Source organism: Gymnodinialimonas sp. JB5-7 (assembly GCF_055693405.1).
The window spans coordinates 2,076,547-2,185,643 of the sequence record NZ_JBVFUX010000012.1; the positions used below are offsets into that span (position 1 = coordinate 2,076,547).

The window sequence follows — 109,097 nt, forward strand, 5'->3', positions numbered from 1 at the left end:
CGCACGCACGTTCAAGCGCTCAGCCATTTGCTGACGCAGCCCTTCGGTGATGTCCAAATAGCGCGCATGATCCATCGAATCGGCCCCTTCGCCGCAACTCGTTGAAACTACGCGCGTCGCGCGCATCGCTCAAGGACAGGATCAGGCTGGTTTTGCAGCGCATGACATCCTATCGAGGGGGCCATGTTGAAGACATACACACATGGCCAAGCGACGGACCGCCCTCCGGTGCTCATCATTCATGGGCTTTTCGGCTCTGCCCGGAATTGGGGCGTGATCGCCAAACGGATGTCCGACACGCGGCAGGTCGTTGCGGTCGACATGCGCAATCATGGGCAGAGTTTCTGGGCCGCACCGCACGACTACCCGACCATGGCATCAGATCTGGCCGAGGTGATTGGCAGCCTCGATGGACCGGTTGATGTGATTGGGCATTCCATGGGTGGCAAGGCGTCGATGGCGTTAGCGCTGGAACGTCCTGAAATCGTTCGAAAACTGATCGTCGCGGATATTGCTCCTGTGGCGTACTCGCATACGCAGCAGGGAATGATTGATGCGATGCGGGCAGTTGATCTGAGCACCGTGGAAACGCGAGGGGACGCGGACCGGCAGCTTGCGAATTTCGTGGAAGATCAAGGCGTTCGGGCGTTTCTGTTACAGTCTTTGGATGTAAAGGCGAAGGCGTGGCGGTTGAATTTGGACCAGTTGGAAACCGATATGGATGCGATCATCGGGTTTCCGAGCGTTTCGGGCACTTTCGCGGGCCCGGTTTTCATGCTGTCCGGTGCGGAATCCGATTACGTCACGCGCGAGCACCGGCCTGAAATCAAACGACTTTTCCCCACCGCACGTTTCGCAAAAATCCCGGGGGCGGGGCATTGGGTGCATGCGGAGAAGGCTCGGGAGTTTGAGGTTGCTTGTCGGGTGTTTTTGGATGGGTGACGCAAGCTGTTGTGTGCCAAGGTGCGGTGTTGCGGAAATGTTGCGGGGCGGCCGAGATGTGGCGGGGTGGGTTGAACCGCCGCGGCAGCGCAGAGTAGCCAACACATACAGGTGCTTTGGACGCGGATTGCATTCCTGATGCGGGGCTCGGGCCGGTTACGGTTCCGGGCCCTTTTCATGTCTGTGAAATAGATGAAGGCGCCAGGTGCTCGGACGCGGTCCATGCATTGGGGTTGCCCCCACCCTGACGCCTTCGAATGGATTAAGTCCGCTTGCGCTTTCCCTCTCCGGTTCGCAGTCCCCCTTACGGGCTTCCGCTTGACGCTTGGTCCCCTTGCGGTTCCCTATACGCCCCACCACTGCCCTCTGCTTCGGAAACGCCTTGCACGTCAATGACTTGCCAGCCGTTTTCCAAGCCCTCGATCTTCCACGTGCTGGTTTGAACCGAAGCTCCACCTAGCGCGCTTCCAACCTTCGGAGGCCTTGGCGCCCGCTGCGTTGGACAGGTCCTTCACTGCGGTGAAATCACCTGTTCCCGAACAGCCTGCGCCGGGCAATCAAATAGCAGTGCAGCATGGAACTTTCTTGTGGATGAAATCGGGGAAAACCCTGTGGGAGAGGAGTGTATCCGCTCGCCAGAGGGTTGAGTGCGCACGCTTTTCTTCGACTGTGGAGAGAGGTGCGGAGTGGGGCGTTTTTTCTGCACCTGCGAAGGGAATTTCGCGGGTTTGAGCGGAGAATCGGGGGCACAAGATATTGGGCGATTTGGGCTGCAAAGGGCGGTTTTGGCAGGTCTGAGGGGGCGATTCCGGGGTTTTGCGGGGAATCGGCGGCCAAAACGCCGGATGAATGATCCCGTAGTGAATCTGTAGTTTTTCCATAACTACAATTGTAGTGCACCTTTCCTTAACCGCCCCACAGGACAGTCAGGACCCGCTTGCAACAATCGAGGCCTGATATGCCGACACAAAAGCCCCTGACCAAAACCGCCCGCGCGCATCACTATTACATGTCCGAGGCCATGGCCCGCCTGGAATGGGACCTGCAGAACCACCTGATGGAGGAGCGGCGCATCCCCGAGGCGTGGCACGACATCGCGACGCGCAAGACGAGCGAGAAGACGCAACTGACGGTGCGCTTCGACGCGGATGTGGTGAAGTTCTTCAAATCCTGCGGGCCGGGCTATCAGGCGCGGATGAACGACGTGCTGCGATCCTTCATGCACATGAAGCTGGGCGGGTTCCTGCACGGGCAGGAGACGATTGACGCGTTCCGCGATGGGCAAAGCGCGGGCGCGGCGCGGCCGAAGCTGGACCAAGACGGAGGAGGAGCGGCGGCAAATCCGCGAGGATATCGCGGATCAGAAATGGCGCGCGCAGCAGTTGGAGGAAGAACGCAAGCGCGGCGGGTGATCAGTTGGAATGGACCATGGCGACGACCGTCGCGCGCTCAACCCAATCGGCGTGGCGGGGTGGTGGAGATCTCGGCCAGGTCGCGGAGGACGGCGGGCTGGCTGGCGGGGCGAATGCCAGCGGTCTGGTAGAGGGCGGCGAGGGCGGGGCCAGGGGTGGAGAGGGCCTCAGCCATGATGGCGGGCTGGTTGGCGGCGAGGAGGTCGGAGACGCGGGACCGGCGGGCGTTGTAGTTGCCGTTTTCGACAGCGGTGGCGAGGCCGGTGACGGGCAGAAGCAGCGGATTGCCGAGATGGCCCGCGTCGCAGGCGGGTGGAGGAGGAGCGGGAGGGGGAGGAGGAGATGGCGCATGGGGGGAGGATGCGGTGAGTGGGGGTGCGGTTGGGAAAGGGGAAAGGTTGCGGAGTTCGGACATGAAGAATGCGGAGGGCAGTGACCGGACCGAGGGGTGGGCGAGAAGCGCCCGCCCCGTGGGGGCGGTTCGGGCGCTGCCCGGCCTAGGGGCCGGGAGGGATGCGGCCGATTGAATCTTACTTACGTGAAGACGATCTTTCTTCCGGAGACATGCAGTTCGGTCGATTTTTGAAGATGACCGTCTCAAAGTTTCATGCGGTGGAGCGCCACTATTAAAACCAGTTGGAAACAAACTCTGATAACGAACCGAGCTTACCCAAGATGCTCTGAACCGACGTTGCCCCCTTATCGACATTTTGCAATGCCTTTGACGCCTTATCAACGCCTTCCAGAAGATTACCTTTGCCTTCTTTGATACTGCTTTCAGGAATTGGGTCCAGCCCTAGGTTTTCTAACTCGTCATTGATTAGTCTGAGTTGGCTAAGAGCGATTGAGCGGTGATCCGCACTTGGTGCATCTCGATTAACAACTTCGAACGCTGTCACGCGACTAAATCGAGCATCTCCACAATTACATGGTGTTTTCCCGCAGGAAGGGCAGCCATGACGGAACCTATTTGAAATCAGCGCTGTTTCGCTAAAAGACTGGTCGCCTCTATTTGAAAGTCTCCAAAACGCCAATACCCACGCAAGCAACGAAACAATCTCCTCCAAAACCCTCTCTCGATTTCCATCGGAGTGACTGCGTGTCATGGCAGACGACAATCGCCCACATGACTTAAGTATTTTGACGAAGAAAAGTCAGGGTTGTGTCTGAAAATCGTGCTATTGAGAGGGTATATTTCTGCAAGCATAACCAACAGTTGATCGAGAAGTGGTGGTGCGACAGTGTAGGGTATGCGGCCAGAGTCTTTGTGAGACTTCAATTCCATTGGCTGTATCAAGCTCGCGGAAAGCGACTTTAGTTCCTCTTCCCGCTTAAAGACTGGTGTGCCCTCAAGAGGCATCTTTCCCGAAACCTCACAACCACACGGCTTTGACAAGCAAAGAGGGCAGCAGTTTGGATACATTTCGAGTATTCGTCTCCATAGTTCTTTATCGCTCAGGGAAAAACAGAAGACGACCAGGCTAATACCTCAATAAAGGGAGTGGCTTCGATAGATCCCTTCTCATAGTTAGATGCAATGAGGCCACAATTAGAAACAATTTTGTTGATCGAGAAATCGAGAGGTATGTCTTGGTTGGGATAAATCCTTTCCAGAAGTCGTTGAATCTCAAAAAGGTTCATACTTATCCATCCATCTTCAGCGCAGAAATAAACGCAGACTGCGGAATTTCCACTTTCCCAAACTGGCGCATCTTCTTCTTACCGGCCTTCTGCTTATCCAGCAACTTCCGCTTCCGCGTGGCGTCGCCCCCGTAGCACTTCGCGGTCACGTCCTTGCGCATGGCGGAGAGGGTTTCCCGGGCGATCACACGCCCGCCAATCGCCGCCTGGATCGGGATTTTGAACATGTGGCGAGGGATGAGCTCTTTGAGTTTTTCGCACATGGCGCGGCCGCGGCCTTCGGCGCGGTCTCGGTGGACCATCATGGACAGGGCGTCGACGGGTTCGTCGTTCACGAGGATCGACATTTTCACAAGGAAATCCTCGCGGTAACCGATCATCTGGTAGTCGAAGGATGCGTAGCCTTTGGTGACGGATTTCAGGCGGTCGTAGAAGTCGAAGACGACTTCGTTGAGGGGCAGGTCGTAGACGACCATGGCGCGGGAGCCGGCATAGGTGAGGTCGAGTTGGATGCCGCGGCGGTCCTGGCAGAGTTTGAGGACGTCGCCGAGGTATTCGTCGGGGACGAGGATGGTGGCCTTGATGCGCGGTTCTTCGATGCGGTCGACATGGGTCATGTCGGGCATGTCGGCGGGGTTGTGAAGCTCCATCATGGAGCCGTCGCGCATGTGGACGTGGTAGATGACGGAGGGCGCGGTGGTGATGAGGTCGATGTCGTATTCGCGTTCCAGCCGGTCGCGGATCACTTCGAGGTGGAGAAGGCCGAGGAAGCCACAGCGGAAGCCGAAGCCGAGGGCGGCGGAGGTCTCCATCTCGGAGGTGAAGGAGGCGTCGTTGAGGGCGAGTTTTTCGATCGCGTCGCGCATGTCTTCGAAGTCGTTGGCATCGACGGGGAAGAGGCCGCAGAAGACCACGGGTTGGGAGGGTTTGAAGCCGGGGAGCGGGGTCTCGGTGGGGCGCTTTTCGTGGGTGATCGTGTCGCCGACGCGGGTGTCGCGGACCTGTTTGATCGACGCGGTGAGGAAGCCCATCTCGCCGGGGCCGAGTTCTGCGATGTCCTGCATCTGGGGGCGGAAGACACCGAGGCGGTCGATGCCGTAGCGGCCGCCGGTGGCCATCATGGCGATCTTGTCGCCTTTGCGGATCTTGCCGTCGATCACGCGGATCAGGACGACGACGCCGAGATAGGGGTCATAATAGCTGTCGACGAGCATGGCTTTGAGGGGCGCGTCGGGGTCACCTTTGGGGGCGGGGAGGCGGGTGACGATGGCCTCGAGCACATCCGGGATGCCGACGCCGGTTTTGGCAGAGATTTCGACGGCGTCATGGGCCTCGATGCCGATGACATCCTCGATCTGTTCGCGGACGCGGTCGGGCTCGGCGGCGGGGAGGTCGACCTTGTTGAGGACCGGCACGATGTCGTGGTCGGCGTCGATGGCCTGATAGACATTGGCGAGGGTCTGAGCCTCGACGCCTTGGGAGGCATCGACCACCAGAAGCGAGCCTTCAACGGCCTGCATGCTCCGCGAGACCTCATAGGCGAAATCGACGTGGCCGGGGGTGTCGATGAGGTTGAGAATGTAGGTGTGGCCGTCCTTGGCGGGGTATTCGATGCGGACGGTGTTGGCCTTGATGGTAATCCCGCGTTCCCGCTCGATATCCATGGAGTCCAGTAGCTGCTCCTGCATGTCACGCTCGGCCACGGTGCCGGTCAGCTGGATCAGCCGGTCAGCGAGAGTGGATTTCCCGTGGTCGATATGGGCCACGATGGAGAAATTGCGGATGCGGTTGAGGTCGGTCATGCGGGCGGCCTTGGGTGAGCGTTTCCACGGGGATGTAGCGTGTGGAGGGGGCGAGGGAAGGGGCGTGACGCCATGTGCCGCCGCCGCTAACGCGCAGTCCCGCTTGCCACAATATCAGCGCCCCGAAACGCGGTCTTGAGATGATCGAAGGTAACGCGAATTCGGCGGCTTGTATGGATTTCGCGGTGGGTCACGAGCCACGTGGGCATGCGGAACGAAGGAACCTCTGGGAAGACCTGTTGGAGGTCGTCGTGCAATGCTGTCACTGAGGTTGGCAGCAACGTAATCCCGGCGCCTGCCCGCGCGAGTTCCAGCAAAGCGGGGCCGCAGGTCGTTGTGGTGGTTATGCGGTCCTCTTCTATGGCGACGCCCATGGCATTTAGCTGGGGCAGAAGGTTGGCCGCTTCCCCGTAGGCGATGAACTGCGCGCCCTTTGCGGACTGGAGGGTGAGTGGACCGTCAAATCCGCTGATGTAGGATTCAGCCGCAAAGAACCCGATTTCGAGGTCGGAAATCCGTTTTGCGATAAGGTCGGGCTGTGTGGGCTCGACGTGGCGGATCGAGATATCGGCGTCCCGTTTGAGAAGATCGGCGACTTCTGCTCCGGGGCGAAGGTCGATGCGGATGCCCGGGTGCGCGCGCTGAAGCTCGACGATTATGCGTGGCAGCACATAGGTGGCGAGCGCGTCACTACAGGTCAGGCGAACAATCCCGCTGGTCGATTGGCTTTGCCCCATCGCCACGCGAGATATCTGACTGGCGGCGTTGCCCATGGCGCGGACGTGGTCGAGCAACTCATGGCCCGCCTCGGTCAGGAACAGGGATCGTGTGGTGCGCTCAAAAAGGGTGAGGTCGAGTGCCTCTTCCAGCGCCGCGATCTGACGGCTTAGGGTAGGCTGGGATTGCCGCAATGCCCGCGCTGCGCCGGACAACGAGCCGCTTTCGGCGGTCGCCAGAAAGGCCCGAATATGGTTCCAGTCGAATGACACGCCATCCCAATTCATACGTGGATGTATAACTGATCTAGCTATTTCATCAATTTATTTGAGGGGTGATTTGCGCGACACGCCGTCGGGAAAGGAGTTTCCCGATGTTTCTGTCCCCCTCACACGATCAATACCGCCGCGCGGTGCCAGCCCTTTGGCTGTTCGCCGTTCTCAACACCATTTTCCGTGATCTGCATGAAATGGCCGAGGCCTCGACCATTGAAGGCATCCTCTCTGGTCAGATGAACGGCGCGCCAGTCACGGACATGGCCCTGCTGGCCGGTGGGTTCGGCATCACCTTGATGTTGTCGTCGATGCTAATGTCGGGGCTTGCCACGCCTCGCGTAACGCGTTGGTTGAACCTTGCCGTCGTTGTGCTGGCCGGTTTTGGCATGACATTTGCGCCGCCCAATGACCCTGACGATTATTGGTTCACCGTCGTTGTCGCGCTGAGCTTTGCGGCGATTTTCATCTTGTCGCTGCGCGTCAGGCGTGAGGATACAGTGACCGCCGGAATGGCCTTGTCCCGTGGGTGATGGCGTTTCGGGCGCGAGCAATCCGGTGAGCATCGCGATTTGCGGTGCGTCCCTGGGATCATGGCGTATCGATGTCTCGCGACGCATGGCGGATCGTGCGACCCTTGCGCGGACTTATGATCGTCAGTCGACCCGCTGGCCGCGCGTGCTGCGCCGGTTCGGATTTCCGGCGGCGTATCGCACTTTGGCGGGCCGCGTGCTGGCGAAGGTCGGGCCGCGTGTCGGAGAAGGGCACTTACAGGTTCTGGATGCGGGCATCGGCACAGGTGCCATGGCGGAGGCGGTGGCCGATGCATGGGCCGGGCCCGTCGCGGTGAACGGTGTGGATGTGTCCAACGCCATGTTGGTCGCCGCCCGGAAACGATTGTCGGGGCGTGTGGAACGGCTGGATCTGCAGGTCGCGGACCTGACGGGGCTTCCCGAAAGCGATGGGCAGTTTGATATGGTCCTTGCAGCCCATGTGCTGGAGCATACAGCAGACCCTGACATCGCCTTGGCGGAGGCCTACAGGGTGCTGCGGCCCGGCGGGTATCTGGTGGCTGCTGTTACCAAGCAATCGCTCGCCGGGGCTGCTATCGGCCTGATGTGGCGTGTCCGTAATGCTGGGCCGGAACAGGTTGCCAGCTGGATTAAGCGCGCGGGATTTGATGCGCCGGAAGTGGTCGACTTCGCAGGCAACGGTTTGGCGTCGTGGATGAGCATTGGCTATGTCGCGCGCAAACCGTTTGTGGATCAGCGTGGGGTTCGGTTGGCGTTGAATCGTTAGGAACATTGGTTCGCATGCGGTGCGGCGGTGGCTTGGGTTCATTGGGTCGTGGAATTCCCACCGCATCGCGCCGCACCCGTGCTACGCTCCCTCCCAACCCCAAGGAGCGCGCCCCATGCCCAACGCCATCCCTCTGCGTATCGACGACATCTATGTGCCCGCCAAGCGGAAGAAGACGTTGGAGGCGGAGAAGGTGGACGCTCTGGCCAATGACATTCTCGAAAACGGGCAGACCACGCCGATCCGGGTGCGGGAGGGGAAGGGCGATATGTGCTCTTGGAGGGGTATCACCGGCTGGAGGCTCTGCGTGCGCTGGGCGAGGAGCGGGTGACGGTGTTCGTGACGCAGGCGCGGTTGCACTGACTACGCGTAGACCAACTGCGTGACGTGGTAGAAGATCGGCGCGGCGAAGATGACGCTGTCGAGTTGGTCGAGCAACCCGCCCTGGCCGGGGATCAGGTGGGACCAGTCTTTCACGCCCTTGTCGCGTTTGATCGCGGCGAAGACGAGGCTTCCGAACATGCCGGTGAGCGAGGCCAGCGCGGCCATAGCTGCGGCGCCCACGAGGCCGAAGGGGGTGACCCAGCTGAGGATCGCGCCGATCACGGCGGCGGCGAGGACGCCTGCGATCATTCCTTCGACGGTCTTGGGGGAGATTTTGGGGGCGATCTTGCGGCGGCCGAAGCGGCGGCCGGCGTAGTATTCGAACACGTCGCCCAATTGCACGACCATGGCGAAGAAGACGATCAGCAGGATCGAGCGGTCGGAGCCGTCGGGCATGTCGTAGGTCAGGAGTGCGGGGACGTGAGAGATGCAGAAGACGCAGATCATCAGGCCCCACTGCGTCTCGGCCACGCGGCCCATGAAGTTGGTGGCGTCGCCGCGCAGGGCGCTGACGATGGGCAGGAGCAGGAAGGCGTAGACGGGGATGAAGACGGTGAAAAGGGCGGTCCAGTCGAGGCCCACGAAGAGGTATTGGAGGGGCAGGATCACGAAGCAGGCGAGAGCCAGCGACAGGTGATCGGCGCGGCGTTTGCGGGCGAAGGTAAGGAATTCGCGCAAGGCGGCGAAGGAGGCGAAGGCGAAGAGCAGGAGGATGCCGATGCGGCCTGCGAGGACGGCGAGGGTCAGCAGGATGGCGAGGCCCCACCAGGTGTGGACGCGCATGTTGAAGGCCTCGACCACGGGGTCGGTCTGGCCGGAGGGTTGGCGCAGGCGCAAGGCTTCGCCGATGATCGTGAACGCGATCAGGATACCTGTCACGGCGAGGCCGAGGATGGCGACGTCTGTAGTGGTCTCGGGCGTCATGGGGTGGGCTCCGCGGCCCGCTCAGGCGTGACGAGTTCGTCTCTGTTTTCTGGCGCGAGGGCGACCAGCGCATCGGCGGCGCGTTTGAGGAAGGCGTCTTTGCTTTCGCCTTCTTCTACATGAATGGGCGCGCCGAAGGTGACGGTGCAGATCAGCGGCAGGGGGATAATCTCGCCCTTGGGCATGATCTCGTTGAGGTTGGCGACCCAGGTGGGCACCAGATCGACATGGGGGCGGGCGCGGCCCATGTTGTAGAGGCCCGATTTGAAGGGCAGGAGGGGATCGTCGGTCATATTGCGATTGCCCTCGGGGAAGATGATCAGCGAGGAGCCTTCGTCGAGCGCTTCGATGATTTTGTCGAGCGGCTTGTCGTCGACCTCGGGCCTCCGGTCGATGAGGACGCAGTTGAAGACTTCCGGCCCCACAAATGCGCGGAGCTTGTTTTTGAGCCAGTAATCGGCGGCGGCGACGGGGCGGGTCTGGCGGCGCATATGACCGGGCAGGACCGTCCAGATCATTGGCATGTCGCCGTTGGAGACATGGTTGGCGTAATAGACGCGTTGCTTGGCCACAGGCTCGATCCCGCGCCAATCGGCGCGGACGGCGGTGATGAAGCGGGCCACAAATGCCAGCGCATGGCCCACCGCGCGGGCCGCGATGCGGCGGGGAAGTGACGCAAGGTCAGTCATTTAGCTGTTGTGGCAGAGGTTTCGGATGAAAGGAAGGGCGATCAGGCGCGGGGTAAAGGCAGGGCAGGCGCGGTGAGCGCGCCATAGGTGGCCCCGCCGAGACCGCCGCAAAGGCTTGCGAAAGCAAGGCCTGCCCAGAGTGGCCATGCGCCAGCGCCTTCGACGGGCAACAGGCATTGCCGGGTCACGATTTGCGCGCCGGCCGCGATGGATATCAGAAGCAAGCTCCACCCCACGATGCTGAGCGGGATGCCAAACAGATTGCCACCGTCGGACGATGGGCCGTCTGACGGGAGGAGTTCAGGCAGCACGAAACCAAGCACAATGCCGAGCGCGGTAGCGAGGCCCCAGAGGCCACCTGACGCCCCAAGCGCGCGCAAGGCGCGGGCCTGAGTGGTCGCGGTGATCGCAGCCATGGCGATCAGATAGAGCACCATTGCCTCCACTGGCGTGGCCCAACCATAGAATATGGCAATGCTGGCCAATCCAAAGAGAAGCCCAACACCGGCATGGCTGATCGCTGACGTCACAATCCAAGCGCGCATGGTGGCAACGCTATCAGCCGCATTTCCATGCGCAAATCCGTGATTTGATTGGATGGACCGTTTCTGGCATAGAAAGCGGCAGAGCAGTGACGGGCAAAAGACCCGCAGATTTCGGTAACGAGGCACAAATGAAATTTTCAAATATGTGGGCCAAATCGCTGGCCCTGGCCGTATTCATGGCCGTTCCCACATCCGTTTCGGCAAACCCCATCGAACGGGCGTGCAATGCGTCAGACCGCGATGCGTCGCGGTCGCTATGTTCGTGCATCGGGGACGTCGCGGGGGATCTGCTGACCCGCGCGCAAATGCGCGAAGGGGCGCGGTGGTTTGATGATCCGCAACGGGCACAAGACACCCGCCAATCCGATCGCGCCAGCGATGAAGAGATGTGGCAGGCCTGGAGGACCTTCTCGACCGCAGCCCAACAACGCTGCGGGTAAGGTCGTACGCGGACAACTGGAGTTTTCCGATCTGTTTAGCTAAGACGCTTCGCCCAGGCTTGGGCGGCTTCCTCGATCAAATCCAGTGCACCGTCGAAATCGCCGGTATAGTACGGGTCGGGCACGGCCCCGCCGCCCACGGGCTCGCGAAACAAGGCGATATTGTCTGCGTCAGGCGCCAGTTCGCGCAGGTCCTTCAGGTTTTCGGCATCCATGGCGAGCACAAGATCGAACGCCGCGAAATCGGCAGGCGTGACCTGGCGCGCGCGTAAGGGCGTCAGATCATAGCCGCGCGCCTCGGCGGCTTCGATCGCGGGCGTATAGGGTGGTTTGCCAATGTGCCAGTTTCCGGTGCCTGCACTGTCAATCCGCGCCTCGGGCAAGTGGGCGCGCAGCACGGCTTCTGCGGTGGGTGATCGGCAGATATTGCCGAGACAGACGACGAGGATAGAGTGGGGCATGACAATAAGGTCTGACGATTACGTGGAAAGGGCAAGGGATGTTGCGATTGTTGAGGGGCGTTTCATTTGCGTTTGCCTGGGCTGTGGCGGCGATGCCTGCAGGCGGACAAGAAGCGCCTTGGTATGCTTTGGGTGAGCATTTGCTAATCGACATCCCGGAGGGGGCCATTTTCCTGAGCGGTCAGGATTACGACGGCAGCTATGTCGAGGATTACGTTCTGGAGGAGAACGGTCAGGGGGTCGCGTTAACGGGGCTTCGGATCTTTCGGACGCGTGAGGATCACCCGTTCAGTGCGGTGAGTGCACTGGAGGCCGCGCAGACGGTACTTGGCGGGATCGAGGCGGCCTGCCCTGCGCTCGTGACCAATGACCGTGCCCTGCTTCGCGTCGATGACAGGCCGGGATTGTCCTATGACGTGACCTGCCCTTCCGATGCAGCACAGGGGCGCCGGGCGGAGCATACGATCCTGACAGCCGTGGCGGGACCCGAGCGCATGCATGTTTTCCTGCTGCAAGCGAGCGACGAAAGCAGTGCAGAGGCGCTGGCCGCTCATGCAGCGCGCATCGAGGGGGCGCAATTCTGCCGCCTGCACTCGGCCGACGACCCATGCCATGCCGATTAAGCCGGATCGCATCGTTGTCCTGACGGGTGCGGGGGTCTCGGCCGAGTCGGGGCTTGGCACGTTTCGTGACAAAGACGGGCTTTGGACGAAATATGATCTGGCGGAGGTCGCCACGCCCGAGGGCTTTGCGGCCGATCCTGCCAAGGTGCACGATTTCTACAATGCGCGGCGGGCCAATGCGCTGGAGGCGGAGGTGAATGCCGCCCATAGCGCGCTTGCGCGGCTGGAGGCCGCCGGTGCGCTGATCGTGACGCAGAACGTTGATGACCTGCATGAGCGTGCGGGCGCCACGGGCGTGATCCACATGCATGGAGAGTTGATGCGGGCGCTATGTGCCGGGTGCGGCGCGACCTGGGACGCACCGCGCGTGATGGCGGTGGACGATGCCTGCCCCGCATGCGGCGGCGGGCCTACGCGGCCCGACATCGTCTGGTTCGGTGAAATCCCTTACCACATGGAGCGGATTGTAGATGCGCTGGAGGCTTGTGATCTGTTCGTGGCCATCGGCACCTCGGGCGAGGTCTATCCGGCTGCGGGCTTTGTGGAGGAGGCGCGGCGCGCAGGTGCGGCGACGCTGGAGATCAATCTGGAGGCGACGGGCGGGCGGTTTGACCGCCGTATCCTTGGCCCGGCCTCGGACGTTGTGCCGGCCTGGGTGGACGAGGTTTTGGGTGTTCAACCTGGTTTGTCGGCATAGCCCATGTAGATCACGGTCTTCAGCGGCAGCGGCCCAAAGGTGAAATCGCCGCGCCGGTTGATCCCGCGCGGGCCAAGACCGGTTTGAGGGCCGGGTGCGAGGCCTGCTTTTGTCAGACCATCTGTGAGTTCGGATGGAGTGATGAACATTGCCGGGTCGTGCGTGCCTTTGGGCAGCAGGCGCAGCACATCCTCGGCGACGGTGATCGTGGCGAGCCGTGCGACGGGGTTGCGGTTGATCGTGTCATAGAGGAACCGACCGCCGGGTTTCAGCACGCGGGCGATCTCGGACAGGACCGTTTCCAGGTCCTGCACATGTTCCAGCACGTCGACGCAGACCACGGCATCGAAGCTGGCGGTGGGGTAGGGCAGGCTTTCGCCCACACCGGTGGAATAGCGGATGTCTTTTCCGGTCTGGGCGGCGTGCTGACGAGCGGCCGCGATGGCTTGGGCGGCGGGGTCAATGCCGGTGACCTGTGCGCCCTTGTCGTGCAGCGCTTCGGCCATGAAGCCGCCCGCGCAACCCAGATCGAGCACGCTCTTGCCGTGCCAATCAATGTGGCGGTCAAACCATTTGAGCCGCCCGGGGACGAGGTTTTTGAGCGTGCGCACCCAGCGGATATCGTCGGACCACCACCGGTCCGCGACATCATCGTAGATGTCGAGGTTATTGCGCTGTGTTTGAGGCATTGTCGTTCAGCTTTCGGGGAAGGCGGGGGATCGCGTAGGGGACACGGCTTCTATAGGTTTCGAAATCGGCCCCGTAGCGGGCTTTGAAGCGACGCTCTTTCAGGATCGGGGCGAGCAGGCAGTAGGCCGTCAGCGTGATGGCCAGCGCCAGTTGGTCAGGTGTCCAGACAGGAACGGTCCAGACCGTCAGCGCGAAGGCCACGTAGATCGGCTGCCGGATAAAGCGGAAGGTGCCGGTGGTGGGCATGGGCGGGAAGCGGGGCGCGCGTTTGGCGGCCAGCGACATCCAGCCAAGCGCGCCCGACTGCACCTCGGCCCCTGCATCGAAGCTGGCTTTCATGAGCAAAAGCCAGGCGGCTGCATAGGCCGTACAAATGGCCGCGAAAGCCGCGCCTTCGGCCCGCCACCAGACAATGCCGGAGGGTGTCCAGAGCGCGAAAAGGGCCAGCAACTGGACCGAGGCGATGATGGCGTAGGTCGTCGTCGACAGCGTCTGGCCATGCCCGGCAGGGGCGAGTTTGCTGAAGAGCCTGCCGCCGCGCTTTGACAGCAACACGGAATGCATCAGCGGAAATTGCGCAACAAGCAGGGCATTGGCGAAGATGTGCCATGGGGCTGGAACGCGCCCAAGGCTTTCGGACATGCCGAAGAACATCGCCGCGATCATGGCCAGCACCGCCAAACCGAAAATCGCGTGGCAGGCCACACCATAGGCGTAGGCCAGCGCGATACGGCGACCGCCTGCGGGCGGGCGGAGCGCGCCGGTGATCAGAGAGATCAGACGTTGAATATGGCCGGGATCTTGCGTCATGGGGCGCAAGATAGTGCGCCCCATCACACGCCAAGGGAGGCGGGCGATGCGTCGCAGGCCCGCCCGCCGGGTCCGCGATCAGCCGTCGGAATGGCCGGAATGATCGGCGTCGCCGCCATGCGCGCCGTTGCCACCCGTCAAAGCCTCAACAGCGGCGTTGTCGACGGTGACAGTAATTGTTTCAGGCAGCCAGACATCGAAGAACAAGAGCAACTCGAACGTATCGCCCTGTTCCAGCGGCTGCGACAGACCCAGCAGCATGATATGGTCGCCACCGGGGCGCAGCAGGTGGCCCTCGCCTGAGGGGATGGCGATGCCATCTTCCAGCTCCATCATGCGCATGACGCCTGCATCATCCTGCATTTGGGTGTGGATTTCGATCCGCTCGGCCACGTCGCCTTCGACGCGGAACAAGCGGTCATCCTCATCGGAATGGTTGCGCAACGAGATATAGACGGCGGCGCTTTGCGCCCCGGCATGGGTTACGCGCGCAACGGCATCCTCGATGACCATATGGGCGGAGGCGATGGAGGGCAAAGCCGCAAGGGCGGCGGCCAGAAGGGTCGATTTGAAGGTCATGGTTCGTCTCGTCTTGTCTGTTTGAATTGGAACGGCATGGCTCAGGCCGCGTGCGGGGGCGCGCGGGCGTGGCGATCGGATCTGAAAGACGAAATGAAAGGCTGGGTCGGTGGCACCGTCAAATCAGCCCGTAGCACGGTTGCGACCGGGTCCAGCGGCGGCGCGGTGGGGTCAACGCCCAAGGGCAGATGGCAAACCGAACACTCGACTGAAGATACGGCGCGTCCGTCTGCATCGAGGATCGGCAGGCCAGCCTGGTCGAGCAGGATCTGCGGCGTGCCTGTTCCGCAATAGCCGCCGGTGGCGGCCATGCGCGTCTCTGCCACGACAGCGGCAAGGCTGGTCAGCACTAGGCAAAGCGCCAAAAGGGCGGATGTCGTAAGACGATGCATCATTGAGAACAGACGTACAGGAGCGCCGTTCGGCCGTCATGCGGCAAATTGGGCGGGCGCTTCACGGCTGGGTGAGTTCGGGCACCTCAAACCCGATGGCCAGCCGGTTCCAGGCATTCATCTGGGCGACGATCAGGGTGATATCCACAACCTCCTGTTCCGAGAAATGCACCAGAAGGGCTCTGTACAGAGCGTCGGGCGCCCTATCGGTTTCGATGCGTGTGAGGCTTTCGGCCCAGGCCAGTGCTGCCTGTTCGCGGTCTGTGAACAGCGTCGTGTCGCGCCATGCGGACAGGGCCGAGATGCGGGCCTGTCCTTCGCCTGTGCTGGCGGCCTCCTTGCTGTGCAGGGCGATGCAGTAGCTGCATCCGTTGATCTGCGAGACGCGCAATTCCAGCAAGGCGCGAAAGCCTGGCGAAATGGTGGGCATATGCGCTTTTGCTGCAAGCATTGCTTGGACGGCGGGGCCGTTGATGGTGACGTAATCAAGGCGTTGGGTCATGCGCCCACTGTGCCTGCGAATGCCGGGCCTGAAAAGACAAAGCCCCGCGCGGTGCGATCACCGGCGGGGCTTCGATTTCAAATTGCGGCGGGCTTAGGCCTGAGCGGCTTGGGCCTTCGCAATCTCTTTCTTGATTTTGAGCGCCTTTGGCGAGAGCTCGGCATCCTTGGCTTTTGCCATGAATGCATCGAGGCCACCGCGGTGATCCACCGTGCGCAGCGCAGCGTTGGAAATGCGCAGCTTGAAGCGGCGGTCCAGGATGTCGGAGCCGAGGGTCACATCCGTCAGGTTGGGCAGGAAGCGACGCTTGGTCTTGTTGTTGGCGTGGCTTACGTTGTTGCCCGTCATCGGGCCTTTGCCGGTCAGTTCGCAAACGCGCGACATGGGTTCATCCTCTCGTTCATCAACGGCCTTGGCGGCGGGACGCCTGCCGGGGCCGAAACCAAAGGGCGCGGAGAAGGCTCCACGCCCGAAAATCTGAGCGAGGCATTACGAAGGCGGGCGCGAGGTGTCAACCGGGAATCAGGCGCGTTTGGGGGATTCACGCGCGTGATTTTGGGGCCTAGGCTGCGCCGTGATGAAAGAGAGCGATCTATATCCGCCGGTCAAGGCCTTCCTGGAGGCGCAGGGCTATGAGGTGAAGGGCGAGATCGGGCCTGCGGACGTGATGGGCGTGCGGGGGTCGGATATGGTTGTCGTTGAGTTGAAGACACGGTTTTCATTGGCTTTGTTTCATCAGGGCATAGCTCGGTTGGCGGTGTGCGATTGCGTCTATGTTTGTGTTGCGCGGGGCAAGGGGCGACCCTGGATGAAGGCGGTGAAGGAGAACAAGCGGCTGGCGCGGCGGCTGGGATTGGGGCTGTTGTCTGTGCGGATGGAGACGGGCGCGGTCGAGGTGCATTGCGACCCGGGGCCGTACGCGCCGCGCAAGGTGGCGCGGAAAAAGCGTGCAATGCTGAGTGAGTTTGAGCGGCGCGAGGGTGATCCAGAATCTGGGCGGTTTGGCGGGCGCGCGGGTGACGGCCTATCGGCAGGAGGCCACGCTTTGTGCGGAGTTTCTGGCGCTGGCGGGGGAAGCGCGCGGCGTGGAGGTGGCGAAATCGACCGGGGTGAAGCGGGCCACGACGATCATGCGGGACAATCATTATGGGTGGTTCGAAAAGGTCTCGGTCGGGGTGTATCGCCTGAGTGAGGCCGGTCGTGGCGTGACCTGACGGAACGCCTATGGCGTGTTCGTTTACCTCGCGCCGGTGGCGCTCAGGCGGGTGCGAGGGGTGAGGGTGGAGTTGAGTTCGGGCAATGTGTGTGGGGGGATGTTGGGGTTTTGCATATTTTTGGAACAAAGATGCGGGGGAGCGGGGATGCAGACAGAGTTCGAGATAAGCACCGGAGGCGCGGGGTTGTACGAGTTTACCCGTAATGCGGCGCGCTGGGTGGCGGGATCAGGCGACGGGGTGTTGACGCTGATAGTGCGGCACACGTCTGCGTCGTTGTTGATCCAGGAGAATGCGGATCCGGACGTGCAGGTGGATCTTAAGCGCTTCTTTGAGCGGTTTGTGCCGCGCGGCGATGATCCGAGCATGTCCTGGCTGACCCATGTGGCCGAGGGGCCCGATGACATGCCGGCGCATATCAAGGCCTCTGTCCTGCCGGTGAGCTTGCAGATCCCAGTGGCGGGCGGGCGGATGCGGTTGGGGACTTGGCAGGGGATATACCTGTTCGAGCATCGCGATGCCCCGCATCTGCGGCGCGTTGCTGCGGCTTTTCAGGCGTTTTGAGGGGCCGGGGCGTCTGTGCAACACCTAGATGCTGTGGGGCGCGATTGCCTCTACCCAAGCGACAGGGGCCTCCGTATAGTGCCTGTGGATAAGAGGGCACGAGCCCCAAGGAACGAGGCAGGCGCAAAGGCTCCCCTTCGCGCGACAAGGACAGGAGGGCGCGGCCATGCGCTGCCCATTTTGCGGAAATGTAGATACCCAGGTGAAGGATTCGCGGCCTGCGGAGGATCATGTTGCGATCCGGCGGCGGCGGTTCTGTCCGGCCTGTGCGGGGCGGTTTACGACCTATGAGCGCGTGCAGCTGCGTGACCTGGTGGTGATCAAGACCAACGGAAAGCGCGAGGATTTCGACCGCGACAAGCTGGAGCGTTCGATCCGGATCGCGCTTCAGAAACGACCGGTGGAACCAGAGCGGATTGATCAGATGATCTCGGGCATCGTGCGGCGTCTTGAGAGCATGGGCGAGACGGACATTAACTCCAAGATCATCGGTGAGATCGTGATGGAGCGTCTGGCAGCGATTGACACGGTCGCGTATGTGCGTTTTGCCAGCGTTTACAAGAACTTCCAGGCGACAGGCGATTTCGAGGACTTCCTGTCCGAATTGCGTCCGCCGACCTCGGTTTCCGATAGCTGACATGGATGACACGCGCTGGATGCGTCTGGCGCTGTCATTGGGCGCACGGGGATTGGGCCGGTCCTGGCCCAACCCTGCGGTGGGCTGCGTTTTGGTGCGCGAAGGCCGTGTGGTCGGGCGCGGATGGACAGCGCCGGGCGGGAGGCCGCATGCGGAAGTGGTGGCGCTGGCGCAGGCCGGGGCGGCCGCGCGCGGCGCTGTGGCTTACGTCACGCTGGAGCCGTGCAATCATCAAGGACAGACCGGACCCTGCGCGGAGGCGTTGATTGACGCGGGCGTGGCGCGCGTCGTGATTGCCGCCCGTGATCCCAACCCGATTGCGGAGGGCGGGGCCGCGCGGCTGCGCGCGGCGGGCGTCGATGTGGTTGAGGGCGTGCTGGAACGCGACGCGGTTGAGGCGCATCGCGGGTTCTTCAAGGTCCAGCGCGATCTGCGGCCGTTGGTGACGCTGAAACTGGCTACTTCGATTGACGGGTGGATTGCCACGGCCAGCGGTGAGAGCCAATGGATCACCGGGCCAGAGGCGCGGGCTTGGGTGCACGGCATGCGGATGCGGCATGACGCGGTGATGGTGGGCGCGGGCACCGCGCGCGCGGATGATCCGGCACTGACGGTGCGCGGGCTTGGTGTGCGGCATCAGCCGGTGCGCGTGGTACTGTCGCGGCGTTTGGATGTTCCTTTGGATGGACAACTCGCGCGCACCGCAGGCGAGGTTCCGGTGTGGATGGTGCATGGGCCGGATGCGCCGGGCGCGGTGCGGGAGGCATGGGCGAAGACGGGCGCGCGTTTGATCGAAGCGCGGACCGGTCCGGGTGGCCAGATTGATGTTCATTCCGCCATGACGGAACTGGCCAAGGCCGGCATCACGCGGGTCTTTTGCGAGGGCGGGGGAACGCTCGCCGCGGCGTTGCTGAGCGCGGATGTCGTCGACGATCTCGCCCTGTTCGGGGGCGGAGTGACGCTTGGTGCTGAAGGTGTGCCAGCGATTGGAGCGATGGGAATTGCGGTGCTGGATGAAGCGCCACGCTTTGAGCTCAAGAGTGTGTCGCAGGTTGGATCGGACAGTTTGGCCATGTGGCGCCGCCGAGCCGAGGACATCGGTTAAGAGACCACTTTCTGTGGATAACCTTGTACATAGCATAAATTCACGTTGAGTTTGTGATAGCTAGCGACGCCAGATCCAGCTTTGACCAGCGAACCAGCCTTGCAGTTTTGCCAATGTCCTGAGGCTTGGCTTTTGGGCCAACCCCTCACCTGACGCCAAGCGGTCCAGTGCAACTTCGACCGGGCAGGGCAGGCCTGTAACCGGATCCAAGTAGCGCGGATAGGTGATCAGGGCGGCGTGGACCAGCGCCGCCAGCGAGGGCCGTGCGACGCGCCGTTCCGGGACCTGACCAAGATCAGACGTCAGTCCCCAGCCCGCGTAGAACGGGGCGCCAAGCGTCGAGACCGGTATGTTGCGGATCAAGGCCTCGAACCCCATGGCGGACGTCATCGTAATGACCCGATCCGCAATGTTCAGAAGCGCCTCGGCCCCGGTATTGTCCGCCACAAGGTCGGCCAGGCCGTGTGCGCTTGCCGGCAAGAGGCCGGGGCGTAATCCGGCCTCCACATCCGGGTGGGGCTTGTAGATTAGAAAGGCCTGGGGGTGCAAACGACGCGCGGTGCGCAAAAGCTCTTCATTGGTGTTCACGTCGCCTGCGCCGAGACGGATGGAGGCGTCATCTTCGACCTGTCCGGGGACAAGGATGACCTGTGCACCGTCTGGCACGCTGGGCGCCTCGGCGCCGGCGAGGTTGTATTTGGTCACACCGGCCCGGCGCAGAGTTGCGATCAACCGTTCCGCGCGTTCAAGCCGGGGTGGCGGGAGCTTTGCTGCCGCCGAGATCGCGTGCTCAAGGGTGCTTTCCCGCGTTGGGTCATAGTAGATGCCCGCATCATCTTTCACCAAGGACAGAGGCGGGATGAGTTCGGCCCCCAAGCCGCGGGAGCGTAGAAAGCCGTCTTCAACCCGGTACAGCACACGATCCGCGGCGCGGCATTCATCCCGCAAATCCGCCGTTTCGCGACCGGCCCAGACAAGCACGCTGCGCCCATCTTGTGCGGCCTTGACGGGGTGATCTTCGAAATCGACCTTGCCGTGCTGGCCGAAGAACTGGCGCAAATGCCCCTTTTCCAACTGCGCATACCGGCGGCGATGTATCCAAAGCGATCCTGGTGCCAGGCCTGGACCTGCGCCTCCAACGCGCCGAGGACATCTTCGACCTCGCACAGGCGGTCACGGTAAGGGTCGTACCATGTGGGATAGAGGATCAGCGCGGCTGCAACGAGCTGGGCCCGGGTCAGGGTGCGTTGGCGACGGGCGGGGACGGGGCGGCGATCATCGGTCAGGCCCCAACCGGCGTAGAACGGGACGCCGAAGACAACGGGTTTGTGGCCCGCCAGAATAGCCTCAAACCCCGCGCCGGATGTCACGCAATAGACGGCACGCGCGCCTTCAAACATGCGCCAAAGGCTGACAGGGCGATCATCGAGCACCACGTTGGGCGGCAGCTTTGCGGGATCAAAATGCCCCGGGCGGTGGCCCTCGCGCGTTTCTGGGTGGGTCTTGATGATGATCTGCGCGTCGGGATGATCTTCGCGCGCCCATGTGAGCGCCTCTGCGAAACTGTCAGGCGTGGCTTGGCCCAGTTCGATGGAGGCATCGCCGCGTGTCTGGTCAATCAGCAGCACGTAGCCCGCTTTCTCGGGGGCGGGCAGGCTGAGGTCCGTGGCGCAATATTTGGACAGCTCGCCTGCGATCATGCGCGTGACCACATCGCGTGCGCGGTTCAAAAGGGCCGTGTCATCAAGGGGATGGGTGGCAAACAGGGTTTCAAGATCTGACGCGCGCCCGGCGTCAAAATACATGCCTTGCCGGTCAATAACCAAGCCCATCGGTGGCTCACCCGAGCGACCGGGAAACAGCGACCGCAGAAAGGCGTCTTCGACGCGCACAAGCGATGCACCGGTCGCCTCGGCCACGGCCTCGCCACGTGGGGCGTAGGGCGAATGGCCCCAGACAATTACATTGTCCTCGGCGGTGGGCTTGCCCAGTTTGAGGTCATAGCCCGCAAGCGTCAGGATGCGGCGCACGCGCTTGTTGGTCAGGAATCCTGCATTGTAGTGGAACGCCCGGCGCGAAATGGGTCGCTCAGGCGTATCCATTACGTCAGTTCGTGGTACCGTTCACGGCATCCGTCACACCGCCGACCGAGGTCAGCGTGCCTGTCAGCGCCGAGATGGCGTTGTTGAACTGGGTGATGGGCGCGGAGGTCACGTAGACCGTGTCGCCGTCGCGGATGACGAAATCACGCGCCTCGAACATGCCGGTGGGTGCCGTCAGGTCGAGCACGTAGATCATGCGCTGGGTGCCTGTCAGGTCGTCGCGGCCCAGAACAAGCTCTGCCAGTTCCTCAGGCTCATTTCGCAGAACGAATACGCCGGTTGGGTCCGCGAGCGACGGGTTCAGACCGCCGACAGAGGCAATCGCGTCGATGGCGGAAATGACCTGGGATTCGAACGGCACAATGGTCTGTGCGCCGGTTGCACCGAGTGCGGTGAATTGGCGGCTGTCTTCTTCCACAAGGATGCGGTCGTCACCGCGCAGGGCAATATCGACAGAAGGATCGCGAAAGATGTCTTCGTACCAGACGGTGCCGGTATGTCCGCCGCGCACAACGGTCACGCGCGCAATCTCGGTTGAGACAGTCGCGCCACCGGCGGCGGCCAGCATGCCTGACAGGCTTCGTGTCGGCTGCTCGATTGGGAAAATGCCGGTCTGCCCCACATCGCCCGTGACAACGACGGTGGACCCGTTGCCTGCTTCGCGCTGGACGATCACCTGCGGGTCGGGGGTTTGTTCGTCGAGGTTGCGGGTGATGACTTCGCGCAACTGCTCGGGCGTGTTGCCGGCGGCGCGGATGCGGCCTGCATAGGGGATGAAGATAAAGCCGGAATTGTCGACCTGAAGCGTGGTCAACTGGCTGGCATTCTGGCCTTCGCTGGCAAGCAGGCCGTCCGAGACATTCTCAAAGATGGTCAGTGTGATCTGGTCGCCGGGGCGGATCACATCTGTATTAGAGACGCCAGCATTGGTGAGCGAGGCCGGGAAGCCAAGCGCGGGGACAAGCGAGGTCGCGGCGGTCACGCGCTGGTTGACCTCAACGACGAACGCATCGCCTTCGCGCTGGACGGAGCCTGCGAAAATCTGGTTGCGGGTGGGTCCTGCGGACGGAAGAACGCGCGAAAGAACATCACATGCGCCGACTGCCACGACACAGGTGACAAGCGCGCCGATGCGCGCGATCCGGGAAGCCGAAAGGGTCACGGGGATGGCTCCTTTAGCCTGAAACTGCCTCAGTATCTTGTTATCGCACGTGCTTTTTGCCGCGCTTTGCAGAGACATTAGCGAAAAGGAGGAATCCGGGGAAGCCCCTTGATCACTTCACAAGTGACAAGTGTTGCCTTGGTGCCGGTCTGCCCGCATCCAACGCATCATAGGGGTCTTCAGGTGATAGCATCATGTCGACCACCTGGCGCAGCAATTGGCGGCGGCCCTTGGTGGAATAAAAGCTTCCAGAAATCTGCGAGGTTTCCAGCAGATAATGGCGATAATCGCGGTAGGCGCGGCTGTCGGGGCGGGTGGGGTTCTGGAAAAACGCGCCCATCGGCTGATCCGAGACGAACTCAGGCTTAAGGTAGACGGCCTGCCCGAACGCCTTGAGCGGAAGTCCGCGCCAGAGTGCCTGCTGGGCGGCGGTGGAATTCACCGTCACGGCAGAGCGCGCATCGTTGAGGAGCCGGGCCAGTTTGCCCCCGCGCACGTAGTGAACGCGGTCCGAGACACCATGCTGCGCGGCGATCCGGCGAATATCAGCGCGGATGGGCGTGCGACCATCTTCCAGCGGATGGGCTTTGAAGACGAGGTGGTGGTGGGACGGCGCGCCATCGGCGAAACCGGCGATGAGGACCTGGAGGAAATCGGCCATACTGTCGAAAGGGCCATGGTCGCGGAAGCTCGCGTCATGTGCCAGTTGCAGCAGGGCAAGGTGATAGGGAAAGCCGCCGGTCTTGATGCGGTATGTGGCCTGCACCCGGTCCATCCAGAGGAACGGCATAAGTGCCAGGCGGCGCAAATAGAGGCGGAATTCATCGCGGACGGTCAGTGCGCGGTGCGGGCGAAAATTGGCATAGGCGCGGTTCGCCAGCAGGACAAAGCCGTGATAGGCCGCGCCATAGAAGACGTGCTGACGCATGTCGCCCCATTTCGAGGGCGTGTCGGGCAGGTCCAGATCGAGGTTCTTGAGCGCCGTGCGCATCTGCTCAACCGAGGTGTTCATCAGGCGGGAATGGCCATTGGCCCCGCCGCGTTCATACGTCACCCAATAGGGGCGCAGATAACCTTCCTCGAACACATGGACGGTGATGCCGCGTGTTTTCGCGTGGGCTATAGCTTGGGCATGGATGGGCCGCGTGTCGCCGTAGAGGACCAGATCGGTGACGCCCTTTTCGTCCATCAGGGCAGCGGCGCGCGCATCCCAGCTTTCAGCGATGTCCTGGAAAGGGATGAAGGTCTGATCGTCGGGCCAAAACGCCTGATCGCCCCGATTGAAGCCAACCCGCCAGACAGAGGCCCCCGCTGCCGCCAACATCTGGGCAAGCTTGTGGAAGAAGGGCCCGTGGGGCCCCTGCAGGAACAGAAACGTCCGATGCGCGTGACTGGGCGCCATGGGGATACTCGATCTTCTCATCACCGGCAGATAGCCGTATTCCCTTAACAAGATCAAAAGGATTGGGCGGGGAAACGGCGCAACTTGGGCACTGATGTGACGTCACTTGCGCTGGACCACGCGCGCGTGCCGGGCGATAGAGGGCAGACGTGAAGGAGGAGCGCCCCATGTTCACCGGCATCATCACTGACCTTGGCACCGTCCGCGAGCTTGAAGATCGAGGCGATCTGCGTGCGCGGATTGGCACTGGCTACGACACGGCTTCCGTCGATCTGGGCGCATCGATTGCTTGCAACGGTGTCTGTCTGACGGTTGTGGCGATGGGCGCCGATTGGTTCGATGTCGATATCTCGGCTGAGAGCGTGTCGAAGACGAATATCGGCGATTGGGTTGAAGGCGGTCGCCTGAACCTGGAGCGCGCCTTGAAGGTGGGCGATGAGTTGGGCGGCCATCTGGTTTCCGGCCATGTGGATGGCGTGGCGCGGATCGTGCGGATGGAGGACGAGGGGGCCTCGACCCGGTTCACGTTTGAGGCGCCGGAGGCTTTGGCGAAGTTCATCGCGCCCAAGGGCTCGGTCGCGCTTGATGGCACATCGCTGACTGTGAACGAAGTCGATGGGACGACGTTTGGCGTGAATATCATTCCGCATACCAAGGCTGTGACCTCCTGGGGGACGGCGAAGGTCGGGGATCGGGTGAACCTGGAGATCGACACGCTGGCCCGATACGTCGCGCGCCTGCAAGAATGGCAATGAGGGCCGGAGGGAGACGCTTGTGCCTAGGCACGTCGCCCCTCCCGCCGTCCCGCAGGGCCGCGACATGAAGCCTGTTGTCACGCAATCGATCGAGGATTGGTCCGGGCAGCGCTGCGTGGATGTGCGCCGCCACCCTGATGGGCTGTTTTCGTGGGCAGAGTGCAGGCGGGACCCGGAAGACAGCCATGGCTGGCGATATCTTGGGCTTGGCGCGGAGGGTTTTGCATCCGAAGATGGGGCATTGGCCGATGCGCAGGCCAAGGTGGATTGGATGGAGGATGGGGCATGATCGGACATAATGGCGGGCCGTCGATGGACGCAGGCTTTGGCTTTCGGCGTGTGGCCTGGACCCGGGCGCGCACGGCCTTGTTGCCGAGCCTGCCGCTGGAAGTGGTGCGGTTGCGGGTGAAACGGGCGGAGCGACTGGGATTGCCCTACAAGACCTACGCCACGATCCGCGCGGTGTCGGGTCGGGATATCGTTGGGTTCCTCTTCTCCGACAACGCGTTGGGCATGGGGCGCGGCACGACTGTGCCGCAGGCCGCCCAGGCCAGATTGGGTGCGTTGGAGGGGGAAGCGGCCCGGTTGGCCGCTGTCCACCTGCCTAAAGATCCGGCGGAGGTCCTGGCGCAGGGCGGGTTCGATGCAGTCGGCCGCGCCCCGGTCTATCGGCACCCTGGCGCGCTGCGCGGGAGGCCTTGCGCGGGTTGGCGCGGGAGGCGGATGTGCCGCTTGACGGGCTTGTCGTTGTCGCCGCGACGGCGTTGGAGCGGGAATGGTCGGCCACGGCCGGTTTCGCCGGCACGATCCCGCATCATGTGATCCTGCCAGAGGCGGCGTGACGCAGCACCTCTCTGGCCATTCCGGGGGCGTTGGATTATCTGCCCCTTGATGACGCGCGAGAGGATGCATCCATGAGCCAAGCCTTTGAAGAGCCGGGCCCCGTTGAACGGGATTGGTCCGACGCGATTTCCTCGGTTGATGAGATCCTTGAGGATGCCGCGAACGGAAAGATGTTCATCCTCGTGGACCACGAGGATCGCGAGAATGAGGGCGATCTGGTGATCCCGGCGCAATGGGCGACGCCGGATGTGATCAACTTCATGGCGACCCATGGCCGTGGCCTGATCTGCCTGTCGATGACAAGCGACCGGATCGACCAGCTGGGCCTCGGCCTGATGAGCACCAACAACTCCTCGCGCCATGAGACGGCGTTTACGACTTCGATCGAGGCGCGCGAGGGGGTGACCACGGGCATTTCCGCCGCGGACCGCGCGCGGACGGTGCAGGTGGCGATTGATGCCTCGAAGGGCGCCGCTGACATCGCGACGCCCGGCCACGTCTTTCCGCTGCGCGCCAAGGACGGCGGTGTGCTGGTGCGAGCCGGGCCATACGGAAGCGGCTGTGGATATCAGTCGCCTTGCGGGGCTGACCCCGGCGGGCGTGATCTGTGAGATCATGAACGAGGATGGCTCCATGGCGCGGCTGCCGGATTTGGTGGCCTTTGCGCAGCGCCACGGGTTGAAGATCGGCACCATCAGCGACCTGATTGCGTACCGCCGCCGCCACGACAACCTTGTGAAGGTGCGCCAGGAAGAGGTGATCACCTCGGAATTCGGCGGCGACTGGACGATGCGGATCTACACCGACGAGACGCAAGGCGCGGAGCATATCGTGCTGATGAAAGGCGATATTTCGGGCGATGATCCGGTTCTGGTGCGGATGCACGCGATGGATCCGTTGCTTGACGTGATTGGCACAGGGCCCAAGGGCAGGGCGCAGGAGTTTCACGATGCAATGCGCCTGATCGCCGAGGAAGGGCGCGGCGTGCTGGTGCTGCTGCGGGATCTGACGATGAAGCTTGTGGTGGACGATGAAGTTTCACCGCAGACGCTGCGGCAATACGGGCTTGGGCGCGCAGATCCTGAGCTCGCTCGGCCTGAGCGATATGATCCTGCTGACCAATTCGCCGAAACCGAAGGTCGTGGGTCTTGGATGCTTATGGCCTGTCGATTGTTGGCACACGCAAAATCTCGGAGCTTGGCTGATGGCGGGACATTCTGACAACGATCTTGGATTGCCGGAGTTTGACCGCCCGGTGAAGGTCGCGATTGTGATTGCGCCTTATTACACCGCGATATCGCAGGCGCAGATTGCGGCGGCGACGGCTGTGCTGGAGCGCGCGGGCGTGGCCCATGAGGTGATCGAGGTGCCCGGCTCGCTTGAGGTGCCGACGGCGATTGCCATCGCGCACCGGATGAGCAATTTCGATGGCTTCGTGGCGCTTGGCTGCGTGATCCGTGGTGCGACCTCGCATTACGATGTGGTGGTCAACGAAAGCTCCCGCGCGCTGACCATGTTGGGCCTGCAGGGCGTGTGCATCGGCAACGGGATCATCACCGTGGAGAACCGCGAACAGGCCGAGGAGCGGGCCGATGCTGCACGCCTGAACACCGCGGGTGGTGCGGCGGAAGCAGCGCTGCACCTTGTCGCGCTGACCCGCAAATACGGCCAGCCGAAGGGCAATCTGGGCTTCAAGCCGCGTGGCACAATCGAGATTGCAGATGATGGATCGGCCAAGGCATGAGCGACGACAAACCCAAAGGCCCAAGTCGGGAAGAGAAAAGGCAGATGCGGTCTGCTGCGCGGCTTTATGCGGTGCAGGCGCTGTTCCAGATGGAGCATTCGGATCAGAGCTTGGATGCCGTGCGGGGTGAGTTCGAGACGCACCGCTTTGGCGCAACCTATGATGGCGAGGAAATGGCCGAAGGCGATGTGGACCTGTTCCGCAAGACGCTGGAGGATGCCGTTGAACGGCAGGCCAAGATCGACCAAATGACCGATCGCGCGTTGGTGGCCAAGTGGCCCATCAACCGCATTGACCCCACCCTGCGCGCCCTGTTTCGCGCCGCAGGGGCAGAATTGGTGGAGGGCAAAGCCCCGCCGAAAGTTGTGATCACCGAGTTCGTCGACGTGGCGCGTGCCTTCTTTCCGGAGGGTAAGGAGGCGAAGTTCGTCAACGCCGTGCTCGACCATATGGCGCGTGAGGCAAAGCCCGAGGCGTTCTAACGGCAGTCACTCGCTTTCGGCGTCGTCTTCACTGGGGTCAAAAACCATCCGGTACTCCGCCAACTCTTCAGGCAGGAGCACGTAGATCGCCTCTGGCGGCGTGCTGAGAGCGTGCTGCATGACGCGCACGTCGACCCCCATGGCATCCAGATGCGCCATCACATCGGCTTGGCCGCGCTGGATGTCTTCCACGGCCAGAAAGGCCGGCAGGGCGGTGCTTTCGCCGAAATAGTGCTGGTGCACGCCAACCATCGCGCTGTCTGGAACTGTGCGTGCGACCCCTCCGGCGAGGATATAGGGGCAGGCCGAGAGGCAGATATCGCCATCTTCCATGACCGTGTTCAATTCCGCCTCACGAAGTGCGGCGCCGATAATCAGTGCATCTGTGACCGACCCGCCAGGGGAATGCAGGCGGATTGCGTTCACGTCATCCGCGCCAGCCAGCCATTCGGTGAACCGTTCCGCATCACCGGGCGCGATGTCGCCTGTGACCAAAGCCGTCTCACCCTCCGCCGTGAACCGAAGACGGCTTGGCATATCGCCGGGATCGGGGATGGGGGTTTGCCGGTCGGGGCTGAGCCTTTCGCGGCCAGGCAGATCGCCCGGGCGAAAGCGGCGCACCTGATCGCCGGGCGCAACAGGCGCGTCCAGCGCAGGCGCACGCGGGCCTGTCAAAAGCTGAGGGATAGCGCCGATCAGATCTGAGCCCGCCAGGACAACCGCCATGCCAACCTGAAAGCCCAGAATGGCGAGGATAGCGCGCCGCACCGTGAAGCCGCGAGGTGCGTTTGGCGTATCAGTCATTGGAGCGCGCGGGCGGATTGGGAAGGGGCTCACATTTTCGGCCTGTGCCTCGCGCGGGCGGACAGGTGCACCTGCTTGTTCGACCTGGACCTGGTCGGCGCGGTCTAGTGCCTCCATCTCGCGCATGGCGTGCAGCGCCGCACGCAGTTCGGCCAATGTCAGGGTGTCTTCCGCGGGCAGGTCGCCTCGCCCGGCGCGGATGGCACCTTGTGTGACCATCAGGATCAGGACCAGCACTGCTGGCAACAGGTCGATGGCAATCGCGCCCGCCCAGGAGGGCACGAAATTGCGGGCGTACAGGATCACGGCATCGGCGCTGGAGATCGGCGTGTAGGTCACTTCTGGGGGTGCAGGACGCGCGAGAACCTGTTCAGCGGCCTCTTCAAGGGATTCCGCACGCAACGCGAGAACTTGCAGAACGCTTGAGATGGTTGAGGCCTGCGCGTTCTGGCCGGCCGCGCCAGAGGCGTCGAGTTCCGGCAGAACGACGGAGGCCGACAGATCCTCTGCCGCGCGGTCCACCAAAGGGGCGACGGACAATTGCCGCAAGGTCGTGACCAGCCCGGCCAAACGCACCGCATCTTCGGAGAACGCAACTGAGCGCGCCTCAACCGCGCCGGGCTCCACAATCAGCGCGCGCATGCGCGACAGGATGATATTGCCTTCATCGAAGGCGCTTTCGATCAACTCCGATTGTGCCGCAATTTGCGCCTCCAACGCGGCCAATTCCTCGGCCTTTTGGCGCAGAACGCGGAAGACCGCGCCGCGACCGGCCAGGCCCGACAGGTCGCCTGCCGCTTCCTGCTCGGACAAATCCTGAAACGATTGACGTACGCGCGCCACGTCACGTTGCAGCGCTTGTGCGCTGACAGCTGTGTCATGGGCCTGTTCGAGCGCTTCCTGATAATCTTGAACCGTGCGCGCAAGGTGCTGTTCCACAGCCGCAGCCCCCGCAAGCGCTGCCGCGTTCAGCCAGGACGACATTGCGATGATCGCAAACGACCCTAGCACCATCGCACCCATCAGCTTCAGCTTTGCCGCCGCCGTGCGCATCGCGGGCAAAAGGCGCATCAGGTAGGACCAGAAGACGAAGATGCCGACCGAGACCGCAATCGAGTAAGCCGCTGCTGCGAAGAACGACAGGGCGCCGGTGTCATCGAGAAGCGACGATACTCCAAGGTAGGTGTAGATCCCCGACGCGGTAGCAAGCACCGCCAAGGCCGCGCCAGAGAAGCTGTCCAGCCAGCTGAGATGCCCTTGCAACTCGCGCGCATGGGCCAGCCCGTGAGGGTTCGTGTTGGTGCGATGGGAATCGGGCATGGAAAGGCTTTCTGAAGCTGGGATCCGTTCAATATAACCGGATAGGCCGCACACCCAAGCTGCGTGCACAAAAGGACCTCATCCTCTGCACAAATTTGCGCGAGCATGCCGATGGGGCCATCTGGCCTCGACGCGTCTGGTGCAGCGCGCTACCTTTTCGAGCGTCACGGAAGGTGTTCCCATGCCCAAACATATCGCTTTCTTGCTGCGCCACGCGGTGATTGGATCGCTGGTCGCGGCCGTGTTCGTCGCTTTGCTTTTGTGGATGAATGTCGCCAACCTTTGGCATCTGGTCACGCATACCCGTGAGGGGCCTCTGGCGGTCGCCGTGTTTTGGGTTCTTTGCGCGATCACGTTCGGCTCGGTTCAGATGGGCATCCGCATCATGATGCTATCCGAGCGGTCGGAGGATTAGGTGACGGGGACCACCACAACCGTAGAGGCGTTCATTCCCGAGGACCTGTATGTACAGGTGGGCGCCAGGTAACCGGACCACGGCCCGGCCAGAGCCAGCTCCCTCGGAATTGCTTAAGGCCACCGGAATATTGCCACAGGTACGAAGAAGGGCAGACCCGTCCCCACGCCATGTAGGCGGGAAGAGGCCATGGGGCAAGGGCGCTGCGCGCTTGTAAATGTTCTGTTAATGTTCCATTCTGCCCAGATGGACACGGTGCTTGATCCCCTCGCAAACGCAAAACCTGGCCAGCTTTTGGCCCGGGGCGTGTGCCGCCATTTACGCGCCCATGATTTTGTGACGTTGGAGGAATTCGCGCCCGAACGTGGCAAGCGGCTGGATGTGATGGCGCTTGGCCCGAAAGGAGAGCTCTGGGTGATCGAATGCAAATCCTCTCGCGTCGATTTCACCTCGGACGCAAAATGGGAGGGATATCTCGAATGGGGCGACCGGTATTTCTGGGCGGTGGATGAGAATTTCCCGACCGAATTGCTGCCCGATGAGACTGGCCTGATCATCGCGGATGGGTATGACGCCGAAATCCTGCGGTTTGGCCCCGAGACCAAGTTGGCAGGTGCCCGGCGCAAGGCCGTGACGCAGAAATTTGCACGTCATGCGGCGCTTCGATTGCACCTTTTGCGCGACCCAGAACAAGTCCTGTAACTATGCAAAACACCTGAGCGGCCCAGTTTATTCGGTGCAAAAATGAAGGCCTCTATGCGCATTTGCGCGCAACACAAATACCTGAAAATTATAGGAAAAAGTTACACGCCAAGGTGATTTCCCAGTGATGACTTCCCGTGGCTAGGACGGGGTGAGATCATTCGCAGTCAGGAAACACACCATGAAACTCTCTCCCTCCTTATCGCTTCATTCATCGCCGCTGGTACCGGCGCGTCGGCGCAATCCCTGCAAGACCCGTACGGCTTCGTCTTCGGCGGCGTTACGTTTGAAGGCCAATCGGATTTCGACGGCATCATCACGCCGCCGGGCGGCTTGCAGTCGGTCGATACTGACTATGACAGCGGTTTCAACTTTGGCATTGGCGTCGGCGCAACGATCGCGCCTTCGGTCCGGGCGGAAGTTGAATTGAGCTACTCCCAGTCCGATGCCGATCAGATCTTTTTCTCCGGCAATGGGCCGGCGGCAGAGGTCAATGTCGATGGCGGCATTCGCGCCACAACCCTGTTCGGCAACGTGCACTACGATTTCGACACAGGCGGACCTTTCACACCCTATTTCGGCGCGGGCCTTGGCGCGGCTTTTGTTGAGCAGGATCTTGTTTATGGACCCGGCGTGGCGGTGAACGAAGATGACACGGTGTTCGCAGCCCAGTTGATCGCGGGTGGGTCATACGACCTTAGCGATACGCTCGCACTGACTGCTGACCTTCGGTATCGCCGCCTGTTTGATGTGGAGTCGAACCGGTTCAACCCGGCAGGTGTAAGCACGGGCATTGTGACCGGTGATTACAACGACTTGTCCGTGAATGTGGGCCTTCGGTTCAGCTTCTGAACAAGCCCTTTTGGTGCGAGGCATGGGGCCGACTTCACGGTCGGGCCCGAGTGTCCTCTAACCCTTCTTAGCGGCTTTACGCGCGGCCGCGGCTGCGGCGCGCAGTTCATCCGCAATCTCTTCCGCCTCCTCCGGGTCGAAATCCATCGGCAGGTCAATCCCCTCACCTGCAATGTAGATGCGCACCATGCCAAGCGTCGTTGGCCCGATCTGAAGGTCAGCCGCCATTTCGTTTTCGCTGTTGATGCCCATCGCTCGCGTCTCCAAGGTTGCGCAGACGAGGTAGCGCACCGCGCCGCCCAAGTGCAAGAGAAGGGGGCCATGGCTGAGATTGAGTTTCGTGACCTCGCGCCCGGAGATGCCGGTTGGCTGATTGAACAGCACGCGACGCTTTACGCGACCGAAGAGGGCTTTGACGCGAGCTTCGAGGCCTTGGTCGCCCGCATCCTTGCCGATTTCATTGACCACCGGCGCGCACCGGTCGAGCGTGGCTGGATCGCATGGGACGGCACGACGCGCCTTGGTTCCATCTTCTGCGTCACCGGGCCGGATCCGGACACCGCAAAACTGCGCCTGTTCCTGCTTGTCCCCGGCGCGCGGGGAAGGGGCTTGGCCAGAAGCTATTGAGCCTGTGTCTTGATCATGCCCGTGCGCAGGGCTTCAAACGCATGACGCTCTGGACCCACGAAAGCCACCGGGCCGCCTGCGCGCTCTACGAAAAAGCGGGATTCACATGTGTGTCGTCGAGGCCCGTCCATTCGTTTGGGGTGGACCTTGTGGAACAGGAATGGACCAAGGATTTGACCGCCTGACACCCCTTGCAATCGCCAAACCTCGGCGCTATTCCCCGGCGGTGTGCCGGCGTAGCTCAGTTGGTTAGAGCGCCTGATTGTGGATCAGGAGGTCCCCCGTTCGAGCCGGGGCGCTGGTACCATCCCAACCTTCACTCGTTCAGATCAAGCGTATCGACCAGTTCGCGTGTGTCCGACGCGTAGACCCGGATCACGCCGTCGTCGCCCACCAAAATGGTGTAGCCGTTGACGATGCTGTAACCCACTGTCTCCACTCCCAGCGGAAATTCGAAAACGTCCGGGATGCACGAGAACCGGACGGCGATTGTCGCTGAGGTAGACGAGCATGAGCAGGATCACAGCGCCCACACCCAGCACCATCATAACGGCCAGACCTGTCACCAGTGTCTTGAGGAACCGCAGAGACGGGGGTAGGGGAAGCTCTTCTTCACTGGCAGGGTCAGACATGTCCGCATCCACGCGCATCGTTTCGGTTACCATCGGCCCCGATCCGGGACCGCGCCTTGATAAGGCAGTCGCGCGCGCCGTGCCAGAGGCAGAGGCGATCAGCCGCTCGCGCCTTGCAAAACTGATCCCAGCCGGAGCCGTTAAGGTGAATGGCGTGGCCGTGACGGACCCAAAGGCCAAAGTGGCCGAAGGCGATGTGGTCGAGATCAAGGTGGAAGAGGCGGCAGATGTCGACACGCTGCCTGAGGATATCCCCCTCGACATTTTGTTCGAGGATGCGGATCTGATCGTCGTCAACAAACCTGCCGGTATGGTCGTTCATCCCGCGACCGGCTCGCCCTCTGGCACGTTGGTCAACGCGCTGTTGCACCATTTCGGCGGCAACCTGTCTGGCGTGGGCGGTGAAAAGCGCCCGGGCATTGTCCACCGGATCGACAAGGATACCTCGGGCATTCTTGTTGTCGCCAAATCTGACCGCGCGCATCACGGGCTGGCAGCACAGTTCGCCGATCACTCGATGGAACGGGAATATCTTGCGGTCTGCCACGGCGTGCCCGATGGCTCCGATCCGCGCCTGCGGGGCGTGAAAGGTGTCAGCTTTGAAGGGGCGACATTGAAAATCACGACCCAGCTTGCCCGGCACAAGACAGATCGCCAACGCCAGGCAGTGCTGTTTTCCGGTGGTCGGCATGCCGTCACCCGCGTGCGTGTGCTTGAGGCGCATGGCCCCGTGGCACTTGTGGCGTGTCGGTTGGAGACCGGGCGCACGCATCAGATCCGGGTGCACATGGCCCATGCCGGGCACGCGTTGGTTGGCGATCAAACCTACGGCGGACGGCGGAAAGTGTCGGAGAAGGTGCCGGGTTCGGCCGCGATCAATGGCTTTCCGCGCCAAGCCCTGCATGCCGCTATTCTGGGGTTCACCCACCCGGTCACGCAGGACATGTTGCGGTTTGAGGCGCCGATCCCGGGTGATTTTCAGGCGCTGTTGGCTGAAATCTCCGCGTCTTAGGGCTGCCTGTGCGAAAATGCACGATATTGTGAGCGCACTGCGCTTGCCGTTCGTACGCGCGAGGCGCTATACCTCTCTTCCGGTTTTTCAGTTTAACCTCTTGTAAAGAAGTTAATCGTATTTACATGCAATCCAACCGGGCCGTAGCGCCCGTCCCGTGAACAGGGGGACCAAGATCATGGCCAACTATGCAAATCTACCCGCACCGACGCCAGAAGGCGGCCTGAACCGCTACCTTCAGGAAATCCGCAAATTCCCGATGTTGGAGCCGGAAGAGGAATTCATGCTCGCCAAACGCTGGGTCGAGCAGGAAGATACCGAAGCCGCCCACAAGATGGTCACATCCCACCTGCGCCTCGCCGCGAAAATCGCGATGGGCTACCGCGGCTATGGTCTGCCGCAAGCCGAAGTGATTGCCGAGGCCAATGTGGGCCTCATGCAGGCCGTCAAGAAATTCGACCCGGATAAGGGCTTCCGCCTTGCGACTTACGCCATGTGGTGGATCCGCGCCGCGATCCAGGAATACGTCCTGCGCTCGTGGTCGCTGGTGAAGCTTGGCACAACTTCGGCGCAGAAGAAGCTGTTCTTCAACCTGCGCAAGGCCAAGGCCCGGATCGGTGCCCTTGAAGAAGGTGATCTGCGCCCTGAGAACGTTGAGCGGATCGCCAATGATTTGGGCGTGACGGAGCAGGAAGTCGTTTCCATGAACCGACGCCTCTCGGGCGGTGACGCATCGCTGAACGCGACCGTAGGCTCCGATGATGAGGGCTCCGCCCAATGGCAGGATTGGCTGGAAGATGAAGACGCCGACCAGGCAACTGATTATGCCGAGCGCGACGAATATCAGGCCCGCATGGCCCTGATGGAAGAGGCGATGGAAGTCCTGAACGATCGTGAGAAAGACATCCTGACCCAGCGCCGTCTGCAGGAAAATCCGGTCACTCTAGAGGACCTGTCTGGCGTCTATGACGTCAGCCGCGAGCGTATCCGCCAGATCGAGGTGCGCGCGTTCGAGAAGCTGCAAAAGCGCATGCGCGAAATGGCGCGAGAGCAGGGCATGCTCGCCACCGCCTAAATCTCGTCTCCTCCAAGACGAACCATGACGGCCCGCGTGACCTCCCCACGCGGGCCGTTTTTCGTTTCATAACTCGTTTACCAAGTTGCCTTAGGTCGAGGTGCAGTGGGATTCGAAAGGGTGGGGGATACCTGACCTTTCGCCGGCTTGCCGCCGCGCCCATACTATCTGCACCCCTTCAAAGCCGAAAGGCACGCTTGTTATGACCATTCAAACCCTTCGCCCTATGTCCCCCGCTGCCCTTGTCCGCGCCACGGTCTCGCGCCTGGATGCAAAGCAGGAACAAGGGTTCCTGGTCTTTTCCAGCCGTCTCGCACATTACACCCCGACCCTGGCGACCTCGGACGAATTGTTGCGCACGGTCTTCGCAACACTGACGGCTGCGGCCCCTGCAGCCGACCGCCCGGACCTTACGCGGGACATCCTCGTTGGCCTTGCGCTGCATCTTCGCGATGCAGGCATGGCGCCGCGCGGTTACATCGCAATCCACGCAGCATTTCTCGATACCGTCGCCGATCGCCTCGGGTGTACGCCTGCGCTGACCTCTGCATGGGAAAACGCGACTGGCGCTATGCTGGCCACGATGATGGCCGCAGCCCACGGCCCGCGCAGTCACACCACCCCTCTGGCGGCCTGATCCGCACCGCGCTACCAAGGCCCCATGAAAGATCATCTGACATGGGGCATCCTTGGAACGGCCCGTTTTGCGCTTGGCACGATGGCGCCTGCCATCCACGCCAGCGCTCGCACCCGCTTGAAATCCATAGCCACACGCGCGCCTGAACGTTCGGCCCCGTTCACCGAGCGCTTCCCCGGGCTGCACGTCGAAACCGACTATGACGCGATCCTTGCCGACCCCGAGGTCGACGCCATCTACATCCCGCTGCCCAATGCGCTCCATACCGAGTGGAGCATTAAGGCGGCTGAGGCCGGCAAACATGTGCTCTGTGAAAAGCCTATTGGCCTGTCGACCGCCGACATTGACCGACTGATCGACACCCGCGACCGCACCGGAAACCTGATTGCCGAGGCATGGATGCCTGCCCATCACCCCCAATGGGCCCGCACCCGCGACCTGATCGCGGACGGCGCCATCGGTACCCTCAAAACCGTAACGGGCAGCTTCTGTTTCGGTGGCCTCGACGCTTCCAACATCCGCCTCAGCCAAGATATGGGCGGCGGCGCGCTTTACGATATCGGGGTCTACCCCATCGGCGGCTTCCGCTTCGCAACGGGGCTTGAACCACAACCGACCCATGTTGATTGGGTCCTCGAAAGTGGCGTCGATACCAGCACGTGGATCGCCATGCGCGCCGGCGATATCCGCTTCAATTTCCATCTCTCGATGCGCACCACAAAGCATCAACACATGGCCTTCCATGGCGACAAAGGTACGCTCACCCTGCAAACGCCCTTCAACGCATACTATTGGGGCGAGGCGCAAATCCATTTGACCCGTTCGGATACCGAGGCGGAGGTCATCCGCTTTCCGCAGGTCGATCAATACATTGCGCAAGTCGAAAACGTGGCCGCCCACGCGCTTGATGGCACCCCCTTCGGCAACCCGCTTGAATTCACCCGGGGCACGCAATCCGCGCTTGATGCGATCTTTGCCATGGGTCGCGCCAACGGCTAAACTGGCCCCACGTCACACAGAGGAATGCGCCAATGTCTCGCAACGATGATGAAAGCCTCGACGGACGCATGAATGGCGAACAGCCGCTGGCCGAGAAAGACAGCCTGCTCCAGCGCCTGCTTTACATGATCATCATTGCCTTCATGCTCAGCTTTGCCAGCACGATCCTGACCGCTGTGACCGTGATCCAGTTTATCGTCATGCTTGCCTCCAAGGGCGAGCCGAACGAGCGGCTGGCAGATTTCGGCACCGATCTGGGCATCTGGATCGCCAAGGCCGCCCGCTATCAGGTGGCCGCATCCGAGGTGAAGCCCTGGCCCTGGACAGATCTGGACTAACCAGCTGTGACTGAGCGCTGGCGCACATGGCCTGCGCGCCCCGGCCGGTTGACGCGGAGGGCGCGACCGCCACTTCTAGTCCTCCAACACCAGCCAGCACGGAGCAAACCACAATGTCCGACGCCCCCAAGATCGCCCAAACCGCCCCCTACGCCGTCGATGTCGAGGCTGGGAAAAGCTACTTCTGGTGTTCGTGCGGTCAATCGGCGAACCAGCCCTTCTGCGACGGTTCGCACAAGGGCAGTGACTTCACCCCGATGAAATACACCGCCGAGAAAGACGGCAAAGCGTTTTTCTGTGGGTGCAAGGCGACGGCGAAAGCGCCACTTTGTGACGGATCACATAGCAAGCTCTAAGGCGCGAAGCTCAGCGATAAACCTGAACGCTGCGAGCAGAGCCTCGAGATCCGAGGAGGGGCAGGTTTCTTCATTCGCCTTCGCAACGCTATGCCATTGTGCGGCTCATCCCTCCCGCAAAAGCCACGCCGGCAAAAATCGCGTTCGGCCGCTGCCTGTATGTCGGCATTCTTGAACCCTTTGGCATTCCGTCCCGAGTTAGTTTGGTCGGCGAAGTAAGAGCGCGCAGCATTTGGAGAGGGGCCATGGCGGGCGGATGGGCGAAAGACGGCGCAGTTAGTGAACAGATCGAGGCGTCGATCTCCGATGAACTTGCGCGCCTGCGCGCGCGCAAAGGTCCGCAAGGCGAAAGTCTGACCCAGTGCGCCGATTGCGACGAGCCAATCCCCGACGCGCGGCGCAAGGCCATTCCTGGTGTCAAACTCTGCATTGAGTGCGCGACGGACCGTGATGCCCGCCCTGAGGTGCGTAGGGCATCAACCGGCGGGGCTCGAAGGACAGTCAGCTGAAATAGGCGATCAAAGCCCGCAATACCGGGCTACTCCTGCAATCACCAAGCGCGTGGCCTGCTCCAACCGCGCGAAATCCAGCGCATCTAGAGTATCTCTGCTGGTCCCATAGCGCGGGTCCTCTACGCCGCCGTCGTAGAGCCCCATCGCTGGAAATCCGGCCGCCTCAAATGGCATGTAATCGCTGGCCCAAATGTCAGTGTGAGTCGTGTTCAGGGTCGTATACTGCGCCGCCACAACTGCCATCATGCGCGCGAATGCCTCGGATGCCGTATCGTTGCTCGGCACCACATTGCCCATGTCGTATTCGACGACCATCGGCATCGCCGGGTTTGGCGGTCGCCATCCCAACATGTCGAGGTTGATCATCATCTCGATCGGCCAACCCTCGGCACGCGCGAACTCTGCAACAGCTTGCGAGCCGAAAAAGCCCTGCTCCTCACCCGCAAAAGCCACTGCAGCCACGCCTTTGTCCAACCCTGCACCAGACAGGATGCGGTACGCCTCCAACATCGCGGCCATGCCTGTTGCATTGTCGTTTGCACCCGGTGCGCTGGTCATCGATATCTCTGATGCGCTGTCGAAATGGGCGCCGATCAGGATCACGCCGCGTGTGTCACTCGCATCGCCCAAAATGAAGTTGTGCCTTGTTTTGCCCGACGGCATCTCGAAGGCAAACCGCGTCACGTCTCCCTGCGAAGCCATCAAATCGTGAACCCACGCCTCGACCACCGGAAATTGAGGATGCTCCGTGAACCGGGTCGGAAACGCGGTCAGCCCGTGGACGGTATCGACCAGAGCCTCTCTCGTAACCTGATCGACCAACGCCGCAATCGGATCGCTTTGCGTCCATCCCGGTCGAGCGGCGAGGGCCGCCGCACTCGCCAAAACCATCCTGCGGTCCATCATTGCAACGCCATCCTCAACAAATCCTGCGGTCCGGCACGACCCTCCAGCCAATCCTGGCCCGTGTCGACAAAACCGCCCTTCAGGTAGCAGGCAATGGCGGCCTTGTTCACATGGTTGACGGTCAAATCGACACTCGGCCGGTCAGGGTATTGGCCCGCCAAATGCGCCTGCATCGCCCGCACCGCTGCCGTTGCAATCCCGCGTCCTTGATGGTCCGCGTCAATCATGAACGCCCGCAGACCCAAGGCACCCTGCGCGCAGATGGGGATGTTGTAGTGGTAAGCTCGGTCAATCTTGAACAGCCCGACCGGAACGCCATCCGCAAAAATCCCGTGCAAATCAAACCGCAACGGGTCTTCCGCAAAGGCTTCCTCCGGCGTGCCGGAAAACACCTCTTGCTTCGGCAACACCCGAATATGCGCAAACCGCGCCTTATCCTCTGGCCCAAGCCGAGCCAGAGAAACCTTTGGGATCACTCCATCGCCTCAAGCTCGTCGATGAAGCCTTCGATCATGCTCAACCCCTTGTCCCAAAACGCAGGGTCGCTGGCATCCAGGCCAAAGGGCGCCAAAAGCTCTTTGTGGTGCTTTGATCCGCCGGCTTTGAGCATGTCGAAATACTTCTCCTCAAAGTCCTCCGCACCCTCGGCATAGACGGCATAGAGCGCATTCACGAGGCCATCGCCAAACGCATAGGCGTAGACGTAGAAGGGCGAGTGCACAAAGTGCGGGATGTAGGCCCAGAAAGTCTCATACCCCTCCATGAAATTGAACACGGGGCCCAGGCTTTCGCCTTGCACGGACATCCACAGCGCGTTGATGTCGTCGACCGTTAGCTCGCCATTGCCACGCGCCGCGTGCAGCTTGCATTCGAAATCGTAGAAGGCGATTTGCCGAACGACCGTGTTGATCATGTCCTCGACCTTGCCCGCTAGCATGACCTTGCGCGCGGCATCGTCCTTGGCTTCCGACAGCATCTTGCGGAATGTCAGCATCTCACCAAACACGGATGCGGTTTCCGCCAGCGTCAGCGGAGTGGACGACAACATCTCGCCCTGGCCCGCCGCCAGCCGCTGATGCACGCCATGGCCCAATTCATGGGCGAGCGTCATCACGTCACGCGGTTTGCCCAGGTAGTTGAGCATCACGTAAGGGTGCACATCCGTCACCGTGGGATGCGCGAAGGCACCGGGTGCCTTGCCTTCCTTCACGCCGGCATCAATCCAGCCATCGGTGAAGAACGGACGCGCCAGTTCTTCCATCCGCGGATCGAACGCCGCGTAAGCCTCCGACACGAGGCGCCGCGCCTCATCCCAGCCCACAAGCCGGTCCTCTTCCATCGGCAAGGGTGCGTTACGGTCCCAGACCTCCAGCGTGTCCAGACCCATCCACTTGGCCTTCAGCTTGTAATAGCGATGCGATAGCCGCGGATAGGCGGCCACGACGGCATTGCGCAACGCCTCAACCACCTCCGGCTCTACATGGTTCGACAGGTGCCGCCCCATTTGTGGCGTCGGCAGGCCCCGCCAGCGGTCATGGATTTCTTTCTCTTTGGCCAGCGTGTTGTGCACCCGCGCGAACAACGGCGCGGTTTCACTGAATTTCGCGGCGAGTGCCCGCGCGCCCGCTTCCCGCTGCGCCCGGTCGCTATCGGTCAACAGGTTCAGCGTCGCCTCGATCCCCATCGCCTCGCCATCGACCTCGAACGACAGCCCCGCGATCTGCTCATCGAACAGCTTGTTCCACGCCGAGGCGCCGACAACGGACTTGTCATGCAGGAACTTTTCCAACTCATCCGACAATTGGTACGGCTTCATCGCCCGCATCCGGTCAAAAACCGGCTTGTATCGGCCCAGATCGGCATTGTCGGCCATCATCGCGTCGTACTGCGCATCCTCGATCCGGTTGAATTCCAAAGAGAAAAATACCAGAGGCGTGGTGAATGCGGTGATCTTGTCCTGCATGTCCGACATGAACTTGGCGCGCTCACCATCCGTGGTCTTCTGGTAGTACCGCAGCCCCGCAAACGACATGATCCGTCCTGCGATCAGGTCGATCTTCTCATAGCGCAGCGTGCACTCCAGCAGCCCCGCCGCGTCCAGATCCGCCAACTTGCCCTCGTAATCCTCCGCGAAGGACCGACAAGCACCTTCCAGCCAATCCAGATCCGCTTCAACTCGGCCGCGTTCTCGCCCGGATAGAGATCGCTCAGATCCCATTCCGGCAGATCGCCCAACGGCATCCCCCGGCATCAGAGGCTGCATCACGGACAGGGGCGGGAAAAGTCAGGCGCATGGGAAATCCTCGTGTCATTTGGCGTTCGGCTAGATATGCGCCCGTGCGTTCCGGGTCACAAGTCGACTGCCCATCTTTGTTCCCCGAAAATGCCGGGGGAGTCCAAGGACGGGGGCAGAGCCCCCTCGCGCGGGCGTCAGCCCGCGCCACCGGCGACGCGCAGGGCGCGGCGCAATCCCTCCGCTGCCCTAAAGCTCCACGTCGCCGTTTTCGCCGACCTCAGGCTCAAAGGGCGGCGCATCGGGCGAGCGGCGGATGATGATGTCACCATTGGGCAATCGTTCCGGTAACTCGTAGGAGGTGACGTCATCCATCAACTCGCCCATCCGGTTCAGGAACGGCAGAACCTCTTCCTCGAAATAGGGCCGCGCCTCTTCCAGCATCGGCCGCATTTCCTCCATCAGACCTTCCAGGATCATCTGCGCGCCTTCGCCCAACAGGCCCAGACCCTCGCTCAGATCACCGTCGTCCTGCGCCGCCGCAGGCGTCGCAAGCGCCAACGCCCCGGCGGTCAAACTCACTGCAATTACATGTTTCATGGGCATTAGATGGGGGTTACTCAGCCTCAAGATCAAGGCTGACAGGGAAATGGTCCGATGCTGTCAGCAATGCGTCGCGCACCTTCGGTTGGCCCCAACAGACCGGATCATCGAAGGGATGCCAGATGTGCCAGCCCTTTGCACGGGCCCGTAAACCAGGCGAAATCATCACGTAATCCAGCAATGCCTGCAGGTAGCGCCCCTCATGGCGCAGGAAAAAACGCGCGGTCGTGGGCGCGGCGGACACCCGCGATTGCAAAGCGCGCGCCGCATGGGGATCAAACAGGCGTAATCCCTGCGCCGCCTCGGTCCCCAGAACAATCTCCAACCCGGATCGACCGAACAGGGCCTCATATTCATCAAGGCCCGGGCCATCGTTCAGATCGCCAGCCACGATCAGGGCGTCGCCTGCCTGCAGATGCGCCTCGATCCGGCGCCGCAACCAGATGCACTGCGCCAATTGTTTGCGCCGGTTGGAAATCGCCAACCGCATGGCATGGGCCTCGTCCCGCGCCCCATGGGGGGCTTTGGATTTCACATGTGCCCCGATCATGCGCAGCGCGCCCAAAGGTGTCTCAAGGGCCAGTTCCAGGGGCGGCTTTGAAAAGCGCACTACGTCTTCGGAGGCGTCGATATCCAGATCGATCCGAAACTCGGTCTCAAAGCCCGGCGCCCCTATATCCACGGGGTCGTGCCGCGCTGTGATCACGTCTGCGTCATAGAGCAGCATCAATTCCTGCTGCGTTTCGTTTTCAAACCCCAAGCAAACCGCCCGCGCCCGGATGCCCGCGACCTCGGCGAAATTGCGCAACGCCGCGACCCCGTCGCGCCCGCGCGAACAATCCGGGGCCTCCACCACCAACACCGCATCGGCATCCAGCGCCCTGAAAACGGTGATCAACGCATCCGTCTGCTGCGCTTTGGTGACATCGCGCCGTCCGGACCAACTGGCATCGCGGATCAGATCCCCCGCATCGTCAAACAGCGTGTGGAACCATTCAACATTGTAAGTTGCGATCCGCATTCTGCCCCTCCTCAAGCCTTTGGCTCTCCTCGCAGCATGGCCTCTTCAGGCCGCGCGGCCCGCCTGTATCTCTTCCCAGGCGCGGTTGATCGCCACCATACGGCGTTCGGCCAGGCGCACGGCTTCCTCGGGGACGCCCCTTGCAATCATGCGGTCGGGGTGGGTTTCGCGGACTTCGGCCCGCCACGCGGCACGGATCTCGTCCATGCCAGCATCTGGCGAGACACCCAAAACCGTGTAGGGATCCGGCCCATAGTCGGGCGCATGGCGCGCGCGCAGCCGCTCAAAGGCCGGGCGTTCCATCCCGAAAATGTCCGCGACCCGCGCCAGGAATGCATCTTCGGCCGGGTGATATTCGCCATCGGCAGCTGCGATGTGGAACAGCCCTTCCATCAAGTCACACAGAACAGAGTCCACACCGCATGGCTGGCCTTCGACCCGGAACATGCGCGCAATGCGTTCGGCATAGGTCTCAAACCCGGCCACATCCTCACGGGCCATGTTGAAGACGCGCGCGGCGGCAGGCTCATCGGCGGGCGGGATGTGGAACACTTCGCGGAAGGCCGTAACCTCATCGCGCGTCACCAACCCGTCTGCCTTGGCCATCTTGGCCGACAGGGCGATCACGGCGATGGTGAAAGCCACGGTGCGTTCAGGTGGCGAGCGCAGTCGTGAAAAGACCTCCGACAGGCTTTCCCCTTGCCGCAGCGCCTCCAACGCGTCTGATATGCGAGACCACAATGACATGGGCTGACCTTAGCGCGGTCTTTCTGCAAACGTCAGGCCGAAAACACTCACAGCATCTTCTGCATCAGTACAAGGTCCAGATAACGCCCGAATTTATGCCCCGCCTCCGGCACCCGCCCCACTTCGACAAAGCCCATCGCGGCATGGAAGGCCAGGCCGCCTTCGTTCTCGCCCGAAATCCCGCCGATCAGCGAATGCGCCCCGTCGGCCCGGGCACTGTCTTCCAACGCACCCAATAGCGCGCGCCCTAGCCCATGCCCTCGCGCCGCGTCACTCAGGTAGATCGCATGCTCCATCGTCCGGGCATAGCCATCGCCACTTCGGAACGGGCCATAGGTGCCGAAGCCGCCGCAGGCCCCGTCGATCTCAGGCACGAAAACCGGCTGATCCGCCAGAACCTTCGCGATTTGGTCTTCAGTTTTGGGGGCGGAGGTGAACGTGATCGTCGTCTCCCGGATCACCTCGTTCCACAGGGTCAAAATGACCGGCAAATCCTCTGACGTGGCGCGCCGGATCATAGCTGGACAACACCGCCATTTGTGCGCAGCACCGCTTCAATCCGAGGTTTTTCCGCATACTCGATCGTGATCCACGTGTCCGTCAGGATGGGCCCCAACGCCGCTTCCAGTGCGTCTGCGTCAGGTGTCAGCAGCCGCAAATCCGCCAACCGCACCCCAGTATCCCGCAACGCCGGTGGCGGCGTATCCCATTGGATCAACGCCGGGAACAGCCCGCCAAACGGCGTCTGCCCACGCTCTGGCACGGCCATCCGCCAGCGCAAATCGCCACGTTCCAGCGACCACGGCACGCCACACCCCTCGGGCGCGCGCGCCAGTGCGGCCTCAAGATCATCACACCGCGCCGCCCAGTGGGTCAGCCCTGATCCCGGCCCGCGCGCATCCAGGTTGTACCAACGTGGCTGATCTGGCTCAGCGCCCTCCGGGTCCACCGCGATCACCTCAAAATAGGCATCTGGCCCCAACGACAGCAGCCGATTGTGCGTGCCCATCGCCACGTGCTGCCCGCCCGGAAGTAATTCCTGACCCAGCCGCGCCTCGATGTTTGCCACGCCCCGACCTAAGTCGCTGGTTGTGACGACGATATGATCCAATGTCAGCATGGCCTTGTCGTAACCGATGCCCCACGCGTCGGAAAGCCCGTTGCGCCCGACGCCCGCGCCGTGGCCTATGCACCCTATGACCCAAGACCGCAAAGCCGCCGCTCGCCAAGCCGCCTTCGCCGCCCGCAAGGCCGCCCATGCCGCCGTGCCGGGCGGCTCCGCGACCAAGCATCTGCTGGCTGCCATTGGCCGCGCGAAAGGCCGCATCATCGCGGGCTACATGCCGATCCGCACCGAGATTTCTCCGCTCTCGGCCATGTCGGAACTCCATGCCCTCGGCGCGCGCCTCTGCGTGCCTGTCATCAAAGGCGAAGGCCAGCCGCTCGATTTCCGAGAATGGACCCCCGATTGCACCATGGAAAGCGGCCCCTTCGGCGCGCAGGTCCCCGCGGTGGGCGACTGGCTCACCCCCGACACCCTCATTGTCCCGTTGGTCGCCTTCGACGCCAACCTCAACCGTCTGGGCTATGGCGGCGGCTTCTATGACCGCACGTTAGAACGCCTGCGCAGCGCCGCTCCCACCCGCGCCATCGGCTTCGCCTATGCCGCACAGGAACTGCCAGATGTCCCGCAGGAGCCTACGGACCAGCCTCTCGATGCACTCGTCACCGAACAAGGCCCCCTTGCCCCGCCGCGCACACCGGAATAACTCCGGCAGATGCGTATTCTCTTCCTAGGTGATGTCATGGGCCGCGCGGGCCGGGCCGCCATCACGAGCCGTCTGGCCCAACTCAAAACCGACTGGCGTGTCGACTTTGCCGTGGTAAACGGCGAAAACGCCACTTCCGGCGCGGGGCTGTCTGGCACCCACGCAAAGACCTTGCTTGATGCAGGGGCCGATTGCCTGACCCTGGGCGACCATGCCTTTGACCAGAAAGACATGCTCCAGTTCATCGAAACGGAGCCGCGCATCCTCCGCCCGCTGAACTTCTCCGCCCAGGCCCCTGGCAAGGGCGCGCGCCTGTTCGATGTCAAAGGCCGCAAAATCCTCGTGGCCCAAGCGCTTGGCCAGGTCTTCATGAAGCGCCCCTTTGCCGACCCGTTTTCGGCGCTTGAGGCCGCGCTCAAGCAACTGGGGGGCAAGCCGCTGTCCGCATCGTCGATTTCCATGCCGAGGCGACATCCGAGAAGATGGCCATGGGCCATTTCCTTGATGGTCGCGCGTCGCTGGTCGTCGGCACCCACACCCATGTCCCCACGGGGGACGCCATGATCTTGCCCGGCGGCACCGGCTACCTGACCGATGCGGGCATGTGCGGCGACTACAACTCCGTCATCGGCATGGAGAAGAAAGAGCCTCTGCGCCGCTTCCTCACAGGAATGCCAAAGGAACGCTTCACGCCCGCCACGGGGGATGCGACGCTCTCCGGCGTTCTGATCGAGACGGACCAAGGCGGAAAAGCCACGGCCATCACTCCGATCCGAGAGGGCGGGCGGCTGCAAGCCTCCACCCCATGAGCCAAAGCCGAACGACCCTGATCGCAATCCTCGTCGGCATGGGCGCGGCGTGGGGCATCACCCAGCCCCTGTCGAAAATTGCCGTCTCCGAGGGATATCGTGATATCGGCATCATCTTCTGGCAATTCGCAATCGGGGCAGGGCTGCTTGGTGCGCTGCTGCTGATCCGCCGCAAGCCCCTGCCCATCCGACCCGCCCACTTGCGGTTCTACCTGCTGATCGCGCTCATCGGCACGATCCTCCCCAATTGGGCCAGCTTCACCGCCGCCGTGCACCTTCCATCGGGCATCCTCTCCATAGTGATCGCCACCGTGCCGATGATGGCGCTTCCGATCGCTGTCGGGCTCGCGATGGACCGTTTCTCGCCCGCCCGGATCACTGGCTTGGCCCTCGGCCTGCTGGCGATTGTCCTCATCGCCCTGCCGGACACCAGCCTGCCCGAGGCTGGAATGGCCATCTGGCTGCCCATCGCGCTGATCGCGCCATTTCTCTACGCTTGCGAGGGAAACATCGTGGGGAAGTGGGGCACCTACGGCCTGGATGCGATGCAGGTTTTGGCTGGGGCCTCCATCTTGGGCCTCCTAATTTCGGCGCCGCTCGCAGTCGTGACTGGCGAATGGATTAATCCGCTCGGCCCATGGGGTGCGCCGGATTGGGCCATCCTTGGCTCCTCCATCGCCCATGTCGCGGCCTACGTCACTTATGTCTGGCTGGTCGGCGCAGCGGGCGCAGTCTTCACCGCGCAGGTCGGCTACCTCGTGACGGGCTTCGGAATCCTCTGGGCCAAGCTTATCCTCGGCGAAAGCTACAGCCCCTGGGTCTGGGCCGCGCTGGCGCTGATGATGGTGGGGCTATTTCTGGTGACCCCGCGCCCCGGCGCGGCACAGCCCGCGCAATAACCAAGCGGCTCGCGACGCAGCCCGCGCAATAACGCGCCTTGCCGCCGTCACCGGCCTCGGCCACACTCCCCGTAACGCTTCCAAGCTGACGGCTTCACATGCTTGATCTGCCGCTATCCCAGACCGGCGAGGGACTCCTCGCCCTGACCGTCCTTCTGGTCATGTTCGCCCTTTTCATGTGGGAGAAATGGCCAACCGAGGTTGTCGCCATCGGCGGCACCGCATGCCTGTTGGTTCTGGGACTTCTTCCCTATGATGACGCCATCGCCGTTTTGTCCAACCCCGCGCCGTGGACGATTGCGGCGATGTTCATCGTTATGGGGGCACTGGTGCGCACAGGCGCCCTCGATCGGCTCACAAAATTCGCTGAGACAAATGCCAAAGCCCGCCCCGCCGTCGCTGTCGTGAGCCTTCTGGCCTTCGTCGCCGTCGCCTCGGCCTTCATGAACAACACGCCGATTGTGGTCATCATGATCCCGGTCTTCGTGCAGATCGCCAAGATACTCGGCCAGTCGCCGTCGAAATTCCTCATCCCCCTCAGCTACGCCGCGATCATGGGAGGCACGTTGACGCTGATCGGCACCTCCACCAATCTGCTGGTGGACGGCGTGGCGCGAGCGCAGGGTTTGGAGCCCTTCACAATCTTCGAGGTTACCCCCATCGGCCTCGTCGTTGTCGCTTGGGGCATGCTCTACCTCACCCTCATCGGTCGTAGACTTCTACCGGATCGCACCTCCATGGCCGCGCTTCTGGGCGGAGGTCGGGCTCGCCCGAAATTCTTCACCGAGGTCGCGGTCCCCGAAGGGTCCGCCCTGATCGGGCAGGCGGTGCAAGAGGTTGATCTGTTCAAACGCGACGGCGTTCGCCTGATTGACGTCCTGCGCGGCGATGCCTCTCTGCGCCGCGACCTCAAAGGAGTCGAGCTGCGAGAAGGCGACCGCGTCGTCCTGCGCACCGAGATGTCGGAGGTCCTCAGTCTGCAAGAGTCGAAAGACCTCAAGACGGTCGACAAGCTCAGCCAGGTGGCGACTGCTACCGTCGAGGTGCTGATTACCCCCGGCTGTCGCATGATCGGCCGCTCGCTCGGTGCGCTCCGCTTGCGTCGCCGCTACGGCGTGTACCCATTGGCCGTCCACCGCAGGAACCAGAACATCGGCACGCAATTGGACGATTTGGTGGTTCGCGTCGGCGACACGCTCCTGCTTGAAGGCGATCCTGCCGATATCCAACGCCTCGCCGCCGATATGGACCTTGTGGATGTGTCTCAACCGTCCGAGCGTGCGTATCGCCGCGCCAAATCCCCCATCGCCATCGCCTGCATGATCGGCATCGTTGTACTTGCGGCGTTCAACGTGGCCCCCATCCTCGCTCTTGCCATCACAGCCGTCGCCATCGTCCTGCTGACTGGTTGCATTGACGCGGAAGAGGCGTTTTCTTTCATCGACGGCCGGCTGCTGGCCCTGATCTTCGCCATGCTCGCCGTTGGGGCAGCACTTTCGCATACAGGCGCGGTCGATCTGATCGTCGAACAAGTCGCCCCCGCTCTGTCTGCCGCGCCGACCTGGGTGCTTCTGATCGCTGTCTACTACCTTACGATGGTCCTGACCGAGCTCGTCTCCAACAACGCCGTTGCCGTCATCATGGCCCCCATTGCAATCGCGCTCGCCGCCGCCGTCGGCATTGACGCACGCCCCCTGGTGATCGCCGTGATGATTGCGGCCTCGGCCAGCTTCGCCACCCCGATCGGCTACCAAACCAACATGCTGGTCTACGGCCCGGGCGGTTACGCCTTCAGCGATTTTGTGCGCGTGGGTCTGCCTTTGAACCTCAGCCTTGGCATTGTCGTCTGTTTGGCGATACCGCTGATCTGGCCCCTTTGAGAAAGTGCTTTCATGACCCGTATCCTTTTGATCCTGCCCGCAGCCCTTCTGACAGGCTGCCTGAATACTCCGCCGCAGCCCCAGACGGTCACGGTCTCCGCCACGGGGATCGAGGTTCAAATGTCGAACCGCCAAACTTGCATCGGTACGGCACCTGTGCCTGCAACAAGCTGGTCCGGCACGCTCCAAGGCTGCGACGCCCCCTATCCCTACCGCGTAACGCTGGATGACAGCGGCAACCCGCTGCGCGCCGCACTGGAATCCGGAGCATCCGCAATCGGGCTGACCCTTGCCCCTATCGCAGAAGTAGAAATCGATGGCCCCGTCGGAAACACATGGCGGTTCCAGTCGCCTGAACCCAGCCGCTTCGACAATGATTAAGCGGTGACATATCGGCAACCCCGCCTACGGCGGTTGCGCTTTGGCTTCGCCAAAATCGCCCGAGGGCGCGCGCGCCTTCGGCTCGCGCGCAGTGGCGCCCTTCGGGCGCTTTCAGATGCTTGGCAAGAGAGCGAGAAGCCACCCGGTCTAGCCGCAGCCATTCCTCCCGGGTGTCTTCCACTGGTACGGTCATCGGCTCCTCAGCCTGTTCCGCATGACCATTCCACGTGATTCCAGTTAATGAAGTGTGAACCTGTGCTCCCACTGGTTCCAAATACCTTCGCCGAAGGCATTGAAGTTCTTCAGGTCGATGGCGGGCGGTGGAAGTGCATCGCCCTCAAACGAGGTGCAACGGCGAAGGACCCTTTTAGGTATTTGAAACCAGTGGAAGGCAGGGCCGCGCGAGGCCGCCAGGCCGAGCGCCACCGCCGCCGAGCAAAAGGCGCGTGAGCGCCGTGCGAGGCGGCCTCGCCCCCGTGCGGTTTGGCGCCGCCAATGCGCTACGTCTCACAGCGGCCAGACCACGAGGATTGTCGGTATCGACACCGCGATCACCAGCACTTCCAGCGGCAGACCCATGCGCCAGTAGTCGCCGAACTGGTAGCCGCCGGGCCCCAGGATCAGCGTGTTGTTCTTGTGCCCGATAGGCGTCAGGAACGCGGCTGAGGCCGCCACAGCCACAGCCATTAGAAACGGGTCGGGCGAGACGCCAAGCGACTGCGCCATGGTGATGCCTACAGGGGCCGCGACGATGGCTGTGGCCGTGTTGTTCAACACATCCGACATCGTCATGGTCACGACCATCAGCACCGTCAGGATCGCCCAAGCGGGCAAACCGGCGGTCAGGTTCACCAAGGCGCCCGCAATCAATTCGGTCCCGCCACTGGTCTCCAGTGCGGCCCCCAAGGGGATCATCGACCCCAGCAAAACGACGACCGGCCATTCGATATGGTTATAGATCTCGCTAAGCGGCAGAATTCTCAGAAGCACATAACCAATCGCAACGATCCCCAGAGCAATCGGCAGATAAAGCAAGCCGAACGAGGCCAACGCCACAGCCGCTGCAAAAAGGCCAATGGCGGCCCAGGTCTTCTTGTCATTCGTGACTGTCAGTCCGCGATCTGCCAAGGGCAGCCCGCCCAACCAGCTCACCACATCTTCGGCGCGGTCAGACGGCGTCAGAAGCAACAGGATGTCACCCGGCTCAACCACGGTTTTGCGCAAACGCTTGGTGATCCGCGTGCCTTTGCGCGCAATGCCCATCAGCGTTGTGCCCTGCCGCCAGCTCAGACCCACAGCCTCGGCGGTTTTGCCGGCAATCCGGCTGTCACCTTGCACAACCATTTCGACAAAGCTGACGCCCTCACCGGTGACGTCTTCGGCGCCACCGCTGCCTGCGGGCTCCAGGTTTTGGCCAACACGGAACTCGTCCAGCGCCTCGGGCTCAGCTTCCAGAACCAGAATATCGCCCTCGCGCAGCTTCAGGTTTCGCCCCATGCCAAAGCGGCGCTTCCCGTCGCGCAGAATCCCCAACAGAGCAACGTCTGCCTCTGCAGCAGCCCCTTCCAGATCGCGCAGGCGTGTGTCAGCCAGCTTCGATCCCTCTGGCAGGCGAAGCTCAGCGATATACGGCTCCAGCTTGCTCAGTTGTTCGCCCACCCCGGAATCCCGCGCGGGGATCAATCGCCAGCCAAAGAGGGCCACAAACGCCAGCCCGACAATAGCGGCCACGCCGCCCACCGGGGCAAAGTCGAACATCTTGAACGGCTCGCCAAGGCTGTCCTCGCGGATCGTGGCGATAATGATGTTGGGCGGCGTCCCGATCAGCGTAACCATGCCGCCCAGGATCGTCGCAAAGGAGAGCGGCATCAGCGACACGCCCGGACTGCGTCCCGCCTTGCGCGCCGTGGCAATGTCCACCGGCATCAACAGAGCCAGAGCAGCCACGTTGTTCATAAACGCGCTCAACACGCCCCCGATCCCGCCCATGATCGCGATATGCGCCCCAAGGGATCGCCCTGCATCCACCAATGTCCGCGTGATCAGAAACACCGCGCCTGAGCGCACGAGGCCCGCTGAGACCACCAACACCAGCGCCACCACCAGCGTCGCCGGGTGCCCGAAGCCTGCAAATGCGTCAGGCGGCTCTACCACCCCTAAAACCGTGCCCGCCATCAGCGCTCCAAAGGCCACCATATCGTATCGGAACTTGCCCCACAGCAGCAGGCCAAAGACGATACCGAATAGGGAGAAGAGGATGATCTGGTCTTGCGTCATGGCCAAAGCCTATCCGGCATCGCGTGGGCCGGAAACCGGGAAAACAGATCGCCAACGGAACCAGGTGTGCCACTCATCCAACAAGAACCGAGGGCGCCGTGATCAAATTTACTTTGATATTCATCAATGGCACCATCAGCCGCTCAAAGCTGCCATTTTTTGCATGATATTTCAGGCCCCTCACGCCGCCGTCAGCGATCCTCACGCTCCTGTGTTGCGAAGGTAAGGCCAGCCTCCATGCCGCCCCAAATCGGGCCGTGCCATAACGCTTCCATCGAAACACAAAACACCCCGCAAGGAGACACCCAATGACCCGCAAGACCACACTCACCGCCCTCGCAACCCTCGCCCTGATTGCCATCTCCGCCGACGCCGCACTCGCCGATTGCTACTGGCCCGTCTACCGCTCCTGGTAATCCCGTCCCCCCAAGTCGCGTTCCACGCTCTCTCCCTCCCTGTCCTTGTTGAACGCGCACCAAACGCGGGTCGTCCCCTCCGGCCCGCGTTTTCTTTTGCTCAAATCCCACGGCCCATTGCCCCATTCCCGCCCCTTGGGTATGACACCCGCCAAACCGCATTCCCAAGAAGGATCAGCGCCATGGCCGGCCACTCAAAATGGGCGAATATCCAGCACCGCAAGGGGCGTCAGGACAAGATCCGCGCCAAGCTCTTCTCCAAGATGGCGAAGGAAATCACCGTCGCCGCCAAGATGGGCGACCCCGACCCCGAAAAGAACCCGCGCCTGCGCCTCGCCGTGAAGGAAGCCAAATCCCAATCCGTCCCCAAGGACGTCATTGAACGTGCCATCAACAAGGCCACCGGCGGCGATGCCGAAAGCTATGACGAGATCCGCTATGAGGGCTACGGCCCCAACGGCGTGGCCGTCATTGTCGAGGCGATGACCGACAACAAGAACCGCACCGCTTCCACCGTCCGCTCCACTTTCTCCAAGAACGGCGGGAACCTAGGCGAAACCGGCTCCGTCGGCTTCATGTTTGAGCGCAAGGGGCAGGTGACCTACCCGCTCTCCGCCGGTGACGCCGATACCATCATGATGGCTGCGATCGAGGCCGGCGCCGAGGATGTTGAGACCAACGAAGGCGACGGCGACGAGGACCCCGGCAACCATGTCATCTGGTGCGCCGACACGGATTTGAACGAGGTCTCCAACGCGCTGGAGGCCGAACTAGGCGAGTCCGAGTCCACCAAGCTCGTCTGGCGCCCGACGACCACCACCGAACTGCAACTCGAAGACGCGCAGAAACTCATGAAACTTATCGAGGCGCTCGAAGACGACGACGATGTGCAGAACGTCACGACAAATTTCGAAGTCTCCGACGAGGTCATGGCGCAGCTGGGCGCGGAATAAGGGTCAGCCTACTTTAGGCGTCGAGAATACCGTAGACCTCTTGCCGGAACGCCTCCATCGTCACCAGTCGATCGGGTGTTCCGAGCGCGCCGCCCGGATCGGTTTTTCGTCTTGGTGAGACTTCGTCGTGCCCGAAGATCAAGTCACGGTTGATCGATCTGTTTTCACGCACAAGGTCGACCACTACACTGACGAGCGCCTCATATTGAGCGTGTGAGTAAGGCAAATAATATCCCGCGCTTATATTGCCCCCTGATGCATAGCGAACTTGGTCACTAGTGTACCACGCGTCGTTGCTGCGGACGCGTGTGCACCGTCCACGACTGTCTAGAATGACTTGCCCTGCCCGCGGATGACCTTCCGGGTAACGTTTCGAATTGAACCATGGGCAGTATACGCCGTCCTGTTGGGCTTCATAAAGAATACCCGGATTATTCATCTCGATACCAACATAGTATTGGCTGACCCACTCACGCGAGGTGACAGGGCAGACACTTTTCCCAGCATGGCTGCCCCACTTTCTCAAATCCCAATTTCCCGGCAGGAATATCCGTCCGGTCCGGCTAATGCACATGTAGGCATAACGTTCTTCACCCCACTCAATCGTTTTCCGAGAACCCCAGTCGCTATCTTCGTTTGGTGCCCCTTTTGGTTGTATTCGCCCTGCGTCGTAGTGGACTATGATCCCTTCAACACCTCTCGAATAGTTTCCACGGTACCGATGAGAGACACCGTCGACTGAAACATATTCGACACGCGCAGGCGCTTCACCCAACTCCCGGCGAGACGGACGATCCAATTCCGTTGGCAAATTCAACGAGTCCGCAATTCGGCCGTGCACATCCTCGATCTTGGACACGTAGTTTGGATCGCTGGCGTATCCATTTGCCTTGAGGTGCGCGATGAATCCAAGCGGATCATCGGCGAATGCCTCCCAACCGTCATAAGGGCCGGAGCGAATGAAGTGCCAATAGCCCCTATGAAGCTGTCCAAATCCTCGAATGCGCAATAGGTATCTTCACCATCATGCGCCAGGTAGTCGACTGGTTCTGCGAAGCCTTCCATTCGTTGACGGTACTTTAAACCAGCAAGATTGAGATGGTCTTGCGCGAGGTTGCTTTCGCCCCAAGACGACTCCAAGGCCCACTGCGCCAGTGTAATTAGCTTGAGATTTGGCTGGGGAATATCGGCTGCAAGATACCTGGTAACAAGGTCGCTCCAAAGTGAATTGGGCATAGCTTTCTCCAAAAATTGGCGGATCAAAATTTCAATATATCAAACGGTAGGGATATTGCCCGATTCGAGCAAATTTGAGAAACGCAATTCTTGATTGGTCTTTATTGGATTGAGTTTTACAGTGGTTTGACGGTCAACAATCCCCCGCCGAGGCGCTGGTGTTGAGATCAAACTATCACCCTCTGGTTCACGGGAATGGCCGCTCAGACGCGCGGTGATGCTGCCCGCTTCAAGCTTTCGGTGATTGCGGCCATCACATCGCGGTTTTGGCGCGGGACCTGCCAAAACAAGGAGGTTTCAAGCAAGATATCTGGGCGCAAAGGCACCAGAGCCCCACTTTTGAAATGGGGTTCAATCATCTCGACAGGGTTCACGGCCCACCCGAGCCCCGCAATCGCCGCATCAGTGATCCCGTGAGTTGAGGGTAAGTAATGCGTCGGCAGCGTGCTCAGGTTGTTCCCCACAACGCGGCGTGCCCATTCCAACTGCAATTTGTCTTTTCGACTGTAGGTCAGAGTGGGCGCAGCATGCAGGCCAGTTAGATCAACGCCGGCAGGAAAATGACACTCCGCAAATGCCGGTGATGCGAAAGCCACATATTTCAGGCTCCCTAGCGAGATCACATCGCAGCCGGAAATTGCGTCCCCCGCGCTGTAATCGCTGCAGCCGCCGCACCCGAGTGAATCAAGTCTGCTGAGGTATCTTGGTCGTCGATAATCAGATCGTAAAACAGCCAATCCTTCTGCGGTAGCGCAGGCAGTAGCCAGCTGGCTAAAGTGTCCGCAGTTACTGCAATCCTTAACGGGGCGTCTAAATACATCGGCTTCATCCGCAAATCTCGGGCGAGCTGCTGCTCCATAAGCGCAACTGACTGTGCATGGGCTTGCAGCTTGCGTCCTGCATCGGTCGCTTCAACTGGGCGCGTGCGGCGCACAAGAATTGCGCCGACCTTTTCTTCAAGCTGTTTGATCCGGGTCGAAACTGCTGGCTGTCCTAAGCCGAGCTTTGCCGCCGCAAGCTCGAAAGAACCGGTGTCGAGAACGGCGGTCAGGGCGGCAAGAGCGGAGCGATCAAACATCAAAATCCTCAATGTAGCATTTTGTTTATCAATTCGACTGATAGTACGGCGATGGTTATTCGGCGGTAAAGACACATTCTCAGGTGCCCCATGCTCGCCATTTTCACCGCAGGTTTCGCGCTCTCCTTCTCGCTGATCCTCGCCATCGGCGCGCAGAACGCCTTCGTGCTGCGCCAGGGCATTCGCCGCCTCCATGTCGCCCCCGTTGTCGCCGTCTGCTCCCTCTCCGAAGCCATCCTGATCTTTGCAGGCGTCGCTGGTTTCGGCGTCATCGCCGAGGCCGCTCCTTGGGCGCTCGAGGCCATGCGTTGGGGTGGCGCGGCGTTCCTGGTCGCCTACGGATTGCGGAGCCTCTACGGCGCCTTGAACGCCACCGATGCACTCGAAGCCGAGGGCACCGCCGAGCAAAGCCTGACCGCAGCACTCACCACCACGCTGGTTCTCACCTGGGCCAACCCGCACGTCTATCTCGACACCGTGGGCCTGATCGGCGCCGTCGCTGCCACCTATGGGGAGGGCCGCTGGATCTTCGGTACTGGCGCGCTTTCGGCCTCGGTCGTTTTCTTTCTCATTCTGGGCTACGGCGCCCGCGCCCTGGCACCGGTATTCGCAAGGCCCAAGGCGTGGGTGTGGCTGGACGTCATTGTCGGTGTCACCATGCTGGCGCTGGCCGTAAAACTGGCGTTGAACCTTTGAGGGAAGGGTGCTCTTGTCCGAACAATGGACACGCCCGCCACCCCTGACATTCCAGCCCAACCCGCGGCCCGGCCAGGCTGGGGCCTGTTTTGGATGTTCATTACCGGCCTTTGCTTTGTGACGGTCACAGCGTCGGTCAAGATGGTCGGCGACACCGTGCCATCAACCCAGGCCGGTTTCCTGCGCTACGCCCTGGGCCTTGTTTTCCTCGCCCCCATGATCCCGTCAGTTCGTCGCGCCGTCATCGACCGGCAGACGGGCAGCATGCTGTTCGCGCGCGGCGCCTGTCACGCGCTGGCCGTCTCGATGTGGTTCTTTGCCATGACGCGCATCCCGATCGCGGACGTCACAGCACTCAACTACCTCAACCCGGTCTACGTCATCTTGCTGGCGGTCGTTTTTCTGGGCGAACGCCTGGGCCCATGGCGGATCGCAGCGGTCGGCGTGGCCTTTCTGGGCACCCTCATCATCATTCGGCCCGGCTTTCGAGAGATCGACACCGGCCATATCGTGATGCTCTTCGCCGCCGTTGCGATGGCAGGCAGCTATTTCCTCGCAAAGATATTGTCACAGAAGCTCGCCCCCGAAGTGGTGGTGTTTTACCTGTCTGTGCTGGTGCCGATATTGCTCGCCCCGGTGGCCTGGGCGGTCTGGGTTCCGATTGGCTGGGTGGATTTGAGCTGGCTTTTTGTGTGCGCCCTTTTTGCGACGCTCGGCCACTACACGATGACGTTGGCGTTTCGTGCAGCGCCCCTGACCGTCACCCAACCGATCACGTTCCTTCAACTGCTGTGGGCCACGCTTCTGGGCGTCATCGTTTTCGGTGAACCGGTGGACGCTTACGTGGTTCTTGGGGGCACGATGATCATCGCGGCGGTCAGTTTCATCACCTGGCGCGAGGCCGTTCGGGCGCAGCGTTAACCTTTTTGTGTTCGCCTCATAATTGTGCATATCGCAAGTATACCGCCCATGTTTGCCCTAACATCCATGCTGCGCTGCCGCATTATCCGCCCATAGGTTGTCCGCGCTCGGCGCATTACTTTCGTGTGAAAGAACACGGGAGAACGACATGACATTGGAAGGCATCATCTTCGGCGGAATGGGCTCGATTTCGGAATGCGCCGAGATGGATCGCGTGGCCTGGAACGCAGCCTTTCGAACCCACGGGCTCGACTGGGATTGGTCGTGGAGCACCTATGCAGGCCTTATGCGTGCCGGGGGCGATCGCCAGCTTGTGTCAAGCTACGCGGCACAACTCGGAGAGCTTTGCCCAGTTCAACCCGAGATACTCGATGACACGCACCAGAAACGATTTGCGTCGATGTTGACGGGCAGCCTTCCGCTGCGGCCTGGCGTCGGTCGGACGATGGGGTGGTTGGCCCGCGCGGGCGTCAGCATGGGGCTGGTCAGCAGGTCGGGGCTTGCCCCGGTCCGCGCCTTGCTGACCGCGACGGCGCGCGCGCGCGCTGGCATTGGTTTTGATGTTGCTGTCTTGCGAGATGACGTCACTCGTTTGGCGCCGGACCCCGAGGCCATGACCCGTGCGACACAGGCGTTGGGTGTGGGCCGCAGCCGGGTTCTGGTGGTCGCCGACACACCTGCCAGCGCGCAAGCCGCACAAGATGCAGGCTTGGCGGTGCTGGCCTTTCCGGGCGCACTTGCCGCCGACACACCTGAGGATTTCGGGACCTTGCCGGTAGCCAGGGTTCTGAGCCCGGAGGTTCTGACAGCGGCCTGGCGTGGAGCGCTTGATACCGCGGCGGAATAAGACGCTCGCACATGGTCAACTTGACCCAGCGCAAAGCGGAGCGGCGCCTGCACTGACATCATAGCGGCAACTCAATGAGACGGAGGTTGCACGATATGTCCCACACACCCCACGAACTGGCAGAGGATTTCGCGGATAAGGTCGATCAGATCCATGCCCTGAAGCAATCGGACGCGCATTTCGCCAAATTGGCCGCGACCTATCACGACGTGAATAGGGCGATCCACCGGACGGAAACCGGTGTTGAACCCATGGGCGAGGCGGCCGAGCAAGACATGCGGCGTCAGCGGATGGTGTTGAAAGATGAAATCGCGAGGATGTTGGCGGCGGTCTGACCGACCCCGTCACAGTAGACGGTGGATGCCACACCGCGTCTTGCCGCGCTGACCGCCTTTGTTCTGAACCAGCCTGTTGTGATGCTGCGCCAGAGGATCATTTGGCGACAGACGCCACGGTGTCAGGCGGTTTCTGTGCCGTCAGTCGGGCCTTCGACTTGGGCCTGAAAACGTTCGAAAAACTGGTCGGCCATCTTGGTTGCGAAGCTGTCAACAAGGCGGGAGCCGAGTTGCGCCAACTTGCCGCCGACCTTTGCATCGACGTTATAAGTCAACTCGGTTCCGCCGTCGGGGTGATCCGCCAATGCAATCTGTGCAGCGCCCTTCGCGAAGCCTGCCACGCCGCCTTTGCCCTCGCCCGAAATCGTGTAGCTGGTCTCCGGCACCACGTCGGACAGAACGACGTCACCTTTGAACGTGGCTTTGACGGGGCCGACCTTTTGTTTGACGAGGGCTGAGAAGCCGTCTTCGGGCGAGCCGGTCAGCTCTTCACAGCCGGGGATGCAGGCCTTGAGGGTCTCGGCATCGTTGAGTGCGGCCCAGACCGTGGCACGGTCGGCGGCGATGTGGCGGCTGGCGTGCATTTCCATGGGGCGACATCCTTTTCCGGTCTGATTTCAGGACGGTAGCGAGGTGTCCATCAGGGGGCAACCTCGTAGGGTAAGGTGCCGCGTCGGTTGGGATCGACGGTAAGCTGCCGTTCCAGCGGCGGGACCGCGCGTTGGTGACAGCCCTGGCGCTCACAGATCCGGCACGAGATGCCGATAGGCTGCGGGGCGGCGGCGAGGTCCAGGTCGTCGGCATAGATCAGGCTTTGGGCGTGGCGGACTTCGCAACCAAGCGAGATCGCATAGCGGCGCGTCGGGCGGCCCCATGCCCCGCCGGATTTCGACACATCGCGGGCCAGGATTACATAGCGCGCGCCATCTGGTGTTTCGGCCAACTGGCGCAGGAATCGGCCCGGCGTCTCGAACGCCTGATGTACGTTCCACAGCGGGCACGCCCCGCCAAAACGGGCGAATTGCAGCCGCGTGGCGGAGTGGCGCTTCGTGACAGTGCCCGCCTGATCCACACGGGCGAAGAAGAAGGGAATGCCTTTTGCACCGGGGCGCTGCAAGGTCGAGAGCCGATGGGCGATCTGCTCGATCGAGGCGGAAAAGGTGATGGACAAACGCTCAAGGTCATGGCGCGTGTCGGTCGCGGCTTCGGCAAAGCGCACGTAAGGCATCAGGCAGGCGCCCGCGAAGTAATTCGCCATGCCAATGCGCGCGATTTCACGGGCCGTGTCGGATTGGAAGCGGGCAAGATCGAGCGTGGCCTCGATCAATTCATGCTGACCGAGAAGGGCATATTGATGAAGCAGTTGAAAGCGCTGCGTTTCAGGCGCGGCCTGCGGGCTGAGGGTGAGGGTCTTTGAGGCCGGGTCGAAGTTGCGCACACCTTCGCCGGCGGCGTAGCGGATCGTGATGCCCCGGTCTTGCAAGACGGCCGCGGTGTGGGCCGCCAGATCTCCGGTGGCGCGGGTGGCAAAGCGTTCGGCAGCACGGTCGACAGCGTCGATGTAATTGTCCGTATAGTGGAAGAAATCGCGCACCTCCTCCCACGGGGAGGCGGTGGTGGACGGTGCCTGTCCCAGCGCTTCGTCGAGGGAGGCGAGGCGTTCATGGGTCTGGCGGTAGGCCCGGTGGAGCGCGAGGAACGCATGGGCCAGGGTTGGCGCGTTGGCAGCGGTCAGTCGCAAGTCGGCCAGATTGGGCTGATCTTCAGTGAAAAGCGGGTCGGCAAGCGCCTCACGCATGTCAGAGACGAGGCGGTCGGTGTCGGATGCGCTCAGCTCTGTCACATCCACGCCGAAATCCTGCGCAAGGCCCATCAGAACGGCAGTGGAGAGGGGGCGGTTGTTGTTCTCCATCTGGTTCAGATAGGGCAGGGAGATGCCGAGTTTGGCGGCGAATTCCTTCTGCGTGAGCCCCAAGCGGCTGCGCACAGAGCGGAGCTTGGCGCCGACATAGAGTTTTTGGGTGGGCATGGGCTTAAGTCCTGACTTTGCAGGATTGGGTTTGCGGGTTTGCAAATGGATTTGCAAGGGATGGGGGTGACGCTGGCGCGCGGTTTTGCAGGGCAAAACGCACACCTCGCCCCACCCACCATCCCGCAGGTCAGGGCGCGGCGACCTGCGCTTCACGCCGGATCGTGTAGAGAATGGCCAGAACACCCAGAACGGAGGTGGTCAGCATCATGATCAACAGCGGATAGGCATCGCTGTCGTCGGTCAGCACGGCGCCTGCCAGAACGGACAGGCCCGCACCGCCGGCCAGCATGATCGCCCCGCCCAGGCCGGATGCCGTACCCGCAAGGTGCGGGCGCACCGAAAGCATGCCGGATGTTGCATTGGGAAGGACCATGCCGTTGCCGAGGCCCACAAAGGTCGTGAAGCCGAAAAAGACATAGGCGTTCTGGAAACCAACGAGGAAAAACAGAAGGGCCGCACCAAGGCCCAGGACCGTGAGGGCCGCGCCGTAAAGGATCATCCGGTTGATGCCGAGCGTTTTCGAATAGCGCCCGGAAATACCGTTGCCGAAGAAATACCCCAGGGCCGGCGCGCCAAAGAAAAGGCCGACCTGAGCGGCACTAAGGCCGAAGACTTCGGAGCCAACATATGGCGCGCCACCGAGGTACGAGAAAAACGCACCGGAGGCGAAGGCCGCGCACGCGCAATAGCCCCAGAACCTGCGCGATGCGAGCAATTCCGGGTATTCACGGAATTGCGCGGCAAAACTGGCGGAGGTTGTTTTCGCTGTTTCCCCCAAATCGCGGTAGATCAGGCCAAGCACAAGCACACCAAGGACCAGCAGCAACCAGAAGTTTGCTTGCCACCCCAGCGTCTGATCCAAACCTCCGCCGATGGCAGGGCCGATCATGGGGACAATCGCCATGCCCATCGTCACATACCCGATCTGGGAGGCTGCGTTTTCGGCGTCGTTCATGTCGCGCACGACGGCGCGTCCCAGAACGAGGCCCACGACGACCACGGCCTGCATCATCCGAAACAGCAAAAAGACTTCGATATTTGGCGCGAGCAGGCAGCCGATGGTGGCCAGAAGAAACAGGATGAAGCCGCCAATCAGGACGGGGCGCCGACCGAAGCGATCGGAAATCGGGCCAATCACCACCTGCAGCACTGCATTCACGCCGAGGTAAAGCGACACCGACAACTGCATGACGCGGTACTCGGTGTCGAAGAACGTGGTCATTGCAGGCAATGACGGCAGGAAAATGTTCATCGACAGCGCGCCAAGGCCCGTGATCACGATCAGCGTGAAAATGTGCGGAGGGGTGGAGCGGTCCAAAAACCGAACCGGTGCGTGCGTGCTCATTGCTGCACAGGTATGGGACCTGCAAAGAGAGGTCCAGTGGATGCGAAGATGTATACCGATTTGCAATTTTGCAAACTCTGATATGCGAGAAAGGTAGAATTTGCAAATATGCAGGATAGCTCTGGCAGATGCCGCACCGCAGCTTTAGGTTCTGTCGCAATTCAAGGGGAGTTGGGACATGAAAGATATCGTCGAACAGCTGGAAAAGCGGCGCGGTCAGGCGCGACTGGGCGGGGGTGAAAAGCGGGTCGCTGCACAGCATGCAAAAGGCAAGCTGACCGCCCGGGAGCGGATCGAGCTGCTGCTCGATGAGGGCTCGTTCGAGGAATACGATATGTTCGTGGCCCACCGGACGACTGAGTTTGGCATGGCTGCAAACCGCCCACCCGGCGATGGGGTTGTGACGGGGTGGGGCACGGTCAACGGGCGGCAAGTCTATGTGTTCTCACAGGATTTCACGGTTCTCGGCGGCTCAGTATCCGAGACGCACGGTCAGAAAATCTGCAAGATCATGGATATGGCGATGCAAAACGGGGCGCCGGTTGTGGGGATCAACGATTCCGGCGGTGCCCGCATTCAAGAGGGCGTAGATAGCCTGGCCGCCTATGGTGAAGTCTTCCAGCGCAACATTGAGGCCTCGGGCGTGGTTCCGCAGATTTCCATGATCATGGGGCCCTGCGCGGGTGGTGCGGTCTATAGCCCGGCCATGACAGACTTCATCTTCATGGTGAAGGACTCGTCTTACATGTTCGTCACAGGCCCCGATGTGGTCAAAACCGTCACGAACGAGGTGGTGACAGCCGAAGAGTTGGGTGGTGCGAGCACGCATACGAAGAAATCCTCCGTCGCGGATGGCGCGTTCGAGAACGACGTCGAAGCCCTTTCGGAAGTGCGCCGCCTGATCGATTTCCTGCCTCTGTCGAACCGAGAAAAGCCGCCGGTCCGTCCGTTCTTTGACAGCCCAGACCGAATTGAGGAAAGCCTCGACACGCTGGTCCCCGCGAACCCCAACCAGCCCTATGATATGAAAGAGCTGATCGGAAAAATCGCGGATGAGGGTGATTTCTACGAAATCCAGAAGGATTTCGCTGGCAACATCATCACCGGCTTCATCCGGCTGGAGGGGCAAACGGTCGGCGTTGTGGCGAACCAGCCCATGGTCCTCGCGGGTGTGCTCGACATCGACAGCGCTCGCAAAGGCGCGCGGTTCGTGCGGTTTTGTGATTGCTTTGAAATCCCGATCCTGTCGCTTGTAGATGTGCCAGGTTTCCTGCCCGGCACGGCACAGGAATATGATGGGGTGATCAAGCACGGGGCGAAGCTGTTGTTCGCCTATGGCGAGGCGACGGTGCCGAAGGTCACGGTGATTACGCGCAAAGCCTATGGTGGGGCCTATGTTGTGATGGCGTCCAAGCATCTGAAAGCAGATGTGAATTACGCCTGGCCAACGTCCGAGATTGCGGTGATGGGGGCCAAGGGTGCGGTGGAAATCCTGCATCGCGCCGATCTTGGGGATGCCGAGAAGATCGCCTCCCACACGGCTGAGTATGAAGATCGGTTTGCAAACCCGTTTGTCGCGGCCGAGCGCGGACATATCGATGAGGTGATCCAACCCCATTCGACGCGTCGCCGCGTGTGCCGGGCTTTCGCGGCGCTTCGCCGAAAGAAGCAAGACCGGCCCTGGAAGAAACACGACAACATTCCGCTTTAACGGGGGGCGAGATGGTTCGCATTCTGGTCTTTATCGCTGGCCTGGGATTGATTGGTGCGGCAGCTTACTGGCTTCTTGCAGCCCCGAACGCGGTTGAAGTCTGCCCATTGGATGACAGCCGAACAGCACCGTCCGGGCGGACACTTGTTCTGTGCGACATCGTATTTGAAGTGCAACCCAATAACGACGGATGGGCCATCGTGCGGGTCGTCGATGAGGGTCTGCAGACAAATGCTGGGCAGGCCGATCACGATTGGGCCTGTGAGATCTGGGGCCTTGATGCGATGGAAAAAGAGCCTCGTCCGACCAGAATTGTCGTGCAAATTATGGCCGAGCCCTTTGTGCGAGGAGAGCCGGCGCCGGGGATAACTCAATCGATCGAGGCCTATTCCGCACCGGGTGATGCGTGCCAGTGGGAGCTTTTGTGATGATCTCTCAACTGATTGCACTGCGAAGCTCATGCAAACCGATTGGTGATGCAACTGAGTCACAGACAGCATTCCTTTGTGGAAAGGTCTGTGGAGAACTCGTCAGTCGATGTAACGTCCGCGCTAGCTGCACACATGCAGCTGTACCTCGGATCGTGGCCGGGTCACCCGGCCAACAGCCATCTGGCCCGGTCACACCGCGAGGCAATAAGAAGAAGAAAACGGCACGGGCGGAATTGCAGACGCCTCCCATGTCGCAACGGCAGGTCGTAAGGCACTATCCCCCAGTGTGCCTGAGCAGACCGTTTCCCCTAACCGGGCGAGGCGTGAGCCTTGCCCGGTTTTTCCGTGGGGGTCTGCGCCCATGTTGAAGCATCGCGGTTTCCCCGGCAGGCTTCCGGGCACGGATTACCAGTTCACCATCCGGCGGGACAACAAGGCGGGCGCGACCAAGCTGGTCGCACGCGAACGCTTTGCGGATCGAAGGCCAGCGGATCGACGCGCGGATGCAGGCTTTATGGAAGCACTGTGGATGTGTTTCGGGGATGAACCATTTGAGCGGGGCAACCTAGATGCAGGCCGCCTGAGCTGGCTGTTTGGCCGCGAAGTGGTTCCAGCAGAGGATCCGTTCGATCCCGAAAGCTACGAGGCCCTTTTGCAGATAGACGAAGCGCGCGCACGCGCCGCTTTTCCCGAAGCCTTCGACGGCACGGGCATCTGGGAGGGGTGATCGGCATGATTTCGCCATCGGTTAACCAATTTGAGCGGGCCATCGCGCACCGCGTCCGCCCGGGTCCGGCCCCTCTTTCGCGGCTCGCGAATCCTGTCATGGTTACTTTGCCGACCACTGTCCCCAGTTGTTTTTACCCGGTCGGCACCCACAAGACGTGTTACCCTTCCCCTTTAAGGCGGTCGGCTGGTTTCCCCAACCGACCGCCTTTTTTGCCCAAATCCGTGCGGAGGAAATCCGGACTTATCCACAGGGCCATTCGGGTGTAAAAGCGGTTACACGAGGTAATTCGACAGGAGACGCATCAAAATGCGCACTAAATTCACCATCACTGCACTCTTCACGGCCATGCTCGCCGTCTCGGGCTGCGTCGCATCTGACCTTGAACGCGCCGGGGTTGGCGCCGTTGTCGGTGGCGTTGGAACCGCCGTCGTCGGCGGTTCGGTCGCCACGGGCGTTGTCGTGGGCGCCGCTGCCGGCGCGCTGTGCGACGACGTCAACCTCTGCTGAAGGTGCAAGAGCCAGCGCATCTTGCGCTGATCTGAATTCCGGGGCCGTGCGCCCCGCCACATCTGTTTCCAAAGGTCATCAGGGCGCTGACAGCGCTCCGTTGGCCTTTTTGCATGCGCGGGCGGCAAGACCCGCAAGGAAGGGACGTAAATCATGTTCAAGAAGCTGCTGATCGCAAACCGGGGTGAAATCGCCTGCCGTGTCATCAAAACCGCTAAACGAATGGGGATCCCGACCGTGGCGGTGTATTCCGATGCCGATGCCCAGGCGCTGCATGTGAAGATGGCCGATGAGGCCGTGCATATCGGCCCGCCGCCCGCTGCGGAAAGCTATATCGTGATCGACAAGATCATGCAGGCGATCCGCGATACCGGTGCCGATGCTGTGCATCCGGGCTATGGTTTCCTGTCTGAGAACAAGACCTTCGCCGAAGCGCTGGAGGCGGAGGGCGTGGCCTTTGTGGGGCCACCGGCCAGCGCAATCGAAAGCATGGGGGACAAGATCACCTCCAAAAAGATCGCAGCCGAAGCCGGCGTGTCGACTGTTCCCGGCCATATGGGCCTGATCGAGGACGCGGCAGAGGCGATCAAGATCTCGGGCGAGATTGGCTATCCGGTGATGCTGAAGGCGTCGGCCGGTGGCGGCGGCAAGGGCATGCGCATCGCCTGGAATGAAGGCGAGGTGGCCGAGGGCTTCCAGGCCTCGAAGAACGAGGCGGCCTCCAGCTTTGGCGACGACCGCATGTTCATCGAGAAATTCGTGACCCAGCCGCGCCATATCGAAATTCAGGTGTTGGCTGACAAGCACGGCAACGCAATCTATCTGGGCGAACGCGAATGCTCGATCCAGCGACGCAATCAGAAGGTCATCGAAGAGGCGCCGTCGCCCTTCCTTGATGAAGCCACCCGCAAGGCCATGGGCGAAGAGGCCGTCGCGCTGGCCAAAGCCGTGGGCTATACCAGCGCGGGCACGGTTGAATTCATCGTCGATGGTGAACGGAACTTCTACTTCCTTGAAATGAACACCCGCCTCCAGGTGGAACACCCCGTCACGGAATTGATCACCGGCGTTGATCTGGTCGAACAGATGATCCGCGTCGCCGCTGGCGAAAAGCTCCCCATGGCGCAAGAAGATGTCACCCTGACCGGCTGGGCGATCGAATCCCGCCTCTATGCCGAAGATCCCTATCGCAACTTCCTACCGTCCATCGGGCGGCTGACCCGCTACCGCCCGCCGGTTGAGGTCGCCGCCGGTCCGATGCTGACCAATGGCAAATGGCTGGAAGAAGGCCCGCAGGGTGAGACGGCGGTGCGTAATGATACCGGCGTCTATGAGGGTGGCGAAATCTCCATGTATTACGACCCGATGATCGCCAAGCTGTGTTCGTGGGGCGAGGACCGCGATGCCGCGCTGGAGGCGATGCGCGTAGCACTTGATGGGTTTGAGGTGGAAGGGATCGGCCACAATCTACCGTTCCTCAGCGCCGTGATGGACCATGCCAAATTTGCCAGCGGCGACATGACGACAGCGTTCATCGCCGAGGAATATCCAGACGGCTTTGAAGGGGTCGACCTGCCCCAAGACGCCAAGCGTCGTATCGCGGCGGCAGCCGCCGCCATGCACCGCGTCGCGGAAATTCGCCGCACGCGCGTCAGCGGGCGGATGGACAACCACGAACGCCATGTGGGCGAGGATTGGGTCGTGAAGATGGGGGCGAAATCCCGTGGCCTCTTGTCGTGAAAGGTGACCATGACGGCAGCACCATCACCTTTGCTGATGGGGCCAAGATGCGGGTTGAAGGCGATTGGGTGCCGGGCCAAAGCCTTGCGCGGATGTCCGTGGATGGCACGCCGCTGGTCCTCAAGGTCGACAAGATCCCCTCGGGCTTTCGCCTGCGGACCCGTGGCGCAGACCTGAAAGTGACCGTGCGCACGCCGCGTCAGGCCGAATTGGCCGAAAAGATGCCCGAAAAACTGCCGCCCGATACTTCGAAGATGCTGCTGTGTCCCATGCCGGGCCTTGTTGTGAAGGTCGACGTGGAAGAGGGGCAGGAGGTGCAGGAAGGCCAGGCGCTTTGCACGGTTGAGGCGATGAAGATGGAAAACATCCTGCGCGCCGAGAAGAAGGGCGTGGTGACCAAGATCAATGCAGGTGCAGGCGACAGTCTGGCCGTGGACGATGTGATCATGGAGTTCGAATGATCCGGTGACCGACTGGGACGCACGCATATGGCAGGCGGTTGTCGCCGGGGTCTTCATCGGGCTTGGATGGTTCGTGAACGGCTGGCTTGTGCGACGCGACGCGGCGGCGCTGCGGGCCGAGAAACTGCGCGACATGCACCGGGCGATCTACGCGGAGATTGGAAATTATCTAGCGAACCTGTGGGATGAGGCGCGGCTTGACACCTACGCCGACGCGATGCTGGAGCGGATGCGGAATGATGCAGACTTTGTTCCCTTCATTCCACGTGAGAAAAGCGATGCCCTGTTCGAGTCGCTGACTCCAGAAATCCACGTCCTGCCCCGGTACACGATTGACCCGATCGTGGCCTACTACAGCCAGGTGCGGGCGATCGCGTCATTGATCGACGATATGCGGGGGGAAGGGTTCAAGGCGATGTCGCAGGATCGCCGCATGGCGATGTATGCGGATTACATCGATATGAAGAAGCAGGCGTTACAGTTCGGACGCTACGCCAATGCGATGATCACGGCTTATGCGGAAGGCGGCGCAGACCGCGCCAAGGCCGAAGCCCGTCGGTTCAGTAGCCCGGTTGCGGACCAGTCCGACCGGTCACAGGGATAGGTGTGTAGGTGTTCTTATCCATGCCACATCCTTTCAATGCCGATGTCCCTAACATAAGGCGTCGCGACCTGTCCCACAAGGCAGTGCTGTTTCAGCCCCCGTTGGCCATTTCTTCCTGTCTGAGTTGGAAATTGTCGATCGCGCGGATGATCTCGCGCACATCGCGGGGGGCCGGGCGACGCAAGCCCACGGTGCCGTCTTTCGACAGGACCACGATCGAAAAGCCACGCGGGCGCAACGCGGTTCGAATGTCTGAGCGTGCCGATGGGTCTGTGTCGACGATGATGACGACATCGCGCTCCAACAGCGCGTCCGCCCGTTCGGTCAGAAGCGCCATCTGCTCGATAAAGCGCGGGTCGGCAGGCGTATCGGCAAAGACGACAATCGGACGCGCAATCCACTGGAATTCGTCCAGCGTCAGACCAGCCGCGTCGCGGGGCGCCAACGGATCAATTGCGTCCGCGTCGCTCACTGCCTCGGCGTCATCCGCCATGGCGATGGTTGCACCGCTCGCCTCTTGCGCCGTGGCAGGCAGTGGTGACAGGGCCAAAAGGGCCAAAAGAAACAGACTCTTGGGTCGCATGGGTCCTCCAGTTGCCACAGATATAGGCAGCCCTGTACGGATTTCTAAGGGATTAACACAGCAGAAACCGGTGTTGACCGGATATTCATGGGTTTGGCCGAACTTGGGCAGGAGCAATTCCGCGATCCTGCCAAAGGCCCATGCAATGGATGTCATCCTTCATGTCGGCGCGCACCGCACCGCCACAACGACCTTCCAGCATCATATTGCCGCGAACCGGCCTGCTTTGCGGGCGTCCCGCGCGGCCTATTGGGGCCCGAAAGTCGTGCGGGGTGGCCTGTTTCGCACGATGTCCGGCGGCACCGACCCGATCTTGCCATGGCAAGCCAAGCGCGCCGCAAGACGGGCCGCTTTGCGGGTCGAAGTCTTGCGTCAGGACGGGATCAAACGACTGATCGTCAGCGATGAGAATATGCTGGGCAATCTGCGCAATGTGCTGGAAGAGACGCTGCTTTACCCTGGCGCAGGTGCGCGGATCGCAGAGTTTTCCAAGGGATTCCAAAAGCATAATCTGACGGTTGGATTGGGTATCCGCTGCTATTCACATTGGTGGACCTCCGCCCTCGCATTCCGGCTGATGCGGGGCGGGCCCTTGCCCAGTGCCGGTTTGCGCGAATGCATGGTGACGCAACCGCGCCGCTGGCGGCACATTATCGAAGAGATTGCAGGTGCCGTGCCGAACGCGCGCTTGGTGGTCTGGACGCATGAAGCCATGTCTTCCGCGCCCCATCTGCAATTGCACGCGCTGGCCGGCATTGTGACAGATGCCGTGAGCCTTCCGGTTTTGAACGCCGCGCCCCGTGGGGCTGATCTGCGGCGTTTCATGGCGGATTGCGGGTTGAATGCCGATGAATTCGCTTGGCCCGACAACCGCTTTCTGCCGTTCGAGATGCACGAGGCAGACGCGTTGCGCGCCCAATACCAAAACGATCTGACCTGGCTGGCCGAAGGGGCTGGCGGGTTGGCCGAATACATAGATGCGACCCCGGCTGAGATCGGCGCGCAGACAGTTGAAGGAAAAGGATTATCCGATGACGGAGAACACCGATACCTGGCGTGAGCTGGCGGAAAAGGAACTGCGCGGGCGTCCCCTCGATGACCTGACCTGGAACACGCTGGAAGGCATCGACGTGAAGCCGCTTTACACGACGGCGGATGTGGATGGCCTGGATCATGTCGGCACGTTGCCGGGCGAAGGGCCGTTCACGCGCGGGGTGAAGGCGACGATGTATGCGGGACGACCCTGGACGATCCGGCAATATGCGGGTTTTTCGACGGCTGAGGAATCCAACGCCTTCTACCGCCAGGGCCTGGCGGCGGGCCAGCAGGGTGTCTCGGTTGCGTTCGATCTGGCAACGCATCGCGGTTATGACAGCGATCATGAGCGTGTGGTGGGCGATGTCGGCAAGGCCGGTGTGGCCATCGACAGCGTCGAGGATATGAAGATCCTGTTCGACGGCATCCCGCTGGATAAGGTTTCGGTTTCCATGACCATGAACGGCGCCGTGATCCCGATCCTCGCGAATTTCATCGTCGCGGGCGAAGAGCAGGGCCATGACAAGGCGCTGCTGGCGGGCACCATCCAGAACGACATCCTCAAAGAGTTCATGGTGCGCAACACCTATATCTACCCGCCTGAACCCTCGATGCGGATCATCTCGGACATCATCGGCTATACCTCTGATAACATGCCGAAATTCAACTCCATCTCCATCTCCGGCTACCACATGCAGGAGGCCGGTGCGAACCTCGTGCAGGAGCTTGCCTATACCATCGCTGATGGCCGCGAATATGTCCGCGCCGCGATCGAGGCGGGTATGGATGTCGACAAATTCGCCGGGCGGCTGAGCTTCTTCTTCGCCATCGGCATGAATTTCTTCATGGAAATCGCGAAACTGCGCGCGGCGCGCACGCTGTGGCACCGTGTGATGACGGACTTCGGCGCAAAGTCTGAGCGGTCCAAGATGCTGCGCACCCATTGCCAGACCTCGGGCGTGTCCTTGCAGGAACAGGATCCCTACAACAACGTGGTCCGTACGGCCTATGAGGCGATGAGCGCGGTTCTGGGCGGCACCCAGTCGCTGCACACAAACTCCTTCGACGAGGCGATCGCACTGCCTACCGACTTCTCCTCCCGCATCGCGCGAAACACGCAGCTGATTTTGCAGGAGGAAACCGGCGTCACCAAGGTCGTCGATCCGCTGGCGGGATCCTACTACATCGAAAGCCTTACGAACGAGCTGATCGAGAAGGCCACCGCCTTGATGGACGAGGTCGAGGAAATGGGCGGCATGACCAAGGCCGTCGCCTCCGGCCTGCCGAAACTGCGGATCGAGGAAAGCGCCGCCCGCCGTCAGGCCATGATCGACCGCGGCGATGAGGTCATCGTCGGCGTCAACAAGTACCGCAAGGACAGCGAAGACCCGATCGACATCCGCGAAATCGACAACAGTGCCGTGCGCGAAGCCCAGGTTGCGCGGCTGGAGCGCATCCGCGCCGACCGCGACAGTGCGGCATGCGACGCGGCATTGGCAGAATTGGAGCGCGTGGCGAAAGAGGGCGGTAACCTTCTGGCCGCCGCAGTGGAGGCCGCGAGGGCGCGGGCCAGCGTGGGGGAAATCAGCATGGCGATGGAAAAAGTGTTCGGCCGCCACCGCGCCGAAGTGAAGACATTGGCGGGTGTCTACGGCTCGGCCTATGAGGGCGACGAGGATTTCGCCGCCATCCAGGGCGAGGTCGAAGCCTTCGCCGGGGCCGAGGGCCGCCGCCCCCGGATGCTTGTTGTGAAAATGGGCCAGGACGGCCACGACCGGGGCGCCAAGGTGATCGCCACCGCCTTCGCCGATATTGGGTTCGACGTCGACGTAGGCCCTTTGTTTCAAACGCCGGAAGAGGCTGCGCAGGACGCCATCGACAATGACGTGCACGTCATCGGCATCTCAAGCCAGGCGGCAGGCCACAAGACACTTGCGCCGAAATTGATCGAGGCGCTGAAGGCCGAAGGGGCAGGGGACATTATCGTCATCTGCGGCGGGGTCATCCCGCAGCAGGATTACGATTTCCTGAAAGACGCAGGCGTCGCCGCGATCTTCGGGCCGGGGACGCATATTCCAAGTGCGGCACGGGATATTCTTCGACTTATTGGTGAGGCGAGGGGGTGACGGCGGCGGAGCGAGGGGCCAGCCCCTCGCGCTCCCCGGCATTTTCGTGGAACAAAGAGGGGCGCCGATCGCTCAGGCCCCCGGCTCCTCGATGATAAACTCTTCCCACTCTTCCTCGGGGATCTCGAATTCCGGCACGGTGATGCCGCGCACCGACACGCCCGCCTCGTGGACCGAATTCGGATCACCCGAGATCAGCGGGTGCCACCAGTAAAGCGGTTTGCCCTCATGCAGCAGGCGGTAGGCGCAGGTCTCGGGCATGAAATAGGCCACATCGCCCATGGTCTGCGGCGTCAGCTGGATGCATTCCGGCACCAGCGTCTTGCGGATGTCGTATTGCGCGCACTGGCAGGTCTCATCATCCAGCAATCGGCAGGCCACGCGGGTCAGCGCCACCTCCTGCGTGTCCTCATCTTCCAGCTTGTTCAGGCAGCACTTGCCGCAGCCATCGCACAAAGCCTCCCATTCCTCGGCCGTCATCTTGGCCATAGGCACGCGGGCCCAGAACTCGCGCCTCATGCGCGCAACGCCGCGCGGGCGGCCGAAGAATCTGCATCCATCTGCACGATCAGCGCATCGAGGCTGTCGAACTTCGCCTCTCCTCGCAGGTACGATACAAGGCCCACGGACAGGTCCGTGCCGTAAAGATCGCCCGAGAAGTCGAACAGGAATGTCTCCAGGTTCGGCGTTTCGCGTTCGAACATCGGGCGGAACCCCAGGTTTGCAACGCCGCCATAGGTGCCCGCATGGGGGCCATCACGTACCTCGACGGTGACGGCGTATACGCCCGGCTTGGGCACATGCAGCCCGTCGAGATCCATGTTCGCCGTCGGATACCCCAACTCGCGCCCCCGCTTTTCGCCATGCAGCACGGGGCCTTCGATGCGGTGCCAATGGCCAAGCATGTCTGCTGCGTCCGCCGGCCGCCCGTCACTCAAGGCTTGCCGAATTGCGGTGGAGGATACCGCCCCATCATCCCCCTCCAGCAAAGTCGCGATGGTCACGTCAAAGCCGTGATCTGCGCCAAGCTGTTGCAGCGCCTGCGCATCGCCACCGCGTCCCTTCCCAAACCGGAAATCCGCCCCCACGACGGCATGGCTAATGCCAAGCCCGTCAACCAGGACGGATCGCACGAAATCCGCCGCGCTCAATCCCATCAGGCGCGTATCGAACGGCAGTTCCGCCAACAAATCCACGCCCAATTTCTCCAACCGGTTGGCCCGCGCTGCGGCATTCATAAGTCGGAAGGGCGGGGCGTCGGGGGCGAAAACCTCCCGCGGGTGCGGCTCGAACGTTACCACGCCAAGCGGGGCGTCAAGGCGTTTGGCCAAGCCGAGTACATGTTGATGACCTCGGTGGACGCCGTCAAAATTGCCGATGGCGACGGACGCGCCCCGATCCCGGGATTGAGCATATTGGTAATCACGCAGGACTCGCATAAGCGGCAGTTAGGCTGCGCAGCGGGCGAAGTGCAAGGCGTGGGTCAGTCGAATTTGCCGGACGGGGCCAGGACGGTCGCTTCGCCCTTCAGAACCACAGTCTCCCCCACGCGCGCTTCGGTTTGTTGCTGCACACGGCGGCGGGCGTAGTCGATGGACAGCACGGTCACAACCGCCTCCACCGCATCGCCGGGCCGGACAGGCGCCATGAACTTCAGCGTCTGGCCCAGATAAACCGTGCCATGGCCCGGAAGCTGCTCGCCGATCACGGCTGAAATCAACCCGGCCGTCAGCATCCCGTGGGCAATGCGCCCCTCAAAGATCGTATCCTGCGCATAGCTGTCATCCAGGTGGACCGGGTTCCGGTCGGTGGAGACCTCGGCAAACATCTCGATATCCTGATCGGTCACGATTTTCGTCAACGAGCGGGTCATGCCCACTTCAAGGTCTTCGACGACAATGGTGCCAGTGTTGATGTTGTCGAGCATGTGCAGGCCCTCCTTGACCGCTACATAGGGCGATTCAGGGGTATTCTGCAATGCAGAAAGTAACAAAGTGTGAATTTTGTCGCGCCAGTCGCAACTTTGTTGCGTGGCGATCTAGCGCAAATACCCGATGGAATAGGATGGCTCAAGCTGCGCATCGGTCAGAAAGCGCGCCAGCTTTGACGGATCCGGTTGCACCTCAGTGCCCGTTTCCGCGCGCGCAAGACCGCCCGTGATAAAGAGCGTGTCGATGTTTTCGCCCACTCCGCCGGGGATGTCGGTGACGATCCCGTCACCAATCGCAAGAATGCGGTCGTCGCTTGTACTCTTTCCCATCTGGGTCAGGCGCCGGCGGGCCAGATCGTAGATCGGGGTGTGGTTTGCCGAAATAAAGGCTCTCGCCCCCCATCTCGGTGTAAAGCTGCGCAAGGGCGCCCGCGCACCATTCCCGGCTTTCGCCCCGGTCCACCACGATGTCGGGGTTCGCGCAGAGCAGCTTCAGCCCCTTGGTCTTCGCGAGAAGGAACTGCGGGCGCATCACGGACGGATCGGCGTGGGGATCAAATGGGCCGGTGCATACGATGCCCTCCGCCTGATCAAGCTCCACCCGCTCAATATCGACGGCATCCTCAATCAGGTCCATTTTCTCGAAGAAGGGGGCATCATGTGGCTCCCCGATATGCCAGACCTTCTGCCCAACGGCACCCGTCAGCATCGCTGCCCGGGCGCTGTCGCCAGACGTTGCGATCACATCCCAGCAGTCGCGGGGCACGCCGATGCGGTCAAGTTGCGTGGCCACCGACGCGCGGGGGCGGGGCGCATTCGTCAGCAAAAGGACGGTGCCGCCCTGTGCCTTGAACGCACGCAATGCTTCGACTGCTGCGGCAAACGGCTCCACGCCGTTATGAACGCAGCCCCACAGGTCGCAGAAGACCGCATCATACATGCCTGAGATTTCGGCGAGATTTTCAACGATACGTGTCATACCTGTGCTCCGCTATGGTGGGCGGAGACTTAGGGCATTGACCCGGCAGCTTCTAGCGGAAGATGCAGTTCAGGCCGGTCCAGATCGCCTCAATGCGCGCGCCGTCCTCGGTCAGCAGCCCGTAAAGGCCGGCGCTGTCAAATTCCGTGCCAAGGCCGCTCTCGAAAAAGCTGACGCCGCCCGGCGTGGTCAGATTGCTTGTCGGCGCCCCGTGCCAAAGGCCGGTGTCGGTTGAAAGCAGGTCGCCAGTGCCCAGAAACCAGCCCGCGAAGCGGTCATTTTCAAACATCAGGGTGATCTCGTTCGGCCAGTCCGCGGCCACCATCGGGCCCGCACCGCATTCCTGCGGGAACGTGACATCGACCTCCCACCCGAAGATGCCGATCAGACCGTGCATGGTATCCTGAAAGCCTGTGCCAAACGGGATCTCGGCGCGCGTGGTCCCGTCTTCGCTTGCCACCGAAAGGCCGTGGGCCGTTGGCGTGACAATGTCACTTTCGCTTGGCCAATAGGTATCGGCCGTTGCTGGAAAAGCGAGGGTGGCGATCAGGGCGCCGAGAAGGGCAGTGCGCATGGGAACCTCCGGAATGCTTGTCAGAGCCTGCATCCGGGAGGTTCGATCTGGCAAGGCGGGAAATCCCGGCCCCCGCGTCTTCGTGGCTCACACCGTGAGGTTCGGAATGATCTGTTTCTTGCGGCTGACAACGCCCGGCAGAACAACCTGGTCAGCGTCACCGACCACGGTGGCAAAGCTCTTTTCTGCCACGCTCTTCGTCAGCTCGTTGGGGACCAGCATGGTCGCTTCTTCCTTCAGAATATCCACGACGAACAGCAGGACCTGATCTGCCCCATCTTCGTCGGCCACCTTCGGCATGGTGTCCATCAGCGATGCCTTGCGGTCCAGAACCGTGCCGGGCGAGGTTGTCTCCAACACACTCACACGGAAGGTCTTTCCACCCACCTCGTACGTCTTGCTGTCCATCCGCAGCAGTTCCGCATCCGAGAACGCCGAGACATCGGATTTTGCGGCGAACATTTCAGCCGCGTATTCCGGTATGTCGATGCCCAGATCCTTGGCCAGATCTTCCGCAATTGCGCGATCTTCCTGCGTTGTGGTTGGGGAGCGGAATTCAAGCGTGTCGGACAAGATGCAGCTCAGCATCGCACCTTTGATGTTTTCAGGCGCCTGCGCCATGTGCTTGCCGATCATCTTCCACATGATCGTCGCCGTGCACGCCAGCGGTTCGATCCGAATGTCGATGGGCCCCTTTGTCTCCAACCCGCCAACCAGCTTGTGGTGGTCGATGATGCCCTGAATATCGGCCGCGTTGATGTCGTCGGGCAGTTCGCCAGGGTTGTTGGTGTCCACGATCACGACAGGCGTGTCGGCGGCCACACCCTCGATGATCCGGGGCTTCTCGAGGTTCCAGCGCTCCAACATGAACGCCGCCTCGGTATTTGGTTCCCCCAGCAGGACAGCTTCGGCCTGCATTTGCTTGATCTGGTTCAAGTACCAGGCCCAGATGATCGGAGAGCCCGTGGAGTCGGTGTCAGGGGATTTATGGCCGAAAACCAGAGTGGTCATGTGTCAGAACCTTCGCGTCGAGAGGCAAATTTTGCGCCCTTCTAGCCGCGCCAATCCGGGATGTCACGCGGCGCGGGGCTTGGCTACGTATTGGCCAAAGCACGCTCAGCAAAACGCGGTTCAAAACCCGTGAAAGGCGTTGGATTTATCTCCGCCATCAACGGAAAGCGGGAGGGACAGATCGGCGTCACCCTGTTCAGCAAACGGGCCAGGTGCAGCCTGATGCGCCGCCGCAGCGGCCCAGTTCCGCGCCTTTGAGGCGTCCAGCTTGAACCGTGCGATCTGAGTGGCAAGGCCTGCGGCCGCGTTTGTCAGGCTCTCGCTGGCCGAAGATGTCTCCTCGGCCATGGCTGCGTTCGATTGGGTGGCAGCGTCCAGATCCCTTACTCCGTCGTTGATCTCCTCAACACCGATCGCCTGCTCCCGCGCAGACGCAGCGATGTCCGAGACAAGGCCCGCAACGGTTTCCACACGACCGATGATGTCTTTGAGGGCATCACCTGTATCCCGCACCAGTTTCGATCCGCTTTCCACCTGTTCGCTGGACGCTGCGATCAACGATTTTATTTCCTGTGCCGAGGCTGAGGAATGCTGTGCCAGCGCCCGCACTTCCGAGGCAACCACAGCAAAACCGCGGCCCGCATCGCCCGCGCGCGCGGCCTCTACGCCCGCATTCAGGGCCAGCAGGTTCGTCTGGAACGCGATGTCGTCAATGACCGCGATGATCTGCGTGATCTGTTCGGAGGACGCTTCAATCTGCGCCATGGCGCCAATCGCCGTCTCGACAATCTCGCCTGTGGCATTGGTGGCCGCGCGGTTTTCGGCGGTCGATCGCTCGGCTGCGGCCGCATTGTCTGCCGTCGATTTGATGGACTGGCTCAATTCCTCAAGGGCTGCGGCGGATTCCTGCAAAGTGGCCGCCTGTCCCTCGGTCCTGTTTGACAAATCAATCGCTGATTTTGTCATTTCACCGGCGTCCCCCTCGATTTCTTCCGCGACATCTCGGATCGCTTCGATCGTCTCGGCCAATTGATCGACCACCAGATTGAAGGAGGTGCGCAGGGCGTCATAGTCTGCGGGAAAGGGATCATCTGCGGTGCTGTCGATGCGGGCGGTCAGATCTAGGTTGGCCAATCGTGAAAGCCCTTCGCTGAGGGAGTCGACAACACGTTCCTGCGTGCGTCGCTTCAGCTCGTCTTCCTTCAGGCGTTCAGCCTCCGCCAGCTTGAGTTTTTCTGCATCCAGCATGGAGTTTTGCAGTGCCACCAAACTCTGCGCGATTTCCCCAATCTCGTCCTGCCGGCCGGAATGGACGATTTCGGATGCGTAATTCCCGCTCGACAGCTCGTGAATGGAGGCGCGAATGCCCTGCAACGGGGCCAAAAGACCGCGCACCGCCCAGAACGCGACCGCAAGGATTACCGCAACCAGCAGGAGCGAGACCATCATGGTTCCGGAAACGTTGGCCGCCTCAGCGATGGACGACCGGAACGCCGCATAATCCCGTCCAACCCCCAAAGCACCGATGACCTGACCATCCCCGGACACGATCGGCACGTATTCCCCAAAGTAGTTGTTTCCCAGAACGCCGAACTGCCCCGTAATGGGGTCACCGCGCAGCAAGGTTTCCAGCGCTTCGGGAGAATTCAGCGATGTCCCCGTGATCGCGACGCCGTTTTCGTCCGCCACGGTTGTCGCAACGCGCAGGAATTCTCCACTTTCAGCGTTCAGCATGAAAAGGGAGGCTTCCAAACCCGAAACCGATTGCACCATATCCGCGATGTGATTGTCGAAGGTTTCAGGTGGGTTGGGCCAAACGATTTGGCGGAGGTGCCCATCATCCCCATCCACTGTCGAAACCCCGCGATAGCGATTGTTCAACAGGTACGCGAAGGACCGCGCCGTGGCCTCGTTGTCCTGCGTTGCCTGCGCGATATACGTCTGCTCCAGCGCGCGGTGGGTCTCTCGGATCAATCCGGCCGATAGCAGCAAAAGCAAAAGCGCCATCGTGCCAAGCAACTTGGTGCGTAAAGTGATTGAGTTGAGAAAGGCCATCGTCACCGAACCAGCAAAGGGGAAGCGTCGGCCAAGTGCTAAAGTCTGTTTCTAAAGGTTCAGTTACCGCAGGCGGCCTCTTGACTCGAAAATTTCGCCCCCTATCTCTCCGCCGTTGGCACTCTCCAGTGGTGAGTGACAACACAACAGAGAGACATTCCGATTTCGGAAAAGAGGAGAGGCCGAAAATGGCATTCAAACCGCTTCATGACCGCGTTCTGGTCCGCCGTGTTGAATCGGACGAAAAGACCGCTGGCGGTCTGATCATCCCCGATAGCGCAAAAGAAAAGCCGTCCGAGGGCGAAGTCGTCGCATGCGGCGATGGTGCGCGCAAAGACAGCGGCGAACTGATCGCAATGGCCGTCAGCGCGGGCGACCGCATCCTGTTCGGCAAGTGGTCGGGCACCGAAGTCACCGTCGACGGTGAAGAGCTTCTGATCATGAAGGAATCGGACATCCTCGGCGTCATGGCCTGAGATCCGATCCCGCAATTCGCAGATAATTCCAGATAAGGAGCCGCCATCATGGCAAAAGACGTCCGTTTTGATACCGACGCCCGCAATCGTATGCTCAAGGGTGTGAACACCCTGGCCGATGCCGTCAAAGTCACCCTTGGCCCCAAAGGCCGTAACGTTGTCATCGAGAAATCCTTCGGCGCCCCGCGCATCACGAAGGACGGTGTTTCTGTCGCCAAAGAGATCGAACTGGAAGATAAGTTCGAGAACATGGGCGCTCAGATGGTGAAGGAAGTTGCTTCCCGCACCAATGATGAGGCCGGCGACGGCACCACCACAGCGACCGTTCTGGCCCAAGCCATCGTGCGTGAAGGCATGAAGTCGGTTGCCGCTGGCATGAACCCGATGGACCTCAAGCGCGGCATCGACCTCGCCGTGGCCAAAGTGATCGAAAACATCAAAGGCGCTGCCCGTGAAGTCGCAGACAGCGATGAAGTCGCCCAGGTCGGCACCATCTCCGCCAACGGCGAAGCCGAAATCGGCCGCCAGATCGCCGACGCGATGCAGAAGGTCGGCAATGACGGCGTGATCACTGTCGAAGAGAACAAGGGCCTCGAGACCGAGACCGAAGTTGTCGAAGGCATGCAGTTCGACCGTGGCTACCTGTCGCCTTACTTCGTGACCAACCCCGACAAGATGATCGCAGAGCTTGAAGACTGCATGGTCCTGCTGCACGAGAAGAAACTCTCGTCGCTGCAGCCGATGGTTCCGCTTCTGGAAACCGTTATCCAGTCGGGCAAGCCGCTTCTGATCATCGCGGAAGACGTCGAAGGCGAAGCGCTGGCGACCCTCGTGGTCAACAAGCTGCGCGGTGGCCTCAAGATCGCAGCCGTCAAGGCGCCCGGCTTCGGTGATCGTCGCAAGGCGATGCTGCAGGACATCGGTATTCTGACCGGCGGTCAGGTCATCTCCGAAGACCTCGGCATGAAGCTGGAAAACGTCACGATGGATATGCTCGGCACCGCCAAGCGCATCACCATCACCAAAGACGAGACCACTGTCATCGACGGCAACGGCAACAAAGCCGAGATCGAAGCGCGCGTCGCCCAGATCCGTGGCCAGATCGAAGACACGACCTCCGACTACGACCGTGAGAAGCTGCAGGAACGTGTGGCCAAACTCGCCGGTGGTGTGGCTGTCATCCGCGTGGGCGGCATGACCGAAGTCGAAGTGAAAGAGCGTAAGGACCGCGTCGACGACGCCCTGAACGCAACCCGTGCCGCTGTCCAAGAGGGCATCGTTGTGGGTGGCGGTGTCGCTCTGGTCCAGGGTGCCAAGGCGCTGGAAGGCGTCTCGGGTGAGAACGCTGACCAGAACGCCGGTGTTGCCATCGTGCGCCGCGCGCTCGAAGCCCCGCTGCGCCAGATCGCCGAAAACTCCGGCGTCGACGGCTCGGTTGTGGCTGGCAAGATCCGTGAATCCTCGGACAACGCCTTTGGCTTCAACGCTCAGACCGAAGAATATGGCGATATGTTCAAATTCGGCGTCATCGACCCGGCAAAGGTTGTTCGTACGGCTCTGGAAGATGCGGCTTCGGTTGCAGGCCTCCTGATCACGACGGAAGCCATGGTTGCCGACAAGCCAGCCAAAGAAGGTGCCGGTGGCGCCGGCGGCGGCATGCCCGACATGGGCGGCATGGGCGGCATGATGTAAGGGTAAATCTGCAAAGCAGATTTGCCCGAACCCGACAGGCGACTTTACACTGCAAAGTCTGCCGAAGGGTAAGGCCGATTATTGTTCAAAGGGGCCCTCGGGCCCCTTTGTCATGTCTAAAGGCTGTCAATGGAGGCAAACCCGCGTCGCCATACACATTGCTGTCAGCGGATAATGCGGCCCTGTTTTAGTAGGAATTTTCCAATGACGCCTCGATCCAACCTAATGCGATTTAGCCTTGTGGCCCTTTTGCTGTCAGCCGCGCCGGCGCTTGCCTGCCCTACTGGCAAAGCCGTGGAAATCGAATGGAACGGCAGCCAATTCGCAGGACAGGTCCTCGATGGTCCCGACGCGCAAGGCCAATGCCTTGTCAGCTACGATGGCTGGGACGAGACCTGGAACGAATGGGTTGCGGTCAGCCGCATCACGAACCTCGACGTTGCCCCCCGGCTCCGGCTGTATGCCCCGCTGGGGCCTCGCGCCAGATCGAATGGAATGGCAGTCTGTGGGACGGCACGATCCTCGAAGGCCCCAATGCCGCGGGCGAATGCTTCGTCACTTATGAGGGGTGGAGCGATGAGTGGAACGAATGGGTCGGCCCAGGCCGTATTCAAGCCGCCGCTGCACCCGCGGGCGCGTCGTGCCCGGTCGGCCAAACGCTGGAAATCGAATGGAACGACACATGGTGGGATGGCGCCGTATTGGAAGGCCCAGATGCGCAGGGCCATTGCCTTGTGACCTATGAAGGCTGGGACGCGACCTGGAATGAATGGGTGTCCACCGACCGTTTGCGCGGCGCTGAGTGAACGCAGCCACACGGATGATTGAAAGGGGTGCAATCCTGCGCCCCTTTTCTTTTGCGCGTCCCCCTGCCAGACGTCAGGCATGACGCAGCCCCTTTCCCTTCGCCTGACCGGCGCGCAGGTCCTTCATCCCGATGGGTTGTGCGAGGGCGCGCTGGCCATGGCGGACGGTACGCTCACCGACACGGCCGCGCGGGATGTGGATGCCTCCGGCTACATGATCCTTCCGGGCATCATCGACCTGCACGGGGACGGGTTCGAACACCACATGGCCCCGCGTCGCGGTGCGCAAACGGACCCGATGCTCGGCCTGCGTGCCGTTGAGGCAGAGCTTGCCGCCAACGGCATCACAACCGCCGTGCTCGCCCAGTTCTTCTCCTGGGAAGGGGGCATGCGCGGCCCCGACTTCGCTGAGGTGCTGATTGCCGCCACCGGCCAGTACGCATCTGCCTTGGATCTGCGCATCCAGCTGCGGTTCGAACTGTCGCTTCTGGAGGACTTTGATCGGGTCAAAGCCCTGATCGCGCGCGAAAATATCGGCTACGTTGTCCTCAACGATCATCTCAACCATGAGGCTCTTGCAGCAGGAAAGCGCCCGCCGCGCCTTGTCGGGCAGGCGCTGAAATCGGGCCGCTCGCCCGAGGATCACATGGCGCTTCTGACGCGGCTCCATCAGCAGACCCCGGCGGCCCTTGCCGCTTTGCCAGACCTGACCGCGTGGATGACCGGTCGCGGTGTGAAAATCGGCAGCCACGATGACGCCACAGCGGAGGGACGCGCACAGTTCCGCGCGATGGGAGCGACCATCGCCGAATTCCCCGAAACCCGCACCGCAGCGGAGGCCGCCAAGACCGCAGGCGATCCGGTCATCATGGGCGCGCCAAACGTGGTGCGAGGCGGCTCGCACGACGGCAAGATTGCCGCCGCCGATCTGATCGCGGACGGCCTCGTCGATGCGCTGGTCTCCGACTATCACTATCCCTCCCCGCACCGCGCGGCTTTGGCCCTGTGGGACAGTGGCATGGCCCTGCAAGACGCCTGGGCGCTGATCTCCAGTGGGCCTGCGAAGGTCATGGGCTGGTCGGATCGCGGCACGCTCAAAGTTGGCCAACGCGCAGACCTCGTCGTGATGCACGCGCGCACCCGCCGCATCGAAGGCGTCTTTGCCGCTGGCCGCCCCGCTTACCTGAGCGGGGCCTTCGCCACCCGCCTGATCGGAGGGTAAGATGCGCCTGATCCTGCTTACCTGTGTGGTTCTGATCGCCTTCGCCTCGAACTCCATCCTCAACCGGATGGCCGTGGGAGGAGGCGAGATTGACGCCATCGCCTTCGCCGTCATTCGCGCCATCGCAGGTGCGGTCATGCTGGCCGCACTGGTTTTGGTGCAACGCCGCGGCCTGCCGGTCTTCCACCGCGCGCGGTGGGTGGGGGCGGGCAGCCTGACGCTCTACCTGATCGGGTTCTCGATCGCCTACGTCCAGATTGATGCGGGCCTTGGGGCGCTTTTGTTGTTCGGCGGGGTGCAGGTCACCATGTTCGCAGGCGCGCTGGCGGGGGGGAACGCCCGCCCGTCCGTCGCTGGATCGGCGCGGCCATGGCGCTTGCAGGTCTGGCCTGGCTCAGCTGGCCCTCGGGCGAGGCCGCCGTTCCGGGCATCGCGATCATCGCCATGCTTTTCGCGGCTATCGGCTGGGGCATCTACAGCCTTGCCGGGCGCACCGCGACCGACCCGATGGCCGAAACCGGCGCAAATTTCATCTGGTCGGTTCCGCCCCTGATCCTTCTGACCCTGCTGCGCCCCGCGCAAATCGACGGGATCGTGACCACGACAAACGGCATCCTTCTGGCCGTTGTGGCCGGCGCGATCACCTCGGGCCTGGGCTACGCGCTGTGGTATTCCGTCCTGCCCAAACTCGGCGGCACGGTCTCAGCCCTGCTGCAACTGACAGTGCCAATCATCGCCATGGCGGCAGGTTTCGTACTGTTGGGCGAAGCCGTGACCTGGCGCATGGTCGGCGCATCGCTGGTAACGCTCGGGGGCGTCGCCTACGGGCTTGGCGCGTTTCAGCGCAGGACCGGCTCCAGCCGGTCGTAGAAAACCGCCTCACCCCAGGCGATGTCCGGCAGGCTGTCAGGCTTGTAGCGCAGCCCCGCCATCTCCGCCCGCGTCACAAGATGCCGCTCGGTCACCACGCCCTCGGGGTCCGTCCAGGGCTGCAACGGCTCCCCGGCAATCAGCGAGACGCGAAAATAGACATCCACCTGATGAAAATCACGGCCCGGATCGTGGAACTCGTTGACCAGACAGGGCGCGCCCACCGCAATTTCCAACCCCGTCTCCTCATGGAATTCCCGCTTGAGGTTATCCTCCAAGGAGGCATGCGGCTCCGCCCCGCCGCCGGGCGCACACAGCAGATCAGACGTGCCACCGGGCCAGGCATTGACCAGCAAAAGGCGGTTGTCGACCAGAAGAAGGCCGCGGACAGCAAGGCGAATGGGGCGAGACATGGGGCACACAGTTACGTTACGGCGCAGGCAGGGCAAGGCCCCTCGGAATTTCTGCAATATCGCTTATGTTGAGGGTATGCGCCATGCCCTCCTCGCCCCGCTCCTCGCACTTGCCCCGATGCCGGCGCTCGCCGATTGCGTCGTGCTGCTGCACGGCTTGGGGCGCAGCGAGACGTCGTTGTTTCTGCTCGAAGAAAGCCTGGAGGCCGAGGGCTTCACCGTTGTGAATGCGGGCTATCCCTCGACCCGCGCCGCGATTGCGGAATTGGCGGAACAGACGATCCCGGATGCGGTGGAAGCCTGCGGCGCGCAGCGCATCAACTTTGTGACCCACTCGATGGGGGGCATTCTGGTGCGCTACTGGCTGGGGGAGCACACGCTGCCCGACTTGGGCCGCGTCGTGATGCTGGCCCCGCCCAATGGCGGCTCCGAACTGGTGGATGTGCTTGGGCCACTTGAGCCGTTCGAATGGTTGAACGGACCGGCGGGCCAACAATTGGGCACCGCAGAGGGCGATCTGGTGAACCGACTCGGCGATGTGAACTTTGAGCTTGGGGTCATTGCCGGAAACCGCAGCCTCAACCCGATTTATTCCGCCCTGATCCCGGGCGCCGACGATGGCAAAGTGGCCGTGGACAACACCGAGGTGGACGGCATGGCCGATCACATCGTGCTGCCCGTCACGCACACCTTCATGATGAACAGCCCGCTTGTGCTTGCACAGGTTGAGGCGTTTCTGGAGACCGGCGCCTTTGACCACGATCTCGGCGTGATCGGGGCAATCGGCGAGTTGATCGAGTAGGGGGCGCTGCTCCCGGAGCCTTTCTGGCAAACCGAACGGGCGGCTCAGGCCGGGCCGGTCACGCGGTTGATATGGCCCATCTTGCGACCGGGGCGCGTTTCCGCCTTGCCATAAAGGTGAACCTGCACGCCGGGCTCCGCCGCCAGGGTTCCCGCGCGGGCAACATCGTCGCCGATCAGATTTTCCATCACCACGTTGGCGTGTCGGCTCCCGTCGCCCAGGGGCCAGCCCGTCACCGCACGAATATGCTGCTCAAACTGATCCACGGCGCAGCCCGCCTGGGTCCAATGGCCGGAATTGTGCACTCGGGGCGCGATTTCGTTCACCACCAGACCGCTCGGCGTCACGAACAGCTCCACCCCCAAAACGCCGACATAATCCAGCGCATTGAGGATCTGCGACGCGATCAGGACCGCATCGGTGCGAAGCGGGGGCGCGATCTGGGCGGGCAGGGTGGTTGTGGAAAGGATCCCATCCTCGTGCACATTCTCACCGGGATCGTAGGCCGCGATGGCCCCGTCTCGCCCGCGCGCCGCGATCACGCTGATCTCTTTCGAAAAATCCACGAACCCTTCGGCAATGGCAGGCGCGCCGTCCAGGCTTGCAACTGCCGCTTCCGCCTCACCGGCGGCCATAATCCGGGCCTGCCCCTTCCCGTCATATCCAAAGCGCCGGGTCTTCAGGATCGCAGGCACGCCGGTCATCTTCAAATCGGCATGGATGTCCGAGGTGACCGGCGCAAAAGGCGCCGTCTCCAGCCCCAGATCCCGCAGAAAGCTTTTCTCGATCAAGCGGTCCTGGCTGACCTCAAGCGCGCGGCGGTCGGGGTAAAGCGGCGTCTTCTCCGACAGCACGTCCAACGCGTCAGCGGGGATATTCTCAAACTCGAAGGTGATGACATCGCAGGCCTCCGCAAAGGTCCGTAGCGCGTCCAGATCATCGTAGCCCGCCTGGGTCCAGGCATGGGCGACGTCTGCGGCAGGGGCGGCACCCGGCTCGAATATATGGGTCTTATAGCCAAGGCGCGCAGCGGCCATGGCCAGCATCCGGCCCAATTGCCCGCCGCCCAGAATGCCGATCACGCTGCCCGACGGAAGCGGTTCAGTCATCGCTCGGCTCCTCGGGGATCGAGGCGCTCAGGTCAGCGCGCCACTGGTCCAAACGCTCCGCAAGGGCAGGATCGTCATTGGCGAGGATTGCTGCGGCCATCAGCCCCGCATTCGCGGCCCCGGCCGCGCCAATGGCCATGGTCGCCACGGGGTATCCGCGCGGCATCTGCAGAATGGAATAAAGGCTATCAACGCCTGACAGGGCCTTGGTCTGAACCGGCACACCAATCACCGGCACGCGCGTCTTGGACGCCACCATGCCCGGCAAATGCGCAGCACCACCCGCGCCCGCGATGATCGCTTTCAAACCGCGATCCGCCGCCGATTTGCCGAACTCCCAAAGTCGGTCCGGCGTGCGATGGGCTGATACGATCTTTTTCTCGTAGGGCACGCCAAGCGCCTCCAGCATCTCTGCCGCTTCGCGCATGGTGGGCCAATCCGATTGCGAGCCCATGATGATGGCGACCTGAACCATGGCCTATCCCTCTGACATCGTGAACTTTGGGGTATAGCGCAAAGGGGCGGCGGTGCAATTGGGCAATGCGCGGCGCCCCGGGGCTCAGGCGATGATATCCGGCGTCAACTCGTCCTCGATCCGGGCGATCCGGTCCTTGAGGCGCAGTTTCTGGGATTTTAGCCGCTTGAGGGTCAGCTGATCCACCGTGACACGCTCGCCAAGGGCTTCAATCGCCTCGTCCAGATCGCGATGTTCGCGGCGCAAAGCCTCAAGCTTTACGCGCAACACGTCCTCATGGCTCATCTCCGATGGTGCAACCATGGCTGGTCCCCTGTTTCCCAGGGCAAAGATAGGGGCATTCCGCGCGCGCTCCAAGCCTCGTCGGCCTTGTTTTGCTCTGATCGTGCTCCCATATTTCGCTTGGGCCGTTGCCGAACGCGGGACGGGCCGAATTTGCAGATCGCTTGATCAAGGATGTGCGCGACATGACAAAACTGACCCTTGCCTCTCACCCCTTCTTGTTGGGGTTCGATCAGTTGGAACGACTGGTGGAACGGACCGCGAAATCCGGCAACGAAGGCTATCCCCCCTACAATATCGAACAGCGCGGCGAACACGCCTACCGCATCACGCTTGCCGTGGCAGGTTTTGCGGAAGAGGATTTGTCGATCACCGTCGAGGACCGCCAATTGGTCATCCGCGGCAAACAGGCCCCCGCAGACGAAGACCGCATCTTCCTGCATCGCGGGATCGCCACCCGGCAGTTCCAGCGCAGTTTTGTGCTGGCTGATGGGGTGGATGTGGCCGGTGCGGCGATGGAACATGGTTTGTTGCATGTCGACCTGAACCGCGCCGTGCCCGAAAGCATTGTCCAGACAATCAAGATCGAAACCGGAGGTGCATCGTGATGACGGAAGACCAGATCAAACAGGATGAGCGGCCGATCGTCTACATCCGCGAAGTGGCCGTGGCCGACCTGCCCGATGAGGTGCAGGAACGCGCGCGGGGGTTAGAGCGGCTCTATGCCATCGGTGGCGCGAATGGCGAGCAGATCGCCCTCGTGAAAGACCGCGATCTTGCTTTCATCGTTGCGCGCCAGAACGACCTTAGCCCCGTGAGCGTCCACTAGTCAGGGTGGCCTAAAACTGGGCCTCAGGTGCTGCCCGACCGGATGGTGGCAATGCGCTCGGCCAGCGCGGCTTCCCAATCGCCGCGCATCTCGTTGACCCGCGCCACATAGGCCTCGTTCTCGTGCGGGGCGACGCCCGGCTCATGGACCTCCGCAATGGCCAGCATCGCCTCGCGGTCATGGTCGTTGAATGCAGCAATGATCCCTTCCGCCGTCTCCCGGCTTTCGCCCATCGCCTCAAAGGCCGACCGCCCCATCCGAAGGGAGCTGTCGTAGGTCTCCCGGATGATGTCCCGGCAGCCCCGATACCAAAGATCGTAGACATGGTCGCGGTCCACGGCGCGACCGATCACATGCAGGTTGGGGTAGGTGGAGGTCGCATATTCCACGATCTGGTCGATCCCTTCGCGATCATCAATCGCAACAATCAGGATATGCGCCTCGGCAATGCCAGCGGCGTTCAGCAGATCCGGACGCCGCGCATCCCCGAAATAGGTCTTGATCCCGAACCGCTCCATGATCTGCAAGCGGCGTGAATTATAGTCGATCACCGTCGTCTTGTGGCCGGCGGCCCGCAGGATACGGTCGATAAGCCCGCCCACACGGCCCGCGCCCGCGATGATGATCTTGCCATCCCCCGGCATATCGTCCGCCTCACGCTCCTCATGGGCCACGAAGCGCGGCGCAATGACCCGGTCGTACAGGATGAACAGGCCGGGGGTCAGCAGCATCGACAAGGCCACAACCAGCAGCAAAATGTCCGACACGGCCTGCGGCATGATCCCACCCGCGACCGTGAACGACAGCAACACGAAACCAAACTCACCCGCCTGAGCCAGGCCAAGCGCCAACAGGTACTTGTCCGACCCGCGAATTTTGAACGCAAAGGCCAGGGCCATCAGTATGACCGCCTTCAAAACGATCAACCCCAACGTCATGCCCAGAACCATGGCGATGTTCTCGCCCAACAGGCCAAAGTTGATCGACGCACCCACGGTCATGAAGAACAGGCCCAACAACAGGCCGCGGAACGGGTCGATGTCACTCTCCAACTCGTGCCGATAGGGAGAGTTCGCCAGAACCACGCCCGCAAGGAACGTGCCAAGCGCCGGTGACAGCCCCACAAGGCTCATCAGCAGCGCGATACCGATCACCAGCATCAACGCGGCGGCGGTGAACAATTCCCGCAGGTTGGCGGCCGAGATGAAGCGGAAGATCGGCCCCGTCAGCACCGATCCAATCCCTAAAACCGCGGCAATCGCGGCCAGGTTCACCAGCGCCGTCTGCCATCCGGTCAGACCATCCACCAGGCTCATCGACGCGCCGTGGTCCCCGTCGCCTTGATCGGCGGTCCCTTGGCCTGCATCGCCATGCCCGGCCTCGGCCTCGGCCCCGTGACCCGCCGCATCCGCCCCCAGATCCATCAACTCCGGCATCGCCAGAAGCGGCAGGAAGGCCAGCATCGGGATCACCGCGATGTCCTGCATCAGCAGGACCGAGAAGCTCCCTTGCCCCCCGTCCGACCGCATCAAGCCCTTTTCGTTCAACGTCTGCAGCACAATCGCGGTCGACGACAACGCCAGCACCATGCCTATGGCCAGGCTGATCTGCCATGGCTGACCAAAGATCATCGCCACCCCCATCACGGCCAGCGTCGTGAGCACAACTTGCCCCCCGCCAAGCCCGAAGAGCTGCCCGCGCATCTCCCACAGCGATTTGGGCTGCAACTCCAGCCCCACCAGGAACAGCATCATCACAACGCCAAATTCCGCGAAATGCTGGATCGAGATCACATCGACCCCCAGCACCGCCAAAAGTGGAGAAATCGCAATCCCCGCAATCAGATAGCCAAGGACCGAGCCAAGCCCCAACCGGCTGGCAATCGGCACGGCAACAACGCCCGCGACAAGGAAGATCGTGGCGAGGAGGAGGAAATCAGTCATGGGAAGGGCACTCCGGTCTGTTAAGTGCATACAGACGCGGGAGACCCCAGAAGGTCAAGGTGGCGCGATTAGCAGACGATCACCGCCGGCTCTTCCAGATCCACGGTCACACCCCGCGCGCGCAATTGAGCAATGACATCGCCATGGCGCTCTGGGTCGAAGGTCAGCATCGAAAACCGGCGCAGGTTCGGCAGGTCCAAAAGCGGCGACAGGTCGGCCACGGTATCATTGTCCAGATGCAGGGCGCGCAGGCCGCGGTGGCGGCCGAGGCCGCTCAGATCCATCTCAGCGCCGACATTGGCAAGGTAAAGCTGCTCCAGCCGTGGCAAGCTGGCGACGAACGACACATCACTCATCCCATAAAAGCCAACGGCCAGCTCGCGCAGACCAGATACCTGCGTCAGCGGCTCCCACGAAGTCGGCGTGATGCCCTGCATGTGGATCAGGCGCAGGTTGCCGAGTCGTGACAGCCCCGAAAGATCACGCACCTGCGTGTCGCCCATATGCAGCTCCCGCAACTGCGCCATCGCGGCGATGTCAGACAGGTTGGCGAGATCCGTGTGCGAGACCATCAGGGCGGTCACATGGCTCAGCGCGTTGAGTTGCGTGTAATCGGCTAATGGCGCGTAATCGAGGCCAAGGGTCGAGCAAGCCTCAACCGCGCAAGTCTCCACCAGACCCTGCCCGTAATCGTAAACGGGAACGGTTTGGCCCACCTGGCAGGCGGCAAGGGTTGTGATAGCGGCGGAGGCGAGGAGGGCGGGGCGCAGGAAGCGGATCATGGATCGGGCCATTTCGATTGAATGAGTTTCCGACATGGTAACATGGCGCAATTCGATTGCGAGGTCTGGAATACCCGCGTTCCGATTTGGGCGTGCTTTGCCGACTTAGTTACAATCCACTGCGTGTCCCAACGCCTTCAAATAAGGTATATGCGTGACCAAGACCGGTAGGTTTTCGGTTCTCTTGCTAGGTTTTTACTGCACTCATTCGATAGTACGTGAGGGAAAAGAAAAAGCGACCTTGCTGCGCAAGTTCCACCTGTTCCTCAAACCAAGCATTTGCATCGCTTTCGGGGACATGACCATTTTCCACCGCATAGCGCGACATCAGATGCATTAGCATGAAAGCGATGCCGTCGGGCCGCAGTGTCACGTCACAGAACGTAAATGGCTCAACTTCAATTGCTGCAAATCCAGCATCTTTCGTAAGTCTAGGCCAAAGCGCGGCGACGCGAGCCTCGGAATAATGATGATCCCAGGCAGCCTGAATACGTTGCATTCTGTCCTCGTCTTCGGAGAACCAGTCCAGTGTGTTGCAACCCGTATCTACGGCGACAAATCTGCCGCCAACGCGCAAAACGCGGTGGGCTTCGCGAATGGCGGACGGAATATCCGGCAGATACTCAAGGACCTGCACCGCGACGGCTTTGTCAGCGGTGCCGTCACGCAACGGCAGTTCGTCGGCCAAACCATTCTTGATCTGCACGGACGGAAATTCAGCGCAGCGGGTCGAAGCAGGGGCACGCATATCTTCACTGGGGTCGACACCGATAACTCGCCCCGTTTTCCCAACGGCTCGGGCGATTTCTTCGGTCAGAAGTCCGTTGCCGCATCCGATATCAACGACGGTATCACCTTCGGATAGATGGAGCGCATCGAATGCCATGCGTCTGCGCCGCGAGACATCGCTTCCCTGGTATGCAACCTCCAGCAGCTTTGTGGTTTCATCATCGAATTTCAGCATAGATCACCTTTGGCGAACGCACGTGAGCATGGGAATCTTGGCCCGGCATCCGTGGATGCCAAAATCCATCGCTGCATTCGATGCTATGAGCTCATACTTGCCCTTCACGACCAAGGCGCAATCTCGCACTCATCCTTCGTCCCGCCACCGGTTCACCACCGGATAGCGCCGATCCAGCCAGAAGGCCCGTTCCGTCAACCTTGCCCCCGGCGCACTCTGGAAGCGCTTGTATTCGCTGAGGTAAATCAACCGCTCTACCTTGCGGACCCACTCAAGATCATAACCCGCAGCGACGACCTCAGCGACCGACCGCTCCTGATCAATCAGCATCTCCAGCATCACGTCCAGATCGGAGTAGGGCGGCAGCGAATCCTCGTCCTTCTGATCCTCGCGCAACTCGGCGGCCGGCGGCTTTTCGATCACCCGCGGCGGGATCACCTCGCCCTCCGGCCCCTTCATCCACTCTCGATGTACACGGTTCCGCCAACGGCACGTCTCAAAGACCCGCGTTTTGTAGAGGTCCTTGATCGGGTTATACCCCCCCGCCATGTCGCCATAAATCGTGGCATAGCCCACCGCGACCTCGGATTTGTTGCCCGTGGTCAGCAGCATGGAGCCGAACTTGTTCGACAAGGCCATCAGCATGACGCCCCGCAGGCGCGACTGGATATTCTCCTCCGTCACGTCCGGCTCCAGCCCCTCGAACAGGCCCGATAGCGACTCCGTCACCGCCTCCCGCGCAGGCGTGATCGGGATCGTGTCCAACCGGCACCCAAGTCGCTCCGCCACATCGCGCGCATCCTCAAGGGACGTCTCGGACGTGTAGCGCGAGGGCAGCATCACACAGTGAACATTCTCCGGCCCAATCGCGTCGCTTGCGATCGTCGCCACGATCGCCGAGTCGATGCCACCCGACAGCCCCAACACAACCTGTTTGAAGCCCGTCTTCCGCAGGTAATCGCCCAAGGCCATCACCATCACGCGATAATCGGCCTCGTACTCATCGGGCAGCGCGGCTTTCTCCCCCTCAACCGCACGCCAGCCGTCCGCCCCACGCTCAAAATCAACGTAGTGCAGCCCCGTCTCGAACTGCGGCGCCTGCACCGCCAGCGCCCCGCCTGGGTTCAACACGAACGACCCGCCATCGAAAACCTGATCGTCCTGCCCGCCCACAAGGTTCACATAGGCCAGCGGCAGCCCTGTATCGACGACCCGGGAGACGATCACCTGATGGCGCACCGCCATCTTCCCGCGATGATAGGGGGAGCCGTTGGGTGACACCAAAATCTCGGCCCCGGACTCCTGCAGCGTCTCGCAGACATCCTCGAACCAGGCATCCTCGCAAATCGGGATACCCACCCGCACGCCACCAACCGAAACCGGGCCTTGCAGATCGCCGGGATGGTAATACCGCACCTCGTCAAAGACTGCGTAATTGGGCAGCTCGTGCTTCAGCACCTTGGCCTTCACAACCCCGCCTTCGCAGACATAATAGGCGTTATACGGGCTACCCGCCCCCACATCGGCCCGCCCTTTGCGTCCCCGTCACCCCACCAGGGCCCGCCGATCCCGAACGCCGGACCATCGGCACACCGCGCCGCCAGCGCGCCGATCACACGCTCCACATCCTGCGCGAAGGCCGGCTTCATCACCAGATCCAGCAGTTGATAGCCCGTGGCGAACATTTCCGGGAAGGCCACGAAATCCGCCCCCTCAGCCTTGGCCGCCTCCCATGCCGCAAACGCCTTCTCGGCATTGCCCGCAAGGTCGCCCACGGTGGCATTCAACTGTGCCATGCACAAACGGAACGTATCGGACATCACGCCCTCCAGAGCCTGTCTGCCCCTGACATATCAACTCTGCGCCCGAGGCCAAGCGTCAACCTGCCGAAGCAAATGGTTAAAGACATTGCCACAACGCGCTGCCTCCCCTAGCTTTGCGGGCGAAAATGAACATCTCCGATCAAGGGAGGGTGCGGGAATGAAACAGGCAATCTTCGCAGCGGCACTTATCGCCGCCACGGGCATGGCGCAGGCGCAGGAAAGCGGCGAGACCACAACCGACATCCAGCAATACGACAATGGCGGTATCTACGAAGGTGAATTCCGCAACGGCGTTCAGCACGGCACCGGCACCTACCGCCTGCCAAATGGCTACACCTATACCGGCACCTGGGTGGATGGTGAAATCCGCGGCGCGGGCACCGCAACCTTCCCTGACCAATCCGTCTATGTCGGCAATTTCGTCGCCGGGCGCCCCCAGGGCGAGGGCACCATCACCTTCGCCGATGGCTCCACCTATGAAGGCGAATGGAATGAGGGCCGGATTGAAGGCACCGGCACAGCCACTTATTCCAACGGCGTCACCTATACCGGCCAGTTCCGCAATGCGCTGCATCACGGCAACGGCGTGATGACCGGGCCCAACGGCTATCGCTATGACGGTCAATGGCAGGACGGCCTGAAGCATGGCACCGGGTCCATCACCTATCCCGATGGCGCGACCTATACGGGCCAGTTCGCGGCCGGTGTTCGGTCTGGAACCGGACGGCTCGGAGATGGCGGACGGCGTGGTTTATGAGGGCCAATGGGCCGAAGGTCAGATCAACGGCACCGGCACGCTCACCCAACCCAATGGCGATGTCTACGTTGGCGCGCTCGTCAACGGCCAGCGCCAGGGGCAAGGCCGCGTGACCTATGAGAACGGCGATGTCTATGAGGGTGCCTTCGCGAATGATCGTCGCCACGGCGCAGGCACGTTCACCGGCGTCGATGGCTATGTCTATGTCGGCGCATGGGTCGAAGGCTCGATCCAGGGCGAAGGCCGCGTCACCTATCCCGACGGCTCGGTGTATGAGGGCATGTTCCGCAACGACCTCGCCCACGGAACCGGAACCATCACCTATCCCAACGGCTCCAGCTATACCGGCGGTTGGGTCGATGGTGTGATCCAGGGCGCGGGCGTCGCGCGCTATGCCAATGGCCTCGTCTATGACGGCAACTTCCTCAATGCGCGTCAGCACGGCCAAGGCACGATGACCCACCCCGACGGCTACCGCTATCAGGGCCAGTGGGAAGAGGGTCTGCGCCACGGCCAAGGTGTGGCCACCTATGCAGACGGTACTGTCTACGAAGGCACATTTGAGGCCGGGCAGCGCGAAGGCACGGGAACTCTGACCATGCCCGACGGCTTCACCTACACGGGCGCCTGGGATGATGGAGAGATCAATGGCGCCGGCACAGCCACCTATTCCAATGGCGATGTCTATACCGGCACCTTCGTCAATGGCCGCCGTCAGGGCGCGGGCACGATGACCTACGCGACTGGCGAAGTGCTGGAGACAGAGTGGGAAAACGGCCTGCCCACCGACGGGAATGCCCCCGCCGTCGCGGATGAGCCCGATACTGGCGAAGTCGGCCCGGGTGAGACCGGCGCAGACGCAGAAGCGGCGGCAGAGGATGGCGAAGCGACAGAAACGGACCAATAACGTGGCCATTCCGCATCTAGGCGGTCTCTCACGACCCTTGATTGCGTTGCTGATCGCGCTGCTTCTGCCTGCGCAAACACAAGCCCAAGATGACCAGCGGTACGCCGCATTGATCCTCGGCTCAGTCCACTTTGGCGTGGACCTCAACGACTTTAATCTCGGTCTGCTGATCGGCCATCGCTGGCAGCGCGGGGAGGGCGGTTTTGAATACCACCTCGAAGGGGGCGTGTTCTACAACAGCTATGAAGAGGTCGCGCCTATCCTGATGGGCGGTGTCTCTTATCAGTTGGCCGAGCTGGGGTCGTTCAACCTGCGCGGTGGGGTCAGTGCGGGGACCGGGTATTACGGTGCCTTGGCCCCAACGCTTGAGCGTGACTATGGCATCCCGAATGTCGAAGGGTTCATCCCGCTCGTCGCGGCCTCGCTCGCGCTGCGCGATACGCGCCGGCCGGTGGAATATCGTCTGACCGCATTGCCCGGCGACGCAGGCATAGGCGTTCTCAACCTGTCGGTCGCTTTCGATTTCTGAGCGGTAGATGTGACCATCTGGTCAGGTTTGCTCTGCTGCCGGGCAGCACGGCCAAACTCTGACCATTTGGACGCATTTTTCCGGGAAATTGTGACCAGATGGACGCAACTGTGACCAACTGGTCAGGGTTTGCGGGGCAAGACATCGCCCCGCAATCTGGTCGTTTCGGGTTCGATCAGGCTGCGATCAGGCCCATGCTCTCCAGTTTCAAGAGCACCTGTTGCGCGCAATAGTCGACGTCCACACTCTCGGTATCGACCACCAGTTCGGCGTTTGTGGGGGCCTCGTAAGGGTCTGAAATCCCGGTGAATTCCTTGATCTTGCCCTCGCGCGCCAGCTTGTAGAGCCCCTTGCGGTCGCGCCGTTCGCATTCCTCAATCGACGTCGCGACATGGACTTCCACAAACGCGCCAAACTGCTCAATCTCTTCGCGAACAGCCCGCCGCGTCGCCGTGTAAGGCGCAATCGGCGCACAGATCGCAATGCCGCCATTTTTGGTGATTTCCGAGGCGACATATCCAATGCGGCGGATGTTTAAGTCCCTGTGTTCTTTGGAAAATCCAAGCTCACTCGACAGGTTCTTGCGCACAACGTCCCCATCCAGCAACGTCACCGGGCGGCCGCCCTGTTCCATCAATTTGACCATGATGGCGTTGGCGATCGTCGATTTCCCCGAGCCAGAAAGACCGGTGAAAAAGACAGTGAACCCTTGCTGCGAACGCGGCGGCGAGGTGCGGCGCAGCTCTTTGACCACTTCGGGGAACGAAAACCACTCCGGGATCTCCAGGCCTTCGCGCAGACGGCGGCGCAGCTCTGTCCCGGAAATGTTTAGAATCGTTACGTTTTCCCGATCCGCGATCTCGTCGTTCGGCTCGTACTGGGCGCGCTCCTGCACATAAACCATGTGCTTGAAGTCGACCATTTCGATGCCGATTTCGTCTTGATGCTGCCGGAACAGGTCCTGCGCATCATATGGCCCGTAAAAGTCCTCGCCCGCCGAATTCTTGCCCGGCCCGGCATGGTCGCGACCGACGATCATATGCGTACAGCCATGATTTCGCCGGATAATTCCGTGCCAGACCGCTTCGCGCGGACCGGCCATGCGCATGGCGAGGTTCAGAAGGCTCATCGTTGTGGTGGCCGCCGGATACTTATCCAAAACAGCCTCATAGCAGCGCACGCGAGTGAAATGATCCACATCGCCGGGCTTCGTCATGCCCACAACGGGATGGATCAGCAAGTTGGCCTGCGCCTCTTTCGCGGCGCGGAAGGTCAGTTCCTGATGCGCGCGGTGCAGCGGATTGCGGGTCTGAAACGCGACAACGCGGCGCCAGCCGAGCTTGCGGAAATAGGCGCGTAGTTCGTTCGGTGTATCGCGGCGGGCGCGGAAATCATAGTGAACGGGCTGCTGGATACCGGTGATCGCGCCGCCCAGATAGATCGGGCCAGCGACGTTATGCAGGTAATTCACGGCCGGATGGGCGACATCGTCAGCACCGTAAACCTTGACCGCTTCGCGCGCCTTGTCGGGGCTCCACTTGTCCGAGATCGACAGGATGGCGAGTATGACGCCCTCGGCATCACGCAGCGCGATGTCTTGGCCTTCTTCGACGCTGGCCGCAAATGCCTCTGACACATCCAACGTGATGGGCATCGGCCAAAGTGCGCCATCTGCGGTGCGCATGTTTTCAACGACGCCGTCGTAATCTTCCTTTCCCATGAACCCCTTAAGTGGGTTGAACCCGCCATTCATGAGCAGTTCGAGGTCGCAGACCTGGCGCTGGGTCAGATCCCAACTTGGAAGCTCGGCGGCCTCCATCTTCAGTTTCTGGGCGCTGTCGTACGAGACGTAGAGTTCCGGGATCGGAGCGTGGAGCGGCATAGCCATGGTTGCGGTCCTTTTGGCGGGAGAGAGCGTGGCGCCGGTGCCGGTTAACTCGGCATGAAGCGCGTTATATTCAGCGCGTTTGCGCGCGAGGAAATCATCGACAAGGCGCGCTTTTTCGGCGGCCCCTTTTTGGGTGAGGGCGTAGGCGACCTTCTGACGCCGATCCGTGCTGTCACGGTCAACGATCTGGACCAGCCCATCTTGTGTGGCAGCACGTAACACCGTGTTCAGGCCGCCAAGGCTGATGCCAAGGGCCTGCGCCGTTGCGCGTTGCGATCCCTGCGGTGCGACATCTATCTGACGCAACAACCGGAACAGCAGATCTGTGTCAGGCATCGACATGCAGGGACGTCTCAAACAGGGTGGAGGGTTTGTTCATGTGTGAACGCATATACAAGACCCAACCCCGTGGGAAGATGTTTGTTCAAGTTTGAACGATTTGTTTTCGATTTGAGAACACTCGCCAAAATTCGTGGCGAAATTGCCGCAAATCCCACCAGGCGAGGCATTTTTCCCGACGCTTGCCCATGCTTTGTTAACGGCCTTCAGCGATAGCTTCCCAAATGATTGAGGAACTGATCCTTCATATTGGCATGCCGAAGACTGGCACCACATCCATCCAGCGTGCGTTGAGTGCAGCGCGTGGTGGTCGGGATTGGACCTACCTTGACCTCAACCCACCGCATTCCGCCAACCCGGTGATCCTAAGGGCCCATGGCGGCGTCTCACCCGTTGCGACACATCCGGGGCCGCGTGGCGCGCAATCTCCGGCTGCGGCGCGGGCGCATCTGGAAAACGCACTCAAGGCGGTGCGAACGCCCCGCGCGATCCTGTCGGCGGAGGTCATGGTGCGGCTTCCACCCGCCGCGGTTGCCAATTTGCTGGCGCATCTTTCCAAGCATGCAAAGACGTTGAGTGCGATTGCGTATATCAGGCCGCCTTATTCCTTCATCACCTCCTACACTCAGCAATTCTACAAGACGTCCTACGCGCCTTTGGCTGATGTGATCCGGCGCGCACACCGCCCGATCGCCGCCGACATCACAATGTGGGACCATGCGTTGGGCCAGGACAATATGAGGCTGTTTCCCTTTGTGCGCGACACTTTTGCCGCAGGGTCCGTCGTTCAGCACTTTGCAGAGACCCTTGATCTGGGTGCCCTGCCGGAACATCCAACCAACGCTAATGTAAGCCTTGGGGATGAGGCCACGCGCCTGTTGGTCCTGTTTCGGCGGTACAATGCGATGCGCCATCCCAGGGACGGGCGCATATTGCATCGCTTGGCGAAGGTGCAAGGGCGGCCGTTTCAGCTTCACCCCGGTTGTCTGCTGGACGCCGCCGATATGGTTGAAGCGACGCAGGATTGGGCGAAATCCCGGATGGGATGGTCGATCAAGGAACCCCTGCCGGAACATCATAACCGCGCTGTTCGATGTGATGTGGATTTCGAAGACCTGCTGCCCGACAGCCTAAGCTGGTTGGCAGAGCAGACCGGTTGGCCAACCAGCACATTGCAGACCGATCCGAGTGCCGTCGCTGATGCCGTGCGCACCCTGCGCGATCGCCCAACGGGGCAAAGCAGGGTGGGCCGCATTGCCAAACGTCTGCGTTTGGCGTGATGGACATCGACCGTTAGCTGATGGGGGTGAGTTCGTCGCCCGTTGTCTGGCCCTCAAAGAACTCGACCTCAGTCACGCCCGGATGGCCGGGGTCGGACCGGTTGAAACCGCCGCGATTGACCGCAACACTCGTTGTGCCGCCCGCGATTGTGCCGGCATTGCCGCCTGCAAGACTTGCGGCCTGGAACGAGGACTGGTCAACCAGATCGCCGTTCACATAGAGGGCCAGCCCGCCGTCCGCGTTCATCGAGCCTTCGATGGTATGGGTGCCTTCCGTGACTTGCCAAGCTGCCTCGCCACGCGACGCACTCTCGCCAAAATTACCACCGCTTCCCGCCTGCAGGTAAAGCATGCCGTCATGCTGATACATGATAAAGCCACGGCCCGTGCCGCCTGCTTCGAAGATGATCCCTTCGTCGCCCACGCCGAACGCCACCTCGGTGGAGAAGGACAGCTGGTCGACATTCGCGAATTCGGTGGAGGTTTGTCCGGGCGTGTCCCACAGCGCAGTCTGCGTCATCGCAGCGGTTGCGGCGACAAAGCCAAATGTGGTCGAGATCTGCAGGTTGGCCAGCGAATTCGCCACGTCGGTCGAGAGGTTTTCAACCCCGCTCGATACGACTGAGGCCGTTGCAAGCCCAAGGCCCACCAGGCCCCCGGTCAGGACGACCCAATCGACTGCGACGGCACCGTCTTCTGACGACAAGAAACTCCGAATACACATAACTCAACTCCACTTGGTGTTCGCGGCTGAGATAAGGTTATCGTTACGTAAAGCGGCGCAAATGCGGAGACAATCGGCCGAATTGTGTGAAAATATTGTGTCGTGCGTTTGTTGCAGCTTTCGGCTCGGGCTTCATTCTGCCGCGTCAACCGGGGCAGCATAGGCCCCTGCATCGGTGGTCTCTTCGCCTTCCGCCTCAGCCAGGAATTTTTCGGCGTCGAGCGCGGCCATGCAGCCCATCCCGGCGCTTGTCACGGCCTGACGGTAGACGTGGTCGGTCAGGTCGCCGGCGGCGAAGACGCCAGGGATCGACGTCTTCGTCGTGCCGGGCTGCACTTTGACATAGCCGCCATTGTGCATTTCCAGCTGGTCCTTGACCAATTCGGTCGCAGGCGCATGTCCGATGGCCACAAAGAAGCCCTTGCATGGGATTTCCGTGATATCGCCCGTCTCCACATGTTTGGCGCGGATGCCTTCGACCCCGCGCGGCTCATGCGCGCCCACGACTTCTTCCACCTCATGGTTCCACAGAACTTCAACCTTGGGGTTCTTGAACAAGCGATCCTGCATGATCTTTTCGGCGCGCAGGCTGTCGCGGCGGTGGATGAGCGTGACCTTCGACGCGAAATTGGTCAGGAACAACGCCTCTTCGACGGCTGTGTTGCCGCCGCCGACCACGACGATCTCCTGTCCGCGATAGAAAAACCCGTCGCAGGTTGCGCAGGCACTTACGCCGAAGCCTTTGAAATGCTCTTCACTCGGTAGCCCAAGCCATTTTGCCTGCGCGCCTGTCGCAAGGACCACGGAGTCGGCGGTGTAGGTTGTGCCGCTGTCGCCCATCGCCTTGAACGGGCGCGTGCCGAGGTCGAGAGAGTTGATGTGGTCGCCGATAATTTCGGTGCCCATCTCTTTGGCGTGCGCTTCCATGCGAACCATCAGATCGGGGCCCATGACCGAATTGTCACCCGGCCAATTCTCCACATCGGTGGTGATGGTCAGCTGGCCACCCGGCTGGATGCCCTGCACAAGGATCGGTTCCAACATCGCGCGGCTGGCGTAGACTCCGGCTGTGTATCCAGCAGGCCCGGAGCCAATGATCAAAAGGCGGGTATGGCGTGTGTCGGTCATTGCAAAGGTCCCCGGGCAGCATCCGTTCACGACGATATACGCGCGGTGCTAAGGGGATGAAAGCCCCGCTGGCGCACGGTTGCGCGAGTTGCGTCTGCGCCCTGATCTTCGCCAATCGTTTCACATGTGAGCTATTCCATTTCTTGCGCAGCTGTGAAATAAAGTTGCGCAACAGACGCATATTGCGGTTCATCTGAAAATGACCGCCACGGAGCACGACCAAAATGCAAAGCGCAAAACTGGACCCGATCGACCGTAAAATCCTTGCCGAATTGCAGGAAGACGGGCGCATGACCAACGTGGAGCTCGCCAAACGGGTCGGCATTTCAGCACCGCCCTGCCTGCGCCGGGTGCGGACGCTGGAAGAGGCGGGCTTTATCAAAGGCTACCATGCAGATGTCGATGCCCGCCAACTGGGGTTTGAGGTGCAGGTCTTTGCCATGGTCGGCCTTGTCAGTCAGGCCGAGGCTGATCTTGTGGCGTTTGAGGCGCGTTGCAATGGCTGGCCGCTCGTCCGGGAATGCCACATGCTGAACGGCGAGATTGACTTCATTCTGAAATGCGTGGCGCCCGACTTGTCGTCATTCCAGTCCTTCCTGACGGCCGAATTGACCTCGGCGCCGAACGTCGCCTCGGTCCGGACCTCGCTGGTGATCCGGGGTGCGAAAGACACGCCCGGGGTCCCGTTTGATGTGATGGAAGATCGCCTGGCGCAAACGGCCTAAGCCCATGCCACCTGTTGATCTAACGGCGCTTTACCGGGACGGTTTGGCGCATCAGCAAGCTGGTCGGGTGGCAGAGGCTGTGGCGATCTATGACCACATTCTGTCGCTTAAACCCGACATTGCGGAAGTGCTGTTCCAAAAGGGGCGCTGCCTGTCTGACCAGCCCGCCGAGGCGGAGGGGCTGTTTCGCAAGGCGTTGAAGCTGAAGCCGAAAGAGCCCGCCATCTGGCAAGGCCTGCACGCGGTGCAGACGGGCCCGGCGCGCGCAAAGTTGGAAGCGCAAGCGCACAAGGCTGGCATTGTGGTCGGATCCGAGAAGGACATGGCCAAGGTGCAACGGCTTTGGCGCAATGGCGAGGAGGCCGCGGCCGAGGCGGAGGCACTGCGTCTGACGAAGGCCGCTCCACAAGCCTTCTGGCCGGTCTATACGCTTGGCCTGATCCGTGAGGGTGCTGCAGCCGTCGCACCGCTGGAAGCGGCGCATGCGCGCGATCCATCCCATGTCGGGGCGCGATTGGCCCTGGCGCGGGCGGCGCTTGCGGCGGGGCAGATCGGGCGGGTTGAAACGCTGCTGTTCGCACCTGATTTGCCCCCGGCGGCCTTGGTCATCCGGGCGCAAATGCTCCGTGAAACCGCGCTGCCGGATGTCGCAGCCGACCTGTTGGCCGATGCGCACCCCGAAGACAAGGCATGGCAGGTAGAGCTTGCTCTGTGCTCGGCGGCAGCCTCACGGGGGGACGCCGCGAAGGCCGCTCTTTCACGGGCCATCTCCGCAGGCGCGCCGCGTATCGCGACGACGCGCCGTGTCGCGATGCTGGCCGAAGCAGCAGGCGACGTTGCGACGGCGGAGTCCCTGATCGAAGCCGCGGCGGATCATGCGCCCAATGCCCTGATCCTCACTCACCGCGCCCAACTGCGTCAATCCGCGGGGGATCTTGCGGGGGCTGAGGCGGACCTTGATGCGGCATTGGCGTTGGATGCTACAAATGGGGAGGCGTTTCGCGCTTTTGCCAATGGGCGAAAGGTAACGTCTGACGCGCCGCTTGTTGGGCGGCTGGAACAAGCGCTGGCTGCGCCGCACGTCGCAGCGAGCGATCGTGCGGGACTGCTGTTCGCCGCCGCAAAATGTGCGGCGGACCTTGGTCGGCACGATCAGGTCATGGACCTCCTTCACCGGGCCAACAGGTTGACGGCAAAGGCCTTTCCTTATGGGTTTGAAGCCGATCTCGCCGCGGCAAAGGCCCTTGTTGCCGACTGGCACGCGCTTGAACCGATCAGGCCTGACGGGCCCACGGCGCCCGTGGTTTTTGTCACCGGCCTGCCGCGTTCCGGCACCACGCTGGTTGAAACCATTCTCGCTGCCCACCCGCAGGTGGGCGCTGGGGGGAAATGGCGTTTCTCGGCCAAGCCCTTGCCCCGACCATGGATTTGCTCCGCCGTGAAGGACGGGCGGACGCCGACATGCTGACCCAAGCGGGCAACCGCTACCTCACCTTGGCGGGGCGCTGCACCGGACAACCGGGCGTCATTGTCGACAAGGCAATCTCGACCTTTTCGCGCATGGGGCATGCCTTGCGCGCGCTGCCGGGCGCCCATTTTGTGCATGTCACCCGAGACCCGCGTGACGTCGGGCTGTCGCTTTACCGCAATCGGTTCCCGGATGGTCTGCACCGCTACGCCTACGATCTGGCCGCGATGGGGCGCTATATTCGCCTGCATGACGCGATCACTGATTTTTGGAGCCGCGCGTTGAACGACCGCGTCTACAGGATTTCGTACGAGGCGCTGACAGCGGAGCCTGAGGTGCAGATCCGCGCGCTTTTGAAAGCTGTCAATTTGCCATGGGACCCGGCATGCCTTGCACCGCAAGACAGCGACCGTCGCATCCAGACGCTCAGCTTTGCGCAAGCGCGTGAACCGATTGGCAGAGCCGCCGTTGCCGGGTGGGAGCGCCACGCAGATGAACTTGCGCCGCTGATCAAGGCCCTGGAAGAGCCCGTCGACTTGGATTAACCGCGCCTGAGAAGGCTCGATCCTGTGGCTGGCAAAACAAAAGGCGGCCATTCTGGCCGCCTTTGCAAGCGTTCGTGTGTTGGGGTCCTCGGGGTCTTTGTCCGGGGTCTTCCGCTTTATTCAGCGGCCATGAGCTGACGCGGCTTCTCCGCGCGCCGGGCTGCGCGCACTTTGCGCGACCACGGCATTTCGATCTGCTCTTTCTTTGCTTCGTTCAGGACTGTTTTCATCCAGCGTTGCGTTTTCATTTTGCCTCGTCCTTCGTGCCATGCCCGCGTTTGCCGAGCGTTGTTCTCGATTGGCACCAAGATGCCGGGGCTTTCAGGCAGTCTTGCGGCAAAAACGCTAAAGCCCGGTAAATCATCTGGGCCATTTTGGGGCGAAGATCCGGGCAGAGCGGGCTTGTTTCACAGGCATTCATGGAAATTTTGAACTGAATTGTGCCCAAGCCGGGGCAGGGGGTGCCCCGATTGTGTCCAATTTCGCATCAATCGCGGCTCCAGGCCGCGCCTACAATCGAATCGCAGAGATCAGGCGCCCGTAATCAGCCTCACCCTGATGCGTGGCGCGGCGATAGGAATAGAAGCGCGTCGCGTCGGAATATGTGCAATGGCCGGTCCACTCTGCCTCTGCCACACCCGCTGCTCGTAAGCGCGCAAGGCCGAAACCCGTCAGGTCAAATTGGTATTTGCCGTCTGCCCCATTCACGAAAAAGCGGCTGTGGCTTGGATCTTCATCCATGAACCGTTCCAGGAATTCCTGACCCACTTCATAGGCGCGTTGGCTGATCGACGGGCCAATGACCGCTTTTATCCGCGTCCGATCCGCGCCTAAACCCTCCATCGCGTCCACGGTTTCTTCCAGCACGCCATCCAGCGCCCCGCGCCAGCCTGCATGGGCGGCACCTATGACCCCAGCCTGCCGATCGGCAAACAGGACGGGCTGGCAATCCGCTGTCAGCACACCAAGGGCCACGCCGGGCGTCGCGGTCACAACGCCATCTGCCTTGGGACGCGCCTCGGTCGGGCCGTCGACAACCACGACATCGGCTGAATGGATCTGGTGCACGCCGACGAGGGCCTCGGGCGCGACCTCCATCTCCCCCGCCACGCGGGCGCGGTTCATGGCAACCACCTCGGCCTGATCGCTGGAGCCGCCGCCGCAATTCAGCCCTGCGAAAATGCCCGTCGAGGCCCCACCGATGCGCGTAAAGAAGCCATGCTTCACGCCATCCAGCAGCGGAGAGGTCACAGGGTCCAATCGTGTTGCGGTAATGGTCACGGGGCAGGCTCCAGGGCTGGGGGTGGCGGCGCGCCGTCCGGGGTCAGCGCCATCACCTTGAACAAGGTCCCCATTTCCTGCGCATGCGTCAACCGCCTGTGCGCGGCGATATGGGCGTCAAGCGCAGCCCCGCTCAGGCCTTTGGCCAGCGATTGCGCTCGCGCGGTGATCCCCAACCGTTCAAGAAACAGACCCTGGGGAACAGGGCCGCTCGCCTGTACGCCGGCGGCATGCGCCAAGGGCCCAAACGCCACATGGGCCGTAAGGTCAGCTTGCCCCGGCGTGTCGAGCGGGTCGGCAAAGGCATGTTTGGCAAGGGCCTGAAACGTGTCTCCGGTGCTTTCCTTGTCCCCATAGTCGACGATCAGCGCGGCACCGCCATGGGCTTTGATGCGCCGTCCGATTTCTTCAGCGATGGCTTCGCCCGGTGCGCAAGTCTCCACGATCATGCCCGGCTTGAACCCGTCCCGCACTTCCAGTGGTGCGGGCGGCGCCAGTCCCCAGATCAACGCGCCATCCGAAGTGCCGATCTGCCGTTCCTGCCAATCGCCCGCCGCGTTCATCTGGAACTGGCGGATCGGCAGGGCATCGAAGAATTCGTTTGCGATCAAGTAGAGGGGGCTTCGGGAAGGTCTGCCACGCTGTCATGGAATGTGGCCCCTGGCACGGCCCGGGCCTGTGCTGCGCGCAATACCGGCGAGGCCTCCACCAAGTGGAGCGCCAGCGCGTCATGGAAGCCTGGAACGCCCCGCGTGGCGCGTAGAACATCGGCCATCAAGGTCCCGCGCCCCGGCCCGAGTTCAGCCAAAACGCCCTTAGGCCGCCCCTGATCCAACCAGACCTGCGCGATCCACAGGCCCAAAAGCTCACCAAACATCTGGCTGATTTCCGGTGCCGTGATGAAATCGCCAGCGCGCCCTAAAGGATCGCGGGTCGCGTAGTAGCCGAATTCCGGATCGTGCAAGCATTCGGCCGTGTAATCGGCCACCGACATCGGCCCCAGCCGCGCGATGCGGGCGATCAGCCGCTCTTTAAGCGACACGGGCGCGACTTCGCAGGATGAAGTAGGTCCCCAACAGCAACATCGGGATGGTCAGGATTTGCCCCATCGTCAAACCGACCTCCGGCGACAGGGCGAGGGCGAAACCGATTGGGTTGTCCGGCCCGGTGAACTGCTCATCGGGTTGACGGAAGAATTCCACGAAAAAGCGAGAGGCGCCGTAGATGAGGAAGAACATCCCAGTCAGGGCGCCAGGTCGTTTCAGCCAACCGCGCCGCCAGGCCAGCCACAACAGCAGCACGCCCATGAACAGCCCCTCCAACAGCGCCTCATAGAGCTGTGAAGGGTGGCGCGCGCAAACTGTGGCACCCAGATATTCCGTGATGCCTACCGGACCATCGCAATCCTGCGCTGCTGCCCCCGGAAAGATGAACGCCCAGGGTGCGTCAGACGGGCGGCCCCAAAGCTCCGCATTTACGAAATTGGCCAACCGCCCCAGCAAAAGTCCGATCCCGATCACCATCGACATGGCGTCGGCAATTTGCAGCGGCGGCGCGCCGGTGCGGCGACAGAAGATAAAGGCGGCAACCGCAACACCCGCAAGGCCACCATGAAACGACATGCCACCTTCCCAGATCCGCAGCGCGGCCAGTGGATCGCTTGCGTATATGCCGGGTTGGTAGAACAGGACGTAGCCGATGCGGCCCCCGAGGATCACGCCAAGCACTACGGCGGTTAGCAGGCCTTCAACCTGCGCGGGTTGCAACGGCGGTGTGTCGGCAGGCCAAAGGGCAGGGCGCGCCATCGCTTTCCAGATCACCCACCAGCCAAGCCCGAGGCCGAACAGATAGGCCAGCGCATACCACCGCAGCGCGAAGGTGAAAGAGCCGATCTCAATCGACAACAGCTCAGGCGACAGGGGTGGGAACGGAATGGCAAACAACGGGACAAGCCTCACTTCGCGTTATTTTCCCCGTGGTTGGGGCGCTGGTGCGACGAAGTCAACCTTGATCAAAGGCCTGCGCCTGCCCATATCCATCACAACACGAACAGGAGTGCAGCCCATGCAGACCCGTAACAAGATTATGGATGATCTTAGCCAGTTGATGACCAACGCCATGGGCGTGGCCCAAGGCGCCAAGGATGAGGCCGAAACGGCCATGAATTCGATGATGGACCGCTGGCTGGCGAACCGGAACCTCGTGACGCGCGAAGAGTTCGACGCCGTGCGCGCGATGGCCCAAAAGGCACGCGAAGAGAATGAGGCGCTGAAGGCGCGCATCGCAGCGCTGGAAGAGAAATCCGGCGACTGACGTCCGATTTTCCCGATGACACGCAAGCCGCCAAAACTTTTTTGGCGGCTTTTTTGTGGGTAAGTGACTCTCCCTTGTGGGGCGTTTTGGAAAAACCGCTATATCTTGTGGGCAACTCATGGAAATGGCCGCTGTCCCTATTTGCACCGCAAAAATAGTTCTTTACAGCGACTCCCCAACACCGCACCATATTTCGTAGGAACTGAGGCCGAGCAGCCCATTCCTAGGAAAGACACCCAGCTTTTGTGGGCGTCTTGGGATTGAACCACCAAGGCCCCGCTGGCTGCCAACCAGGACTGGGACCATGTCGCACACAGAAGAATACTTCGACATCGAAGAGCTGCATCCGATTGATATCGTCGAGACGCTGGCCGCCCACCATGAATGGGATTTCGACCGCATCGCCGATGACCAGATCGCCATGGCCATCGAAGGACAATGGCGCACCTACTCGATCACGCTGGCCTGGTCCTCGTACGACGAAACCCTGCGGATGATCTGCACCTTCGAGATGGAGCCACCCCAAGAGACGATGGCGAAGCTCTATGAGGCGCTAAACCTCGTGAATGATCGCTGTTGGGCCGGCGCGTTCACCTACTGGGCGGCGCAGAAACTGATGGTCTACCGCTACGGGTTGGTTCTGGCCGGCGATCAGCTCGCTTCGCCCGATCAGATTGCATGCATGGTGGAAACCGCTGTGCTCGCTGCCGAACGATACTACCCCGCCTTCCAGCTGGCCATGTGGTCGGACAAGACGCCCGAAGAGGCGATGGATGTTGCGATCTCAGAGGGCTATGGGCGGGCCTGAACCACCCTATTTCATACAGGCAAAAAGGGTCGCGCTTGGCGCGGCCCTTTCGCGTTTCGAGAAGCAAAAGCCCCTCATCGAGTGTTGCATCCGTGTCAGTGCCGCGCGGTTGCGGGTCTCGGCGGGCTGGTCTTCCGGGCCTGTGGATGGTTTTTTGCGTATCTGACTTTTGCCAGGGGGAGGCAGAGATGGATCTATCTCAGATCAACGCACATGGGCTTGTGATGCTTGGTTGCGGCAAGATGGGCTCCGCCATGCTGCAAGGGTGGCTTGCGGGCGGCCTGCGCGCTGATGCGGTCCATGTGATTGACCCCAACCCTTCAGATTGGCTGCAGAGCACGGGCGTGCAGATCAACGCCGACCTTCCCGAAAGCCCTGCCGTCCTGATGATCGCAGTAAAGCCACAGATGATGGAAGAGGCGCTGCCCCAAGTGGCGCGCTTCGGCGGCGGTGGCACGTTGATCCTGTCGGTTGCGGCGGGCACGCCCATTCAGGCCTATGAGCGCGCGTTTGGGCCGGGAAGCCGTGTGGTACGTTCAATGCCCAACACACCGGCGGCGGTCGGCAAGGGCATCACCGCGATTGTCGGCAATGCGGATGCCACAGCAGAAGACCTTGATCTGGCCGAAGACATGTTGTCGGCCATTGGCCAAGTCGTGCGGCTGACGACTGAGGCGCAGATCGATGCGGTGACGGGGATCTCGGGTTCAGGTCCGGCCTATGTCTTCTACATGATCGACACGCTGGCCGCAGCCGCGCGGGCTGAAGGCTTGCCGGAGGAGATGGCGATGCGCCTGGCCAAGGCGACCGTAGCGGGTGCCGGTGTGTTGGCGGAAGAAGCCGAAGAGACGCCGGAGCAATTGCGCATCAACGTCACCTCGCCCAATGGCACGACGCAGGCGGGGCTTGAGGTTCTGATGGGCGAAAACGGCCTCGCCCCGCTGATACGCCGCACAGTTGCGGCCGCGACCCATCGCAGCCGGGAATTGCGCAAATGAGCGATCAGATCGATTTTGACCAGTTCATGGCCGTGGATATTCGGGTGGGCACTATCACCCGTGCCGAGGATTTTCCCGAGGCCCGCAAACCGGCGATCAAGCTCTGGGTCGACTTCGGGGGCGAGATCGGCGTACGCAAATCGTCCGCCCAGATCACGGCGCACTACACACCCGAGGCGCTGGTGGGAAAGCAGGTTATCGGCGTCGTGAATTTTCCGCCTCGGCAAATTGGCCCCGTGATGTCCGAGGTTCTTGTCCTAGGTTTGCATGATGCGGATGGCGGTATCGTCCTGCTGTCCCCTGACAAACCGGTCCCGAACGGAGAGCGCATGTGCTGAAACTTCTCGTATCCCGCCGCCTGCCTGAAAGCGTCATGGAGGCCGCCGAGGCGCGGTTTGACGTGACCTGCCGCACCACCACGCAGCCGATGGATCATGCGGAATGCGTTGCAGCTTTGCGTGACTACGATCTGATCCTGCCGACCCTGGGCGACGCATTCCGCGCGCCTGCCTTTGACGAAGCCGGAGAGATCCGAGCAAAGCTGCTGGCGAATTTCGGGGTGGGCTACAACCATATCGACGTGGACGCCGCCCGGGCTGCGGGGTTGGAAGTGTCCAACACACCCGGCGCTGTGACTGACGCGACCGCTGATATTGCACTGACGCTGATCCTGATGGCCGCGCGCCGCGCGGGTGAGGGGAGCGGATGGTGCGCGCCGGGCAATGGCAGGGCTGGCACCCGACGCAAATGTTGGGGATGCATCTGTCGGGCAAAACCGTTGCTGTGATCGGCATGGGGCGGATCGGGCAGGCCATCGCGCGGCGCTGCCATTTCGGGTTCGGGTGCCGGATCGTCTACGTGAACCGCTCACCCAAGCAGGTGGAGTTCCCGGCCGAGCAATTGCCGATGGAAACCGCGCTTGCAGGCGCGGACGTCGTTGTTCTGG

Annotated in this window: 112 protein-coding genes, 1 tRNA gene and 15 pseudogenes (2 of these 128 only partly in view); 69 read left to right on the plus strand and 59 right to left on the minus strand. The window is 61.7% G+C overall.

The genetic code is table 11. From position 1 onward, the window contains the following. Positions 1–75: the beginning of a hypothetical protein gene (locus tag ACZ1HK_RS19130; protein WP_472630027.1), read on the minus strand. The gene continues 297 nt to the left of window position 1, outside the view; 75 of the gene's 372 nt are visible here — the first part of the coding sequence; it begins with the start codon at positions 73–75; its stop codon lies off the left edge, out of view. Positions 76–183: 108 nt separating this feature from the next. Between ACZ1HK_RS19130 and ACZ1HK_RS19135 the strand changes: the two genes are divergently transcribed. Together ACZ1HK_RS19135 and ACZ1HK_RS19140 are read left to right on the plus strand one after the other, a co-directional pair. Then, complete coding sequence (locus ACZ1HK_RS19135) at positions 184–942, plus strand: alpha/beta fold hydrolase (RefSeq protein ID WP_472630028.1); 759 nt, start codon at positions 184–186, stop codon at positions 940–942. Between the two features lie 958 nt (positions 943–1,900). Beyond that, on the plus strand, positions 1,901–2,485 hold the full coding sequence (locus ACZ1HK_RS19140; protein ID WP_472630029.1) for a BrnA antitoxin family protein: 585 nt from the start codon (positions 1,901–1,903) through the stop codon (positions 2,483–2,485). A gap of 495 nt (positions 2,486–2,980) precedes the next feature. Here ACZ1HK_RS19140 and ACZ1HK_RS19145 read toward each other — a convergent pair whose 3' ends face one another. The 3 genes from ACZ1HK_RS19145 to ACZ1HK_RS19155 all read right to left on the minus strand — a co-directional run bounded on the left by ACZ1HK_RS19145 (position 2,981) and on the right by ACZ1HK_RS19155 (position 6,786). Continuing rightward, entirely contained in the window at positions 2,981–3,421 is a 441-nt protein-coding gene (locus tag ACZ1HK_RS19145; protein WP_472630030.1) for a hypothetical protein, read from the minus strand. A 576-nt stretch (positions 3,422–3,997) separates the two neighbouring features. Continuing rightward, entirely contained in the window at positions 3,998–5,797 is a 1,800-nt protein-coding gene (gene lepA / locus ACZ1HK_RS19150; protein WP_472630031.1) for a translation elongation factor 4, read from the minus strand. Between the two features lie 86 nt (positions 5,798–5,883). Further along, complete coding sequence (locus ACZ1HK_RS19155) at positions 5,884–6,786, minus strand: LysR family transcriptional regulator (protein ID WP_472630032.1); 903 nt, start codon at positions 6,784–6,786, stop codon at positions 5,884–5,886. Positions 6,787–6,887: 101 nt separating this feature from the next. Here ACZ1HK_RS19155 and ACZ1HK_RS19160 point away from each other — a divergent pair, with 101 nt between their 5' ends. The 3 genes from ACZ1HK_RS19160 to ACZ1HK_RS19170 all read left to right on the plus strand — a co-directional run bounded on the left by ACZ1HK_RS19160 (position 6,888) and on the right by ACZ1HK_RS19170 (position 8,416). Next, positions 6,888–7,319, plus strand: coding sequence for a DUF6326 family protein (locus ACZ1HK_RS19160; protein ID WP_472630033.1), 432 nt, complete (start codon positions 6,888–6,890; stop codon positions 7,317–7,319). Then, a complete protein-coding gene (locus ACZ1HK_RS19165) occupies positions 7,312–8,085 on the plus strand; it encodes a class I SAM-dependent methyltransferase (RefSeq protein ID WP_472630034.1) in 774 nt (257 codons plus the stop codon). Before ACZ1HK_RS19160 ends, ACZ1HK_RS19165 begins: the two co-directional genes overlap by 8 nt. 115 nt (positions 8,086–8,200) lie before the next feature. Continuing rightward, a complete protein-coding gene (locus ACZ1HK_RS19170) occupies positions 8,201–8,416 on the plus strand; it encodes a hypothetical protein (RefSeq protein WP_472630035.1) in 216 nt (71 codons plus the stop codon). A 32-nt stretch (positions 8,417–8,448) separates the two neighbouring features. Here the strand turns inward: ACZ1HK_RS19170 and ACZ1HK_RS19175 are convergent, their stop codons facing one another. The 3 genes from ACZ1HK_RS19175 to ACZ1HK_RS19185 are packed head-to-tail and all read right to left on the minus strand — an operon-like array spanning position 8,449 to position 10,627. Continuing rightward, complete coding sequence (locus ACZ1HK_RS19175; RefSeq protein ID WP_472630036.1) at positions 8,449–9,393, minus strand: phosphatidate cytidylyltransferase; 945 nt, start codon at positions 9,391–9,393, stop codon at positions 8,449–8,451. After that, a complete protein-coding gene (locus ACZ1HK_RS19180; protein WP_472630037.1) occupies positions 9,390–10,082 on the minus strand; it encodes a lysophospholipid acyltransferase family protein in 693 nt (230 codons plus the stop codon). The genes ACZ1HK_RS19175 and ACZ1HK_RS19180 overlap by 4 nt, the downstream gene beginning before the upstream one ends. A gap of 41 nt (positions 10,083–10,123) precedes the next feature. Next, the gene (locus ACZ1HK_RS19185) at positions 10,124–10,627 is read right to left on the minus strand and encodes a hypothetical protein (protein WP_472630038.1); all 504 of its coding nucleotides are present in this window, start codon (positions 10,625–10,627) and stop codon (positions 10,124–10,126) included. 128 nt (positions 10,628–10,755) lie between these two features. Between ACZ1HK_RS19185 and ACZ1HK_RS19190 the strand changes: the two genes are divergently transcribed. Further along, on the plus strand, positions 10,756–11,067 hold the full coding sequence (locus tag ACZ1HK_RS19190; protein WP_472630039.1) for a hypothetical protein: 312 nt from the start codon (positions 10,756–10,758) through the stop codon (positions 11,065–11,067). Positions 11,068–11,102: 35 nt separating this feature from the next. On the opposite strand, the gene ACZ1HK_RS19195 is transcribed toward ACZ1HK_RS19190, so the two are convergent. Beyond that, the gene (locus ACZ1HK_RS19195) at positions 11,103–11,528 is read right to left on the minus strand and encodes a low molecular weight protein-tyrosine-phosphatase (protein WP_472630040.1); all 426 of its coding nucleotides are present in this window, start codon (positions 11,526–11,528) and stop codon (positions 11,103–11,105) included. 38 nt (positions 11,529–11,566) lie between these two features. Here ACZ1HK_RS19195 and ACZ1HK_RS19200 point away from each other — a divergent pair, with 38 nt between their 5' ends. Then, complete coding sequence (locus ACZ1HK_RS19200) at positions 11,567–12,151, plus strand: hypothetical protein (RefSeq protein ID WP_472630041.1); 585 nt, start codon at positions 11,567–11,569, stop codon at positions 12,149–12,151. Continuing rightward, on the plus strand, positions 12,141–12,848 hold the full coding sequence (locus ACZ1HK_RS19205) for an NAD-dependent deacylase (protein ID WP_472630042.1): 708 nt from the start codon (positions 12,141–12,143) through the stop codon (positions 12,846–12,848). The genes ACZ1HK_RS19200 and ACZ1HK_RS19205 overlap by 11 nt, the downstream gene beginning before the upstream one ends. On the opposite strand, the gene ubiG is transcribed toward ACZ1HK_RS19205, so the two are convergent. From ubiG to rpmB, 6 genes are all read right to left on the minus strand, one after another. Further along, positions 12,827–13,537, minus strand: a complete 711-nt coding sequence (gene ubiG, locus ACZ1HK_RS19210; protein ID WP_472630043.1) for a bifunctional 2-polyprenyl-6-hydroxyphenol methylase/3-demethylubiquinol 3-O-methyltransferase UbiG — start codon at positions 13,535–13,537, stop codon at positions 12,827–12,829. The genes ACZ1HK_RS19205 and ubiG overlap by 22 nt on opposite strands. Next, complete coding sequence (locus tag ACZ1HK_RS19215) at positions 13,515–14,348, minus strand: methyltransferase family protein (RefSeq protein ID WP_472630044.1); 834 nt, start codon at positions 14,346–14,348, stop codon at positions 13,515–13,517. Before ACZ1HK_RS19215 ends, ubiG begins: the two co-directional genes overlap by 23 nt. 78 nt (positions 14,349–14,426) lie before the next feature. Further along, complete coding sequence (locus ACZ1HK_RS19220) at positions 14,427–14,927, minus strand: copper chaperone PCu(A)C (RefSeq protein WP_472630045.1); 501 nt, start codon at positions 14,925–14,927, stop codon at positions 14,427–14,429. 41 nt (positions 14,928–14,968) lie between these two features. Beyond that, on the minus strand, positions 14,969–15,322 hold the full coding sequence (locus tag ACZ1HK_RS19225; protein WP_472630046.1) for a hypothetical protein: 354 nt from the start codon (positions 15,320–15,322) through the stop codon (positions 14,969–14,971). A 58-nt stretch (positions 15,323–15,380) separates the two neighbouring features. Then, positions 15,381–15,821, minus strand: coding sequence for a carboxymuconolactone decarboxylase family protein (locus tag ACZ1HK_RS19230; protein ID WP_472630047.1), 441 nt, complete (start codon positions 15,819–15,821; stop codon positions 15,381–15,383). 93 nt (positions 15,822–15,914) lie between these two features. Further along, positions 15,915–16,205, minus strand: a complete 291-nt coding sequence (gene rpmB, locus ACZ1HK_RS19235; protein WP_472630048.1) for a 50S ribosomal protein L28 — start codon at positions 16,203–16,205, stop codon at positions 15,915–15,917. A 193-nt stretch (positions 16,206–16,398) separates the two neighbouring features. Here rpmB and ACZ1HK_RS19240 point away from each other — a divergent pair. From ACZ1HK_RS19240 to ribD, 4 genes and pseudogenes are all read left to right on the plus strand, one after another. Then, positions 16,399–17,035: pseudogene (locus ACZ1HK_RS19240) on the plus strand (DUF2161 family putative PD-(D/E)XK-type phosphodiesterase). 147 nt (positions 17,036–17,182) lie between these two features. Beyond that, positions 17,183–17,599 carry a secondary thiamine-phosphate synthase enzyme YjbQ gene (locus tag ACZ1HK_RS19245; RefSeq protein WP_472630049.1) on the plus strand — a complete coding sequence of 139 codons (417 nt, stop codon included), beginning with the start codon at positions 17,183–17,185 and terminating at the stop codon, positions 17,597–17,599. A gap of 166 nt (positions 17,600–17,765) precedes the next feature. Further along, the gene (nrdR, locus tag ACZ1HK_RS19250) at positions 17,766–18,236 is read left to right on the plus strand and encodes a transcriptional regulator NrdR (protein ID WP_472630050.1); all 471 of its coding nucleotides are present in this window, start codon (positions 17,766–17,768) and stop codon (positions 18,234–18,236) included. A 1-nt stretch (position 18,237) separates the two neighbouring features. Further along, a complete protein-coding gene (ribD, locus tag ACZ1HK_RS19255; protein ID WP_472630051.1) occupies positions 18,238–19,341 on the plus strand; it encodes a bifunctional diaminohydroxyphosphoribosylaminopyrimidine deaminase/5-amino-6-(5-phosphoribosylamino)uracil reductase RibD in 1,104 nt (367 codons plus the stop codon). A gap of 60 nt (positions 19,342–19,401) precedes the next feature. Here the strand turns inward: ribD and ACZ1HK_RS19260 are convergent. The 3 genes and pseudogenes from ACZ1HK_RS19260 to ACZ1HK_RS19270 all read right to left on the minus strand — a co-directional run bounded on the left by ACZ1HK_RS19260 (position 19,402) and on the right by ACZ1HK_RS19270 (position 24,007). After that, a pseudogene (locus ACZ1HK_RS19260) lies at positions 19,402–21,443 on the minus strand (capsular polysaccharide biosynthesis protein). Between the two features lie 4 nt (positions 21,444–21,447). Then, on the minus strand, positions 21,448–22,605 hold the full coding sequence (locus ACZ1HK_RS19265) for a polysaccharide biosynthesis/export family protein (RefSeq protein ID WP_472630052.1): 1,158 nt from the start codon (positions 22,603–22,605) through the stop codon (positions 21,448–21,450). 112 nt (positions 22,606–22,717) lie between these two features. Beyond that, on the minus strand, positions 22,718–24,007 hold the full coding sequence (locus tag ACZ1HK_RS19270) for a capsule biosynthesis protein (RefSeq protein ID WP_472630053.1): 1,290 nt from the start codon (positions 24,005–24,007) through the stop codon (positions 22,718–22,720). A gap of 167 nt (positions 24,008–24,174) precedes the next feature. On the opposite strand from ACZ1HK_RS19270, the gene ACZ1HK_RS19275 reads away from it, so the two are divergent. The 6 genes and pseudogenes from ACZ1HK_RS19275 to nusB all read left to right on the plus strand — a co-directional run bounded on the left by ACZ1HK_RS19275 (position 24,175) and on the right by nusB (position 27,831). Then, on the plus strand, positions 24,175–24,762 hold the full coding sequence (locus ACZ1HK_RS19275; protein ID WP_472630054.1) for a riboflavin synthase: 588 nt from the start codon (positions 24,175–24,177) through the stop codon (positions 24,760–24,762). 64 nt (positions 24,763–24,826) lie between these two features. Beyond that, positions 24,827–25,051 (plus strand): hypothetical protein, encoded by a 225-nt coding sequence (locus ACZ1HK_RS19280; protein ID WP_472630055.1) that lies wholly within the window; start codon positions 24,827–24,829, stop codon positions 25,049–25,051. Beyond that, positions 25,048–25,584: a hypothetical protein gene (locus ACZ1HK_RS19285; RefSeq protein WP_472630056.1), complete on the plus strand. Its 537-nt coding sequence runs from the start codon at positions 25,048–25,050 to the stop codon at positions 25,582–25,584. Before ACZ1HK_RS19280 ends, ACZ1HK_RS19285 begins: the two co-directional genes overlap by 4 nt. Before the next feature lie 92 nt (positions 25,585–25,676). Further along, positions 25,677–26,810: pseudogene (gene ribB, locus ACZ1HK_RS19290) on the plus strand (3,4-dihydroxy-2-butanone-4-phosphate synthase). After that, positions 26,810–27,349, plus strand: coding sequence for a 6,7-dimethyl-8-ribityllumazine synthase (locus ACZ1HK_RS19295; protein WP_472630057.1), 540 nt, complete (start codon positions 26,810–26,812; stop codon positions 27,347–27,349). The pseudogene ribB and the gene ACZ1HK_RS19295 overlap by 1 nt, the downstream one beginning before the upstream one ends. Continuing rightward, complete coding sequence (nusB, locus tag ACZ1HK_RS19300; RefSeq protein ID WP_472630058.1) at positions 27,346–27,831, plus strand: transcription antitermination factor NusB; 486 nt, start codon at positions 27,346–27,348, stop codon at positions 27,829–27,831. The genes ACZ1HK_RS19295 and nusB overlap by 4 nt, the downstream gene beginning before the upstream one ends. A 911-nt stretch (positions 27,832–28,742) precedes the next feature. On the opposite strand, the pseudogene ACZ1HK_RS19305 reads toward nusB, so the two are convergent. After that, a pseudogene (locus tag ACZ1HK_RS19305) lies at positions 28,743–29,955 on the minus strand (hypothetical protein); the annotation flags it as partial. Positions 29,956–30,136: 181 nt separating this feature from the next. On the opposite strand from ACZ1HK_RS19305, the gene ACZ1HK_RS19310 reads away from it, so the two are divergent. From ACZ1HK_RS19310 to ACZ1HK_RS19320, 3 genes are all read left to right on the plus strand, one after another. Further along, on the plus strand, positions 30,137–30,370 hold the full coding sequence (locus ACZ1HK_RS19310) for a hypothetical protein (protein ID WP_472630059.1): 234 nt from the start codon (positions 30,137–30,139) through the stop codon (positions 30,368–30,370). 228 nt (positions 30,371–30,598) lie between these two features. After that, positions 30,599–31,072, plus strand: coding sequence for an MmcB family DNA repair protein (locus ACZ1HK_RS19315; RefSeq protein WP_472630060.1), 474 nt, complete (start codon positions 30,599–30,601; stop codon positions 31,070–31,072). Between the two features lie 213 nt (positions 31,073–31,285). Further along, positions 31,286–31,924, plus strand: a complete 639-nt coding sequence (locus ACZ1HK_RS19320; RefSeq protein WP_472630885.1) for an outer membrane protein — start codon at positions 31,286–31,288, stop codon at positions 31,922–31,924. 57 nt (positions 31,925–31,981) lie between these two features. On the opposite strand, the gene ACZ1HK_RS19325 is transcribed toward ACZ1HK_RS19320, so the two are convergent. Continuing rightward, on the minus strand, positions 31,982–32,176 hold the full coding sequence (locus ACZ1HK_RS19325) for a DUF6324 family protein (RefSeq protein WP_472630061.1): 195 nt from the start codon (positions 32,174–32,176) through the stop codon (positions 31,982–31,984). A gap of 69 nt (positions 32,177–32,245) precedes the next feature. Here ACZ1HK_RS19325 and ACZ1HK_RS19330 point away from each other — a divergent pair, with 69 nt between their 5' ends. From ACZ1HK_RS19330 to ACZ1HK_RS19340, 3 genes are all read left to right on the plus strand, one after another. After that, positions 32,246–32,551: a hypothetical protein gene (locus tag ACZ1HK_RS19330; protein WP_472630062.1), complete on the plus strand. Its 306-nt coding sequence runs from the start codon at positions 32,246–32,248 to the stop codon at positions 32,549–32,551. Then, on the plus strand, positions 32,548–32,736 hold the full coding sequence (locus tag ACZ1HK_RS19335) for a GNAT family N-acetyltransferase (protein ID WP_472630063.1): 189 nt from the start codon (positions 32,548–32,550) through the stop codon (positions 32,734–32,736). The genes ACZ1HK_RS19330 and ACZ1HK_RS19335 overlap by 4 nt, the downstream gene beginning before the upstream one ends. A gap of 45 nt (positions 32,737–32,781) precedes the next feature. Continuing rightward, a tRNA-His gene (locus ACZ1HK_RS19340) sits at positions 32,782–32,858 on the plus strand. A 145-nt stretch (positions 32,859–33,003) separates the two neighbouring features. On the opposite strand, the pseudogene ACZ1HK_RS19345 reads toward ACZ1HK_RS19340, so the two are convergent. After that, positions 33,004–33,216 (minus strand): annotated as a pseudogene (locus ACZ1HK_RS19345) (DUF6476 family protein); the annotation flags it as partial. Between ACZ1HK_RS19345 and ACZ1HK_RS19350 the strand changes: the two are divergent. The 7 genes and pseudogenes from ACZ1HK_RS19350 (at position 33,182) to ACZ1HK_RS19380 (ending at position 38,114) form a co-directional block, all read left to right on the plus strand. Then, positions 33,182–34,195, plus strand: a complete 1,014-nt coding sequence (locus tag ACZ1HK_RS19350; protein ID WP_472630064.1) for an RluA family pseudouridine synthase — start codon at positions 33,182–33,184, stop codon at positions 34,193–34,195. The pseudogene ACZ1HK_RS19345 and the gene ACZ1HK_RS19350 sit on opposite strands and share 35 nt — an antisense overlap. A gap of 178 nt (positions 34,196–34,373) precedes the next feature. Beyond that, positions 34,374–35,270, plus strand: a complete 897-nt coding sequence (gene rpoH, locus ACZ1HK_RS19355) for an RNA polymerase sigma factor RpoH (RefSeq protein WP_472630065.1) — start codon at positions 34,374–34,376, stop codon at positions 35,268–35,270. A gap of 202 nt (positions 35,271–35,472) precedes the next feature. Further along, the gene (locus tag ACZ1HK_RS19360; RefSeq protein WP_472630066.1) at positions 35,473–35,907 is read left to right on the plus strand and encodes a hypothetical protein; all 435 of its coding nucleotides are present in this window, start codon (positions 35,473–35,475) and stop codon (positions 35,905–35,907) included. A 24-nt stretch (positions 35,908–35,931) separates the two neighbouring features. After that, positions 35,932–36,906, plus strand: a complete 975-nt coding sequence (locus ACZ1HK_RS19365) for a Gfo/Idh/MocA family protein (RefSeq protein WP_472630067.1) — start codon at positions 35,932–35,934, stop codon at positions 36,904–36,906. 32 nt (positions 36,907–36,938) lie between these two features. Next, positions 36,939–37,244 carry a DUF4389 domain-containing protein gene (locus tag ACZ1HK_RS19370; protein ID WP_472630068.1) on the plus strand — a complete coding sequence of 102 codons (306 nt, stop codon included), beginning with the start codon at positions 36,939–36,941 and terminating at the stop codon, positions 37,242–37,244. Between the two features lie 113 nt (positions 37,245–37,357). Continuing rightward, entirely contained in the window at positions 37,358–37,600 is a 243-nt protein-coding gene (locus ACZ1HK_RS19375; protein ID WP_472630069.1) for a CDGSH iron-sulfur domain-containing protein, read from the plus strand. A 245-nt stretch (positions 37,601–37,845) separates the two neighbouring features. Continuing rightward, positions 37,846–38,114, plus strand: a pseudogene (locus ACZ1HK_RS19380) (DksA/TraR family C4-type zinc finger protein). Positions 38,115–38,118: 4 nt separating this feature from the next. Here ACZ1HK_RS19380 and ACZ1HK_RS19385 read toward each other — a convergent pair. From ACZ1HK_RS19385 to ACZ1HK_RS19420, 8 genes and pseudogenes are all read right to left on the minus strand, one after another. Then, on the minus strand, positions 38,119–39,018 hold the full coding sequence (locus ACZ1HK_RS19385) for a M28 family metallopeptidase (RefSeq protein WP_472630070.1): 900 nt from the start codon (positions 39,016–39,018) through the stop codon (positions 38,119–38,121). Continuing rightward, positions 39,015–39,494, minus strand: coding sequence for a GNAT family N-acetyltransferase (locus ACZ1HK_RS19390; RefSeq protein WP_472630071.1), 480 nt, complete (start codon positions 39,492–39,494; stop codon positions 39,015–39,017). Before ACZ1HK_RS19390 ends, ACZ1HK_RS19385 begins: the two co-directional genes overlap by 4 nt. Beyond that, positions 39,491–41,312, minus strand: a pseudogene (locus tag ACZ1HK_RS19395) (M3 family oligoendopeptidase). The gene ACZ1HK_RS19390 and the pseudogene ACZ1HK_RS19395 overlap by 4 nt, the downstream one beginning before the upstream one ends. A gap of 188 nt (positions 41,313–41,500) precedes the next feature. Continuing rightward, positions 41,501–41,833 (minus strand): AAA+ family ATPase, encoded by a 333-nt coding sequence (locus ACZ1HK_RS19400; RefSeq protein WP_472630072.1) that lies wholly within the window; start codon positions 41,831–41,833, stop codon positions 41,501–41,503. Positions 41,834–41,867: 34 nt separating this feature from the next. Beyond that, complete coding sequence (locus ACZ1HK_RS19405; RefSeq protein ID WP_472630073.1) at positions 41,868–42,875, minus strand: endonuclease/exonuclease/phosphatase family protein; 1,008 nt, start codon at positions 42,873–42,875, stop codon at positions 41,868–41,870. A 45-nt stretch (positions 42,876–42,920) separates the two neighbouring features. Next, a complete protein-coding gene (locus ACZ1HK_RS19410) occupies positions 42,921–43,622 on the minus strand; it encodes a TerB family tellurite resistance protein (RefSeq protein WP_472630074.1) in 702 nt (233 codons plus the stop codon). A gap of 47 nt (positions 43,623–43,669) precedes the next feature. Further along, complete coding sequence (locus ACZ1HK_RS19415) at positions 43,670–44,140, minus strand: GNAT family N-acetyltransferase (protein WP_472630075.1); 471 nt, start codon at positions 44,138–44,140, stop codon at positions 43,670–43,672. Next, on the minus strand, positions 44,137–44,742 hold the full coding sequence (locus ACZ1HK_RS19420) for a VOC family protein (RefSeq protein WP_472630076.1): 606 nt from the start codon (positions 44,740–44,742) through the stop codon (positions 44,137–44,139). The genes ACZ1HK_RS19415 and ACZ1HK_RS19420 overlap by 4 nt, the downstream gene beginning before the upstream one ends. A 76-nt stretch (positions 44,743–44,818) precedes the next feature. Here ACZ1HK_RS19420 and ACZ1HK_RS19425 point away from each other — a divergent pair, with 76 nt between their 5' ends. From ACZ1HK_RS19425 to ACZ1HK_RS19445, 5 genes and pseudogenes are all read left to right on the plus strand, one after another. After that, positions 44,819–45,391 carry a 5-formyltetrahydrofolate cyclo-ligase gene (locus ACZ1HK_RS19425; RefSeq protein WP_472630077.1) on the plus strand — a complete coding sequence of 191 codons (573 nt, stop codon included), beginning with the start codon at positions 44,819–44,821 and terminating at the stop codon, positions 45,389–45,391. 9 nt (positions 45,392–45,400) lie between these two features. Next, positions 45,401–46,200: pseudogene (locus ACZ1HK_RS19430) on the plus strand (TIGR00282 family metallophosphoesterase). Then, the gene (locus ACZ1HK_RS19435) at positions 46,197–47,099 is read left to right on the plus strand and encodes a DMT family transporter (RefSeq protein WP_472630078.1); all 903 of its coding nucleotides are present in this window, start codon (positions 46,197–46,199) and stop codon (positions 47,097–47,099) included. Before ACZ1HK_RS19430 ends, ACZ1HK_RS19435 begins: the two are co-directional and overlap by 4 nt. Before the next feature lie 98 nt (positions 47,100–47,197). After that, complete coding sequence (locus ACZ1HK_RS19440) at positions 47,198–48,979, plus strand: SLC13 family permease (protein ID WP_472630079.1); 1,782 nt, start codon at positions 47,198–47,200, stop codon at positions 48,977–48,979. Positions 48,980–48,991: 12 nt separating this feature from the next. Further along, on the plus strand, positions 48,992–49,360 hold the full coding sequence (locus ACZ1HK_RS19445; RefSeq protein WP_472630080.1) for a hypothetical protein: 369 nt from the start codon (positions 48,992–48,994) through the stop codon (positions 49,358–49,360). Positions 49,361–49,867: 507 nt separating this feature from the next. Here the strand turns inward: ACZ1HK_RS19445 and ACZ1HK_RS19450 are convergent. Continuing rightward, on the minus strand, positions 49,868–51,637 hold the full coding sequence (locus tag ACZ1HK_RS19450) for an SLC13 family permease (RefSeq protein WP_472630081.1): 1,770 nt from the start codon (positions 51,635–51,637) through the stop codon (positions 49,868–49,870). Between the two features lie 598 nt (positions 51,638–52,235). Here ACZ1HK_RS19450 and ACZ1HK_RS19455 point away from each other — a divergent pair. Next, positions 52,236–53,006, plus strand: coding sequence for a YebC/PmpR family DNA-binding transcriptional regulator (locus ACZ1HK_RS19455; protein ID WP_472630082.1), 771 nt, complete (start codon positions 52,236–52,238; stop codon positions 53,004–53,006). A 13-nt stretch (positions 53,007–53,019) separates the two neighbouring features. Here the strand turns inward: ACZ1HK_RS19455 and ACZ1HK_RS19460 are convergent, their stop codons facing one another. The 4 genes and pseudogenes from ACZ1HK_RS19460 to ACZ1HK_RS19475 form a co-directional block, all read right to left on the minus strand. Next, positions 53,020–54,015, minus strand: a complete 996-nt coding sequence (locus tag ACZ1HK_RS19460) for an N-acetylmuramoyl-L-alanine amidase (RefSeq protein WP_472630083.1) — start codon at positions 54,013–54,015, stop codon at positions 53,020–53,022. Between the two features lie 62 nt (positions 54,016–54,077). Next, a pseudogene (locus ACZ1HK_RS19465) lies at positions 54,078–54,242 on the minus strand (glucosaminidase domain-containing protein); the annotation flags it as partial. Between the two features lie 203 nt (positions 54,243–54,445). Then, a complete protein-coding gene (locus tag ACZ1HK_RS19470; RefSeq protein WP_472630084.1) occupies positions 54,446–54,865 on the minus strand; it encodes a LysR substrate-binding domain-containing protein in 420 nt (139 codons plus the stop codon). Next, positions 54,862–55,320 carry a LysR family transcriptional regulator gene (locus ACZ1HK_RS19475; RefSeq protein ID WP_472630085.1) on the minus strand — a complete coding sequence of 153 codons (459 nt, stop codon included), beginning with the start codon at positions 55,318–55,320 and terminating at the stop codon, positions 54,862–54,864. Before ACZ1HK_RS19475 ends, ACZ1HK_RS19470 begins: the two co-directional genes overlap by 4 nt. A gap of 90 nt (positions 55,321–55,410) precedes the next feature. Here ACZ1HK_RS19475 and ACZ1HK_RS19480 point away from each other — a divergent pair, with 90 nt between their 5' ends. The 4 genes from ACZ1HK_RS19480 (at position 55,411) to ACZ1HK_RS19495 (ending at position 58,119) form a co-directional block, all read left to right on the plus strand. Further along, entirely contained in the window at positions 55,411–56,016 is a 606-nt protein-coding gene (locus ACZ1HK_RS19480) for a LysE/ArgO family amino acid transporter (RefSeq protein WP_472630086.1), read from the plus strand. A 24-nt stretch (positions 56,017–56,040) separates the two neighbouring features. Then, a complete protein-coding gene (locus ACZ1HK_RS19485; RefSeq protein WP_472630087.1) occupies positions 56,041–56,937 on the plus strand; it encodes a DMT family transporter in 897 nt (298 codons plus the stop codon). 148 nt (positions 56,938–57,085) lie between these two features. Further along, positions 57,086–57,784, plus strand: coding sequence for an HAD family hydrolase (locus ACZ1HK_RS19490; protein WP_472630088.1), 699 nt, complete (start codon positions 57,086–57,088; stop codon positions 57,782–57,784). A 95-nt stretch (positions 57,785–57,879) separates the two neighbouring features. Next, positions 57,880–58,119, plus strand: a complete 240-nt coding sequence (locus tag ACZ1HK_RS19495; RefSeq protein WP_472630089.1) for a YdcH family protein — start codon at positions 57,880–57,882, stop codon at positions 58,117–58,119. Between the two features lie 122 nt (positions 58,120–58,241). Here ACZ1HK_RS19495 and ACZ1HK_RS19500 read toward each other — a convergent pair whose 3' ends face one another. The 3 genes from ACZ1HK_RS19500 to ACZ1HK_RS19510 form a co-directional block, all read right to left on the minus strand. Next, entirely contained in the window at positions 58,242–58,709 is a 468-nt protein-coding gene (locus ACZ1HK_RS19500; protein WP_472630090.1) for a CoxG family protein, read from the minus strand. Positions 58,710–58,759: 50 nt separating this feature from the next. Beyond that, on the minus strand, positions 58,760–60,148 hold the full coding sequence (locus ACZ1HK_RS19505) for a helix-turn-helix domain-containing protein (protein ID WP_472630091.1): 1,389 nt from the start codon (positions 60,146–60,148) through the stop codon (positions 58,760–58,762). 130 nt (positions 60,149–60,278) lie between these two features. Continuing rightward, a complete protein-coding gene (locus tag ACZ1HK_RS19510; RefSeq protein WP_472630092.1) occupies positions 60,279–61,496 on the minus strand; it encodes a multidrug effflux MFS transporter in 1,218 nt (405 codons plus the stop codon). 178 nt (positions 61,497–61,674) lie between these two features. Between ACZ1HK_RS19510 and ACZ1HK_RS19515 the strand changes: the two genes are divergently transcribed. The 6 genes and pseudogenes from ACZ1HK_RS19515 to ACZ1HK_RS19540 all read left to right on the plus strand — a co-directional run bounded on the left by ACZ1HK_RS19515 (position 61,675) and on the right by ACZ1HK_RS19540 (position 67,680). Next, positions 61,675–63,207, plus strand: a complete 1,533-nt coding sequence (locus ACZ1HK_RS19515; protein WP_472630093.1) for an acyl-CoA carboxylase subunit beta — start codon at positions 61,675–61,677, stop codon at positions 63,205–63,207. 11 nt (positions 63,208–63,218) lie between these two features. Then, complete coding sequence (locus ACZ1HK_RS19520) at positions 63,219–63,635, plus strand: DUF6497 family protein (RefSeq protein ID WP_472630094.1); 417 nt, start codon at positions 63,219–63,221, stop codon at positions 63,633–63,635. A 364-nt stretch (positions 63,636–63,999) separates the two neighbouring features. After that, positions 64,000–64,365, plus strand: a complete 366-nt coding sequence (locus tag ACZ1HK_RS19525) for a hypothetical protein (protein WP_472630095.1) — start codon at positions 64,000–64,002, stop codon at positions 64,363–64,365. 309 nt (positions 64,366–64,674) lie between these two features. Continuing rightward, on the plus strand, positions 64,675–64,875 hold the full coding sequence (locus ACZ1HK_RS19530; protein WP_472630096.1) for a hypothetical protein: 201 nt from the start codon (positions 64,675–64,677) through the stop codon (positions 64,873–64,875). A gap of 153 nt (positions 64,876–65,028) precedes the next feature. Then, positions 65,029–67,076: pseudogene (locus tag ACZ1HK_RS19535) on the plus strand (acetyl-CoA carboxylase biotin carboxylase subunit). A gap of 4 nt (positions 67,077–67,080) precedes the next feature. Beyond that, positions 67,081–67,680, plus strand: a complete 600-nt coding sequence (locus ACZ1HK_RS19540; protein WP_472630097.1) for a hypothetical protein — start codon at positions 67,081–67,083, stop codon at positions 67,678–67,680. Between the two features lie 91 nt (positions 67,681–67,771). On the opposite strand, the gene ACZ1HK_RS19545 is transcribed toward ACZ1HK_RS19540, so the two are convergent. Next, positions 67,772–68,263 carry a DUF4174 domain-containing protein gene (locus ACZ1HK_RS19545; protein WP_472630098.1) on the minus strand — a complete coding sequence of 164 codons (492 nt, stop codon included), beginning with the start codon at positions 68,261–68,263 and terminating at the stop codon, positions 67,772–67,774. 145 nt (positions 68,264–68,408) lie between these two features. Between ACZ1HK_RS19545 and ACZ1HK_RS19550 the strand changes: the two genes are divergently transcribed. Continuing rightward, positions 68,409–69,323: a hypothetical protein gene (locus ACZ1HK_RS19550; RefSeq protein WP_472630099.1), complete on the plus strand. Its 915-nt coding sequence runs from the start codon at positions 68,409–68,411 to the stop codon at positions 69,321–69,323. Further along, entirely contained in the window at positions 69,295–71,424 is a 2,130-nt protein-coding gene (gene scpA / locus ACZ1HK_RS19555) for a methylmalonyl-CoA mutase (RefSeq protein ID WP_472630100.1), read from the plus strand. The genes ACZ1HK_RS19550 and scpA overlap by 29 nt, the downstream gene beginning before the upstream one ends. 72 nt (positions 71,425–71,496) lie before the next feature. Here scpA and ACZ1HK_RS19560 read toward each other — a convergent pair whose 3' ends face one another. From ACZ1HK_RS19560 to ACZ1HK_RS19590, 7 genes and pseudogenes are all read right to left on the minus strand, one after another. Next, positions 71,497–71,943: a YcgN family cysteine cluster protein gene (locus tag ACZ1HK_RS19560; protein ID WP_472630101.1), complete on the minus strand. Its 447-nt coding sequence runs from the start codon at positions 71,941–71,943 to the stop codon at positions 71,497–71,499. Next, on the minus strand, positions 71,940–72,863 hold the full coding sequence (locus ACZ1HK_RS19565; protein ID WP_472630102.1) for a bifunctional riboflavin kinase/FAD synthetase: 924 nt from the start codon (positions 72,861–72,863) through the stop codon (positions 71,940–71,942). The genes ACZ1HK_RS19560 and ACZ1HK_RS19565 overlap by 4 nt, the downstream gene beginning before the upstream one ends. A 44-nt stretch (positions 72,864–72,907) precedes the next feature. After that, positions 72,908–73,351: a MaoC family dehydratase gene (locus ACZ1HK_RS19570; RefSeq protein ID WP_472630103.1), complete on the minus strand. Its 444-nt coding sequence runs from the start codon at positions 73,349–73,351 to the stop codon at positions 72,908–72,910. Between the two features lie 111 nt (positions 73,352–73,462). Continuing rightward, positions 73,463–74,333 (minus strand): annotated as a pseudogene (locus tag ACZ1HK_RS19575) (TIGR01459 family HAD-type hydrolase). Positions 74,334–74,385: 52 nt separating this feature from the next. Continuing rightward, a complete protein-coding gene (locus tag ACZ1HK_RS19580) occupies positions 74,386–74,907 on the minus strand; it encodes a hypothetical protein (RefSeq protein WP_472630104.1) in 522 nt (173 codons plus the stop codon). 87 nt (positions 74,908–74,994) lie between these two features. Further along, positions 74,995–75,918 carry a manganese-dependent inorganic pyrophosphatase gene (locus ACZ1HK_RS19585; RefSeq protein WP_472630105.1) on the minus strand — a complete coding sequence of 308 codons (924 nt, stop codon included), beginning with the start codon at positions 75,916–75,918 and terminating at the stop codon, positions 74,995–74,997. Positions 75,919–76,038: 120 nt separating this feature from the next. Continuing rightward, a complete protein-coding gene (locus ACZ1HK_RS19590) occupies positions 76,039–77,973 on the minus strand; it encodes a methyl-accepting chemotaxis protein (RefSeq protein ID WP_472630106.1) in 1,935 nt (644 codons plus the stop codon). A gap of 188 nt (positions 77,974–78,161) precedes the next feature. Between ACZ1HK_RS19590 and ACZ1HK_RS19595 the strand changes: the two genes are divergently transcribed. From ACZ1HK_RS19595 to ACZ1HK_RS19620, 6 genes are all read left to right on the plus strand, one after another. Next, positions 78,162–78,449, plus strand: coding sequence for a co-chaperone GroES (locus tag ACZ1HK_RS19595; RefSeq protein WP_472630107.1), 288 nt, complete (start codon positions 78,162–78,164; stop codon positions 78,447–78,449). A 45-nt stretch (positions 78,450–78,494) separates the two neighbouring features. Next, the gene (gene groL, locus ACZ1HK_RS19600) at positions 78,495–80,141 is read left to right on the plus strand and encodes a chaperonin GroEL (RefSeq protein ID WP_472630887.1); all 1,647 of its coding nucleotides are present in this window, start codon (positions 78,495–78,497) and stop codon (positions 80,139–80,141) included. A 404-nt stretch (positions 80,142–80,545) separates the two neighbouring features. Next, positions 80,546–80,947 carry an MBT domain-containing protein gene (locus tag ACZ1HK_RS19605; protein WP_472630108.1) on the plus strand — a complete coding sequence of 134 codons (402 nt, stop codon included), beginning with the start codon at positions 80,546–80,548 and terminating at the stop codon, positions 80,945–80,947. Positions 80,948–81,026: 79 nt separating this feature from the next. After that, positions 81,027–82,169 carry an alpha-D-ribose 1-methylphosphonate 5-triphosphate diphosphatase gene (locus ACZ1HK_RS19610; protein ID WP_472630109.1) on the plus strand — a complete coding sequence of 381 codons (1,143 nt, stop codon included), beginning with the start codon at positions 81,027–81,029 and terminating at the stop codon, positions 82,167–82,169. A 1-nt stretch (position 82,170) separates the two neighbouring features. Beyond that, a complete protein-coding gene (locus ACZ1HK_RS19615) occupies positions 82,171–82,722 on the plus strand; it encodes a hypothetical protein (protein ID WP_472630933.1) in 552 nt (183 codons plus the stop codon). Further along, positions 82,614–83,039: an EamA family transporter gene (locus ACZ1HK_RS19620; RefSeq protein ID WP_472630888.1), complete on the plus strand. Its 426-nt coding sequence runs from the start codon at positions 82,614–82,616 to the stop codon at positions 83,037–83,039. The genes ACZ1HK_RS19615 and ACZ1HK_RS19620 overlap by 109 nt, the downstream gene beginning before the upstream one ends. Here ACZ1HK_RS19620 and ACZ1HK_RS19625 read toward each other — a convergent pair. Beyond that, the gene (locus tag ACZ1HK_RS19625; protein WP_472630110.1) at positions 83,009–83,452 is read right to left on the minus strand and encodes an NUDIX domain-containing protein; all 444 of its coding nucleotides are present in this window, start codon (positions 83,450–83,452) and stop codon (positions 83,009–83,011) included. The two genes, ACZ1HK_RS19620 and ACZ1HK_RS19625, sit on opposite strands and share 31 nt — an antisense overlap. A gap of 76 nt (positions 83,453–83,528) precedes the next feature. Between ACZ1HK_RS19625 and ACZ1HK_RS19630 the strand changes: the two genes are divergently transcribed. Continuing rightward, a complete protein-coding gene (locus ACZ1HK_RS19630) occupies positions 83,529–84,254 on the plus strand; it encodes an esterase/lipase family protein (RefSeq protein ID WP_472630889.1) in 726 nt (241 codons plus the stop codon). Between the two features lie 44 nt (positions 84,255–84,298). On the opposite strand, the gene ACZ1HK_RS19635 is transcribed toward ACZ1HK_RS19630, so the two are convergent. The 3 genes from ACZ1HK_RS19635 to ACZ1HK_RS19645 all read right to left on the minus strand — a co-directional run bounded on the left by ACZ1HK_RS19635 (position 84,299) and on the right by ACZ1HK_RS19645 (position 86,141). Further along, positions 84,299–85,363, minus strand: a complete 1,065-nt coding sequence (locus ACZ1HK_RS19635) for a 5-(carboxyamino)imidazole ribonucleotide synthase (protein ID WP_472630111.1) — start codon at positions 85,361–85,363, stop codon at positions 84,299–84,301. Continuing rightward, entirely contained in the window at positions 85,356–85,838 is a 483-nt protein-coding gene (gene purE / locus ACZ1HK_RS19640) for a 5-(carboxyamino)imidazole ribonucleotide mutase (RefSeq protein WP_472630112.1), read from the minus strand. The genes ACZ1HK_RS19635 and purE overlap by 8 nt, the downstream gene beginning before the upstream one ends. An 84-nt stretch (positions 85,839–85,922) precedes the next feature. Further along, positions 85,923–86,141: a YdcH family protein gene (locus ACZ1HK_RS19645; protein WP_472630113.1), complete on the minus strand. Its 219-nt coding sequence runs from the start codon at positions 86,139–86,141 to the stop codon at positions 85,923–85,925. Between the two features lie 164 nt (positions 86,142–86,305). Between ACZ1HK_RS19645 and ACZ1HK_RS19650 the strand changes: the two genes are divergently transcribed. Further along, positions 86,306–86,728, plus strand: coding sequence for an Hsp20 family protein (locus ACZ1HK_RS19650; RefSeq protein WP_472630114.1), 423 nt, complete (start codon positions 86,306–86,308; stop codon positions 86,726–86,728). Further along, complete coding sequence (locus ACZ1HK_RS19655) at positions 86,728–86,949, plus strand: DUF1150 family protein (RefSeq protein WP_472630115.1); 222 nt, start codon at positions 86,728–86,730, stop codon at positions 86,947–86,949. The genes ACZ1HK_RS19650 and ACZ1HK_RS19655 overlap by 1 nt, the downstream gene beginning before the upstream one ends. A gap of 23 nt (positions 86,950–86,972) precedes the next feature. Here ACZ1HK_RS19655 and ACZ1HK_RS19660 read toward each other — a convergent pair whose 3' ends face one another. From ACZ1HK_RS19660 to ACZ1HK_RS19675, 4 genes and pseudogenes are all read right to left on the minus strand, one after another. Continuing rightward, positions 86,973–88,892 carry a cation:proton antiporter domain-containing protein gene (locus ACZ1HK_RS19660; protein WP_472630116.1) on the minus strand — a complete coding sequence of 640 codons (1,920 nt, stop codon included), beginning with the start codon at positions 88,890–88,892 and terminating at the stop codon, positions 86,973–86,975. A gap of 68 nt (positions 88,893–88,960) precedes the next feature. Further along, entirely contained in the window at positions 88,961–89,674 is a 714-nt protein-coding gene (locus ACZ1HK_RS19665) for a hypothetical protein (RefSeq protein WP_472630117.1), read from the minus strand. Between the two features lie 187 nt (positions 89,675–89,861). Continuing rightward, on the minus strand, positions 89,862–90,638 hold the full coding sequence (locus ACZ1HK_RS19670; protein ID WP_472630118.1) for a methyltransferase domain-containing protein: 777 nt from the start codon (positions 90,636–90,638) through the stop codon (positions 89,862–89,864). Positions 90,639–90,767: 129 nt separating this feature from the next. After that, positions 90,768–92,458, minus strand: a pseudogene (locus ACZ1HK_RS19675) (NAD+ synthase). A 160-nt stretch (positions 92,459–92,618) separates the two neighbouring features. On the opposite strand from ACZ1HK_RS19675, the pseudogene ACZ1HK_RS19680 reads away from it, so the two are divergent. After that, positions 92,619–94,125, plus strand: a pseudogene (locus ACZ1HK_RS19680) (MORN repeat-containing protein). Further along, positions 94,097–94,654, plus strand: a complete 558-nt coding sequence (locus ACZ1HK_RS19685; RefSeq protein ID WP_472630119.1) for a hypothetical protein — start codon at positions 94,097–94,099, stop codon at positions 94,652–94,654. Before ACZ1HK_RS19680 ends, ACZ1HK_RS19685 begins: the two are co-directional and overlap by 29 nt. Before the next feature lie 175 nt (positions 94,655–94,829). Here the strand turns inward: ACZ1HK_RS19685 and ACZ1HK_RS19690 are convergent, their stop codons facing one another. Next, on the minus strand, positions 94,830–96,884 hold the full coding sequence (locus ACZ1HK_RS19690; protein WP_472630120.1) for a bifunctional sulfate adenylyltransferase/adenylylsulfate kinase: 2,055 nt from the start codon (positions 96,882–96,884) through the stop codon (positions 94,830–94,832). Positions 96,885–97,105: 221 nt separating this feature from the next. Between ACZ1HK_RS19690 and ACZ1HK_RS19695 the strand changes: the two genes are divergently transcribed. After that, positions 97,106–98,161, plus strand: a complete 1,056-nt coding sequence (locus ACZ1HK_RS19695) for a hypothetical protein (protein WP_472630121.1) — start codon at positions 97,106–97,108, stop codon at positions 98,159–98,161. 13 nt (positions 98,162–98,174) lie between these two features. Here ACZ1HK_RS19695 and ACZ1HK_RS19700 read toward each other — a convergent pair whose 3' ends face one another. Continuing rightward, complete coding sequence (locus tag ACZ1HK_RS19700; RefSeq protein ID WP_472630122.1) at positions 98,175–98,885, minus strand: hypothetical protein; 711 nt, start codon at positions 98,883–98,885, stop codon at positions 98,175–98,177. 132 nt (positions 98,886–99,017) lie between these two features. After that, positions 99,018–100,013, minus strand: coding sequence for a thioredoxin-disulfide reductase (gene trxB / locus ACZ1HK_RS19705; protein WP_472630123.1), 996 nt, complete (start codon positions 100,011–100,013; stop codon positions 99,018–99,020). A gap of 224 nt (positions 100,014–100,237) precedes the next feature. Between trxB and ACZ1HK_RS19710 the strand changes: the two genes are divergently transcribed. The 3 genes from ACZ1HK_RS19710 to ACZ1HK_RS19720 are packed head-to-tail and all read left to right on the plus strand — an operon-like array spanning position 100,238 to position 102,751. Beyond that, the gene (locus ACZ1HK_RS19710; protein ID WP_472630124.1) at positions 100,238–100,738 is read left to right on the plus strand and encodes an Lrp/AsnC family transcriptional regulator; all 501 of its coding nucleotides are present in this window, start codon (positions 100,238–100,240) and stop codon (positions 100,736–100,738) included. 4 nt (positions 100,739–100,742) lie between these two features. Continuing rightward, positions 100,743–102,206, plus strand: a complete 1,464-nt coding sequence (locus ACZ1HK_RS19715; RefSeq protein WP_472630125.1) for a sulfotransferase — start codon at positions 100,743–100,745, stop codon at positions 102,204–102,206. Then, positions 102,200–102,751, plus strand: a complete 552-nt coding sequence (locus ACZ1HK_RS19720) for a sulfotransferase family protein (RefSeq protein ID WP_472630126.1) — start codon at positions 102,200–102,202, stop codon at positions 102,749–102,751. The genes ACZ1HK_RS19715 and ACZ1HK_RS19720 overlap by 7 nt, the downstream gene beginning before the upstream one ends. 116 nt (positions 102,752–102,867) lie before the next feature. On the opposite strand, the gene ACZ1HK_RS19725 is transcribed toward ACZ1HK_RS19720, so the two are convergent. The 4 genes and pseudogenes from ACZ1HK_RS19725 to lgt all read right to left on the minus strand — a co-directional run bounded on the left by ACZ1HK_RS19725 (position 102,868) and on the right by lgt (position 105,975). Next, the gene (locus ACZ1HK_RS19725) at positions 102,868–102,999 is read right to left on the minus strand and encodes a hypothetical protein (RefSeq protein ID WP_368474186.1); all 132 of its coding nucleotides are present in this window, start codon (positions 102,997–102,999) and stop codon (positions 102,868–102,870) included. Positions 103,000–103,261: 262 nt separating this feature from the next. Beyond that, positions 103,262–104,032 (minus strand): peptidoglycan editing factor PgeF, encoded by a 771-nt coding sequence (pgeF, locus tag ACZ1HK_RS19730; RefSeq protein ID WP_472630127.1) that lies wholly within the window; start codon positions 104,030–104,032, stop codon positions 103,262–103,264. Then, a pseudogene (locus ACZ1HK_RS19735) lies at positions 104,029–105,026 on the minus strand (class I SAM-dependent methyltransferase). Before ACZ1HK_RS19735 ends, pgeF begins: the two are co-directional and overlap by 4 nt. Before the next feature lie 37 nt (positions 105,027–105,063). Further along, complete coding sequence (lgt, locus tag ACZ1HK_RS19740; RefSeq protein ID WP_472630128.1) at positions 105,064–105,975, minus strand: prolipoprotein diacylglyceryl transferase; 912 nt, start codon at positions 105,973–105,975, stop codon at positions 105,064–105,066. A gap of 121 nt (positions 105,976–106,096) precedes the next feature. Between lgt and ACZ1HK_RS19745 the strand changes: the two genes are divergently transcribed. The 5 genes and pseudogenes from ACZ1HK_RS19745 to ACZ1HK_RS19765 all read left to right on the plus strand — a co-directional run. Beyond that, entirely contained in the window at positions 106,097–106,345 is a 249-nt protein-coding gene (locus ACZ1HK_RS19745; protein ID WP_368474189.1) for an accessory factor UbiK family protein, read from the plus strand. 304 nt (positions 106,346–106,649) lie between these two features. Continuing rightward, a complete protein-coding gene (locus ACZ1HK_RS19750) occupies positions 106,650–107,153 on the plus strand; it encodes a type III secretion system chaperone family protein (RefSeq protein WP_472630129.1) in 504 nt (167 codons plus the stop codon). Between the two features lie 188 nt (positions 107,154–107,341). Next, positions 107,342–108,151 (plus strand): pyrroline-5-carboxylate reductase, encoded by an 810-nt coding sequence (gene proC / locus ACZ1HK_RS19755; protein WP_472630130.1) that lies wholly within the window; start codon positions 107,342–107,344, stop codon positions 108,149–108,151. Next, on the plus strand, positions 108,148–108,489 hold the full coding sequence (locus ACZ1HK_RS19760) for a tRNA-binding protein (protein ID WP_472630131.1): 342 nt from the start codon (positions 108,148–108,150) through the stop codon (positions 108,487–108,489). Before proC ends, ACZ1HK_RS19760 begins: the two co-directional genes overlap by 4 nt. Next, positions 108,483–109,097: pseudogene (locus ACZ1HK_RS19765) on the plus strand (2-hydroxyacid dehydrogenase); it runs 335 nt beyond the window's last position. The gene ACZ1HK_RS19760 and the pseudogene ACZ1HK_RS19765 overlap by 7 nt, the downstream one beginning before the upstream one ends.

Bases quoted from the DNA above. Each gene is read 5' to 3' on its own strand.
- ACZ1HK_RS19315 (WP_472630060.1), top strand. From the start codon at position 30,599: ATGTTCCATTCTGCCCAGATGGACACGGTGCTTGATCCCCTCGCAAAC.
- ACZ1HK_RS19545 (WP_472630098.1), bottom strand. From the start codon at position 68,263: ATGCGACCCAAGAGTCTGTTTCTTTTGGCCCTTTTGGCCCTGTCACCA.
- proC (WP_472630130.1), top strand. From the start codon at position 107,342: ATGGATCTATCTCAGATCAACGCACATGGGCTTGTGATGCTTGGTTGC.
- ACZ1HK_RS19565 (WP_472630102.1), bottom strand. From the start codon at position 72,863: ATGCGAGTCCTGCGTGATTACCAATATGCTCAATCCCGGGATCGGGGC.
- ACZ1HK_RS19700 (WP_472630122.1), bottom strand. From the start codon at position 98,885: ATGTGTATTCGGAGTTTCTTGTCGTCAGAAGACGGTGCCGTCGCAGTC.
- ACZ1HK_RS19245 (WP_472630049.1), top strand. From the start codon at position 17,183: ATGCAGACAGAGTTCGAGATAAGCACCGGAGGCGCGGGGTTGTACGAG.
- lepA (WP_472630031.1), bottom strand. From the start codon at position 5,797: ATGACCGACCTCAACCGCATCCGCAATTTCTCCATCGTGGCCCATATC.
- ACZ1HK_RS19510 (WP_472630092.1), bottom strand. From the start codon at position 61,496: ATGAGCACGCACGCACCGGTTCGGTTTTTGGACCGCTCCACCCCTCCG.
- trxB (WP_472630123.1), bottom strand. From the start codon at position 100,013: ATGACCGACACACGCCATACCCGCCTTTTGATCATTGGCTCCGGGCCT.
- ACZ1HK_RS19620 (WP_472630888.1), top strand. From the start codon at position 82,614: ATGCTTTTCGCGGCTATCGGCTGGGGCATCTACAGCCTTGCCGGGCGC.
- ACZ1HK_RS19445 (WP_472630080.1), top strand. From the start codon at position 48,992: ATGACCCGTATCCTTTTGATCCTGCCCGCAGCCCTTCTGACAGGCTGC.
- ACZ1HK_RS19180 (WP_472630037.1), bottom strand. From the start codon at position 10,082: ATGACTGACCTTGCGTCACTTCCCCGCCGCATCGCGGCCCGCGCGGTG.
- scpA (WP_472630100.1), top strand. From the start codon at position 69,295: ATGACGGAGAACACCGATACCTGGCGTGAGCTGGCGGAAAAGGAACTG.
- ACZ1HK_RS19550 (WP_472630099.1), top strand. From the start codon at position 68,409: ATGGATGTCATCCTTCATGTCGGCGCGCACCGCACCGCCACAACGACC.
- ACZ1HK_RS19525 (WP_472630095.1), top strand. From the start codon at position 64,000: ATGTTGAAGCATCGCGGTTTCCCCGGCAGGCTTCCGGGCACGGATTAC.
- ACZ1HK_RS19610 (WP_472630109.1), top strand. From the start codon at position 81,027: ATGACGCAGCCCCTTTCCCTTCGCCTGACCGGCGCGCAGGTCCTTCAT.
- ACZ1HK_RS19615 (WP_472630933.1), top strand. From the start codon at position 82,171: ATGCGCCTGATCCTGCTTACCTGTGTGGTTCTGATCGCCTTCGCCTCG.
- ACZ1HK_RS19485 (WP_472630087.1), top strand. From the start codon at position 56,041: ATGGACACGCCCGCCACCCCTGACATTCCAGCCCAACCCGCGGCCCGG.
- ACZ1HK_RS19500 (WP_472630090.1), bottom strand. From the start codon at position 58,709: ATGGAAATGCACGCCAGCCGCCACATCGCCGCCGACCGTGCCACGGTC.
- ACZ1HK_RS19370 (WP_472630068.1), top strand. From the start codon at position 36,939: ATGTCTCGCAACGATGATGAAAGCCTCGACGGACGCATGAATGGCGAA.
- ACZ1HK_RS19220 (WP_472630045.1), bottom strand. From the start codon at position 14,927: ATGACCTTCAAATCGACCCTTCTGGCCGCCGCCCTTGCGGCTTTGCCC.
- ACZ1HK_RS19745 (WP_368474189.1), top strand. From the start codon at position 106,097: ATGCAGACCCGTAACAAGATTATGGATGATCTTAGCCAGTTGATGACC.
- ACZ1HK_RS19360 (WP_472630066.1), top strand. From the start codon at position 35,473: ATGACCATTCAAACCCTTCGCCCTATGTCCCCCGCTGCCCTTGTCCGC.
- ACZ1HK_RS19475 (WP_472630085.1), bottom strand. From the start codon at position 55,320: ATGTTTGATCGCTCCGCTCTTGCCGCCCTGACCGCCGTTCTCGACACC.
- ACZ1HK_RS19490 (WP_472630088.1), top strand. From the start codon at position 57,086: ATGACATTGGAAGGCATCATCTTCGGCGGAATGGGCTCGATTTCGGAA.
- purE (WP_472630112.1), bottom strand. From the start codon at position 85,838: ATGGTTCAGGTCGCCATCATCATGGGCTCGCAATCGGATTGGCCCACC.
- ACZ1HK_RS19275 (WP_472630054.1), top strand. From the start codon at position 24,175: ATGTTCACCGGCATCATCACTGACCTTGGCACCGTCCGCGAGCTTGAA.
- ACZ1HK_RS19215 (WP_472630044.1), bottom strand. From the start codon at position 14,348: ATGACGCAAGATCCCGGCCATATTCAACGTCTGATCTCTCTGATCACC.
- ACZ1HK_RS19230 (WP_472630047.1), bottom strand. From the start codon at position 15,821: ATGACCCAACGCCTTGATTACGTCACCATCAACGGCCCCGCCGTCCAA.
- nusB (WP_472630058.1), top strand. From the start codon at position 27,346: ATGAGCGACGACAAACCCAAAGGCCCAAGTCGGGAAGAGAAAAGGCAG.
- ACZ1HK_RS19285 (WP_472630056.1), top strand. From the start codon at position 25,048: ATGATCGGACATAATGGCGGGCCGTCGATGGACGCAGGCTTTGGCTTT.
- ACZ1HK_RS19605 (WP_472630108.1), top strand. From the start codon at position 80,546: ATGGGTTGCGGTCAGCCGCATCACGAACCTCGACGTTGCCCCCCGGCT.
- ACZ1HK_RS19760 (WP_472630131.1), top strand. From the start codon at position 108,148: ATGAGCGATCAGATCGATTTTGACCAGTTCATGGCCGTGGATATTCGG.
- ACZ1HK_RS19590 (WP_472630106.1), bottom strand. From the start codon at position 77,973: ATGGCCTTTCTCAACTCAATCACTTTACGCACCAAGTTGCTTGGCACG.
- ACZ1HK_RS19505 (WP_472630091.1), bottom strand. From the start codon at position 60,148: ATGCCCACCCAAAAACTCTATGTCGGCGCCAAGCTCCGCTCTGTGCGC.
- ACZ1HK_RS19205 (WP_472630042.1), top strand. From the start codon at position 12,141: ATGCCGATTAAGCCGGATCGCATCGTTGTCCTGACGGGTGCGGGGGTC.
- ACZ1HK_RS19415 (WP_472630075.1), bottom strand. From the start codon at position 44,140: ATGATCCGGCGCGCCACGTCAGAGGATTTGCCGGTCATTTTGACCCTG.
- ACZ1HK_RS19665 (WP_472630117.1), bottom strand. From the start codon at position 89,674: ATGATCCGCTTCCTGCGCCCCGCCCTCCTCGCCTCCGCCGCTATCACA.
- ACZ1HK_RS19695 (WP_472630121.1), top strand. From the start codon at position 97,106: ATGATTGAGGAACTGATCCTTCATATTGGCATGCCGAAGACTGGCACC.
- ribD (WP_472630051.1), top strand. From the start codon at position 18,238: ATGGATGACACGCGCTGGATGCGTCTGGCGCTGTCATTGGGCGCACGG.
- ACZ1HK_RS19295 (WP_472630057.1), top strand. From the start codon at position 26,810: ATGGCGGGACATTCTGACAACGATCTTGGATTGCCGGAGTTTGACCGC.
- ACZ1HK_RS19310 (WP_472630059.1), top strand. From the start codon at position 30,137: ATGCCCAAACATATCGCTTTCTTGCTGCGCCACGCGGTGATTGGATCG.
- rpoH (WP_472630065.1), top strand. From the start codon at position 34,374: ATGGCCAACTATGCAAATCTACCCGCACCGACGCCAGAAGGCGGCCTG.
- ACZ1HK_RS19325 (WP_472630061.1), bottom strand. From the start codon at position 32,176: ATGGGCATCAACAGCGAAAACGAAATGGCGGCTGACCTTCAGATCGGG.
- ACZ1HK_RS19655 (WP_472630115.1), top strand. From the start codon at position 86,728: ATGACGGAAGACCAGATCAAACAGGATGAGCGGCCGATCGTCTACATC.
- ACZ1HK_RS19225 (WP_472630046.1), bottom strand. From the start codon at position 15,322: ATGATGCATCGTCTTACGACATCCGCCCTTTTGGCGCTTTGCCTAGTG.
- ACZ1HK_RS19630 (WP_472630889.1), top strand. From the start codon at position 83,529: ATGCGCCATGCCCTCCTCGCCCCGCTCCTCGCACTTGCCCCGATGCCG.
- ACZ1HK_RS19685 (WP_472630119.1), top strand. From the start codon at position 94,097: ATGGCGAAGCGACAGAAACGGACCAATAACGTGGCCATTCCGCATCTA.
- ACZ1HK_RS19135 (WP_472630028.1), top strand. From the start codon at position 184: ATGTTGAAGACATACACACATGGCCAAGCGACGGACCGCCCTCCGGTG.
- ACZ1HK_RS19185 (WP_472630038.1), bottom strand. From the start codon at position 10,627: ATGCGCGCTTGGATTGTGACGTCAGCGATCAGCCATGCCGGTGTTGGG.
- ACZ1HK_RS19270 (WP_472630053.1), bottom strand. From the start codon at position 24,007: ATGGCGCCCAGTCACGCGCATCGGACGTTTCTGTTCCTGCAGGGGCCC.
- ACZ1HK_RS19440 (WP_472630079.1), top strand. From the start codon at position 47,198: ATGCTTGATCTGCCGCTATCCCAGACCGGCGAGGGACTCCTCGCCCTG.
- ACZ1HK_RS19495 (WP_472630089.1), top strand. From the start codon at position 57,880: ATGTCCCACACACCCCACGAACTGGCAGAGGATTTCGCGGATAAGGTC.
- ACZ1HK_RS19625 (WP_472630110.1), bottom strand. From the start codon at position 83,452: ATGTCTCGCCCCATTCGCCTTGCTGTCCGCGGCCTTCTTCTGGTCGAC.
- ACZ1HK_RS19425 (WP_472630077.1), top strand. From the start codon at position 44,819: ATGACCCAAGACCGCAAAGCCGCCGCTCGCCAAGCCGCCTTCGCCGCC.
- ACZ1HK_RS19450 (WP_472630081.1), bottom strand. From the start codon at position 51,637: ATGACGCAAGACCAGATCATCCTCTTCTCCCTATTCGGTATCGTCTTT.
- ACZ1HK_RS19200 (WP_472630041.1), top strand. From the start codon at position 11,567: ATGTTGCGATTGTTGAGGGGCGTTTCATTTGCGTTTGCCTGGGCTGTG.
- ACZ1HK_RS19350 (WP_472630064.1), top strand. From the start codon at position 33,182: ATGTCCGCATCCACGCGCATCGTTTCGGTTACCATCGGCCCCGATCCG.
- ACZ1HK_RS19435 (WP_472630078.1), top strand. From the start codon at position 46,197: ATGAGCCAAAGCCGAACGACCCTGATCGCAATCCTCGTCGGCATGGGC.
- ACZ1HK_RS19330 (WP_472630062.1), top strand. From the start codon at position 32,246: ATGGCTGAGATTGAGTTTCGTGACCTCGCGCCCGGAGATGCCGGTTGG.
- ACZ1HK_RS19715 (WP_472630125.1), top strand. From the start codon at position 100,743: ATGCCACCTGTTGATCTAACGGCGCTTTACCGGGACGGTTTGGCGCAT.
- ACZ1HK_RS19375 (WP_472630069.1), top strand. From the start codon at position 37,358: ATGTCCGACGCCCCCAAGATCGCCCAAACCGCCCCCTACGCCGTCGAT.
- ACZ1HK_RS19405 (WP_472630073.1), bottom strand. From the start codon at position 42,875: ATGCGGATCGCAACTTACAATGTTGAATGGTTCCACACGCTGTTTGAC.
- ACZ1HK_RS19710 (WP_472630124.1), top strand. From the start codon at position 100,238: ATGCAAAGCGCAAAACTGGACCCGATCGACCGTAAAATCCTTGCCGAA.
- rpmB (WP_472630048.1), bottom strand. From the start codon at position 16,205: ATGTCGCGCGTTTGCGAACTGACCGGCAAAGGCCCGATGACGGGCAAC.
- nrdR (WP_472630050.1), top strand. From the start codon at position 17,766: ATGCGCTGCCCATTTTGCGGAAATGTAGATACCCAGGTGAAGGATTCG.
- ACZ1HK_RS19420 (WP_472630076.1), bottom strand. From the start codon at position 44,742: ATGCTGACATTGGATCATATCGTCGTCACAACCAGCGACTTAGGTCGG.
- ACZ1HK_RS19720 (WP_472630126.1), top strand. From the start codon at position 102,200: ATGCTGACCCAAGCGGGCAACCGCTACCTCACCTTGGCGGGGCGCTGC.
- ACZ1HK_RS19280 (WP_472630055.1), top strand. From the start codon at position 24,827: ATGAAGCCTGTTGTCACGCAATCGATCGAGGATTGGTCCGGGCAGCGC.
- ACZ1HK_RS19195 (WP_472630040.1), bottom strand. From the start codon at position 11,528: ATGCCCCACTCTATCCTCGTCGTCTGTCTCGGCAATATCTGCCGATCA.
- ACZ1HK_RS19385 (WP_472630070.1), bottom strand. From the start codon at position 39,018: ATGATGGACCGCAGGATGGTTTTGGCGAGTGCGGCGGCCCTCGCCGCT.
- ACZ1HK_RS19725 (WP_368474186.1), bottom strand. From the start codon at position 102,999: ATGAAAACGCAACGCTGGATGAAAACAGTCCTGAACGAAGCAAAGAAA.
- ACZ1HK_RS19455 (WP_472630082.1), top strand. From the start codon at position 52,236: ATGGCCGGCCACTCAAAATGGGCGAATATCCAGCACCGCAAGGGGCGT.
- ACZ1HK_RS19560 (WP_472630101.1), bottom strand. From the start codon at position 71,943: ATGAGGCGCGAGTTCTGGGCCCGCGTGCCTATGGCCAAGATGACGGCC.
- ACZ1HK_RS19160 (WP_472630033.1), top strand. From the start codon at position 6,888: ATGTTTCTGTCCCCCTCACACGATCAATACCGCCGCGCGGTGCCAGCC.
- ACZ1HK_RS19480 (WP_472630086.1), top strand. From the start codon at position 55,411: ATGCTCGCCATTTTCACCGCAGGTTTCGCGCTCTCCTTCTCGCTGATC.
- ACZ1HK_RS19515 (WP_472630093.1), top strand. From the start codon at position 61,675: ATGAAAGATATCGTCGAACAGCTGGAAAAGCGGCGCGGTCAGGCGCGA.
- ACZ1HK_RS19140 (WP_472630029.1), top strand. From the start codon at position 1,901: ATGCCGACACAAAAGCCCCTGACCAAAACCGCCCGCGCGCATCACTAT.
- ACZ1HK_RS19175 (WP_472630036.1), bottom strand. From the start codon at position 9,393: ATGACGCCCGAGACCACTACAGACGTCGCCATCCTCGGCCTCGCCGTG.
- ACZ1HK_RS19580 (WP_472630104.1), bottom strand. From the start codon at position 74,907: ATGCGCACTGCCCTTCTCGGCGCCCTGATCGCCACCCTCGCTTTTCCA.
- ACZ1HK_RS19585 (WP_472630105.1), bottom strand. From the start codon at position 75,918: ATGACCACTCTGGTTTTCGGCCATAAATCCCCTGACACCGACTCCACG.
- ACZ1HK_RS19635 (WP_472630111.1), bottom strand. From the start codon at position 85,363: ATGACTGAACCGCTTCCGTCGGGCAGCGTGATCGGCATTCTGGGCGGC.
- ACZ1HK_RS19170 (WP_472630035.1), top strand. From the start codon at position 8,201: ATGCCCAACGCCATCCCTCTGCGTATCGACGACATCTATGTGCCCGCC.
- ACZ1HK_RS19670 (WP_472630118.1), bottom strand. From the start codon at position 90,638: ATGCTGAAATTCGATGATGAAACCACAAAGCTGCTGGAGGTTGCATAC.
- ACZ1HK_RS19650 (WP_472630114.1), top strand. From the start codon at position 86,306: ATGACAAAACTGACCCTTGCCTCTCACCCCTTCTTGTTGGGGTTCGAT.
- ubiG (WP_472630043.1), bottom strand. From the start codon at position 13,537: ATGCCTCAAACACAGCGCAATAACCTCGACATCTACGATGATGTCGCG.
- ACZ1HK_RS19660 (WP_472630116.1), bottom strand. From the start codon at position 88,892: ATGACTGATTTCCTCCTCCTCGCCACGATCTTCCTTGTCGCGGGCGTT.
- ACZ1HK_RS19595 (WP_472630107.1), top strand. From the start codon at position 78,162: ATGGCATTCAAACCGCTTCATGACCGCGTTCTGGTCCGCCGTGTTGAA.
- ACZ1HK_RS19410 (WP_472630074.1), bottom strand. From the start codon at position 43,622: ATGTCATTGTGGTCTCGCATATCAGACGCGTTGGAGGCGCTGCGGCAA.
- ACZ1HK_RS19190 (WP_472630039.1), top strand. From the start codon at position 10,756: ATGAAATTTTCAAATATGTGGGCCAAATCGCTGGCCCTGGCCGTATTC.
- ACZ1HK_RS19690 (WP_472630120.1), bottom strand. From the start codon at position 96,884: ATGTCGATGCCTGACACAGATCTGCTGTTCCGGTTGTTGCGTCAGATA.
- ACZ1HK_RS19520 (WP_472630094.1), top strand. From the start codon at position 63,219: ATGGTTCGCATTCTGGTCTTTATCGCTGGCCTGGGATTGATTGGTGCG.
- ACZ1HK_RS19570 (WP_472630103.1), bottom strand. From the start codon at position 73,351: ATGCTCGACAACATCAACACTGGCACCATTGTCGTCGAAGACCTTGAA.
- ACZ1HK_RS19530 (WP_472630096.1), top strand. From the start codon at position 64,675: ATGCGCACTAAATTCACCATCACTGCACTCTTCACGGCCATGCTCGCC.
- ACZ1HK_RS19750 (WP_472630129.1), top strand. From the start codon at position 106,650: ATGTCGCACACAGAAGAATACTTCGACATCGAAGAGCTGCATCCGATT.
- ACZ1HK_RS19645 (WP_472630113.1), bottom strand. From the start codon at position 86,141: ATGGTTGCACCATCGGAGATGAGCCATGAGGACGTGTTGCGCGTAAAG.
- ACZ1HK_RS19365 (WP_472630067.1), top strand. From the start codon at position 35,932: ATGAAAGATCATCTGACATGGGGCATCCTTGGAACGGCCCGTTTTGCG.